General features: G+C 44.6%; 118 protein-coding genes, 1 other RNA gene, 2 pseudogenes and 1 riboswitch (1 of these 122 running past the window's edge). Of the genes and pseudogenes, 15 read left to right on the top strand and 106 right to left on the bottom strand.

Translation table 11 applies throughout. The annotated features are described in order from the left end of the window. The 3 genes in view from KFE17_00605 to KFE17_00595 are tightly spaced (at most 42 nt apart) and all read left to right on the top strand, a layout consistent with a single transcriptional unit that may run on beyond the window. Positions 1–213, top strand: partial view of a sugar ABC transporter permease gene (locus KFE17_00605; protein ID QUO32298.1) — the end only. 678 nt of this gene lie to the left of the window's left edge; the window shows 213 of its 891 coding nt (coding positions 679–891); its start codon lies off the left edge, out of view; the stop codon is at positions 211–213. A 12-nt stretch (positions 214–225) separates the two neighbouring features. Then, entirely contained in the window at positions 226–1,035 is an 810-nt protein-coding gene (locus tag KFE17_00600; protein ID QUO32297.1) for a carbohydrate ABC transporter permease, read from the top strand. 42 nt (positions 1,036–1,077) lie between these two features. Continuing rightward, complete coding sequence (locus tag KFE17_00595; GenBank protein QUO32296.1) at positions 1,078–2,145, top strand: uroporphyrinogen decarboxylase family protein; 1,068 nt, start codon at positions 1,078–1,080, stop codon at positions 2,143–2,145. 27 nt (positions 2,146–2,172) lie between these two features. Here KFE17_00595 and KFE17_00590 read toward each other — a convergent pair whose 3' ends face one another. From KFE17_00590 to leuC, 30 genes are all read right to left on the bottom strand, one after another. Beyond that, positions 2,173–3,819 carry a DUF4445 domain-containing protein gene (locus tag KFE17_00590; protein ID QUO32295.1) on the bottom strand — a complete coding sequence of 549 codons (1,647 nt, stop codon included), beginning with the start codon at positions 3,817–3,819 and terminating at the stop codon, positions 2,173–2,175. Then, positions 3,806–4,474, bottom strand: coding sequence for a corrinoid protein (locus tag KFE17_00585; GenBank protein ID QUO32294.1), 669 nt, complete (start codon positions 4,472–4,474; stop codon positions 3,806–3,808). Before KFE17_00585 ends, KFE17_00590 begins: the two co-directional genes overlap by 14 nt. A gap of 135 nt (positions 4,475–4,609) precedes the next feature. Then, on the bottom strand, positions 4,610–5,890 hold the full coding sequence (locus KFE17_00580; protein QUO32293.1) for an amidohydrolase family protein: 1,281 nt from the start codon (positions 5,888–5,890) through the stop codon (positions 4,610–4,612). Between the two features lie 75 nt (positions 5,891–5,965). Continuing rightward, a riboswitch (purine riboswitch) is annotated at positions 5,966–6,062 on the bottom strand. 119 nt (positions 6,063–6,181) lie between these two features. Continuing rightward, positions 6,182–7,081, bottom strand: coding sequence for a DUF4340 domain-containing protein (locus tag KFE17_00575; GenBank protein ID QUO32292.1), 900 nt, complete (start codon positions 7,079–7,081; stop codon positions 6,182–6,184). Positions 7,082–7,140: 59 nt separating this feature from the next. Further along, positions 7,141–8,571, bottom strand: coding sequence for a GldG family protein (locus KFE17_00570; protein ID QUO32291.1), 1,431 nt, complete (start codon positions 8,569–8,571; stop codon positions 7,141–7,143). A 12-nt stretch (positions 8,572–8,583) separates the two neighbouring features. After that, complete coding sequence (locus KFE17_00565; protein ID QUO32290.1) at positions 8,584–9,450, bottom strand: ABC transporter permease; 867 nt, start codon at positions 9,448–9,450, stop codon at positions 8,584–8,586. Beyond that, positions 9,434–10,432, bottom strand: coding sequence for an ATP-binding cassette domain-containing protein (locus KFE17_00560; GenBank protein QUO32289.1), 999 nt, complete (start codon positions 10,430–10,432; stop codon positions 9,434–9,436). Before KFE17_00560 ends, KFE17_00565 begins: the two co-directional genes overlap by 17 nt. Positions 10,433–10,649: 217 nt before the next feature. Further along, positions 10,650–11,318: a hypothetical protein gene (locus KFE17_00555; GenBank protein ID QUO32288.1), complete on the bottom strand. Its 669-nt coding sequence runs from the start codon at positions 11,316–11,318 to the stop codon at positions 10,650–10,652. Positions 11,319–11,391: 73 nt separating this feature from the next. After that, on the bottom strand, positions 11,392–11,925 hold the full coding sequence (locus tag KFE17_00550; GenBank protein QUO32287.1) for a ParB-like nuclease domain-containing protein: 534 nt from the start codon (positions 11,923–11,925) through the stop codon (positions 11,392–11,394). Next, positions 11,915–13,246 (bottom strand): DUF3440 domain-containing protein, encoded by a 1,332-nt coding sequence (locus KFE17_00545; protein ID QUO32286.1) that lies wholly within the window; start codon positions 13,244–13,246, stop codon positions 11,915–11,917. Before KFE17_00545 ends, KFE17_00550 begins: the two co-directional genes overlap by 11 nt. 203 nt (positions 13,247–13,449) lie before the next feature. Continuing rightward, positions 13,450–15,489 (bottom strand): CocE/NonD family hydrolase, encoded by a 2,040-nt coding sequence (locus KFE17_00540; GenBank protein QUO33572.1) that lies wholly within the window; start codon positions 15,487–15,489, stop codon positions 13,450–13,452. 51 nt (positions 15,490–15,540) lie between these two features. Then, a complete protein-coding gene (queA, locus tag KFE17_00535; GenBank protein QUO32285.1) occupies positions 15,541–16,569 on the bottom strand; it encodes a tRNA preQ1(34) S-adenosylmethionine ribosyltransferase-isomerase QueA in 1,029 nt (342 codons plus the stop codon). A 14-nt stretch (positions 16,570–16,583) separates the two neighbouring features. Then, the gene (locus KFE17_00530; protein ID QUO32284.1) at positions 16,584–17,156 is read right to left on the bottom strand and encodes a biotin transporter BioY; all 573 of its coding nucleotides are present in this window, start codon (positions 17,154–17,156) and stop codon (positions 16,584–16,586) included. Further along, positions 17,156–19,573 (bottom strand): phenylalanine--tRNA ligase subunit beta, encoded by a 2,418-nt coding sequence (locus KFE17_00525; protein ID QUO32283.1) that lies wholly within the window; start codon positions 19,571–19,573, stop codon positions 17,156–17,158. Before KFE17_00525 ends, KFE17_00530 begins: the two co-directional genes overlap by 1 nt. Positions 19,574–19,584: 11 nt before the next feature. Continuing rightward, a complete protein-coding gene (gene pheS / locus KFE17_00520; protein QUO32282.1) occupies positions 19,585–20,604 on the bottom strand; it encodes a phenylalanine--tRNA ligase subunit alpha in 1,020 nt (339 codons plus the stop codon). A gap of 346 nt (positions 20,605–20,950) precedes the next feature. Next, entirely contained in the window at positions 20,951–21,940 is a 990-nt protein-coding gene (locus KFE17_00515; protein QUO32281.1) for an NTP transferase domain-containing protein, read from the bottom strand. 50 nt (positions 21,941–21,990) lie between these two features. Continuing rightward, positions 21,991–22,845: a YihY/virulence factor BrkB family protein gene (locus tag KFE17_00510; GenBank protein ID QUO32280.1), complete on the bottom strand. Its 855-nt coding sequence runs from the start codon at positions 22,843–22,845 to the stop codon at positions 21,991–21,993. Between the two features lie 48 nt (positions 22,846–22,893). After that, a complete protein-coding gene (locus KFE17_00505) occupies positions 22,894–24,201 on the bottom strand; it encodes a SpoIID/LytB domain-containing protein (protein QUO32279.1) in 1,308 nt (435 codons plus the stop codon). A gap of 127 nt (positions 24,202–24,328) precedes the next feature. After that, positions 24,329–24,512, bottom strand: a non-coding RNA gene (gene ssrS, locus KFE17_00500) — 6S RNA. A 20-nt stretch (positions 24,513–24,532) separates the two neighbouring features. After that, positions 24,533–26,752, bottom strand: coding sequence for a transglutaminase domain-containing protein (locus tag KFE17_00495; GenBank protein ID QUO32278.1), 2,220 nt, complete (start codon positions 26,750–26,752; stop codon positions 24,533–24,535). Position 26,753: 1 nt separating this feature from the next. Then, a complete protein-coding gene (locus tag KFE17_00490; protein ID QUO32277.1) occupies positions 26,754–27,836 on the bottom strand; it encodes a DUF58 domain-containing protein in 1,083 nt (360 codons plus the stop codon). Between the two features lie 4 nt (positions 27,837–27,840). Next, positions 27,841–28,794 (bottom strand): MoxR family ATPase, encoded by a 954-nt coding sequence (locus KFE17_00485; GenBank protein ID QUO32276.1) that lies wholly within the window; start codon positions 28,792–28,794, stop codon positions 27,841–27,843. Between the two features lie 30 nt (positions 28,795–28,824). Beyond that, a complete protein-coding gene (locus KFE17_00480; protein ID QUO32275.1) occupies positions 28,825–29,433 on the bottom strand; it encodes a thymidine kinase in 609 nt (202 codons plus the stop codon). After that, positions 29,434–30,057 carry a uridine kinase gene (udk, locus tag KFE17_00475; protein ID QUO32274.1) on the bottom strand — a complete coding sequence of 208 codons (624 nt, stop codon included), beginning with the start codon at positions 30,055–30,057 and terminating at the stop codon, positions 29,434–29,436. A 169-nt stretch (positions 30,058–30,226) separates the two neighbouring features. Beyond that, positions 30,227–30,589, bottom strand: a complete 363-nt coding sequence (locus KFE17_00470; GenBank protein ID QUO32273.1) for an ATP-binding cassette domain-containing protein — start codon at positions 30,587–30,589, stop codon at positions 30,227–30,229. Continuing rightward, on the bottom strand, positions 30,582–31,718 hold the full coding sequence (locus KFE17_00465) for an ABC transporter ATP-binding protein (GenBank protein QUO32272.1): 1,137 nt from the start codon (positions 31,716–31,718) through the stop codon (positions 30,582–30,584). Before KFE17_00465 ends, KFE17_00470 begins: the two co-directional genes overlap by 8 nt. A 146-nt stretch (positions 31,719–31,864) precedes the next feature. Beyond that, complete coding sequence (locus tag KFE17_00460; GenBank protein QUO32271.1) at positions 31,865–33,427, bottom strand: ABC transporter ATP-binding protein; 1,563 nt, start codon at positions 33,425–33,427, stop codon at positions 31,865–31,867. Positions 33,428–33,584: 157 nt separating this feature from the next. Then, entirely contained in the window at positions 33,585–35,435 is a 1,851-nt protein-coding gene (locus tag KFE17_00455; protein ID QUO32270.1) for a helix-turn-helix transcriptional regulator, read from the bottom strand. Between the two features lie 149 nt (positions 35,436–35,584). Next, a complete protein-coding gene (gene leuD, locus KFE17_00450; GenBank protein QUO32269.1) occupies positions 35,585–36,073 on the bottom strand; it encodes a 3-isopropylmalate dehydratase small subunit in 489 nt (162 codons plus the stop codon). Next, positions 36,070–37,347, bottom strand: a complete 1,278-nt coding sequence (gene leuC / locus KFE17_00445) for a 3-isopropylmalate dehydratase large subunit (GenBank protein ID QUO32268.1) — start codon at positions 37,345–37,347, stop codon at positions 36,070–36,072. Before leuC ends, leuD begins: the two co-directional genes overlap by 4 nt. Before the next feature lie 255 nt (positions 37,348–37,602). Here leuC and KFE17_00440 point away from each other — a divergent pair, with 255 nt between their 5' ends. Further along, positions 37,603–38,511, top strand: a complete 909-nt coding sequence (locus KFE17_00440; protein QUO32267.1) for a hypothetical protein — start codon at positions 37,603–37,605, stop codon at positions 38,509–38,511. Between the two features lie 92 nt (positions 38,512–38,603). On the opposite strand, the gene KFE17_00435 is transcribed toward KFE17_00440, so the two are convergent. The 5 genes from KFE17_00435 to KFE17_00415 all read right to left on the bottom strand — a co-directional run bounded on the left by KFE17_00435 (position 38,604) and on the right by KFE17_00415 (position 42,920). Beyond that, a complete protein-coding gene (locus KFE17_00435; GenBank protein QUO32266.1) occupies positions 38,604–39,974 on the bottom strand; it encodes an aldehyde dehydrogenase in 1,371 nt (456 codons plus the stop codon). 5 nt (positions 39,975–39,979) lie between these two features. Further along, entirely contained in the window at positions 39,980–40,756 is a 777-nt protein-coding gene (locus tag KFE17_00430) for a DUF975 family protein (protein ID QUO32265.1), read from the bottom strand. A 25-nt stretch (positions 40,757–40,781) separates the two neighbouring features. Beyond that, positions 40,782–41,618: a PHP domain-containing protein gene (locus KFE17_00425; protein ID QUO32264.1), complete on the bottom strand. Its 837-nt coding sequence runs from the start codon at positions 41,616–41,618 to the stop codon at positions 40,782–40,784. Between the two features lie 169 nt (positions 41,619–41,787). Beyond that, positions 41,788–42,477 carry a hypothetical protein gene (locus KFE17_00420; protein QUO32263.1) on the bottom strand — a complete coding sequence of 230 codons (690 nt, stop codon included), beginning with the start codon at positions 42,475–42,477 and terminating at the stop codon, positions 41,788–41,790. 20 nt (positions 42,478–42,497) lie between these two features. After that, positions 42,498–42,920, bottom strand: a complete 423-nt coding sequence (locus KFE17_00415; protein ID QUO33571.1) for a hypothetical protein — start codon at positions 42,918–42,920, stop codon at positions 42,498–42,500. 925 nt (positions 42,921–43,845) lie between these two features. Between KFE17_00415 and KFE17_00410 the strand changes: the two genes are divergently transcribed. Together KFE17_00410 and KFE17_00405 are read left to right on the top strand one after the other, a co-directional pair. Continuing rightward, complete coding sequence (locus tag KFE17_00410) at positions 43,846–45,036, top strand: pyridoxal phosphate-dependent aminotransferase (GenBank protein ID QUO32262.1); 1,191 nt, start codon at positions 43,846–43,848, stop codon at positions 45,034–45,036. 54 nt (positions 45,037–45,090) lie between these two features. Continuing rightward, entirely contained in the window at positions 45,091–45,942 is an 852-nt protein-coding gene (locus KFE17_00405) for a DUF368 domain-containing protein (protein QUO32261.1), read from the top strand. Between the two features lie 78 nt (positions 45,943–46,020). Here the strand turns inward: KFE17_00405 and KFE17_00400 are convergent, their stop codons facing one another. Then, positions 46,021–46,881 carry a MerR family transcriptional regulator gene (locus tag KFE17_00400; GenBank protein ID QUO32260.1) on the bottom strand — a complete coding sequence of 287 codons (861 nt, stop codon included), beginning with the start codon at positions 46,879–46,881 and terminating at the stop codon, positions 46,021–46,023. 90 nt (positions 46,882–46,971) lie between these two features. Between KFE17_00400 and KFE17_00395 the strand changes: the two genes are divergently transcribed. Beyond that, positions 46,972–48,336 (top strand): MATE family efflux transporter, encoded by a 1,365-nt coding sequence (locus KFE17_00395; protein ID QUO32259.1) that lies wholly within the window; start codon positions 46,972–46,974, stop codon positions 48,334–48,336. On the opposite strand, the gene maf is transcribed toward KFE17_00395, so the two are convergent. Further along, positions 48,291–48,911 carry a septum formation protein Maf gene (gene maf, locus KFE17_00390; GenBank protein ID QUO32258.1) on the bottom strand — a complete coding sequence of 207 codons (621 nt, stop codon included), beginning with the start codon at positions 48,909–48,911 and terminating at the stop codon, positions 48,291–48,293. The two genes, KFE17_00395 and maf, sit on opposite strands and share 46 nt — an antisense overlap. A 177-nt stretch (positions 48,912–49,088) precedes the next feature. On the opposite strand from maf, the gene KFE17_00385 reads away from it, so the two are divergent. Beyond that, positions 49,089–49,883 (top strand): nitroreductase family protein, encoded by a 795-nt coding sequence (locus KFE17_00385; GenBank protein ID QUO32257.1) that lies wholly within the window; start codon positions 49,089–49,091, stop codon positions 49,881–49,883. 23 nt (positions 49,884–49,906) lie between these two features. Next, positions 49,907–51,043, top strand: a complete 1,137-nt coding sequence (locus KFE17_00380; GenBank protein ID QUO32256.1) for a DUF4317 domain-containing protein — start codon at positions 49,907–49,909, stop codon at positions 51,041–51,043. Between the two features lie 111 nt (positions 51,044–51,154). Here KFE17_00380 and KFE17_00375 read toward each other — a convergent pair whose 3' ends face one another. The 17 genes from KFE17_00375 to rho form a co-directional block, all read right to left on the bottom strand. Then, positions 51,155–52,090: a DUF2156 domain-containing protein gene (locus KFE17_00375; protein ID QUO33570.1), complete on the bottom strand. Its 936-nt coding sequence runs from the start codon at positions 52,088–52,090 to the stop codon at positions 51,155–51,157. 21 nt (positions 52,091–52,111) lie between these two features. After that, entirely contained in the window at positions 52,112–53,353 is a 1,242-nt protein-coding gene (locus KFE17_00370) for an MFS transporter (GenBank protein ID QUO32255.1), read from the bottom strand. 38 nt (positions 53,354–53,391) lie between these two features. Further along, the gene (locus KFE17_00365) at positions 53,392–54,183 is read right to left on the bottom strand and encodes a zinc dependent phospholipase C family protein (GenBank protein ID QUO32254.1); all 792 of its coding nucleotides are present in this window, start codon (positions 54,181–54,183) and stop codon (positions 53,392–53,394) included. Positions 54,184–54,336: 153 nt separating this feature from the next. Continuing rightward, positions 54,337–54,897, bottom strand: a complete 561-nt coding sequence (locus KFE17_00360; GenBank protein QUO32253.1) for a zeta toxin family protein — start codon at positions 54,895–54,897, stop codon at positions 54,337–54,339. Continuing rightward, positions 54,897–55,076, bottom strand: coding sequence for a hypothetical protein (locus KFE17_00355; protein ID QUO32252.1), 180 nt, complete (start codon positions 55,074–55,076; stop codon positions 54,897–54,899). The genes KFE17_00360 and KFE17_00355 overlap by 1 nt, the downstream gene beginning before the upstream one ends. Before the next feature lie 665 nt (positions 55,077–55,741). Further along, entirely contained in the window at positions 55,742–55,978 is a 237-nt protein-coding gene (locus KFE17_00350) for a hypothetical protein (GenBank protein ID QUO32251.1), read from the bottom strand. Between the two features lie 12 nt (positions 55,979–55,990). Beyond that, positions 55,991–56,383, bottom strand: coding sequence for a hypothetical protein (locus KFE17_00345; GenBank protein QUO32250.1), 393 nt, complete (start codon positions 56,381–56,383; stop codon positions 55,991–55,993). 252 nt (positions 56,384–56,635) lie between these two features. Further along, positions 56,636–57,112: a pyridoxamine 5'-phosphate oxidase family protein gene (locus KFE17_00340; GenBank protein ID QUO32249.1), complete on the bottom strand. Its 477-nt coding sequence runs from the start codon at positions 57,110–57,112 to the stop codon at positions 56,636–56,638. 293 nt (positions 57,113–57,405) lie between these two features. Further along, positions 57,406–57,573 carry a hypothetical protein gene (locus KFE17_00335; protein QUO32248.1) on the bottom strand — a complete coding sequence of 56 codons (168 nt, stop codon included), beginning with the start codon at positions 57,571–57,573 and terminating at the stop codon, positions 57,406–57,408. A 349-nt stretch (positions 57,574–57,922) separates the two neighbouring features. Continuing rightward, entirely contained in the window at positions 57,923–58,993 is a 1,071-nt protein-coding gene (prfA, locus tag KFE17_00330) for a peptide chain release factor 1 (GenBank protein ID QUO32247.1), read from the bottom strand. Positions 58,994–59,012: 19 nt separating this feature from the next. After that, entirely contained in the window at positions 59,013–59,912 is a 900-nt protein-coding gene (prmC, locus tag KFE17_00325; GenBank protein ID QUO33569.1) for a peptide chain release factor N(5)-glutamine methyltransferase, read from the bottom strand. A 14-nt stretch (positions 59,913–59,926) separates the two neighbouring features. Next, positions 59,927–60,862: a DUF1385 domain-containing protein gene (locus KFE17_00320; protein QUO32246.1), complete on the bottom strand. Its 936-nt coding sequence runs from the start codon at positions 60,860–60,862 to the stop codon at positions 59,927–59,929. Between the two features lie 59 nt (positions 60,863–60,921). Beyond that, positions 60,922–61,122: a 50S ribosomal protein L31 gene (rpmE, locus tag KFE17_00315; protein ID QUO32245.1), complete on the bottom strand. Its 201-nt coding sequence runs from the start codon at positions 61,120–61,122 to the stop codon at positions 60,922–60,924. 191 nt (positions 61,123–61,313) lie between these two features. Then, positions 61,314–61,874: a hypothetical protein gene (locus KFE17_00310; protein ID QUO32244.1), complete on the bottom strand. Its 561-nt coding sequence runs from the start codon at positions 61,872–61,874 to the stop codon at positions 61,314–61,316. A gap of 145 nt (positions 61,875–62,019) precedes the next feature. Continuing rightward, positions 62,020–62,523: a hypothetical protein gene (locus KFE17_00305; protein ID QUO32243.1), complete on the bottom strand. Its 504-nt coding sequence runs from the start codon at positions 62,521–62,523 to the stop codon at positions 62,020–62,022. 28 nt (positions 62,524–62,551) lie between these two features. After that, complete coding sequence (locus KFE17_00300; GenBank protein QUO32242.1) at positions 62,552–63,775, bottom strand: WYL domain-containing protein; 1,224 nt, start codon at positions 63,773–63,775, stop codon at positions 62,552–62,554. Positions 63,776–63,877: 102 nt separating this feature from the next. Then, positions 63,878–65,335 carry a transcription termination factor Rho gene (gene rho / locus KFE17_00295; protein ID QUO32241.1) on the bottom strand — a complete coding sequence of 486 codons (1,458 nt, stop codon included), beginning with the start codon at positions 65,333–65,335 and terminating at the stop codon, positions 63,878–63,880. A 251-nt stretch (positions 65,336–65,586) separates the two neighbouring features. Here rho and KFE17_00290 point away from each other — a divergent pair, with 251 nt between their 5' ends. Together KFE17_00290 and KFE17_00285 are read left to right on the top strand one after the other, a co-directional pair. Then, positions 65,587–66,528 (top strand): TIGR01212 family radical SAM protein, encoded by a 942-nt coding sequence (locus KFE17_00290; GenBank protein ID QUO32240.1) that lies wholly within the window; start codon positions 65,587–65,589, stop codon positions 66,526–66,528. Between the two features lie 21 nt (positions 66,529–66,549). Further along, positions 66,550–67,062: a DUF4364 family protein gene (locus KFE17_00285; GenBank protein QUO32239.1), complete on the top strand. Its 513-nt coding sequence runs from the start codon at positions 66,550–66,552 to the stop codon at positions 67,060–67,062. Between the two features lie 71 nt (positions 67,063–67,133). Here KFE17_00285 and KFE17_00280 read toward each other — a convergent pair whose 3' ends face one another. Further along, the gene (locus KFE17_00280; GenBank protein ID QUO33568.1) at positions 67,134–67,988 is read right to left on the bottom strand and encodes a YitT family protein; all 855 of its coding nucleotides are present in this window, start codon (positions 67,986–67,988) and stop codon (positions 67,134–67,136) included. A 169-nt stretch (positions 67,989–68,157) separates the two neighbouring features. Continuing rightward, positions 68,158–69,021: an NAD(+) diphosphatase gene (nudC, locus tag KFE17_00275; GenBank protein QUO32238.1), complete on the bottom strand. Its 864-nt coding sequence runs from the start codon at positions 69,019–69,021 to the stop codon at positions 68,158–68,160. Between the two features lie 142 nt (positions 69,022–69,163). On the opposite strand from nudC, the gene KFE17_00270 reads away from it, so the two are divergent. Further along, complete coding sequence (locus KFE17_00270; GenBank protein QUO32237.1) at positions 69,164–70,096, top strand: D-2-hydroxyacid dehydrogenase; 933 nt, start codon at positions 69,164–69,166, stop codon at positions 70,094–70,096. On the opposite strand, the gene KFE17_00265 is transcribed toward KFE17_00270, so the two are convergent. From KFE17_00265 to KFE17_00215, 11 genes are all read right to left on the bottom strand, one after another. After that, a complete protein-coding gene (locus tag KFE17_00265) occupies positions 70,062–70,952 on the bottom strand; it encodes a 4Fe-4S binding protein (protein QUO32236.1) in 891 nt (296 codons plus the stop codon). The genes KFE17_00270 and KFE17_00265 overlap by 35 nt on opposite strands. After that, positions 70,945–71,091: a thioredoxin gene (locus KFE17_00260; protein ID QUO32235.1), complete on the bottom strand. Its 147-nt coding sequence runs from the start codon at positions 71,089–71,091 to the stop codon at positions 70,945–70,947. The genes KFE17_00265 and KFE17_00260 overlap by 8 nt, the downstream gene beginning before the upstream one ends. Further along, entirely contained in the window at positions 71,092–71,697 is a 606-nt protein-coding gene (locus KFE17_00255; GenBank protein QUO32234.1) for a TlpA family protein disulfide reductase, read from the bottom strand. Between the two features lie 13 nt (positions 71,698–71,710). After that, positions 71,711–72,181: a signal peptidase II gene (locus KFE17_00250; GenBank protein ID QUO32233.1), complete on the bottom strand. Its 471-nt coding sequence runs from the start codon at positions 72,179–72,181 to the stop codon at positions 71,711–71,713. After that, on the bottom strand, positions 72,182–72,742 hold the full coding sequence (locus KFE17_00245) for a zinc ribbon domain-containing protein (GenBank protein QUO32232.1): 561 nt from the start codon (positions 72,740–72,742) through the stop codon (positions 72,182–72,184). It lies immediately after the preceding gene. Between the two features lie 15 nt (positions 72,743–72,757). Next, entirely contained in the window at positions 72,758–74,182 is a 1,425-nt protein-coding gene (gene clpX, locus KFE17_00240; protein ID QUO32231.1) for an ATP-dependent Clp protease ATP-binding subunit ClpX, read from the bottom strand. 175 nt (positions 74,183–74,357) lie between these two features. Next, entirely contained in the window at positions 74,358–74,681 is a 324-nt protein-coding gene (gene trxA, locus KFE17_00235) for a thioredoxin (protein ID QUO32230.1), read from the bottom strand. A 38-nt stretch (positions 74,682–74,719) separates the two neighbouring features. Continuing rightward, positions 74,720–76,684, bottom strand: a complete 1,965-nt coding sequence (ligA, locus tag KFE17_00230) for an NAD-dependent DNA ligase LigA (protein ID QUO32229.1) — start codon at positions 76,682–76,684, stop codon at positions 74,720–74,722. Beyond that, entirely contained in the window at positions 76,674–77,471 is a 798-nt protein-coding gene (locus tag KFE17_00225; GenBank protein ID QUO32228.1) for a pseudouridine synthase, read from the bottom strand. Before KFE17_00225 ends, ligA begins: the two co-directional genes overlap by 11 nt. Positions 77,472–77,495: 24 nt before the next feature. Beyond that, complete coding sequence (locus KFE17_00220) at positions 77,496–78,797, bottom strand: M18 family aminopeptidase (GenBank protein ID QUO32227.1); 1,302 nt, start codon at positions 78,795–78,797, stop codon at positions 77,496–77,498. 56 nt (positions 78,798–78,853) lie between these two features. After that, positions 78,854–79,999, bottom strand: coding sequence for a glycerate kinase (locus KFE17_00215; protein QUO32226.1), 1,146 nt, complete (start codon positions 79,997–79,999; stop codon positions 78,854–78,856). Positions 80,000–80,183: 184 nt separating this feature from the next. On the opposite strand from KFE17_00215, the gene KFE17_00210 reads away from it, so the two are divergent. Next, positions 80,184–80,681 carry a hypothetical protein gene (locus tag KFE17_00210; GenBank protein QUO32225.1) on the top strand — a complete coding sequence of 166 codons (498 nt, stop codon included), beginning with the start codon at positions 80,184–80,186 and terminating at the stop codon, positions 80,679–80,681. 34 nt (positions 80,682–80,715) lie between these two features. Further along, the gene (gene pyk, locus KFE17_00205) at positions 80,716–82,140 is read left to right on the top strand and encodes a pyruvate kinase (protein ID QUO32224.1); all 1,425 of its coding nucleotides are present in this window, start codon (positions 80,716–80,718) and stop codon (positions 82,138–82,140) included. Positions 82,141–82,345: 205 nt separating this feature from the next. On the opposite strand, the gene KFE17_00200 is transcribed toward pyk, so the two are convergent. From KFE17_00200 to KFE17_00160, 9 genes are all read right to left on the bottom strand, one after another. Next, complete coding sequence (locus KFE17_00200; GenBank protein ID QUO32223.1) at positions 82,346–83,854, bottom strand: recombinase family protein; 1,509 nt, start codon at positions 83,852–83,854, stop codon at positions 82,346–82,348. An 89-nt stretch (positions 83,855–83,943) separates the two neighbouring features. Next, positions 83,944–84,120 carry a hypothetical protein gene (locus tag KFE17_00195; protein ID QUO32222.1) on the bottom strand — a complete coding sequence of 59 codons (177 nt, stop codon included), beginning with the start codon at positions 84,118–84,120 and terminating at the stop codon, positions 83,944–83,946. A 133-nt stretch (positions 84,121–84,253) separates the two neighbouring features. Further along, entirely contained in the window at positions 84,254–84,523 is a 270-nt protein-coding gene (locus tag KFE17_00190; GenBank protein ID QUO32221.1) for a hypothetical protein, read from the bottom strand. Between the two features lie 441 nt (positions 84,524–84,964). Then, complete coding sequence (locus tag KFE17_00185; protein ID QUO32220.1) at positions 84,965–85,387, bottom strand: sigma-70 family RNA polymerase sigma factor; 423 nt, start codon at positions 85,385–85,387, stop codon at positions 84,965–84,967. Between the two features lie 586 nt (positions 85,388–85,973). Then, complete coding sequence (locus KFE17_00180; protein ID QUO32219.1) at positions 85,974–88,307, bottom strand: FtsX-like permease family protein; 2,334 nt, start codon at positions 88,305–88,307, stop codon at positions 85,974–85,976. Next, positions 88,304–88,987 (bottom strand): ABC transporter ATP-binding protein, encoded by a 684-nt coding sequence (locus tag KFE17_00175; GenBank protein QUO32218.1) that lies wholly within the window; start codon positions 88,985–88,987, stop codon positions 88,304–88,306. Before KFE17_00175 ends, KFE17_00180 begins: the two co-directional genes overlap by 4 nt. A gap of 63 nt (positions 88,988–89,050) precedes the next feature. After that, on the bottom strand, positions 89,051–90,286 hold the full coding sequence (locus KFE17_00170; GenBank protein QUO32217.1) for a HAMP domain-containing histidine kinase: 1,236 nt from the start codon (positions 90,284–90,286) through the stop codon (positions 89,051–89,053). A 9-nt stretch (positions 90,287–90,295) separates the two neighbouring features. Further along, positions 90,296–90,979 (bottom strand): response regulator transcription factor, encoded by a 684-nt coding sequence (locus KFE17_00165; protein QUO32216.1) that lies wholly within the window; start codon positions 90,977–90,979, stop codon positions 90,296–90,298. Next, a complete protein-coding gene (locus KFE17_00160; protein ID QUO32215.1) occupies positions 90,951–91,160 on the bottom strand; it encodes a DNA-binding protein in 210 nt (69 codons plus the stop codon). The genes KFE17_00165 and KFE17_00160 overlap by 29 nt, the downstream gene beginning before the upstream one ends. Before the next feature lie 147 nt (positions 91,161–91,307). On the opposite strand from KFE17_00160, the gene KFE17_00155 reads away from it, so the two are divergent. Next, a complete protein-coding gene (locus KFE17_00155) occupies positions 91,308–91,673 on the top strand; it encodes a helix-turn-helix transcriptional regulator (GenBank protein QUO32214.1) in 366 nt (121 codons plus the stop codon). 169 nt (positions 91,674–91,842) lie between these two features. Here KFE17_00155 and KFE17_00150 read toward each other — a convergent pair whose 3' ends face one another. The 30 genes and pseudogenes from KFE17_00150 to KFE17_00005 form a co-directional block, all read right to left on the bottom strand. Next, positions 91,843–93,258: a relaxase/mobilization nuclease domain-containing protein gene (locus KFE17_00150; GenBank protein QUO32213.1), complete on the bottom strand. Its 1,416-nt coding sequence runs from the start codon at positions 93,256–93,258 to the stop codon at positions 91,843–91,845. A gap of 79 nt (positions 93,259–93,337) precedes the next feature. Beyond that, a complete protein-coding gene (locus tag KFE17_00145) occupies positions 93,338–93,628 on the bottom strand; it encodes a hypothetical protein (protein QUO32212.1) in 291 nt (96 codons plus the stop codon). Between the two features lie 161 nt (positions 93,629–93,789). Continuing rightward, positions 93,790–94,158, bottom strand: coding sequence for a hypothetical protein (locus KFE17_00140; GenBank protein QUO32211.1), 369 nt, complete (start codon positions 94,156–94,158; stop codon positions 93,790–93,792). Positions 94,159–94,161: 3 nt separating this feature from the next. Beyond that, entirely contained in the window at positions 94,162–94,500 is a 339-nt protein-coding gene (locus KFE17_00135) for a hypothetical protein (protein ID QUO32210.1), read from the bottom strand. Between the two features lie 160 nt (positions 94,501–94,660). Then, complete coding sequence (gene mobC, locus KFE17_00130; GenBank protein QUO32209.1) at positions 94,661–95,002, bottom strand: plasmid mobilization relaxosome protein MobC; 342 nt, start codon at positions 95,000–95,002, stop codon at positions 94,661–94,663. Next, on the bottom strand, positions 95,002–95,184 hold the full coding sequence (locus tag KFE17_00125; GenBank protein ID QUO32208.1) for a DUF4316 domain-containing protein: 183 nt from the start codon (positions 95,182–95,184) through the stop codon (positions 95,002–95,004). The genes mobC and KFE17_00125 overlap by 1 nt, the downstream gene beginning before the upstream one ends. Positions 95,185–95,196: 12 nt before the next feature. Beyond that, positions 95,197–95,820, bottom strand: a complete 624-nt coding sequence (locus tag KFE17_00120; GenBank protein QUO32207.1) for a hypothetical protein — start codon at positions 95,818–95,820, stop codon at positions 95,197–95,199. Positions 95,821–95,919: 99 nt separating this feature from the next. Then, entirely contained in the window at positions 95,920–96,321 is a 402-nt protein-coding gene (locus KFE17_00115) for a cysteine-rich VLP protein (GenBank protein ID QUO32206.1), read from the bottom strand. Further along, a complete protein-coding gene (locus KFE17_00110) occupies positions 96,322–96,519 on the bottom strand; it encodes a hypothetical protein (protein QUO32205.1) in 198 nt (65 codons plus the stop codon). Further along, complete coding sequence (locus tag KFE17_00105) at positions 96,516–97,163, bottom strand: DUF4366 domain-containing protein (GenBank protein ID QUO32204.1); 648 nt, start codon at positions 97,161–97,163, stop codon at positions 96,516–96,518. The genes KFE17_00110 and KFE17_00105 overlap by 4 nt, the downstream gene beginning before the upstream one ends. Next, the gene (locus tag KFE17_00100; protein QUO32203.1) at positions 97,150–97,416 is read right to left on the bottom strand and encodes a DUF4315 family protein; all 267 of its coding nucleotides are present in this window, start codon (positions 97,414–97,416) and stop codon (positions 97,150–97,152) included. Before KFE17_00100 ends, KFE17_00105 begins: the two co-directional genes overlap by 14 nt. A gap of 22 nt (positions 97,417–97,438) precedes the next feature. Beyond that, on the bottom strand, positions 97,439–99,106 hold the full coding sequence (locus KFE17_00095; protein QUO32202.1) for a C40 family peptidase: 1,668 nt from the start codon (positions 99,104–99,106) through the stop codon (positions 97,439–97,441). Then, positions 99,103–99,373: pseudogene (locus KFE17_00090) on the bottom strand (hypothetical protein). Before KFE17_00090 ends, KFE17_00095 begins: the two are co-directional and overlap by 4 nt. 13 nt (positions 99,374–99,386) lie before the next feature. Next, a pseudogene (locus KFE17_00085) lies at positions 99,387–99,626 on the bottom strand (conjugal transfer protein TraE). 161 nt (positions 99,627–99,787) lie between these two features. Beyond that, on the bottom strand, positions 99,788–101,671 hold the full coding sequence (ltrA, locus tag KFE17_00080; GenBank protein ID QUO32201.1) for a group II intron reverse transcriptase/maturase: 1,884 nt from the start codon (positions 101,669–101,671) through the stop codon (positions 99,788–99,790). Positions 101,672–102,403: 732 nt separating this feature from the next. Beyond that, positions 102,404–104,569 (bottom strand): DUF87 domain-containing protein, encoded by a 2,166-nt coding sequence (locus tag KFE17_00075; protein ID QUO32200.1) that lies wholly within the window; start codon positions 104,567–104,569, stop codon positions 102,404–102,406. Further along, positions 104,523–104,909: a PrgI family protein gene (locus KFE17_00070; protein QUO32199.1), complete on the bottom strand. Its 387-nt coding sequence runs from the start codon at positions 104,907–104,909 to the stop codon at positions 104,523–104,525. Before KFE17_00070 ends, KFE17_00075 begins: the two co-directional genes overlap by 47 nt. A 44-nt stretch (positions 104,910–104,953) precedes the next feature. Continuing rightward, positions 104,954–105,607 (bottom strand): hypothetical protein, encoded by a 654-nt coding sequence (locus KFE17_00065; protein ID QUO32198.1) that lies wholly within the window; start codon positions 105,605–105,607, stop codon positions 104,954–104,956. A gap of 9 nt (positions 105,608–105,616) precedes the next feature. Beyond that, positions 105,617–106,069 carry a SpoVG family protein gene (locus tag KFE17_00060; protein QUO32197.1) on the bottom strand — a complete coding sequence of 151 codons (453 nt, stop codon included), beginning with the start codon at positions 106,067–106,069 and terminating at the stop codon, positions 105,617–105,619. Between the two features lie 12 nt (positions 106,070–106,081). Then, positions 106,082–106,621 carry a hypothetical protein gene (locus KFE17_00055; GenBank protein ID QUO32196.1) on the bottom strand — a complete coding sequence of 180 codons (540 nt, stop codon included), beginning with the start codon at positions 106,619–106,621 and terminating at the stop codon, positions 106,082–106,084. A gap of 41 nt (positions 106,622–106,662) precedes the next feature. Beyond that, positions 106,663–107,529 (bottom strand): hypothetical protein, encoded by an 867-nt coding sequence (locus KFE17_00050; protein ID QUO32195.1) that lies wholly within the window; start codon positions 107,527–107,529, stop codon positions 106,663–106,665. Between the two features lie 41 nt (positions 107,530–107,570). Next, positions 107,571–107,786: a Maff2 family protein gene (locus tag KFE17_00045; GenBank protein QUO33567.1), complete on the bottom strand. Its 216-nt coding sequence runs from the start codon at positions 107,784–107,786 to the stop codon at positions 107,571–107,573. 89 nt (positions 107,787–107,875) lie between these two features. Beyond that, positions 107,876–109,699 carry a type IV secretory system conjugative DNA transfer family protein gene (locus KFE17_00040; protein ID QUO32194.1) on the bottom strand — a complete coding sequence of 608 codons (1,824 nt, stop codon included), beginning with the start codon at positions 109,697–109,699 and terminating at the stop codon, positions 107,876–107,878. Beyond that, positions 109,696–110,166, bottom strand: a complete 471-nt coding sequence (locus tag KFE17_00035) for a PcfB family protein (GenBank protein QUO32193.1) — start codon at positions 110,164–110,166, stop codon at positions 109,696–109,698. Before KFE17_00035 ends, KFE17_00040 begins: the two co-directional genes overlap by 4 nt. Positions 110,167–110,257: 91 nt before the next feature. Continuing rightward, positions 110,258–111,307 (bottom strand): hypothetical protein, encoded by a 1,050-nt coding sequence (locus KFE17_00030; protein QUO32192.1) that lies wholly within the window; start codon positions 111,305–111,307, stop codon positions 110,258–110,260. Between the two features lie 14 nt (positions 111,308–111,321). Continuing rightward, on the bottom strand, positions 111,322–112,035 hold the full coding sequence (locus tag KFE17_00025) for an antirestriction protein ArdA (protein ID QUO32191.1): 714 nt from the start codon (positions 112,033–112,035) through the stop codon (positions 111,322–111,324). Positions 112,036–112,039: 4 nt separating this feature from the next. Continuing rightward, the gene (locus KFE17_00020; protein QUO32190.1) at positions 112,040–113,125 is read right to left on the bottom strand and encodes a DNA cytosine methyltransferase; all 1,086 of its coding nucleotides are present in this window, start codon (positions 113,123–113,125) and stop codon (positions 112,040–112,042) included. Beyond that, positions 113,112–113,468: a hypothetical protein gene (locus KFE17_00015; GenBank protein ID QUO32189.1), complete on the bottom strand. Its 357-nt coding sequence runs from the start codon at positions 113,466–113,468 to the stop codon at positions 113,112–113,114. Before KFE17_00015 ends, KFE17_00020 begins: the two co-directional genes overlap by 14 nt. Before the next feature lie 309 nt (positions 113,469–113,777). After that, entirely contained in the window at positions 113,778–115,157 is a 1,380-nt protein-coding gene (locus tag KFE17_00010) for a ParB/RepB/Spo0J family partition protein (protein ID QUO32188.1), read from the bottom strand. After that, positions 115,141–115,343, bottom strand: a 203-nt coding sequence (locus tag KFE17_00005; GenBank protein ID QUO33751.1) for a class I SAM-dependent methyltransferase, incomplete at its 5' end; no start/stop codon positions are given. The genes KFE17_00010 and KFE17_00005, both read right to left, overlap by 17 nt.

Genomic DNA, 115,343 nt, shown 5'->3' with positions numbered 1-115,343 from the left:
AGCTCTATGCAAACATTCGATCTTGCCTATACTATGACCGGCGGCGGACCGTCTATGTCCACCACAACACTTGTAATGTACGCATACCAGCTCACTTTCAAGAGTGCAAAAGCAGGTTATGCCATGACTGTTTCCAATGTCTTAATGTTAATCGTATTGTGTATCGTTCTGGTGCAGCAGCGTTATATGCGCCGTGATGCATCAGAGATTTAAGGAGGTTTGTACATGAAGAAATTAGGCCGGCTGATCGGCAGTCTCATTTTGATTTTCGTGACACTTCTTTGTATCCTGCCTTTCCTGTACATGATACTGATGTCACTGAAAAGTACATTAAATGCATATGATTTCAGCTTTTCGCTCTCAAATATTACATTTGAACATTATCAGAAGATTTTTTCCACACCTTCTTTCCTTCGCTATTTTGTCAACAGCATTATTGTTGCTGCAGCAGGTGTGGCACTTACTCTGTTCACAAGCTGTACCGCTGGTTATGCATTTGCAAAATTAAAATTCAAAGGAAGCGATAAGATTTTCCTTCTTTTGATCCTGACAATGCTTGTTCCGTCTGAAGTCATCCTCGTTCCGCTCTATCTGATCGTGCGTGGACTCGGATGGGCAAATACATTTAAAGCTCTGATTCTGCCGCTTCCTACTGCATTTGGAGTATTTATTATGCGGCAGGCAATGCTGTCAATTCCGAATGAGCTGATTGAATCTGCCAGAATTGACGGTGCGGGCAACTTTAAAATCTTATATACTGTGATTCTCCCTCTTGTGAAATCAGCTATGCTGACGCTGGCAATCTTCACTTTTATCGGTGCATGGAATAACTTCACATGGCCGCTGATCATTACAACAAAAGACGCCATGCGTACACTGCCTCTGGCGCTGACTTCCATGAAGACACAGTATGATGTGGATGTAGGTCTGACAATGGCCTGCTCTGCCGTAACCTTTCTTCCGCCGTTTATTTTCTATCTCTTCCTGCAGTCAAAATTCGAAGCAGGCGTTGCTTTGCACGGCTTAAAAGGTTAAAATAAAACTATTACAACAAATTGTGAAAAAAGGAGCAGAATCATGAAACGATTACAACCACATCCCCTGGATGAGATGACTCCGTTAGAACGGGCACAGGCGATTGCAGAAGGATGCCCTTACGACCGTCTTCCATGCGTGCCTTTCCTCGGTGAGATCAGCGCCCATCTGATTGGATGCACAAATATCCGGGAATACGAAAACAATCCAAAATTAATTGCAGAAGGCGAGATTGCTTCCTTTGAGCGATATGGGCTGGACGGCATCGGCGCCGGTCCAAACTCTATGGGACTTGCCGCCGCTCTTGGCGCTAATGTAATCTATCCGGAAGACAGTATCCCTTATATCGGATCTGCCGCAATTGACAATGACGATGCATTCAACGCACTCGAACCGGTCAATCCCCATACCAATCCTTATATCAAAGGCGCTATGGAAGCTCTTGAGATGCTGACAGAAGCTGCACATGGTATTTCCGGTGTTGGCTCAAGCCTTGGCGGTCCATTTACTGTCTGTGCTTTTCTCGTTGGTACAGACCGGCTTTTAAAGGACTGTCTGAAGAAACCGGAACGTGTACACCATCTGATGCGGATTGTCACAGACAGTATCAAAAACTGTGTAGATGCCATCGCACCTCTCGGTGTGGGATTCGGTTTCGCAGATCCGGTTGCATCCGGAAGTCTGATCTCTCCAAAAATGTACGAAAAGTTTGTTTTCAGTTATATGAAAGAACTCTGTACTTATATCTATGAAAAGACAGGCGCTAAGCCAAGCCTTCATATGTGCGGAAATACTGTCGGTATCTGGAAATATATCAAGCAGCTTGATATCTGTTCTCTGAGCATCGACAACGTGGTAGATCTGGCTCTTGCCGGTCAGGAACTGGGTGATTATTTCTCAATCCTCGGAAATGTTCCTCCGGTAGATGTAATCATGCTTGGCACGAAAGATGATATTTTTGCATCTGTGAAAGACTGTGTAGAAAAAGGACGCAATATTCCAAAAGGCTATACCATTGCTCCGGGATGCAATATCCCTCTCGGAACTGAAATTCAAAAAGTTGACTGGTTTATGGATGCCGCAAGACTTTATGGCAAATATAGTATATAAGAATCAACAAAAAGTCTCCGATTTCCCCTACGGAAACCGGAGACTTTTTATAAACAGCGCTTCATAACCTTCTGTCGCTCCCAGTTCAAAATATTCTACTGTTCCTGCAATGGTTTTCATTGCTTCCCGTGCTTCATCTGATAAAAGCGCTGCTTTTGCGCCTTCCAGTGAAGTATTTCCTGCATAGGAAATTTTGCCCCGAAATGCTTCCGGCAAGATCCCTGTTTCGATCAGACTCTCCTCCGGAAGATGCTTTCCAAACTGTCCCGCTACAATAACTTTATCACATTCCTCATAACAAAGACCGCTTCTCTCAAAAAGTGTCTGTATTCCGGAAAGTAACGCTCCTTTCGCCAGCTGAACCTGGCGGATATCTGACTGCGTTACTGCAATATCCCCGCAGCCTGTCCAAATACTTCTTTTTCCCTTCTCTTTTCGGAGATATGCGTTTCTCCAGTCTTCTTCTTCAAGAGATTCTGTTTTTAAAATATTGCCTCCCGGCAGCAGCATACCTGTTTTCAGAAACGTCCTCACTGCTGCCAGTATTCCACTGCCACAGATTCCTGATGCTTTATTTGTGCCGATCACCGTACAGCAAAGTTTTTTCCCCTCTGCAGCAAGATTTTCAATCGCTCCCCGGGAAGCCCGCATACCATTGCTGATATTCATCCCTTCCAGAGCCGGTCCCGCCGCGCAGGAACAGGCCAGGTACCTTCCATTACTTTTCAGCGCCATTTCTCCATTTGTCCCGATATCAATGAACAATAGATTGCCCCGCTCAGAGTCGATCCCTGCTGCATAGAGTCCCGAAGTAATATCCCCTCCTACATAAGCAGATATGGAAGGAAGGCAAATGAGCTTTGCATTCGGAAAGGCAAGTCCAATCTGTTTTGCATCTATTTCCTGTTCTTCAAGAAATTCCGGTTCATATGGCGCTCTCCCAATCTTCTTTGCACTCACACCGAGAAGCATATGGAGCATTGTACAGTTTCCTGATACAGTAATTCTCGTAAGCTTTCTGCTGTTCTGTCCTGTCCGGTCAAACTGCTCCCCGGATTCTTCCCGGATACTTTTTCCTTCTATCTTACAAAGCATCTGAAAAAGCATATCGTTGAGCTGATCCACAATCAGATGCTGCAGCTCTCTGACAGCACGTTCTCCTTCTTCTGTTTCATAGGTAATCCTGCTTAACACATCCAAACCATGTACTGCCTGGGCATTCAGTCCGGAAACTGCTCCCAGTTCATTTCCTGTTTCCAGCTCAATGAGCGCTGCTGCCACTGTTGTTGTTCCCAGATCAATTGCCGCTCCCAGTTCTCCTTTTGAGAAATGATTGTGTTTCATCTCTCTCTGATAGACTGCACTTTCCCCGGATACAAGCCCTTCATAGTGCGCTTTTTCCGGCAGTGCAATCGTGATATCATCCCTGACTGCACAAAGACAGGCAAGACGAAAGCCTTCTTCCAACTCTTTTTCGGAAAGTTTGTCACGTTCGCCCTCCTGCCACGACCCAAGTGATCCTTCTGTCAGCCTTACTTTACATTTTCCACAAGTACCTCTGCCGCCACAGGGATTATCCACATATACTCCATGTTTTTTCAGACTCTGAAGCAGATTCTCCCCGGCTGTGCAGGTAAAAGTCTCCTTTTCCCCGACAATCTTAATACGCGGCATTGTTGATCTTCCTCTCTACGAGCTCCAACGCCAACCGCGCTGCTTTCGATGCTTCTCTCTCATAACCGTCTGCACCAATCTTCTCTGCAAATTCCTGAGAAATCGGGCCTCCGCCCACCATGACAACGACTTTATCACGGAGTCCTTCTTCTTTCAAAAGATCCATAACCCGGTTCATATTCTCCATTGTAGTTGTCATCAGCGTAGACATTCCGATCAGATGCGCCCCTTCTTTCTTAACTGTTTCAATAAAAACAGACGGCGGTACGTCTTTGCCAAGATCAATCACTTCAAATCCACATGTTTCCAGCATAATCTTAAACAGATTCTTTCCGATATCATGGATATCTCCTTCCACAACACCGATAACTGCCTTATAGGAATTGCTCTCCGACCGGTTCTTTAGCAAATACGGACGGAATACTTCCATTCCGGCATACATCGCATCTGAACAAAGCAAAAGCTCCGGAATATAGTATTCTTCCTCCTCATAAAGCCTTCCCGCCTGATCCATTCCTGCTGCAAGCCCTTTTCCTATCCCTTCCACCGGATCATATCCTGCTTCCAGATATTCTTTCGAATATGCAACTGCGTCCTCTTCTTCCATCTCTACGACTGATTCTGCAAGTTTTTTTAATAATTCCTCCTGGTTCATCTTCTTTCTTCCTTTCTCTGATAATCATCTGCATCCGGTTTGCCCAATCTGAGCTGCGATGCATAAAATCATTACCAATTCCCATAAAGATATTGTACCAAGATATCCCATTTCTGACTAGCGAAAAATCTGTAATTAAAATAACTTTTCTCCCGCTACATATTTTTCTTTCACATCAGCATCTGTGCACAGGTAAAGAAAACGTTCCAGACGATCCCGCACTGTCAGTTTCTCAACAGATGGAATTCTGCTCTCATCTAATACAAGAATATCAGCCTCATACCCCGGTTCAAAGCTTCCTACATTTCCAAAGAACGCACCGCCGCCCTTCGTTCCCATAAAGAAAGCTTCTTCTACCGTTACCGGTTTCTCTTCTTCATTTACAAGACGCCAACGCATTTTTGACATCTGAATGGCATCTGTCATCGCACGGAAGATAGAAAGAGATGCGCCTCCCGCAATATCGCTTCCAAGTCCAATCCGATGATTTTCTTCAAGGTAAACTCTGACCGGAGCAATTCCTGATGAAAGGTTTGTATTGGACTGTGGGCAGTGTGCAATAAATACACCGTTGTTCAGCATTTTTTCCCGCTCTTCCTTCGTAGAATGTACACAATGCGCCATAATTGTCGGCACTTCTTTTCCAAACAGCCCAAAATGCTCATAAGCTTCTCCGTAGCTTTCTGACCACGGACAAAGTTCTTTTACCCATGCAATCTCTCCGATATTCTCAGACAAATGGGACTGCATCGGAAGTTGATACTGTTTTTGAATCTCACTGAGCTGTTCCATCAATTCGTCTGTGCAAGTCGGAATAAAACGCGGTGTCAGAATTGGTTTCACACGGGAAAATCCTTTTTCCTGACATGCCGAAATCCAGCGCTTCGTCGCATTTGCCGAGGTATCCGCATCCAATTCCCGGAGCGGATCCGGACTATTACGATCCATACATACTTTTCCAACGTAAGCACAAACTCCTGCTTCTTCCAGAAGTTCCATCAAACGTACAGTTGCTTCCTCATGACGCGTAGCAAAAATACACGCTCTTGTTGTCGCGCTTCTTTGAAGATCTCCTACAAACATCCGATACGCTTTCTCTGCATAAGAAATCTCTTCATATCTTGTTTCTTCCGGAAATGTCCTTGTGTCCAGCCAGTCCAGAAGTTCCATATCCATTCCCATTCCACGGAATGTATACTGCGGCGCATGCACATGAAGATCTACCAGGCCCGGAATAATAAGCTGACCGCTGCAGTCATGGAGCGGTAAATTCTCATATGCCTCTGGAAGTTCCGGAAATACTCCGGTAATCCGTCCATCCTCACATACAAGGAAATGATTTTCTTTCGTAATCAATTCCTGCTTCGTTTTGCTGTAACAAATATCCCCTTTTAATACAAAATTTTTCTGTTTCATCCACAAACTCCTTTCCGGAAATCCACCTGTTTCTGTTTTTTTGCACAAAAAAATACCGTACAGATAGTTTCCCCTTCAATCCGACAGATGATTTATAGGTAACTATTTACGGTAGTTAGTAGAGACGCCCAACCAATTATGGGCTTATATAAATGTTCCTGTATTCACTTTTTTAACCTTACATAGTATACTGGATTTTCCTCCAAAATGCAACCAAAAAAGAAAGGTTTTCTGCACATTTTTTCTGCAGAAAACCTTTCTTTTTTAGATTAATACATATTTTACATACATTTATTTTTCAAACAACGTGTCCATCTCCTGGAACTTCGTTCTGTCTACTTTATAAATAATGTGAGATTCTCCCAGTTTTACATATCGGTTTTCTCCCTCGGAATCTGTTGCTCCAATATAAAATGTAAATTCCTGTTCTTTCTCATTGCTGTCAGTATAGGTAACCTCTACTTTCGTAACATTTTTCTCATCCATCCCATAAGCATCTGCTTCTGCTGCTTCCATATAGTAATCTGCACAATCGCTTAACGTAATTCCTCCGATCGCACTTTCTAAAGTTGTTATGGCATCTTCCTCGTCTTTTAAAAATGTTTCTGTCTTGTCCTTCTTTGTCATAACAACCTTTTCCAACTGTCCCGAATTAATATACGGAAAGGCATCATTGCTGAGCAGTGACATGAGATCATACTGAATCGGACTGAGTACAGAAGAAGAAACGGTGTACACTTTGCTCTTGTCTCCTACCGTCATATAATATCCATCATTGACGCTGTTTCCAATATAAATATTCGTCTCTTCGCCCGCTTCATTTTTCAGATGAATCGTATATGCCGGCTGCTCCAGACCATAATCCTCCAGAGCGTCTGCTCCCTCCAATTCCCGCTCTGCCTGAATTGTACTAAATGTATTTTCCATCGTTTCCACATATGTCTGCTCTAATGGAAACTTCTCATCCGGTGCATAGATCCACGTTCCATCCTTTTTTTCAAAAACAAATTTACTTTCATTATAAGTGTAAGAAATTTCCGTAAGCGCTTCCAGCGTCTTAACCTTTACTGCTTTTGCTTCCTTTTGCTCTTCTTTTGCCGCCTTTGATTCATTCCAAAACTGCAGACCGACATAACATCCGATCAAGATGACAAGTATACCAAGCAGAAATACTATTTTATTTCTTTTCACGATTAACCCTCCATCTTTATATTTTATGCTATTACATGCGCAATGCTCTGTTTTCCACCCTATGCCTTACGCCGTTTCATCCAGACAGACATTCCGAAACCAAGAATCACAAGCGGAATCCCGAAAATAACAAGAAGGCTAAAGATATCTGCATGCTGCATTGTATTATAAGAAATTCCAAGAGATTTTGCTTCGATTGACACATTCTGCACGTCATCGAAGTTGGCTGTTACCGCATTCATAACCAATGTCATATTGTCCAGTGTCGAAAACATCCCTGTCAATTGTGAATCAATGATTGAATTACTTCCAAATACTGTGAATCGGGATTGTTTTCCTTTACTTTCCGCATCCTCCTTCTCTTCCTCATCTGTATCAGAAAGTGTCTCCTCTGCAACTGCTCCAATGACATAAGTCCCCTGCTCCTGCGATGTTTCTGTAACCGCATGCGCATCATTGCTTGTCGTAAGAATCGAAGTTACTTCAATCGTATCCCGCGCCGGATCTGTTGTTGTCATTCCATGCGTATTGGCTGCAAGAATCATTTCTGTAGACAACCCTTCTGCCAGATCTCCGGATGCATTTAACAGTGGAAAAACATAATAATAATTATTCTGAAGACATCTTGACGGATCTGCAATATATCCTTCTGCCGTTTCCAGTCCATACTCTTTCATTAAGCTTTCCAGATTCGGCAATTCCTCATCGGTATCTCCAAGAAACAGCATGACATTGCCTCCACCTTGCAGATAGTTTGAGATCGCCGTCTTTTCTTCTTCTGAAATGTCTTTTACCGGTCCATTCATCAAAAGAAGATCGCAGTCTTCCGGGATCGTCTGCGTCATCACAAGATTCAGTTCTGTAATTGTCAGATTGGATTTATCTGTCAGATCTGTAAAATTTGTTCCAAACGCATCTTCTCCATGCCCTGAAGTGCGATATAATTTTTTTGTTGTATCATTGGTCACATAATTGACTGCACTTGTCAGCTGCCCTTCTGCATCAAAACCACTTTCCGTTACCTGCCCGGTTGTATAATAGGAAGACATATCATATTGAATCATATCTGAAAAAGCAATCTTTGTATCTTTTCCGGTTTCTTCACAAGAAACAATGACTGTATCCGCACTGGCATCATTTTCACTGAGTACAGAAGGATGCAGCACGGGATCTACCCATTCCACTTCAACCTCATCGGAAAGATCTGCGTATTTATTGATAAATGTCCGAATCCGTTTATCCGCCTGCGTTTCCTCTGAAAGCACAGTCAGTTTTACCTTTTTCTCCAAATTTTTCAAAATTTCCCGGCTTGTTTTTGTAATCTCATAAATCTTACTGTCGCTGACATCAATGGAACGAAGATTGTCCGGAAGCTGTGATACGATCATATTCAGTACTATGACAATCGCAATGACAACCGCTGTCATTCCAACGCTATATGCTCCGTTTCTGCTATGGGCTGTTGTAAACATCTCTTTTATTTTCTTCACAATCTTCTCCTCCTAACTCCACCGTCTCTTCTGAATGCTCTGAATTGTCAGGAAAATAAATATGACAATCATGGAAAGAAATACAAACAATCCGCTTACATCCAGCAAATGATTGGACGCAATATCGGAGAAAACGCTGTAAAGAGATAGCTTTCCAAAAAATTTTTCCAACAGTCCCTCATACAGACTGGATTTTACAAAATAAACTGCAAAGGCAATAATGACCACAACCCCTTCCAGTATGCCGGTCACAATCCAGTTTTTCATCATCTGGTGCACGAAATACACTAGCAGACTGGCAAATGCAATCATTCCGATCATACATGCAAATGCACCGGATGGAAGAAATCCGACAAGACTGTCCCATAAAAATAAGATTAAAAGCGCTCCAAACGAACCAACTGCTGCAATGATCTGACTCTCTGTTAATGATGAAACAAACATTCCCACTGCAATATAAACACATCCAAGCAGAAAATAAACAAGAATCGATAAATAATCTACTTTTAGATATGCATTTCCTTCTGCCTTAATAATCAGAGGGAACATACAGAAAATCAGATTCGGTACTGCAAACACGGTTGCCATTGCCATATATTTTCCAAGAACAATATCAAAAACTGTCACCGGTGATGTCAAAAGCAGCTGATCGCTCTTGCTCTTTCTTTCTTCCGCAAAACTCTTCATCGTCAAAATCGGAATACTAATAATCAGAATAAACATCGTTCCGGACAGTGCATAAGAAAAATACGGATATCCGGCATTTAAGTTATATGCCATGAAATAGATTCCTGCTACTGCAGTCAATACCGAGATAAAAAGATACCCTGTCATCGACTGGAAATAAGAACCAAGCTCCCGTTTATAAATTGCCTTCATCTGTCTCTTCCTCCTCGCTTTCTTCCAAACACTCCGTATCTGCATCCTGTTTTTCATTCTGTGTCAGTTCCAGGAATACTTTCTCCAGCGTCGCCTTTGTTTTCTGAAGTTCCAGAAGCGGACATTCGGCCCCGGCAAATGCAAAGAACAGATCTTCCCGGATATCAAATCCTTCTTCCGGTGTCACTGTCATCCTTGTGATTCCATCTTCCAGCACTTCCACAGACATATGTACAATATGCTCCACAGAGGAAAGAATCTCTTTTACATTTTCTTCCGAAGCTCTTGCCTGCAGGAATATCTGCTCCGTTCCTTTTAACTGTTTCTCAAGATTTTCCGGCGTATCGCTGGCTACTAATTTCCCTTTAGAAATAATCATAATATAGTCGCAAACTTCGCTGATTTCTGCAAGAATATGAGAACTTAAAATGATGGTATGGGATTTGGAAAGTTCACGGATCAGCTCACGGATCTCAATGATCTGTTTCGGATCCAGACCAACGGTCGGCTCATCCAGAATTATAATTTCCGGGAAACCGATGATCGCCTGGGCTAAGCCAACTCTCTGCTTATATCCTTTGGACAGATTCTTAATCAATCTTCCGCGTACGTCCTGAATCTTTGTAAGCTCAATTACCTTCTCTACCTGTTCGCCAATCTGATGACGTTTTAATTTTTTTAAGGCAGCCACAAACTGGAGATACTCTTCTACTTTCATATCCAGATAAAGTGGCGGCATTTCCGGAAGATATCCAATACTTCTCTTTGCCAGCTCAGGTTCTTTTAAAATATCATGGCCATTTATTACAACTTCTCCTTCGGTTGCTCCAAGATACCCTGTCATAATATTCATTGTTGTTGATTTACCGGCTCCATTCGGTCCGAGAAACCCGTAGATCTGACCTCGCTTCACTGTAAAACTCAAATGATCAACTGCTGTATGTGTCCCATAACGTTTTACGAGATTTCTTACTTCTATCAATCCTGCTCCTCCTCACTAATAATTTATGAAATATTATATGTATATACTATGTTTGGAACGTGATAAAATTGTGAAAAATTTGTGAGCTCTTTATTGTGATTGTCTTTTCTGTAAGGCCGGCTGCCTTTAAAATGCACAAAAAAAGATACTTCATCCTCAATGAAGTATCTTCTCTCTTATTCTACCCTGCAGTATCTCAACCACATATTCGCGGTAGTTACTGCATTAAATATTCCAGAAATTTTGCGGCATATTCCTGGCGTTCGCCGATATTTAAAATAACAAGATAGACAGGATCTGCTGTCACATGAAGCGGATTTCCGATCTTTGTACTTCCGGTAAGATCAAATAACTTATCATCCACAATATGATCCTGATATGTTTCCTGCATCTCTTCGCTCAATACCCCGGAAAGATTTTCTGCTGCTCCCTGCGTCACAAAATCCTTTACATGCTCTTTGGAACCAATGACAACATCCACAGCCCCTGCAGCTACGATCGTATTCAGCTTCATTGTAGCATTGTATCTCGCCTGACTGTCCTCCGAACCGATGGCTACTGTCGTATCAATCGAAACCCGGTGATATTTCTCCTGATCCCCGATGAACTCCTTATATTCTCTGTTCATCTGTTCCGACTCATCCTCATTCATATAGCCGTCCGTCACAGCTGCATACATAATCGTTTCATATTTGGAATTCTCATACCAGGAAAATCCAAACCAGATTGCTGCAAATATTGCGATTACGCCAAAAATCTGAGGTTTATAATAATCCCAGATATATCCAAGCTTATGCTTCCAGTCCATGCTCTGAAGCTTTTCTTTCTCCAACTGACGTCGCTCAGCTCTGGTCAGATCCGTTTCGTGCTTCTCATGTATGTCCATTTCTTGTGTCTCCTTCTGTCAATTTCTCCACAGCCCATTATACCATACTTATCTTTGAAAAAAAGTGAAGAAATTATAAACTTTCCTCCTCATCTTCCACTGGCTTCCATGCCTGTCCGAAATTTACATCTCTGAACAGCGCTGCTAATCCGGTAATCTGTTTTAATCTCAGTACCTCATCCTTATCCATGCCAAGATGTTTACAGATCCAGGCATCAGACCGTCCCAGCTCCTGAAGCTCCCGTATGATATTGCTCATCAGATTCACATCGTGCGTACCCCTTGCCCGATTGTGACGTATCGTACTGGCCATTCGCTGATCAAGCGGTTTATCTATTACAGATACCGGAAGCAATCCGTGTTCTCTTTCATAAATATCCTTATGTTCCTTCATCACACGGTAGCGGTGGAATCCATCTACAATAATATACTTATCTTCTTCCTTTGCATAGTAGCATACAATCGGCATCGTGTATCCATCCGCCTTGATGCTGTCATAGAGAAGCTTCATTTCCGGCGGCGCTACTGCGTTTGGATTATAGGTATTCGGTTCCACCTTCTCCAGCGGAACTGCAATCACATGATAAACAGGACTTTTAAATTCCATACTCCATCTCCTCAATACTCTGATATTTTTCTTTAATATATTCGATATTTCTCTTCTGCTCCCGGGATAATCCAAACCCCATTGAGCGGCAGATATGATCATTTTTCAAAATACATCCGCACATTCGCTTCCAGCTCGGAATATCCTTGCTGGATTTGATATCATCTGTATCGTCCGGAATCTGTTCCAGAAAGATGACTCTGGATTTTTTGCTGGCAGTATAATTGGACACACCGTTCCGCTTAATCTTATAACCATGTTCTTCCAGCTCATGAATGGTCTCTTCATCCAGCCCGCCTCCGGTCTGATGCCAGAACTGAATCGATGTATTGAATTTCTTTGCATAATTATTGCGGATTCGCGGCGGAAGTGTGTCAAGAAGAAACATCGTATAGGATTTCCATGTATGCCCCTCCGGCAGCGTAATATTCCGAAATCCCATTGCCTTTGTCTTTCCATAGATACATCCAAAATTAGCTCCTCTTACTCTTCCCACAAGCTTTGCCCATATTTCCGGATCAATGACCCGATACAGGTTCAGCGCATCTTTTGAATAATCATTAAACGGCGATGCCACCCGCATCTGCGAAATCTTTAATCCGGCTTTATGATACAGATTGTAAAGTTCATTGTAATCGTAATCAAACAGATCATTGGCATGCCATACATCCTGTGACGTCCAGTCATACATTGGCGAAGCGCACCACACATCTTTGAACTGATTGCTGATCCAGCACTGTCCTTTATAACCATATTTAATATTCAAAAATCCACTGTATCTCTGCAACGATTCATCGGCGCGCATTCCGAGCAGGCAGACTGTTTTCTTATTTCCGTGAGACATACGGTACCAGCGTCCAAATTGTTTTGCCAGATCTTCCTGATGCATCCGGTATCGGTAAGTTGTCATTGGATTGTGTTCCAGATTAATGATATAGTCTTTCTTCGGCATCGGCCGTACCCAGCAATCTTCTTTTTTATCATCCCACGGATACCAGTACATTTCATAATTGCTTAGCGCTGTCCTGGTTGCCATTGGAAGACACACCCAGTAAGGTTCTACTTCATCTTTGATTCTCTCAAATGTACGCTCAATATATTCTGTCGTAACGGTGTACTGCGCTTCAAAATCCTGATGAAACACTCCTATTTTCTTCTCCGGATAGTATTTCTTCTGAAAATCCATCGTCATATTCAAAAGCAGTCCACTATCTTTTCCACCGGAAAAAGAAACAAAAATATTATCAAATTCCTCAAAAATAAACTTTATTCGCTTCTGAAATGCCTCATATACGTTCTCTTCCAGATATTCCCTGATCACAGAACTCCCTCCCAATTATCAGCTTCTTCTGTTTTTCCATATTTTTCCAGTCATCTACCAATAACTTTACCACATTCTGAAAACAGCTTCAACAATGTTCGACAAATCCTCCCCTTCTTGAACGCAAAAACAGCAGCACTCTTTTTAGATAATTCCAAAAAAGTACTGCTGTTTTGCATATTCATAATGCGCTTAGCTTATTTTTATTTTTGTTCTATCGGCAGTTCCACATAGGAGCAAAATTCTCCCTCCTGATGTACTGTAATATGTGCCTTCTGCCTCTTCTCGCTATTAAAGCCTTTTTCCGTGTTGCTGTTAGGAAAAATAAAATTCTTAGCGCTGGATGTTACGGTAAAACGGATGCGATGCCCCGGAAGAAAGGTATTGGAAATCTTTGTTGTCCGAAGTGGAATCTCATAGATATTTCCGGCTTCCATATACACAGGACGCTCAAACCCCTCCCGGTATTTGGCGCTGATCACACCGTCTGCGAGTTTGACAGATTTTCCATTTTCATCTACATCCAACAGACGGAATACAAAATCTGTATCCGGACAATCACAGGAAACAAATAAATGTACCTGTAAATCACCGGTTACTGTCACCGGCTCTTTTAATACCTCTGTTGAATAGATAAGATAGTCTTCCCGCTTTTCTTCCTCGGTATAATCTTCCGGCACTTCCAGTTCATTTTCTGACATATCGATGATATGCGTCGCCGGACAGTCCGGATCATACACATAACTGTTCTTCTCACTGTGCAGATCCATACGCTGTATTTTTACACACTGCGGCGGCCATGCCTCTGATGTTTTCCAACGCTTTTCCCCTAATGTATAGTAGAGCACTTTTGGACTTTTCTCAATCCCGTTCTCTACTCCCTTCAGAAAATGTTCCAGCCACATCATACAAATGAGATCGATATCATAACGAAGCGCATCTTCTCCCATCGGAATTCCGTGCAGATCATATTCTGCATTTCCACTGTGCTTCCACGGTCCTAAAATTGCTTTCCAGGTTCCTTCCGGCCAATCTCTGACAAGATCCAGCGCCTCGGTCGTACCCATTCCATTGTCATCAAACCAGCCTGACATAATAAGCGCCGGCACCGGAGCACCGCTGTAGCGCTCTTTCCAACTGGATTTTTTCCAAAACTCATCCAGATCTTCATGCTTTAGCCACTCTGTTAAGAAAGGAATCTCTCTTCCCAACGCCTTTTCCGGAATTGTTTCCAGAGGTCTCAGATCCAATACATCATCCCAGTCTTCCCGACACATCAGATCTTCCCGCATTCTCTGCTCCGACATTGCAAAAGCCCACGCAAGCATCCCGGATGTAAAGCAGCCTCCTCTTCTCGGAAGATCTGCAAATGCACTTCCGGCGCACACGCTGCTGAGCATTGCTTTCAAATGCGAATTCCCGCTGGCAGCTGCAGCCCACTGTACATATCCAAGATAAGAACCGCCTGTCATTGCTGCCTGTCCATCACTCCAGTCCTGCGCTGCAATCCAATTGAGCGTATCGTCTCCATCCTCTACTTCGTAATAATTCGGCTGCCATCTTCCGGTACTGTCTTCTCTGCCCCTTGTATCCTGAATAACGACGGCATATCCTCTCTGGACAAAGCGATAATACATCTCTACATGATTTCCTTTTCCATAAGGCGTCCGCACAAGTACCGCAGGTACTTTTCCCACGTTCTCTCCGGCTTCTCTTACCGGAAGATAGACATCGGTAGCCAGTCTTTCTCCATCTCTTGTCTCAACAAAAAAGGTTCCGTGAAACTTTACTTGAAAGATTTCCTGAAAGGAAAGATTGCTCCAGGCTTTCAGGACTGTTTTTTCTTCCTTACCGTCCTCTGCAAGCACTGCCGTATAATCTCTTCCCGGCATTAAAACTCCATATATTTTTCCCTGCTCATACAAAAGATCTTTTCCAAACTTTTTGTTTCGCTGTATATAGGCTTCCTCACGCCGTTTTGAAAACTGTTCTCCAGAGGAAGTGATGAACTCTTCTGCTCCTTCTGCGATACATTTTTCATATTCCTGCTTCTTTTGGAAAAACTCCAATATACTTCTTGAACAGAAGTTTCGAAAATATGCATCTGTTTCTTCTGTTAATTTTTCTTCCGGAAGCCATTCTCCGGTTTCAATGTTCAGCTTTTCTGTCGTAACTCCTTCGGCAGTTTCATGAAATTTTCCATATAAAATTCCGGATAAATAAAAATTCCACTTCATACGCATCTCTCTTACTTTCCCAGACATACCGCCTGTTTTACCGCTTTATCAACTATCTTATCGAATCAGCATCGCATCGCCAAACGAAAAGAAACGATATTGTTTCTTCACAGCTTCCTGATACGCTGCCAGTACATGCTCCCTGCCGGCTAAAGCAGATACAAGCATAATTAATGTAGATTCCGGCAGATGAAAGTTTGTAATCAGACAATCCAATACTTTAAACTGATACCCCGGATAAATAAAGATTTCTGTCCAGCCGCTGCACTCTCTCAGCCGTCCATGTTCATCCGCCGCAGACTCTACTGTACGGCAGCTTGTCGTTCCGACGCAGATGACACGATGCCCTTCCTCTTTCGCGCGGTTAATCTTCTCCGCTTCCGCAGCTTCAATCTGATAGAACTCTGAATGCATATGATGTTCCAGAATATTTTCCACTTTTACCGGACGGAATGTCCCAAGTCCTACATGAAGTGTTACATGGGCAATCTCAACACCTTTTGTCTTAATCTGTTCCAGAAGTTCCGGTGTAAAATGAAGTCCTGCTGTCGGTGCGGCTGCAGAGCCGGAATGCTTTGCATACACCGTCTGATAGCGGTTTTTATCTTCCAGCTGATGTGTAATGTACGGAGGGAGAGGCATTTGGCCAAGCTGATCCAGAATTTCTTCAAAAATTCCTTCGTAATGGAATTGGATCAGACGATTTCCTTCCTCCACTACATCAATGACTTCTCCTACAAGCAGTCCGTCTCCGAAGCTGATCTTTGTTCCCGGCTTTGCTTTCTTTCCCGGTTTTACAAGTGTCTCCCACACATCATTTTCCTTTCGCTTCAGAAGCAATACTTCAATTTTTGCTTCTGTCCCTACTTTAGCTCCGATCAGTCTTGCCGGGATTACTTTTGTATCATTGATAACAAGACAATCCCCCGGATTTAAGTATTCTATAATATCACGAAATACATGATGTTCTGTCTCACCGGTCTTCTTATCAAGCACAAGCAGCCGGGAACCCGAACGGTCCTCAAGCGGATCTTGCGCAATCAGTTCTTCCGGGAGATCAAAATAAAAATCCTCTCGTTTTAACATAATGCGTCTCCTTCCTAATTCAACTTCCGAACTACCGGTACAAGCCTCTTTGCTACGGCAGCCGCCATTACACAAAGTACAATGTCTCCGGAAATCGTCAGCAGACAACAATTTATCAAGACTATTTTCCATGACACCGGCATAGAAATAATATAGTTACTTATAAAATAAAAATAAATCATTCCACACAGGTACATTACTATCATCCCCACCAGTGCAGAAATGAGCAGCCATGCAAATGTCAGTTCTTCCTTTCTGGCAGCCAGTTTGCCTGCCGCAAATGCCGCAAAAGCAAATCCAATAAGAAAGCCGAAGGTCGGTCGGACAAGATAGCCGATACCGCCTCCGGATGCAAATACAGGTATTCCCGCCAGTCCAATCATCAGGTATGTGCACACACTCATGCAGCCCATTCTGCCGCCGAGGAAGAACCCGGCAAGCAGAACGAAGAAAAACTGCAGTGTAAAATGCATCGGGAACGGCTGGACCGGAATATTGATCTGGAGAAATGCCCCCACTGCGATCAATGCCGTAAATAACCCGCTCAAAATCATTTCTTTATTTGAAAAACGCTGTTTTGTTCTCATTACTGACGAAGCTCAATGCCCATTCCGGACAGACCGTTAAGGATTTTCTTCATTGCAGCATTGATATCTGCCTCCTCAAGTGTACGGTCTTTCGCACGGAATGTAATCTTATATGCAACAGACTTATATCCTTCCTGAATCTGGGCTCCTTCATATAAGTCAAATAACTGATAGCTTTCCAGAATCTTGCCGCCTCTCTGATCGATCATTGCTTCAATCTGACCTGCCAGAATCTCTTTCGGAACAACCATACTGATGTCTCTTGTTACTGCCGGATATTTTGCAATGCCTTCGTATTTGCGGTCGAATGTAGCAAATTTTGTTACAACCGGCATATCAAGCACTGCCACATAAGCGCGCTCTCCAATGTCATAAGTATCTGCTACGATCGGATGTACTTCACCAAGATATCCAACAATTTCTCCGTCATAAATAATATTTGCCTGTCTTCCAGGATGCAGGAATGGCTTATTGCTGTCCGGTGCATACGTTTCTTTCTGATGCATACCGATCTTGTCGAAAAATTCTTCTACAACACCTTTCATTGTGAAGAAATCTCCGTCTCCGTACATTCCAAGTGTGAACTGCATCCGCTCATCCGGAAGTTCTGTCAGCGGAAGCGCCTTTGGCACATAAATATTTCCAAGTTCATAGAGACGAACATTTTTATTTCTTCTATTATAGTTTCTCGCAAGAGATGTAAGCATTCCATTCAGAGAAACCGTGCGCATAACACTGTAATCTTCTCCAAGCGGATTCATAATCTGAATTGCTTCACGTTCCTTTGCATCTGCCGGAATTCGAAGCTTATCAAATACTTTCGGACTTTCGAAAGAATATGTCATTCCCTGGCTGAATCCACAGAATTCCGCAATCTCTCTTGCCACCTGCTCGATCCGAAGCTTAAATGGAAGCTTTCCTGTTGTCGCTTCTCCACACGGAAGTGTTGTCGGAATATTGTCATATCCGTAGAATCTCGCTACCTCTTCTGCAAGATCTGCAAGACGGAAAAGGTCATGACGGAATGTCGGCGCAATGATTTCTTTTGCTTCCTCATCATATTCCAGACCGATTTTTGTGAAATATCCAAGCATCTCTTCTTCAGAAATTGCAGTACCGAGCAATGCATTGATTGCTTTTGCATCAAACGGAACGCGAACCGGCTCTTTCTTCTTGCTGTAAACATCAACCATGCCGCCTACGACTTCTCCGGCGCCAAGCTCTTCAATAAGCTGACATGCGCGATTGATTGCTGCCTCTGCATTATTTGGATCCAGTCCTTTTTCGAACTTACCGGACGCATCTGTTCGAAGTCCTACCCGCTTGCTTGAAAGACGGATATTCGTTCCGTCAAAACATGCCGCCTCGAACAGCATTGTCTTCACATCATCTGTAATCATGGAATTTTCTCCTCCCATGATTCCGGCAAGACCGATTGCTTTCTTACTGTCACAGATCATCAGAACATTTTCATCCAATTCACGTTCCTGACCATCTAACGTTACGAATTTCTCTCCGTTTGAAGCCGTTTTGACAATAATTTCCTTGCCTTCGATCAGATCCAGGTCATAAGCATGCATCGGCTGTCCGTATTCTTCCATAACATAGTTTGTAATATCAACAAGATTGTTGATCGGGCGAATGCCAACAGACGCAAGACGTCTCTGCATCCATTTCGGAGAAGGGCCGATCTTAATATTCTTTACAACTCTTGCACAGTAACGTGAACAGTACTGCGGACTTTCTACAGATACTTTAATATAATCATTTACATCCTCATCATTTCCGGTCTCAGTCACAACCGGCGGGCAGAATTCTTTGCCAAATGTTGCCGCTGCTTCTCTTGCAATTCCAACAACGCTATAGCAGTCTACACGGTTAGATGTCACTTCGTATTCAATCACTGCATCGTGAAGCCCAAGCGCCTCAATGGCATCTGCTCCTACTTCGGCATCTTCCTCGAAAATATAAATGCCGTATTCCGGCGCTTCCGGATACATTTCTCTCGTAGAACCCATCTCTTCAATTGAGCACATCATTCCATAAGAGTCAATTCCGCGAAGCTTTCCTTCTTTAATCTCAATTCCGCCTTCTGTCTTCTTGCCGTCATGGCCTCCTGCCACACGTCCGCCAACAAGAACAACCGGAACTTTGTCCCCTTCTTTCACATTCGGAGCGCCTGTTACGATCTGGATCTTCTCCGCTCCAATATTAACCTGACAGATAATCAGCTTGTCTGCATCCGGATGTCTCTCAATCTTTTCAATCTGTCCAATCACGATCTTATCCAGATCTCTATCTAAAATTTCATATCCTTCTACTTTTGTTCCGGATAATGTCATTGCATCCGTATATTCCTGCGCTGTCACGCAAAGATCCGGAACATACGCTTTAATCCATGATAATGAAGTGTTCATTTTTTATCCTCCTAGAATTGTCTTAAGAATCTGATATCATTTTCGTAGAGCAGTCTCATATCGTCGATCTCGTATTTCAGAAGGGCGATTCGCTCTAACCCAACACCAAACGCAAATCCGGTGTATTCATTCGGATCAATGCCGCACATTTCCAGCACATGCGGATGTACCATACCGCAGCCGAGAATTTCAATCCAGCCGGAACCTTTACAGAAACGGCATCCTTTTCCTCCGCATTTGAAACAGGAAACGTCCACTTCGGCACTCGGTTCTGTAAATGGGAAATGATGCGGACGGAATTTCGTCTTTGTCTCCGGTCCAAACAGCTCTTTCGCAAATTCTTCTAAGGTTCCTTTTAAATCAGCAAATGTAATATTCTTATCGATCACAAGTCCTTCAATCTGATGGAAAGACGGAGAATGTGTTGCATCTACTTCATCTGAACGGAATACGCGTCCCGGAGCAATCATACGGATTGGAAGCTTTCCCTGTTCCATAACCCGGGCCTGAACAGGTGATGTCTGTGTACGAAGGACAATATCTTTATTTACATAGAAGGTGTCCTGCTCATCCTTTGCCGGATGATCTGCCGGAATATTCAGTTTCTCAAAGTTGTAAAGATCATACTCTACTTCCGGTCCTTCCACAACTTCATATCCCATTCCAATGAAAATACGCTCTACTTCTTCAAGCGCAATTGTATTCGGGTGACGGTGTCCGACTTCATTTTTCTTCGCCGGCAGTGTTACGTCAATCACTTCTTTTTTCAGACGTTCTTCAAGAATCTTAGCGTCCATTTCTTTTTTAGATGCTTCTAACGCTTCTTCAATCTCTGTACGGGTATCATTGACCATCTGTCCTACTTTCGGACGGTCTTCCGGAGCGACATCTTTCATTCCTTTCAGAACAGCTGTCAACTCCCCTTTCTTTCCCAGATATTTCACTCTGACATCATTCAGCTTTTCCGGCGCATCTGCAGCCTGAATCAATTTCAGCGCTTCTTCTTTGATGCTCTGTAATTTCTGTTCCATAACGTTCCTCCTAAAAAATAATCAAAAAAATCCCCGTCCCAAAAGGGACGAGGTCAATCGCGGTACCACCCTAATTCCTGCGGATACTCTCTGCAGGCGCTTTCATACGCGTAACGTGCATCTTACGTCATCATCTACTCTGCCTGAAATCCTTCTCGGCATTTCAAATCAGCAGCTCTTGCGGGAAATTCGATCCCTGTCTGAACTAAAAGGAACTCCCAGCCGATGATTCCTTCTCTCTGATAGAAAACAGTTCTCTACTAACGCAGTCATTGCCTTTCTCTATGCGGTAAATAGTTATTTTCTTAAACATTGTATCTATATCAGAAACTTATGTCAAGGGGTTTTACGGATTTTCTCTTCTTTTCCCGGCATCCTCTCCAAAAATTCTCTGATACTCTGCTTTCACGAACTGTTCTGCCGACTTCTCCAATTCTTCATATTTGCGGATCAGTTCCAGACAGTCATCTGTTACCTCCGCCATTCCGCCGAACTTTCCTCCCGGACGGCGTCTTACCAGTTCAAGCCCGGATTCTTCCTCCGCAGTCCGGATCATAGACCAGGCTTTGCTGTAAGAAATTCCTGTCCTTTCACTTGCTTCTCTGACCGATCCAAGCCTGTGTATCTGTCGAAGCAGTGTTACCGTTCCCGGACCAAAATACGGCTTCGTGTGGATCAGCTGCACTTTCACATGTGCTCGCTTCAAATTCCTTTGGTATGCCTCTGCTACCTTCTTCTGAATCCTGCTTCCTTCTAAAACAGGTTCCACCGTTCCCGGATCTCTCATCTCCACATAGACTGGCTTCTGTCCGAGAGATCTGAGCGCCCCTCGCAGCCCTCCTGTCCCTTCGTACTTTATTACATCAGAAAAAATTTCCTCTCCTAACAGTACCGGATGTCCTCCTCTGTGGTTGTAGGAAGGTATTACTACCGGTTTTTCTTCACTCAGCAATTGTTCCAGTGTCTCCAGAAGAAAGAACGGAACGTCCACCGGACAGATAAATACTCTGCTGCATCTTTCCTTCAGATAGGAAAGCCCCGTCTTCACCGAATCCAGCATCTCCGGCTGTCTTCCCGCTTCACAGGATTCATTCTGCAAAAAAGTAACTCCAAATCCCTTCAGCTGCTTTTTCAACTGTTCTTCCCGGCTCCCGGCTACGATCACAATATCTTTCACACCCGCTCTCTGAAAATTCACCGTAATATATTCTGCCAAAGTCATTCCCTGAATCTTCTGAAGCGCTCTGGATGCACCATCCCGCTCTCCGGTTCCGTCTGCTGTAATCACAGCTCCAATCATTTTCCTCATCTGTATCTCATCTATTGTTCGGGCCATACCGCTGTAACACCCCTTTTCTTCCTGAAACTGATTTCATTCTATAGAATCTATTCTGCTCTGTCAAGGCTTTCCAAATACACATTCAGCTCGCCGCCAAGCAGCAGCATATAAAGGCAGAAATACATCCAGAGCATCATTAGAATAATCATTGTAAGACTTCCGTACATATTAGAAAAGCCCCGAAAAACCTCCACATAAATAGAACTCACATAAGAAATCACAAGCCAGCCGACTGCCGCCAGAACTGCTCCCGGAAACAGTCTTTTTTGTTTTCTTTTTTCCGCTCTGTTCCTGTGATTCGGAAGATACTTATACACCATAGCAAACAGCAGCGTAAACAGACACATAGCAATGATCGTTCTGCTTCCAATGACCATATCCGTCATTCGTTTGAGAAACGGTACATAAGAATTAATCAACATACTGATCGAATTACCAAAGACAAGCAGCAGCATAGAAATGATAATCGACAGGACAAACATCAGCGTATAACATGCCGCCCGGATCCTCAGAAAAATATAATTACGGGTTTCCTTCGCCCCATAAATGCAATTAAGTCCTGTCGTCAAAGCCAGCACTCCCCTTCCTGCCGACCAGAATGCCACTAGCGCCGTAACCGGAACAACTGCTTTTGATTGGTTATAGACTTCATTCACGATAGAGATCAGCCATGTATCCAGTGAAGATGCGGAATGTGACGCACTTGGAAACAACGTCTCAATTCCAAGCATAATGTCTTCCCTTGTCAGAGGTGTATACTGCACAAGTGTCAATAATAAAAGCAAAAGCGGGATCAGCGATAACATGAAAAAATATGCCGACTGTGCCGCATATGCTCCCACATGGTCATCTCCAATGCGGCGTCCTGCCTGATTCAGTTTCTCCAACAGATTTTTTGACATTTGTGTTTCCCCCTTTATTTTTTCCAAATCATACCATGTTTCTTCCTGCTATTCAATGGTAACTCCACAGTAAAATGTTTTCAATATTTCCTCATATTCCATTCCCTGTTTTGCCATTTCGTTAGCTCCATTCTGACTCATTCCAATTCCGTGACCGAAACCGCCCCCGTGAAGAATGATTTGTTCCGGCTGCTCTTCAATCTCAAAAAAAGCACTCGGCAGCAAGTCTCTTGCCGGTGTCAGATTGCCATCCTGCTTCATAATCTCATATCCGCTGCCGCCAAGTGCTCTGCGTATCTTATTCTCTGTCTCTATAACCGCACTTCCTCTGTCGCCCTCTGCCACAAGGACAAGCGCCACACCTCCGGCTCCCCTTTCCGTAACTTCCAGACGCGTTAGATTTCCGATATCTGCTTCTACATATTCCGAAATCAAATCGGAGATCACTGTTTTGGGGATTGCAGCTTCCCAGCGATACCACGGAAGCTCTTTTTCATAATCCCCCTGCTCGCCGGAAATGCTTATGCTCTTCAGATATGCTGTTTCCTCTCCCGCACTGCCGCCCCAGGCAGTCATATCTGTAGACATCCCGCACGATGTCGAATAATAATATGCCGCGGCAACCTGACCTTGATACCATAGTTTCTGACCGGCAGTCTCATCAACCGCCTGAATGACGGACGGCTGAATCTCTGAATTTCCATATACCTGAAATGCTGTACTGTCATCCACCTGTGCCTGGTATTGCGGATACGCCATTTCCTGCATCTGGTGGTAAGCATAACTTCTGGCGCAGACTGCCTGACATTTCAGGGCTTCCATCTCATAGGACGCAGGCATTTCACTCGGTACGACTCCATAGAGATATTCCTCAAAAGGTATCTCGTTAATCACTGCTACCCCTCCATTTGCCACCAGCTCAATGATTCCGCCATAGGACGGAACTCCATATCCCCGTGTAAGTGTTGTGACGGTCAGTTTCTCTCCTGGCTGACGCGGGCTGATCCGAATCGCTCCTGATGCAAAATACGGATGATCAGCGACAGCCTCAAATACTGCCTGCGCCTCCAATTCTTCTCTTCCCCCTCCATATTCGATCACAAGACCGCCGGGCGCGGTAATCCCTACTTTTTCGTGAAGTTCTTCCTGGAATCCTTCCCCTCGAATCAGAACCCGGATCACTGCGTTCCCAACATCCTTTTCTTCCGCCTTCTTTTGCTCCTGACTCTGTTCCTGCTTCTTCGTTTCTCTTAGTTGATCCTGCTTCATTTCCCGTTTATTGATGACAGCAACGATCAGAAGCATCGCCGTCACTGCACAAAGTCCATAATAAATATATTGCTCCTTGAATTTCATCTCATATCCTGTTATATTCTTGTCTCTTTATTGTATGTCCAATGGCTTTCCGGTTATGCGTCTGAACACAAAAACCTCGTTCCAACGTGAAAAGACAGCCGCCAAAGCGACTGCCTTTTTCTTTTGTATGATGCCCAAAATGCCGGCTCCTGTATTTTGACTCCTAGCATTCTGCTAGGTGGGTGACCGCATCTGCTTTTCTGTCTTCCACGCATACCCTGGAGGCATGACATATTACAGAGATAATAAGTCTCCCGTTTAAAGTATTGTAGGTTCAAAATTACAAGAGGTATCGAACATCCCAGGTTTTCTAAATCCTATTATACTTGATTCAGTTCCATTTTTCAACTAAATCATAATTTTTCCACCATTTGATTTTTATTTTTTTCCAGAAACCGGCTTCCCTTTCCCCTTCTCTTCTGATTTTCCGGTATAATTTCTGCATATAGCGCAGGTCTTCTTTCTGAAACTCATTTCCGCCAAAGTACGCCTGTTCTGCAAGTTCATAAAACTGTTCTGCCTGAACTTCGGAAACACTGTGAAATCCCTTTGTAAGTTCTTCTGCAAATGTCTTTGCATCTTCAAATGCTTTCCAGTCATATCCAAAATCCTTGATCATACTGCCAAATCTTTCGTAGAGATAACATGCCATCTCTTTTTCGCTTTCCGAGTGCTTTCTTATCTGACAGATTCGGTATATCCGATTGCCCGTAACCGTACATAATCCGACAAAAAGAAGCGCAATTATACCGAACAGGATCTTGAGCCAGAGCGCTGTCTTAATCGAAATCCTTACTTGTTCCGCCTCCGAAACTCCACCGTTTTTCTCAATTTTTTCCGGATTCTCCGGCTCTTTGGAACTCTCTGTCGAAAGTGTTCCCGGCTCCTCTTTCTGCTCTTCCTGTTGTTCTGTCTGTTCTCCTGTCTGATCCAACTCTGGATCCGGGATCTCTGTCTCCTGCACCGTTTCTTCCGGTGCATTACTATTAGACGCTTCCTTTGGAACATATTCTGTTATCCCCGCGGCAATTCCGGATGTTACAGACACAAATCCCGGTGTCGCCTCAAAGGGTACCCAGCCAAATCCATCCACATAATATTCTGCCCAGGCATGAGCCTCACCTCCGGTTAAAACAGCCTGATAGCCATTTCCTGTCTTTTGAAACAAACCAGGCTCCACAAGATATCCGCTGACAAATCTGGCAGGAATCTTTTGAAGCCGCAGCAAAAGCGCTGCTGCGGCAGCATAATGCATACAATATCCTTTTTTGTTTTCATTCAAAAAATACAGGACACTGTCCTTCCCCACCGGCGTTCTTCCGGGCTTTAACGTATAAACCGTATTCTCTGACAAGTAGGTATGAATCTTCCTGCAGATTTCTTCCACATCATCTCCCGCCGTCTCCTCTGCTGCCTGGCGAAGTCCTCCGGCGACAGAATCCGGAACTTCCAGATATGTCTTCTCTACAACAGCATCGTAGTCTTCCTGCCCTTTTCTCTTCAAAACCTTTTTCGCAGAAGCAGTACAGAACTTCGTCTCATATGTTCTTTCTCCCCCTTCTGCAAAGCTGTCTCCATAAACAGACACATCTTCGTAAGCACTAAAATATGGTTCATACCGGTATTTCGGATTTGCCTTCTGCACTTGTACTGTCAGACGCTTCACTTGCTCCGTTTCCTTCAGCAGCTCAAATGGGCGTGCTAACAATTCTTCCCCTTCCTGACCGGTCTTTCCTTTTAAAGAAGATATTTTTTTCTTTCTCCATTCACTATTTTCATACTCACCGCCGACAAACCCTCGCAAATACAGCGCCTGATTCGGTTTTTCATTACAGATAAGGCGAAGCTGTTCTTCCTCCCCCTGTACAAGTTCATCCGCTTCTCCGATTTTTCCGGAACCAACGCCTCCTGACACTATCCGTTTCCGCTCCAGAAATGCTTTCACATCTTTCTGGAACGTTTCCGGTGATTCTGTCAGTTTTATCATCGGCTCCCGAAGCCACAGATAACCGATCCCGACCGAAAGGCATATTACAACCGCCGCTGTCAGTTCTCTTTGCCCTCTGCTCATTTCTCCTTTCCGCGCGCTGCTGCAGTAAATTCCGACTCCGCTGCCGATCAAAAGTATCATTGCATCTGCCTGAATTACTGTTCCAACACAAAAAGGCGCCAGAAACCAAAAAGTCAGCATTCCGTAACCAATCCATTTTCCACGCCGAAAACAGCAGACCGCCAGAAGCAAAGCTGCCATCAAAATGCCGATCACAGCAAGCCCTGCCTCCTGAAATCCGCTCCCGGCTTTTGACATAATTTCCGCATCAATCGTAACCGCGTAGTATCCTTCAATCCTTTGCAGCGCTTCTGCCAGCAGATTCTGACTCCCCTTCCACAAAGATTCCCAGTTTTTTGCATAGGAGACGATTTTCTCACAAATTCTTCCTCTTGTCCTTGTCATTCCGAGGGCATCTGCTGCTGCAAACATACTCCCCATTGCTCCCGCTATTACATAGCAAAAAATGCGGAGCCATTGTGTCCATTTCCTTTTCTCCACATTACACCTCAATCACAGCTTCCAGGAATTGTTCCCGGAATGCTTTCTCCATCGCCACAGACCACACTTTCTCTTCATCAACAAAAAGCGTTCCATCCTCCTTTAAAACAAGGCATCTCCCATAACGCTCCGAAAATGCTTCCTGATAGCTCTCTTCATCCCAGTTACCGATTCCTTCCCGACAGTCTTTCAAAAAAACTGTGAGCATTTCATCATAGTCTTCCTGAACTGACAGAAGGAATCTCTTTATCTGACCTGTTTCTGCCATACGCCATGTAGCATAGCATGGACATTCATATGCAAGAAATCCAGACGCCAACGAGGCAAATGCCCTGATAAAATTGCCCGGAATCTTTTCTTTCCTTCCGTTTTCTGCTGCCAGCACAACAGATGCTCCAATAGGCAGACTGTATTCCTTTACCCAGATATGCTCCTGACGCGCAGTCATTTTCCAATGGACTTTCTGCCAGCTGTCACCCGGACGGTACTCTCTCAGTCCAAATACTTCTGATACATCTTCTCCGCTCTTCGTTTTGGAATAGGTATCACTGTCCAGCAAAAAGTTCCTTATCTGTTCCGAAAATTCCAGATGCGGAATCACGATTTCCGGCAATATCGTCACAGAACACTCTGCCACGTTTCTTCTGCAGCCCATTCCAAGCCCGATGGCATCTTCTGTCCGGATTCTTCTTATCCGAAACGTTACAACTCCCGGTTCTGTTCCTTCCTGAAACAAATCAGAAAGCTCTGTTTTCTCCCCGGAAACCCAGATCCATTTTCTCTGACAGCTCTGACCGCTGTCAATGACCTCAATCTCTGCCCGGATTCTTCCTGACAGCGCTGTCAGAATCGGGGTTGAACGAATCTGAAGCCAGACTTTCTTATGCTCACTTTCCTGAAATCTTTTTGCCGCACACACAAAATCTGCCTTGATTCCAAGCGCCGCAATCCATGCCAGCGCTTCGCACAAAAAAGGCAGGACAATCATGGCGCCAAGCAGCGTCCGTCCCGCCTCCCAGTGATACATCACATTCAGATAGAGCATTACAAGAAGGCTTACTCCATAAAGAATCCTAATTCTCATCTGATTATCCTTTTCTCCGCTCCATTTTCGGCTGCGGTACCATTTCCAAAATCTGCTCCAACATCGCTTCTACTGTCATCTGTTCCGCTTTTGCCCGCTGCGATAATACCAGGCGATGAACTGCCACTGCCGGAAACACATTCTTCACATCCGCCGGAATGCAATATTCTCTTCCATGCAGATAGGCAAGGGCTTTAGACATCTTCACAAGCGCAATCGTTCCGCGTGGACTAATTCCAAGCTTTAACAGCGGCTCCTCTCTTGTCGCCTTTACAAGTCTTGCAATATACTCATATACTCTGTCGTGAATAAATACTTCTTCTACTTCTTCCTGCATTCCCAGAAGTTCTTCTCTTCGGATCACCGCATGGATCTCATCCAATCGGTTTCTTGCTCCAGCCCCTTTGATCATCTCAATCTCATCTGCAATATCCGGATACCCCATTGTCATAGAAATCATAAAACGATCCAGCTGTGACTCCGGCAGCGGCTGTGTTCCTGCTGATCCAATCTGGTTCTGCGTTGCGATCACAAGGAATGGTTTCGGAACTTCCCGTGTCTTTCCATCGACCGTAACTGTTCCTTCTTCCATTACTTCCAGAAGCGCTGACTGTGTTTTGGGAGACGTCCGATTAATTTCATCTGCAAGAAATAAGTTACAGAGCACTGCTCCCGGCTGATAACGAAACTCCTTTTGCTGCGGATCATACATAGAAAATCCCGTAAGATCTGCCGGCAGAACATCCGGTGTAAACTGTACCCTCTTCTGCGTCATCCCCATACTTTTGGCAAAAGCCAGCGCCAGCGTTGTCTTTCCAACTCCCGGAATATCTTCAATCAGAATATGTCCGCCTGCCAAAATAGCAGCCATTGCCTTAATAATACATTCATCCTTCCCGATCACTGCCTTTTTCACTTCTCCAATGATCGCTGCTGCACATTCAATTCCACGGCTCATATGCTCCCCTCCTCTATCTGTCCGTTCCGGCTATATCTCCTCCGTAAGTTCCGGCATAATCCCCGGCAGATCTGCCGAAACCTTTTCATAAGTCTTTACTTCTCCACTCATAAAATGCTTCCTGCAAAGCGGCACATACATATCATTGGCGCCAAGCATAATCTGTTCGCCGTCTCTTACAATCCTGCCGTCCCGAATTCGCGCATTAAAACGCGCTTTCTTTCCACACCAGCAGATCGTCGGAATCTCCTCGATTGCATCTGCCAATTCCAAAAGACGCTTGGAACCTTCGAATAGTCTTCCCTGAAAATCCGTTTTCAGTCCGTAGCAAAGCACCGGAATATCATAGGTATCACAGATCTCTGCAAGCCAGTCTACCTGAGCTTCTGTCAGAAAATTCGCCTCATCTACAAGGATTGCATCATACGCCCCTTCCTTCATCTCAAACTCTTCGATCAAGGTACAGGACGCCTGTAAACCGATTCTTGACTTCACGATCTTCTCCCCATCCCGCAAATCCATCTTCGGTTTCAGAATAATCGGTCTTCTTCCCCGTTCCTGAAAATTATAATGTGCCATGAGAAGATTTGCTGTCTTACTGCTTCCCATTGCCCCGTAACGAAAAAATAATTTTCCCATTTATACTTCCTCTTTCTCATCCAGAATCTTCTGGATCATATTTCTCACAAGTTCAAATGCCACCGGATTCATTCCGCTGTTGATTACAATATCAGCTGTCGTTCTTGTCGGTTCCACATAGAGATAATGCATCGGCTTTACCGTTGTCAGATATTGCTCCACCACGCCTTCAATATCCCGTCCACGCTCTTTCACATCTCTGATTACCCGGCGCAAAATACGTTCATCCGCATCTGCCTCCACATAAACTTTCACATCCATCAGATCCCGAAGTCGTTCGTCTGCCAGCACAAGAATTCCTTCCAGAAGAATCACTCGCTTTGGCTCCACTTTCATCACTTGATTCGACCTTGTGTGCATCGTATAATCGTAGACCGGACATTCAATCGCCTTTCCTTCTTTCAGCTGATGCAAATGCTCCACAAGAAGCTCTGTCTCCATTGCATCCGGATGATCATAATTCGTCTTCTTCCGCTCCTCTAACGGAATATCGCTCTGATCCCGATAATAATTATCGTGATACAGTACCGCCACGTCTTCGTGAAAGGTATCTTTTAATTTATTTGTAAATGTAGATTTTCCTGAACCGGTTCCGCCGGCAATTCCAATAATAATTGTTTTCATCTTTTTCCCGCCTGTAAATGTATTTTCTTATAATTCTTTTATATTTGATTAGATTCATTATATCTTCGCCAGAAAGCACTGTCAATGATTGCAGATGTTTTGTCCCGCAATGTCAAAATAAAATAATGCCGATAAGACTTCCATGAAATCTTACCGGCATCTCTGTTTTTTACAATATACAGGCTGTCTTTCCATCAAAATGGATTTCTGCGTCATATTGATTTTTCAAATCTTCAAAAACTCTATGGGAAACTGCAAGTACCATTGTATCTTCAAGCGACAGCACATTTGCTTCTACCTGATATGCCATCTCCTGATTCAGCGCAGAAGTAGCCTCATCCAGAATCAGAATCTTCGGTCTGCGGATCAACGCCCTCGCCAGACAAATCCTCTGCCGCTCGCCTCCGGAAATATTCCTGCCGTTTTCTTCAATCCGGTACTCCAACCCTTCCTCGTGATGTTTTACAAATTCCTCTAAGCAGCAAAGTTTTACAACACGCTGCACCTCTTCCTCCGGATATGTATCAAACAATGTGATATTCCGATATACTGTATCCTGAAAAACAAAGCTGTCCTACCACAGAGATATATTGATACCAGCTGTCCTTTGCAAGCTCACGGTAATTTTTCCCTGCCAGAAGTACATTGCCCGTATAGTCCGTATAAATATTCAGCAGAATTTTTATCAGAGAAGATTTTCCGCTTCCGCTCTCACCCGTCACAAGGTATTTCTTTCCGGATTCCATGCGCAGATTTACATCTTCAAAAATGGTTCTCTCCATCTGTTTCAGGCTAATATTCTGAAAACAAATTTCTTTCGGAAGTTCTGTCAAACTTTCTAATCTTTCTTCTTCAACATCTGCGCTCTGACGGTCAAGTTTCTCTGAAATCTCACGATACACACCATCTGCCGCTTTCATTCGCATCCACTGACCTGAAATACTGTAAAGAGGATTCACTACATTATTTAGAAGCTGAGCTGCATTTAGAATTTCTCCGGTCGTCATCAGTCCGCGCACCGCATACCAGGCGCCAAGCAAATAACTTCCAAACCAGATCAGAAAGGAACCTGCAAAACTGCATATTTCTGCCGCATCATCTGTATACTGTGCACAAAACTGTGTTTCTTCTCTCTTTTCATTCACAGTTTGAAATGAACCTCGCATCTTCTTCGTCAAACGATATAATTTCGTTACTTCAAATCCTTCCAACAGTTCCTTTGGCTTTCCCACAAATATTCCATTGGCTTTTGAAACCTCTTTCTTCGATGCTTCCAGACACTTCGCAAAAAGCTGATTGGCTGCAACCGGTATCCAGAAGGTTGCAACAATAAAAATGAGAAACGCATAATGAATTTTCACAATTACTACCAGCGATGCAATCCCTACAATAATACTTTCCACCATTCCGAAAAAATTCTCAAGATAATCCTGTTGAAGCATTTCTGCATCTGATGTAAAATGTCCAAGCCATTCTCCTGATTTTTGTGAATCATATTCACTCAGTTCTTTTTTCTGAATACTGTCAAACCACTGTTCTTTCAAAGATACCATGCATTTCTGTACAAATCTTTCTTTGCAATAGTGATGCATCAAATAAACTACAAGAACACAGAGCAATTCCATTACTGCCAAAAACAATGCTGTTTTCAATTCCTGCATAGATCTATGTACCGCCGCATCCAGGGTATACTACATCACATAGGCCTTCAGAACTTCCTGAAGCGCCATAAAACCAGCCGAAACTATAATCAGTACAAGCCAAAGCTTATGCTTCAATAAAATATTCCTCATACGATACGTCCGTTTCATTCCTTTCGTTTTCCTCCTTTTAACTCTATCTGAAAATCATATTTCGCCAAATGCTCTTTTGCGCAATTATGCGTAACAGCAATCACAGTTTTGTCCTTCATCTCTAAAATCCGATCTGTCATATATTCAGATAATTCTCGATCCACTGCTGACAACGCCTCATCCAGGATCAAAAGATTCTTCCCTGATGCAATCGCTTTTAAGAGAATCACAATCTGTTTCTCTCCGCCGCTTAACAGCTTTGCATTTGGCTGCTGCAAAATATATTTAATCTTCGGATGTTCTCCAAATACGTCCATACATTTTTCTATATCATAACATCCGAACATTGTGATATTATCTGTCACGCTGGCATCATATACAGACTGATTCTGTTCGATCATCTCACAAATATCGGAAATATCATACTTTCTCAACTCTTGTCCATCAATCTGAATGCTTCCGCTCTCATAAGGCAAATATCCTCTCACCGCCTTTAACAGCGTTGATTTTCCGGATCCGTTCCCTCCTGTAATCACATATTTTCGATTTTTTTCAAATGTAACCGTCACATCCTCCATACAAAATTCTTTATTGCGCACGGCAAGTTTTGATATCTTAATTTCTTTTCGAAAATCTTTTATATGTTCTTTTTCACTTCCACTCTGAGAAATGATTTCATCTAATTTTTTCCAGACACCCTTTACTGATAAAACTTCTGCAATACAATTCAGGATATCCTTAATCGGGAAAACAAATTGATCCACATAACTAAGGGCTGCCGCTGCAGTTCCCAACGTAATTTCCTTTGCTATAAGCAGGCTGCCTACGATCACAAACGTACCAATTCCAATCAAATACATCGCTGTTCCATGTAAGACAACCGAAAACGCACGATATTTCCCATAATATTCCATGCTGTCCTCTGCTTCTATCAATTTTTTGTCATAATGCTTTTGAATATATGGACGAGTCTTCTCATTCATATTCGTAAATGCACTCAGAATATCCTGCGCCCGTGCCAGATACTCTCCGCGCTTATCCAGATTTCTCTTCTTACGTTCAGACAATTCTCCCCCTGTTACTTTTGGAATTAGAATTGCCATACTTGAAAAAAATAAAATCACAAGCAAAATACGCCAATCTAAAATTGCCAGAAATACCCCATACGCAATAATGTGCAAAGATGACTCTGCCATCATCAGAATATTCTCCAACGCTTTCTGCATCTCCGCAATATCATTATTCAGCATCGATACATATGAAGAAATCGCCTTTTGATGAAACTGGCAAAAATCCATCCGCATCATTCCGGAAAACACATCCCGGCGCATCAAAATATAAAAATTCCGGTCCGCCTTCCACGCTGCTCTTTGAGAAACATACTGACAAAATGCACCTAAAATTACAATCCCGAGATAAGCTCCCGCAAGCGTGGCGATTCCTTTCGGATTCAAATAATTTCCGTCTAACAATAGCTTTATAATAAACGGAATCGCCGCGGTAATCACTGAATACACTCCGCTCATCCCAAGCCGCAGAAACAGATAAGGAGATATTTTACGAATATAAGTTTTCATAGTTGATTGTCCCCCCCCAATTATTTACTCTTATTTACAATACCGCTTTTTTATACAAAAAACTATGACGTTTCAAGAAAAATATTTTTCTCTCAAAACGTCATAGTTTTTTCGACAACTTTCCATATAATTTTTTACCGGTGGGGGAAGCGATAACTCACATGATTAATTTATCACGATGCTGAAACTCTGATCGATTCACATACTCCACCATAATTTCGTATCTCCAGTCTATTTTATATAATTTCAACAGATCCATTCCCCACTGAAAATATGCAACGCAGGAATCATCCTGCTGTTGCTCTAACGCCCCAGCGATTGTAATCAATGATCGTCCAAGTGTATTCCCTTTTCCAGCTTCAAGATTCATTTGATTGTTTTTCCGACTCAGATCGATAGCTTCTTTCGTAATACCATTTTCTTCATATACAGTTGCCAGATTACTTTGTACTAATCCTTTCTCCATAATTTGAAATACTGAACATACTTTGCTATCATTAAAGCACTGTAATTCTAACCGCAAAATTTCCTTTGCTTTTTCTACATGATTCTGTTCATTATAAATCAATACCATCTCATTCAAAATACTGTTTTCTTCCACAGATATCACATGTTTTCTTATTCGCCCGCTATCGGTATCCATTGTCATTCTCAAGGCACTTTCCAGCTCTTTTAAACACTTGTCTGCATCCCATTTCTTAGCTGCATAGTTTACTTTAGCCCATTCAGCCTTAAGAAATTGCTGATTTCTTAAATGCTTCGGATTCAGATACCGCTCCAGCTCCTGTAATACTTCTATTGCCTCTTGCGTACGTGCACGAAATAACATCCGATTATATTTTTTCTTCAGCCGAATCACTTCATAAGAATCCGTTTCAATGATCGTATCCATACGCCTTCTGTCTTTCTGAAGACGTTCCAAAATCCGGCATAAATTCTTATCACGCGGACTCCTGTGACCTCTTTCAATTCTGGAAATCGTCGGCAACTCACAGATTCCGTCACTTAACTTTTCCTGTGAAATTCCTCTCTCCTGTCTCGTCTTTTGAATCAGTTCATAATCTAATTGAAATCTTCGCAAAATATGTTCAAATAAACTTATTTTCTCCAGATGAATTCCATAAAATTCACATACTTCCAAAAGACTTTTCCTCTCCTGCCTGAGCATACAAAGAAATGCTCTGTCCGCTCCCCGTTTTTCCAAAAGCTTACTGTATTGCTCAAGGATTTCCGGCATGTATGCAATTTTCCCCTCGTCTCTTAAAATCGAGAGCGCTCTCTTCGTTTCTTTCTCCAATGCATCCTTTTGTTCTTCCAGACACCCGCTCTTTCCAAGCAGCAACACTACATAAGGAAATACTTTCACAAATTCTGAATCATCCATTTCCTTCCTTTTCAAATAAGAAAGGACAGCCCATATCTCTTCCGCCCGTCTTTCATAAACGGATGCTCTGGATATTTCCCACCGAAATAAAATAAGCTTTAATTCTTCCGCACTAAGCTTTATTTTACTGTCGATCCATCCGTGCGAAAGCGCTTCTTCAAAAGCACTTCCCATTACTGTTTGCATTGTCTCACTCATTGCCTGACTGAGCAATGCAAGGATCTCTTCTTTTTTCTGTCCGGTCAGCCAGCCAATCTGCGCCCGCTCCTGCGCAATAAACTGACGATGAAGCGGGCGATTCGCTGATTTTCTTTTTTCATAAGCTTTTAAAAGTTCTTCTGCTTCTCCCAGTTGTTGTCTGCAAATATTTGTCTGTATGAGATAACGAAGTTCATACAATTCGTATGCCTCGATCGGTAATACATATTCCAGCCTCTCTGTCGATTTTCCAAGCCTGCCAAATAGCCGGTCGATCAAAAAAGAATCCACCGACTGTTCATCTTTCTCTATTTTTTCAATTTGTGAAGGTGTACAGATACCTCTCCCTAATTGCTCCATCGTACAGCCCTGCTCTGTCCTCAGCCGTTCTAATAATGCTCCGATGCCTTTTCTTCCCTCTTCCACAGTAACGCTCCCCTCGACAGCAAATTTTCAGTAACTATAAGTCTTTCTGTTCTTCTGTAGATTATAAATTTTCTTCCTGTCAAAGTCAACTACGTCTGCAGTCTGCGAAAATTCATTCCACCAGCCTGTGGGAAGTATCAAACACTCTCTTATCGTCTCATATTCGTATAATTAACAAGCCCTCCGGCCTTTATGATCTTTTGCATAAATTCCGGGAATGCCTGCCCCTGAAATTCGGTTCCTTTTGTGTGGTTATAAATTTTACCACTGTCAAAGTCAACTTCTACTTCATCGCCTGCTTCGATACCTTTCGCTGCCTCCGGACATTCAATGATCGGAAGTCCGATATTAATTGCATTGCGGTAGAAAATTCTGGCGAAAGTCTCTGCAATGACACAGCTTACGCCGGCAGTTTTCAGACAGAGCGGTGCGTGTTCCCTGGAAGAACCACATCCGAAGTTTTTATTCGCAACAATGAGGTCTCCCTCCTGCACCTTATTTACAAATTCCGGATCAATATCTGCCATCGCATGACTTGCGAGTTCCTTCGCATCGAAAGAATTCAGATATCTTGCCGGAATAATAACATCCGTATCTACATTATCTCCATATTTAAATACATGTCCGCACGCTCTCATGATCTGTCACCTACTTTCTCAGGATTTGCTATATAACCGGCAATTGCACTGGCTGCCGCCACTTCCGGTGACGCCAGATAAATCAGTGAATCTACATGCCCCATTCGACCTACAAAATTACGATTTGTCGTAGAAACACATTTTTCTCCTGCTGCAAGCACTCCCATATGTCCTCCCATACATGGTCCGCAGCTCGGTGTAGAGAATGCACATCCGGCATCAATAAAAATATCTACAATGCCTTCTTTGATACATTGTTTATAGATCTTTTGCGTTGCCGGAAGCACAATGACACGCACATCCGGATGTACTGTATGACCTTTTAAAACGGCAGCTGCCCGTCTCATATCTTCCATACGTCCATTTGTGCAGGAACCAATCACAACCTGATCAATCTTAATCGGTTCCATTGCCTCAATCTCATCAATCGTCTTGGCATTCCCCGGCAAATGCGGAAATGCTACTGTTGGCCGTACATCACCAAGATTGATCTCAACCACTTCATCATACACAGCATCTTCATCCGGCGTATAAATCTTGTATGTCTTCTCAGAGTGTTCTTTCATGTAGTTCTCGGCTTTTTCATCCACAAGAAAGATTCCGTTTTTTGCTCCTGCTTCAATTGCCATATTTGCCATTGTGAAACGATCATCCATAGACAATTCTGAAATGCCGTCCCCTACAAATTCCATTGATTTATAGAGCGCTCCATCTACACCGATCTTCCCGATAATATGGAGGATAATATCTTTGCCGCTCACATACGGCGATGGTTTCCCTGTCAGCACAAATTGAATCGCCCCCGGCACCTTGAACCAAAGTTCACCTGTCGCCATTCCTGTAGCAATGTCTGTCGTTCCTACTCCTGTGGAAAATGCTCCCAGCGCCCCGTATGTACAAGTGTGTGAATCAGCTCCGATAATGCACTCTCCTGCCACAGTGATTCCTGCTTCCGGAAGGATTGCATGTTCAATTCCCATACGTCCGATCTCAAAGTACCATTTCAGTCCCTGCTTCTTTGCAAACTCCCGGATAGACTTTGAGTTTTCCGCTGATTTAATATCTTTATTCGGTGTAAAATGATCCGGCACAAGCACTACTTTCTCCGGATCAAACACTTTCTCTGCCATCTGATAAAATACCGGAACAGCCATAGGTCCGGTAATATCATTGGCCATTACCACATCTAATTTTGCTTCTATTAACTGACCTGCCTCCACGGATGGAAGTCCTGCGTGGGCAGCAAGAATCTTCTGCGTCATCGTCATTCCCATAATCAGTATCCTCCCTTATCTTACTATGGTGGTTATTCTAGCATATACGCCAAAATTGGCGCAAGAACTCCACTGCAACTGGATAAGAAAGCAGTTAAAAGAGATTAAAAAAAATCAATTTATTTACTGTTATATTCTCTTTCTGTTTTATCAGCAAATCTCCTGTAAAAAGTTAGTTTTTTATTTACAGAGTTCTTATTTCCGCTTATAATATATCAACATAATACAAACTTACCAGAAAGGACGGAATTTATCGTGTATCATTATCTTTTAAACTTTTTTATTTACGGATTTCTTGGCTGGTGCACCGAAGTTGCCTTTGCCGCCTTTAAAGAACATCATTTCGTAAACCGCGGCTTTCTAAATGGCCCTATCTGTCCGATTTACGGTTTTGGCGTCAGCACCGTCATCTTGTTCCTGACACCGTTTCAAGATAACCTGTTTCTTCTTTATCTTGTTTCAACAATTGTCGTTACTGCTCTGGAATGGCTGACCGGATTTCTTCTTGAGAAACTATTCCACAGCCGCTGGTGGGACTATTCCAATATGCCCCTTAATCTCAATGGCTATGTCTGCCTGCTGTTTTCATTAATCTGGGGTGTTGCCTGCGTATTTATCGTCAAAGTATTTCATCCGCTTGTCGCAGCAGGGATCCGTTTCCTGCCGCACACACTCGGCTGGATTCTCATCGCCGTTTTCGGAATTACGATTCTAATCGACACTTATGTAACCGCTTCCGGTATCTTCAAGATGAACAAACGTCTTGAGCGCATGGAACAGATTGCCGGGGAACTTCATTCCATTTCCGACCGACTCGGCGAAAATATTTACAAAAATGTGATGGGAACACTGGAGTTCAAAGATGACTACAAAAAACACTTTGATGAACTGGTACAGCAGCTCCAGGAACGCCGGGAGGATTTCTCTGAAGATATCAGGGAGCGCAGAGAAGAGCTTTCTGAAGATATCAGGGGGCGCAAAGACGAGCTTTCTGAAGATATTAGAGCACATATGGAAGAACTGCTGGAACACTACCGGGATTTGCGCAATCACTCCAGTAAACTCCACAAACGTATTGTAAAAGCCTTTCCACATATGCATTCTTCCCGCTATTCCAATGCTCTGAAAGATCTTCAGGACTATCTGAGATCTTTGCATAAATAACTTTACACAGAATCGTACATACAAAATCACACGACCCAAAAAGGATATGCCAATCTGACATATCCTTTTTGCTTATAATAAATTCTACTGACTTACCTCATCAGTTTTTTTACGATCCAAAGTTTCTTTCTGTACGGCGCATAGCGTACCGGAACATCAACTATAAGCGATTTCTTCATGATACTTTTCTTATGCGTAAATGTATCAAACCCTGCCTGACCGTGATAGGAACCCATTCCGCTTTCTCCAACTCCTCCGAAGGGAAGATGACTTGTCGCCAGATGTACCACTGTATCATTAATACATCCTCCTCCGAAAGAAAGATTTTTCAAAATCTCTTTTTCAACACTTCTCTTCTTTGTGAAGAGATAAAGCGCCAGCGGTTTCGGTCTGCTTCTCACACTGTCGATCACTTCTTTCACATCATAAAATGTTATGATTGGAAGAATCGGTCCGAAAATCTCTTCCTGCATAACCGCTGCATCCCAACTAACCTGATCCATAAGCGCAGGCGCAATCTGTAACGTCTTTTCGCGTACTTCCCCGCCGGTCAGCAATCTTCCTTCTCTCAGCAGACCGCACAACCTATTGAAATGTTTCTCGTTGATAATATGCGGATAATCCGGACTTTCCAACGGGTTTGCTCCATAAGCTCTTTTGACCTCGCTGCAGATTGCCTTTACAAGCCTGTCTTTCACTTTATGATGCACAAGAAGATAATCCGGCGCCACACAGGTCTGACCTGCATTCAAAAACTTTCCCCAAACAATTCTCCTTGCCGCCAGACGGATATCTGCACTTTCATCAACAATGCACGGGCTCTTCCCTCCGAGTTCAAGACTGACCGGGGTAAGATGGCGCGCTGCCTTTTCCATCACATAAGTTCCAACAGAACTGCTTCCCGTGAAAAAAATATAGTCAAATTTCTCCTCTAGCAGCATTTCATTCTCCGCTCTTCCTCCTGTCACAGCACAGACATAGGCCTTTGGAAAAAGTTCTCCAATCATTTGCTTCAAAAGTTCAGATGTACAGGCTGCATAGGCTGACGGTTTCACAATTGCACAATTTCCCGCCGCCAATGCTGCTGCCAGCGGCGCGATCGTAAGCTGAAACGGATAATTCCACGGCGACATAATCAGTACCACTCCATACGGTTCCGGATAGATAAAAGAGCTTGCCGGAAATTGTGTGACCGGTGTCTTAACTTTCTTAATCTTCATATAACGGCGAAGATGTTTCTGATGAAACCGGATTTCTTCTTTCACGATACCGATTTCTGTTGCATAAGCTTCAAAAGCCGCCTTTCCAAGATCAGCCCGAAGCGCTTCTTCTATCTCTTTCTCGTGAACTTCAATCCAACGGTACATCCTGTCAAGACTTTTCATCCGACTGCCATAGCTTCTCGTTCTTCCGCTTTGATAGTACGCCCTCTGACGTCTTAGCAATGTTCTATACTCTGTCATATTCTCTAGCTCCTGATATACTCATCATCTGCTTCTCCATACCCCGGCAGGTCTGTATACGTCAATGCACCTGTGTAAAATGCATGTGCGCGAAATACTGCATAAAGTTCTGCATAAGTCTCCTCATAGTAAGGCTTCAAATAAAAGATTTTAACAATTCCGCAAGTCAGTCCTCCGAGAATTGCCCATCCGATAAAAGACAGATCAAGAATAAATGTATCCAGCTTCTGTCCTGTCATCATCTGCCGGCTGATCTCAAACGCTCTCTGATGAGGCATCTCCGGATTCTCAGACAGAATGTATGGTACCATCCTGTATTCATATGATTTTACAATTCCCGGAATGATAAACAACAATGTCCAAAGCGCTGTATAAAGGTCACGCAAAAACAATGTCAGCGCCACATTTCCATACCCTTTACTCTGAAATCCGTACAAAATTGTCCCAACGCCCGTCCTATGTTCGCGGTTCTCCATAAACATGCGTTTTGCTCCAACTTCAAGGATATTTTTCACAAAAATTGTAAACAAAATCCCAAGCAGCCCGATCATACTTACAAGACCACTTACCAACATGCTGAATAATCCAGTAATTCCCATCATCTCAATGGAATGAAAACCATTCCAGATCATATCCCTTACCGTATCAATATCAAACTCGAAACGAAACCTGAACAAATCTCCATTCAAAAGCAGCAGAATTGCCCCGACTGCGACTGTCGTCAAATAATTTTTCAGGAAGCAATTTTTTCCGCGTATCTTCAGTTCTTCTCTTAACCACATATTTTCCAATGTATCCTTTCCGGTATTAGCCTATTCTGCCATGCTTTTTTATATCTACAGTCGTTTCAATCGGATCAATCGGATCGATTGGATTCTCCAGACGATTTTTCTTATTTCGTTTATAATGGCGCAAAATTGTTCCTCCCATATTATAAAACCAGAAAGAATATACAAGAAGCTTATTCGCTTTGCCCATTTTCTCTTTCGTTGTCTTATTATAGTTAGAACCGCCCGCCTTAATATTCTCTTTCTTACGGATCAGTGCGATCAGCTCTGTCTCACATGTGACCGGCTCCGGAAGTTCTGTATACGCCATCCCTACACAATCCGGACGATGAGCATCACTGCCGCCCACTCCCGGCTTTTGATACTTCATAGCCAGTTTCATTGCCCCTTCGTTAGATTCCGGGGATTCACAGGCGTTGAACACTTCAAAAAAGTCAAATCGTTTCGCATACTCCGGTGCATTATAATATCCCTTTGTATGTGCGTAGCTGAGATACTTTTCTCCACAAGGATGTGCCGGTCCGAGAATCCCTCCATGCCTGTGCACAAAGTCAATCAGCGCCGCCACCGGAAGTCCTCGAAGCTCCAGCAGGCGCATCCTTACACCTTCCGGCATAATCACAAGGATATGTCCGGCATCCCTCGTATCATATTCAATTCCCTTCAGAACAACAAAATCATCCTGGTATTTTTCTTTCAGAACATATTTCCACTGACGATAACCGTTGTAAGTATTGTGATCTGTTACCACCATCCCCTGAAATCCTTTTTCCTTCAGTATCTGAATATATTCTTCCAGACTAACCCTGCTGTCTACCGAGCCTTCTTTTACATGACAATGCATATCGATCTTCAAGAGTAAGCCCCCTTTACCGTTACACTTTTCTTAATTATACTCTTTTTATCCCCCAATCGCAATCTCTTGATACGTTTTCTCCTGCTTTCTAAACAAAAAACAGTACTTTTCAAAGGAGGATATCAATGTCTCTCCTTCGACCAGTACTGTTTTATCATAAAGTTTTTCCCTACTCTTCTTCGTCATCTGAAAACAGCGAACGAGCTGCCTCAATTTCATTCTCAATAGATTTCTCTGACCGGATATGCTTTGCCGCTGCAACTTCTTTTTTACCCTGTTTTCTTCCTTCCAGAATAAACTGCACCATGATTCCAAAACATGCAGCTACCAGACCGACAATCCAAACAATGATCTGCTCTGAAAATCCAAGCAGTTCAGCTCCTTTTGCAGCAGCTGTAATGCCTCCGAACAGCCCCGTTGCAATGATAACCATCGGCTCTGCAAATTTCAGACTGATTATCGCCGGGATAACTCCGATTCCCGCACAGACAAGCATCCACAACCATGTCTTAGGCTGTAAGATTGCCAAAAGCGCCGACACACTGAAGAGCCAGCTGGCAAACATTACGCTGACAATATAAATCTTTGCAGATACAATCGCCAGCACGATTCCCAAAATCAGACCTGCAATTAATCCGACTCCTATGCTAAGCTGCAGTGCATTTACCGGAATATAGAAACCAATTATAAATCCTGCAAAAAATCCAATCACTGCCATCCAGATGCGAAAGATTTTAACTCCGAAAAAGCAAGTCAGCGCTGCCAGCACAATGACTGCAATCGAAATTGTCATTTCATTTCCTGACACATACGAAGCTACACTGTCTGTCAGTTCCGTTAATAAATTCATTAGTTCCATATATGTGTCCCCTGATCTTCTTAAAACTCTACTTTACCTGTAACATCTCCATTGATTACATAATAAGCCGCACCATCTTCAGGCTTAACATATAAATCCATTGACTTCATATCGCCGATCTTATTTTTACCTTTTGTCCATTCTTTTTTTACAGCTGCGATCAGGTCTTTTGAATCAATTTCTTTTCCCTGGTGCTGAATCATAATTCTTGTTTTAATTTCTTTCTTTGTAGAACCCGGTTTACGTCCTCTTTTTGCAGGTTCTTTTTTCGCTTCTGCCGCTTTCGTTTCTTCTTTTGGTTCTTCAGTTGCTTCTGCTTTCACTTCTTCTGCAACTGCCTCTTCCACAATTTTCTCCTCTTTTACTGCTGTCTCATTTCTATCTGTCATACCTGCGTTTTTCTTTTCCTGTTTTTTCATTGCTCTTCTTGTAGCCATCTTAATACCCCCTAGCCTACATAGTTTACTGTTCATATTTTAATACGAATTGTATTATAGCACAATTCGTCAAAAAAGCTACATTTTTCTCAAAAGAAATACATAAAAATGGATACCAACTAATCATTTATTAATTGATACCCACTTTTAATTTGATTCTTCAATCATTCTTTTTACCTCTTCTTACAACCATTTTAAATGTTAATGATTATAAATAATATTACATTTCTGGTGGTCTGTACCTTCCTTTCATAAAATTATGAATGTTCGCTTAAGTTTTTGTTGGACCGTACCTCTCTTTCTTAAAATTCGAGTTCAAATTAAACTTCTCGGTGGTCTGTACCTCCTATTGAACATTTTCAAAATAATTAGAAGATTCCAATCTTAAAATTTAACTTTTAAACTTATAGAGATAATTTTATAAATTCTATTTTTAAACTGTCTTTTTATTTTATAAGTCTCAATTCAAATTCTTTATTTATTCTGTAGATTTTAAGTTCTAAATCTATTAATTTACCTACCGTCCAGCGCAGTTCCGATAAATTATTACCTCAATTTTAGACTTTTCTTAATCTATCTTACTTTATAAATTCAACTTTAAATTGCTTCTTATAAAATAATCTTTTAAATTTAATCTTTAAATTTATATGAATTATTTTATAAATTTAAGTTTTAAATTTGTTTTTTATCTCCTTGTTATTTTGTATCTTTATATTATCATTAGACATTGTATTTGTCAAGCATTTTTTAAAATATTTTTTATTTTTCTGTTAATTATTATTTTTATGCTATTTTATCTGTCTTTATAGCCTCCATTCATTATGTCTGCAAAGAAAAAATTCACAAAATAATCCTAAAAAGATAAATAAGTTTCAGATTGTCGAAAGAGTTGAACGATGCTATAATACAATACGAATTGGAGGATACAGAAATGATATCAAAAAAAATGGAACATATGGTAGCAAATAGCTCAGCAATCCGGGCAATGTTTGAAGAAGGTAATCGGCTCGCAAAACTCTGCGGACCGGAAAATGTATATGATTTCAGTTTGGGCAACCCGAATGTCCCGGCTCCTGAAACAGTGAAACAGGCTGTCATCGACATTGTTACTGAAGAAGATCCTCTCCTTTTGCATGGATACACAAACAGCAATGCCGGTTACAGCAGTGTACGACAGGCTGTCGCCGATTCATTAAATCAACGATTTGGCACTGCATTCAAAGAGAAAAATATAACAATGACCGTAGGCGCCGCCGGAGGTCTGAATGTAGCTTTGAAAGTTCTTTTAAATCCGGGAGATGAAGTCATTGTATTTGCTCCTTATTTCGGAGAATACAGAAGTTATGTGAATAATTTTGACGGTACAATCATAGAAATTTCACCGGATACTGAAACTTTCCAACCAAAACTTAATGAATTTGAGGCAAAAGTCACACCGCGCACAAAGGCAGTCATCGTGAACACACCGAACAATCCTACAGGAGTTGTGTATTCTGAGGAGACAATAAAAAAACTTGCTGCCATCCTGGAACAAAAGCAACAGGCATATGGACATGAAATTTATTTGATTTCCGATGAACCTTATCGTGAACTGGCGTATGATGGTGTGGACGTCCCATATCTGACCGCTTATTACAATAATACCATTGTCTGCTATTCTTATAGTAAATCCCTTTCCCTTCCCGGAGAACGGATTGGTTATCTCGTCATCCCGGATGAAGTAACTGACAGCGAAAAAGTAAATGCAGCGGCAAATGTAGCCAATCGTATTCTTGGATTTGTAAATGCACCAACATTGCAGCAAAAACTTGTAGAACGCTGTCTGAATGAAAAAACAGATATTTCTTATTACAATCGGAATCGCGAAACACTCTATCAAGGTTTGATGGATTGTGGATTCTCATGTGTGAAACCTCAGGGGGCTTTTTATCTGTTTATGAAAACACCAACGGAAAATGAAGCAGAATTCTGCAGCGCTGCAAAAGAATATAATATTCTAGTCGTGCCGGGAACTTCCTTTGGCTGTCCCGGATATGTTCGTATTGCCTATTGTGTTGCTTATGAAACAATCGTCAATGCGCTGCCAAAGTTTAAAGAACTGGCAAAAAGATATTTTTCTTAAAAACTGTTCTTGCTGTATGAAAACAAAAAATATATAAAATCAAGGAGAACTACTATGTTAAAAAAAATCTTACAGGGTATGGTTGTAGGAATCGCTAACATCATTCCCGGCGTCAGCGGAGGAACTATGATGGTCGCTATGGGCCTTTACGATAAGCTGATCCATTCTATTACTCATTTAAAAAGTGAATTTAAAGAAAGTATGAAATTACTTCTTCCTATTTTTGCAGGCGCAGGACTTGCGATTGTACTGCTCTCAAGATTATTTGAATTTTTGTTAGCAAACTATCCGATTCCAACTAATTTCGCATTTTGCGGTCTTATCGCCGGAAGTCTTCCATTTATCTTTAAGAAAGTAAAAGGACACTCAGTTTCTGTTGGCAAACTGATTCCGTTTTTTATCTTCTTCGGAATCGTAATTCTAATGGCTGTTCTTGGCGAAAATGGCGGAGCTGCCGCTGATGTAAGCTTTAGTCTGATCAATGTGATAAAACTATTTGCCGTAGGTATCATAGCTGCTGCCACAATGGTTGTTCCGGGAGTCAGCGGTTCTATGATGCTGATGCTGCTCGGTTATTATGATACGATCATTGAAACGATCAACGACTTCATAGACGCTCTGATTGCTTTCAATCTAAATGAAATTCTTCGTGTATTTGGAATTTTAGTTCCTTTCGGCATTGGCATTGTCATCGGAATTTTTGCCATTGCCAAACTGATTGAATTTATCTTTAAAAAAGCAGAAATTCACGCATATTACGGAATCATTGGTCTGATTCTTGCATCTCCGATTGCAATTCTTATGAAAACGGACTGGAGCCAGTTCTCTCTTCCGTTATTAGCACTCGGTATCGTAACATTTATCGCCGGCTGGTTTGTTGCCAGCAAATTAGGCGGGGAAGAATAACACCATATAATAGCGCGGGGATACAGTACCTTCAAATAGTACTGTATCCCCTGTTTTATCTCCCATTTTGCTGTTTATCTATTTTTCTCTTTGCCTATTTTTCTGTTCACCGGAAACATAGTTTTTTTCTACAACAGGACAGATAATCTTCGTCACAAACGCCTCTTCCTGCTCTGCTGTCAGACTGTCAATCATTGTATCTTCATAGAAATATTCTCCCAGACAAAGGTCATGGGCGTCAGCATAAGCAATCATACGCTCATAAGTATCGCCTACTTTATGCCAGTCTCCACGATGACAGGCTGTCAGATATTCTCCTGCCGGGCGCAGACAGCATGCTACTTTTCCAGGTCTTATGTCAAACATTTCATAGACGGTATGATAATTGGTGTATTTCTTTCTGCGGACATCTTTCATATCCAGACGGTACCCAATCGCATATGGACTCTGCAGCTCATACTTCTCACAATATTCATACAATTCTCCGATTGCTCTTGCCCACGCTTTTTCGTTAGACGATGTTACATATCTCGTAACTAAATATCGGCTTGCTTCCTGACAAACAGCAATTTCATCTGCATCCATCTGCATCGCCGTTTCCAGATGAAGCATTTTGCGCCGAACCCATTCCTTTGTCCTGCGAAGCTGTCTGATTCTTCCCGCAATAATCTCTTCCTCTTCTTTTAGCACTTCCATGAGCTTCTCCGGCGTCCTGCCTTTCATGTATGCCTGTATCTTCTCAAGCGGCATATCCAGATCTCTAAGGGTGCAGATCACATCAAACACATCTAACTGACTGTAAGAATAATACCGATATCCGTTTTCCAATTTGATTGCCGGCGAAAACAATCCGATTTCATCATAATAAAACAATGTATGCTTCGTTGTTCTGCTCAATTTTGCAAATTCTCCGGTACTTAAATATCTGCTCTTATTCATTTTCAATTCTTCCTTTTTTCTGCTTGACTATCGTGTTACTCTATAGTTTATCATATCAGATGTTCAATTAAAAAGAAAGGATGACATATCATGAAAAATTCAATTGCCAGAAACTTTAACTTCTTTTCATTGCTGCAGTTTGCTTTTCCGACGATGATCATGATGGTTTTTATGTCGCTCTATACAATTGTAGATGGAATCTTTATCTCCCGCCTGGTCGGAACAGATGCGCTCTCAGCCACAAACATCGTATACCCTGCCATTAGCCTCGTCATTGCCATCGGCGTTATGCTTGCTACCGGCGGAAGCGCTATTATTGCGCGTAAAATGGGCGCCGGAGATTTTGCCAGTGCACGCGAAGATTTCTCTTTCATCATATTGACCGGTTTGATTGCCGGATTTCTGCTAATGGGCATCGGAAATGTATTTCTGGAACCGATTTCCCGTGTATTAGGAGCTACAGATGTGCTTCTTGATGATTGTATTGGCTATCTTAGCGTCTCTTTATATCTGGCTCCGGCCTGTATTTTACAATTATTATTTCAAACACTTTTTGTTACAGCCGGAAAGCCTGTGTTCGGGCTTATTCTGACAATCAGCGGCGGTCTTGCCAACATGGTTCTCGATTATCTTTTTATGGGACCATTGCAAATGGGCGTGCGCGGTGCAGCGCTCGCCACCGGTATCGGTCAGCTCATCCCTGCGGTTGTCGGCACGATTTACTTCCTCTTTGTCAGGCATTCACTGTATTTTGTCAAACCTCGCATCCGGATTCGCGTGCTAAAAGACAGTTGTCTAAACGGTTCTTCTGAAATGGTAACGAACCTTTCTAACGCAGTTGTAACTTACCTGTTCAACATTATGATGCTGAAATTTCTTGGTGAGCCCGGTGTTGCCGCCATTACCATCGTATTGTACGGACAATTTTTATTCAACGCCTTGTATATGGGCTTCTCTATGGGAGTCGCTCCTGTTATCAGTTTCAACTATGGAAGCAAAAATCATCCAATGCTGCAGAAGGTATTTAAAATCTGTCTTTGCTTCATCGGCATCTCTTCAGTACTGATCACCGTGCTTGCGCTGATTTCTTCTCCGGTAATTGTACAGATTTTTACACCGGCTGACTCCGAGACCTTCAGAATTGCTAACACCGGTTTCTTTCTGTTTTCATTGAACTATTTGTTTGCAGGCATAAATATATTTGCCTCTTCCATGTTCACAGCATTTTCAGACGGAAAGATATCTGCTGTCATTTCTTTCGTCCGGACATTTGTTTTAATTACTGCAAACATACTCATTCTCCCATACTTTATCGGTGTAAATGGCATCTGGCTTGCAGTGCCAATTGCAGAATGTATGACCGTTTTCCTGTCGGTTTATTATTTCCTTAAGAAACGGAATGATTATCATTACTTCCCGACAGTCCGCAGAACATCCGATTCTTCCGCCAATTGAGCTCCGTCTTCCAGCACATGATAGAGATAGGAAATCGGCAGACCCATCACATTATAATAATCGCCGTCAATCTTCTCTATAAATACGGCAAACCGTCCCTGGATTCCGTAGGCTCCCGCTTTATCCATAACTTCCTCCGATGACAGATAAGTCTGTATTTCCTTATCTGTCATTGGATACACCGTCACATCTGTCTTGACTGCATGGCTTGTCGCTGTACATTTCCCGGCATCATCGAAATCCAGCACTGCCACGCCCGTATAGACTTGATGTGTCCTTCCGGCGATTTTGCGGATCATGGCAAAAGCTTCTTCTTCTGTCTTTGGTTTCCCGAGAATCTCCTGATCCACTGCCACAACCGTATCTGCCCCAATGACTGCCAGTTTCTTCTTCGCTGTCCGTCCCGCCACATCTTCTGCCTTTTGAAACGCCAGCTCTTTTACAATCTCTTCCGGTATATTACTTTTATAGCACTCCTCTTTCTCACTAACCTTTACTTCAAATGTATATCCCGCTAATGTCATCAATTCCTTCCGTCGTGGAGATGCAGATGCCAAAATAATTTTCTTGTCCATATCTATCACTCTGCCTTTCTTATTTTTCTTATGCAGTCTCATTGTACTCCAGGCTTTCTGAAAAATCTATACCGGTTTTTCAAAGAAACCATTGATTTTCCCGATACGATTTCATACAATACTATAAGATTCCCATCGGATTTTTTATCCGATCTGACATATATAAGGAGGTCCAAAATGGTTTTTATTGATCAGGATAAATGTATCGGCTGCGGCGCCTGTGCCGGCGATTGTGTCGGCAGCCGCATTGAACTTATAGATGGCACTGCCCACATAAAAGGGCCGTGTATTCTCTGCGGACACTGTGTTGCAATTTGTCCGGTTTCTGCTGTCAGTATTCCGGAATACGATATGGAAGATGTAGAAACATATCGCAAAGAAACATTTGAATTTTCTCCGGAACAACTGCTGCACACAATCAAGTTTCGCCGCAGTATACGCGATTACAAACCGGAACCGATTTCACAGCATCTGTTAGAAGAACTTCTCCAGGCCGGACGTTATACCGCCACTGCCAAAAATTCCCAGAGCTGCCACTTCATTTTTGTTCAGAAAGAGCTCGATTCCTTCAAGCAATTACTCTGGGATGAGATCGGTTCTCTCATTGTTGCTCAAGCGGGATCGATTCCCCGTGAACTGATTCCATTTGCCAGCTTTTACAAACGCCGAAACGCTGACCGTCACGATGATTTTCTGTTTCGCAATGCTCCGGCGCTTGTGTTCATTACCGCAGATACTGCTCTGGATGCAGGACTGGCTGCGCAGAATATGGAATTAATGGCTGTATCCAACGGACTTGGCGCTCTCTATAACGGTTATCTCGCCGGTATTGCTAACCGAATCCCGGCTGTGCGGGAATGGCTCTCACTTTCTCCGGATGAAACAATCCATGCCTGTATGCTGCTTGGATATCCCCATGTATTTTATGAAAGAACTGCTCCGCGCAGGATTGCAAATGTGACATGGAAATAATACATAACACGAGGTAAAATTACATGAATAAAAAAGAAGTTGCAGAAATTAAAAAACAGTTTTCTCCTTCCAATTGCGCCATTACCCGCATTTGCGGATGCTATGTAGATGCTGAGAAGGAACGAAAAACAGAACTAAAAGAAGCATTCCTCTCTCTTCCTGAAGAAGAAATGTTTAAATATTTTGATATTTTCAAAAAAACCCTTTCCGGAACCATCGGGAAAAATCTGATCAATCTGGAGTTCCCACTGGAACAGGAACTCTCTGATGGCGCTCAGACATTTCTTCTGAAATTAAGAGACAGCAAGCTAAAAGACGATGTGCTGTTGGATGAATTTTACGACAGAGTAATCGAACATTACTCCTATGGTGAAAATTATTATATTATCCTGATTCACGCTGCCTACGATATTCCGGGCAAAGCATCTGACGGAGATGAAATGTTTGATTCCTCCGAATATGTCTACGAACACCTTCTTTGCAGTATCTGTCCGGTCAAATTATCTAAAGCCGGACTCTGCTACAACGAAGAAACAAATAGCATTATGGATCGAATTCGTGACTGGATTGTGGAAGTTCCGCAAAAAGGATTCCTGTTCCCTGCTTTTACTGACCGAAACAGCGACATCCACAGTCTCCTCTACTATTCAAAAAATCCTGAGGAATTACAATCTGAATTCGTAGAAGAATTCCTCGGCTGCCGGATTCCGCTTACCGCAAAGACTCAGAAGGAAAGCTTCCATACAATTATTGAAGAAACTCTTGGAAATGAATGCGATTATGAAGTTGTCAAAAATATCCATGAAAAATTAAATGAAATTGCAGAAGAGAATAAAGAAAATCCGGAACCTCTCTCTCTTGATAAAACAGAAGTAAAACGACTTCTTGCAAGCAGCGGAGCAACGGAAGAACATCTGGAAGAATTTGACCGTCAATATGAAGCCTCTACCGGAAGTGATCAGTCTTCTTTTCTTGTATCAAACATTGCCAGTACAAGAAAATTTGAAGTCAAAACACCAAACATTACTATTCAGGTAAATCCAGACCGTACCGACCTGATTGAAACAAAAATTATCGACGGACGCCGCTGTATCGTCATTCAGATGGATGACAGTGTAGAAGTCAATGGAATCCACATTATGGGATTGACCAAAGAATAATATGCCAATTTATTTATAGAAAGTATTTTAGAACATAAAATGAAGCTGTTGTATCAGCAGACAAATCTACTGACGCAACAGCTCCTGCTTTTCCCGCTATAATGTTTGCACCTACTTATTACAACTAATTTTTTCTAAATCTTCCTGCTCTACACAGGTTACCATTCCTTTTTCCACAAGGAATACCGGCTTGTAAGATAATTTTGCTTTTCGCAACCCTTCTGCCCCGGTGTCTTCTTCTCGATTTACATACTTGTAATCCAAACATTCATGCTGTACAAACTGTTGGTTAATCACTGTATAAGCTCCGTCCACATCTGCAAATGCCTTCTCAATATGCACGACAAACGTATCTTCACAAATTGGTTCTCCCATCGTAAATGCTACAATTCTGCCATCTACACGAAGAATTCCTCCAACAACTCCTAATTCCTCAAATAACCGCAAAGAATTCAATGTTACGCACATTTCTTCATTTTTATCTTCATCATCGTCACATCCGTTTTCTTTCCGCCACAGAAGCGCCATCTGAAAACATTCTTCTACATTTTCTTTTGTCAGTTTTTCATAAGTCCAGTTATCATGAGTTGCCATAAAGCGATTAACGTGATTTCGTTTGGAATGAAGTTTCTTACCAGACAATGTAGCCAGCTTTTCAGATTCATAAACATAATCTGCCCAGTCTCTGTTATATTCTATCTGGAACTTTCCCGGAAATAACTGTTCTAACTGTGCAAACTGCTCCGGCGTCACTGCATGAAGCGCAAAAGGAGCTCCCTTTTCTCTGCAATGTTCTTCCAGGCACAGAATTGCCTTTTTGATATTCTCCGGTGTTCCTGCCGGATAAGAATAAGAATACTTTCCATTCAATTCATCTTCAAATACCAGTGTATCTTCAATAACTGCAAAACCACCATTATAAAATCTTGACCATAAAAATCCATTTACAAATGTTCTGTCACAGCTCCTGGACGGATAGTTCCAGAAATATTCTGAAATCACTTCTCTATCTTCCAGCTGCGGACGTTTAAATTCAATTAACATAATACCTCTTTCTATTTCACAATACTATACTGCTTTTGTCCGATTCGCTTTCACAAACACAAAAAATCCTATTACAAACATAATTGCTAAAATAAAAACGCCCCCGTTTGCATTGCCTGTTACCTGAGCAAAAACTCCCATCAGAGCAGTTCCCATAAAAGCTGCGCCTTTTCCGCAAATATCAAAAATCCCGAAAAATTCTCCTGCTTTTTCCGGCGGAATAATTTTTGCAAAATAAGATCTGGACAATGCCTGGATTGCTCCCTGGAACATTCCCACACAGACTGCCAGCATCCAGAATTCCCACTGTTTATCCAACTGAATCGCAAACAAAGCAATCCCTGCATAAGCTGCTATACAGATTTTAATCAGACTGCTTGTCTCGTACTTCTTAGCCAATCTTCCAAAAAGCAGTGCAAATGGAAATGCTACAATCTGCGTCACAAGGAGTGCCACAAGAAGATTCATTGCATCCAGTCCCAATGCGCTTCCGTAAGCAGTTGCCATCCCGATAATGGTATATACGCCGTCAATATAAAAGAAAAATGAAATGAGAAATAAAAATATTTTCTTGTGCTTCTTTATATCCCGAAACGCATGTCCAAGTCTCTGAAAACTCTCTCTTACCGGGTGTTTATGATCTTTTGTATAGTGAATCTGTTCATAGTTTTTCAGCAATGGGATGGTTACAAGAAACCACCATGCTGCATTCAGGAAAAATGCGATTGCCATCGCTGTTGTCATTGTAATGCCTATCTGCTCATAAAGCAGTACCACCGCAAGACTGAGTACAAACGGAATACAGCTTCCAAGATATCCCCACGCATAACCATGTGAAGATACCATATCCATTCTCTCATGAGTGGTCACATCCGAAAGCATTGCATCATAAAACACAAGACTTGATGAATAACCAACTTTTGCAATTACAAACACTGCCAAAAAGACAATCCATGACTTTGGCAGAGAAAGCGCCGCACATCCAAGCACACCCACCATCATACTGGCAATAAAGATAGGTTTTTTAAAACCTTTTGTATCTGCGATCGTTCCAAATACCGGTCCGATCAGTGTTACCAGAATGGTAGAGACAGACGCCGCATATCCCCAGTATGCCAGATACTCCACTTCCGACAGACCTGCTGCTTCTGCCATCGCATTAAAATAAATCGGTATGATTGTTGAGACAAGCAAAATAAACGCTGAATTCCCCACATCATATAAAATCCAGTACTTTTCTAATTTTGTCAGTTTTGTTTTTTCCAATCAGATATCCTCCTCGATCCTCATCCTTCTCAAACCCGTTACTCAAAATTCCGATCAAATCGATCACTTAATTCTGTTCCTACTTCTACACTGGACTCGAAATCTCTGATCAATCCAAGCGCAACCGGAACCGCTCCTTCTAACCGTTTCTCCAGTCCGATGATGCTTTCACTGCACTTTGGATTATCTTTTGGACGAAGCAAATGTCCCTGAAGCGATTCATATTGCCCTGAAATTCTCATCCCAATGTCGATAAGCGCTCGCTTTACCGGGCATGGAGCTGTCAATACATTTTTACAAAAGCGCATAGATCTCAGTGATCTGCAGGCATACTTTGGAGTAATTCCTTCATAAAATTCTGCAACGATCCCTGCCGTTTTCGGATCTGTTGGAAATGTCTTTCCAATCGGATAAGACAATGGTTCTTCGCCATTCTTTCTCATGAGATGCTTTTCAAATTCGCTCTCAATCTCAATGTGTCCGACACCGGTTCGAAGAATCTCAGACTCCACAAATGGATGACATTCACTGTCCAGTGCAAAATGGCAGATAAAACCTAATGCATATGCATATTCCGGAGAATCCATTCCATTTTCTTCTATGATTTTCTGCGCATGTTCAATAAATCCCAATGCAGATTCTTCATGGATCCGATATCCGGTTCCACTAATCTCATTCTTCTGAAATGGATGATAGAAAAAAAGATAGTCCGGTCCTTGCAGACCGATTCGAAACAAAGGCAAATAGCGAAGTGCCCGCTTACGATTCTCTTCATCCAGTTTTCTTAAAACTTTATTTCCAAATTGATTATGTGCATAAAGCGCCGGCATATAAATCCCTCCTGTCCTTATCAGATATCGCCGTACAGAAAATATTTTATCACAAAGTTACCTGATATGGCTATAGTCTTCTTTTACAAAAAAAATCGACTACAGATTCATCTGTAAACCGATTTATATATAAACAGCCTTATAGAATGTACTTTATATAATACCTTTTCCTTCCATCCATTTTGGTAAGGTATTTGATACCCTGACAGCTTGACCATTTCGAAAAATGGCAAAGCGATGAAATCTTTCTGTATTATCATAAAATGCTGCTAAGTCACACTCTTTTAAAATATCTTTTAAATTACGAAATGTTTCTATATAACGTTTTTCAATATCAGCCTCTGGTATTCCGTGTCCTCCTTTGCTTACTCTCAATTTTACTCTTTCTTTTGCAATTTCAACCGTATCAACCCCTACATAATGCAACTCGACACAATATCCTAGTTCCTTTGCTTTTCTTATATTTCTCAAAATCGATTTTCCACACAATGTAGTCTCTTGATTAAATGAAGTTCCTTCCATCAAATACTGATTCAATAGTTTAACTGCCTTTTTTCCAGCTGTTATTAGAATAGACATATCTTTCCAATCACCCAATTCTTTTACAATTTCATCGGTATTTATACGTGGCATTTCTTTTAATTCATCTAATGTTTCATAAAGCGTCGACTTTCCGGCGCCATTTACTCCTGCTATCAAAATATACTTTTTCATCAAAACAGATTCCTTTCAATTACTTTTCTCTGTTTTTTCTGAAGTAAAAAATCTCCAACCACTTCATAGAATTCTCTTTGTTCTTCTGTTTCTGCCTCTAACACTAGCTGTAAGGTATCTTCTGGCTTTAGTTTTTCTATTTCTTGATATATGTTCTCATACTTTTTTACATCACACATAACAACACTTCCTTGCAATATTTACTGTTTTAATATCTTTATTATTTGTTCCCATTATACAATATTTTTTGTAGATATTACAATTAAAACTTCCTTTTCGTGACTTACTGTGTTTTGATATCTCCCTTGCCTCTTCATTATCTGAATGTATGTATTTACTTCCTTCGATAGATTTTATCACTTGTTTCTTTTAATGACAAAAGAAATCGGCTACAATTTATCTGTAAACCGATTTCTTTTTTATATACTATTCCTGCATATTCGCCAGTTTTGCAGCCTGGTCTGCTGCAATAGGCATACATGTCTTTATAATCGAGCTATGAGCGTATGTGGCAATAACCTTAGTGTTATAAACATACGCATCAAAATATCTATGAACTCTTCCCTTAATTTTACCATACCTTTCTGTCTGCTATGTCGTAGTATAGTAATATAAAGCCTCAATAGGGAAGAGAGCATCTCAAATACCCCCACAATAAGATTTGGCAGGAGATACTGAACTGGGAAAGTATACCAAATCTCAAAGGGAAATACCTTATTTTAAAAACAATTAGCCTTTGTAGACTAACTGCTTAATTGACACGAAAACTTGAATTTATATACTTAGTTCTTAACAAATTTGACGCAAAATACATCACACTACTTTAATCTATTATAACTAATCATTAAAAGTTATAAGGAAAACTGTTTTTTAGAATTTTTTCTAACTTTTCAGCAGCATCATTATCCAATTCTTTTAATTTATCTGGTGGTGTTATTACTAAAGTACCATCAGCATTGTATCTAGGACATACCCCTCCATTTCCTGTTCTAATATAATTAACTCCCGTTTGGATATCAATCATTATTTCTACATCTTGACCATTAGATTCACAATCAATTGTTAAAAAATCCATACTCATATCAACTTCTCCTTACCAACTAAAAGTTACAACAACATCATATGTACTACGTGCATCAGGAATACTTGAATATACACTTCTCACGCTAATTAATTTCAATCCTAAGTCTTTTGCCACATTACCTAAAGTTTCTTGGACTATTCTTTCAGCAAGACTTTCCTTATCAGATTTTCTAATTTTAAAGAAAGATTTCTTTTCAAAATCAACTGAAAAACTAATTCCTAACTCAGTTTTATAGAAAGATTTTTCTACTTTAGCGACATTTCTACCTAGTTGAGCTTGTTTATAACATTCTCGTTTTATTTCTTCAGGATATATATTTTTACAAATATATTCAATCTTACTTGTTAGTATATCAGTCTCGTTCAATGGTTTTATATTTCTCAAACTATCTGCAAATTTCATTAAATTCTACCTCTCCATATTTTTTCTTTCTGAAGTCCACACCTTTTTCTAAGCTAGTATATACCTAACATTCTCAGTACAAATAACAATTATACATACGAATTGTCTATACCATAATCGTAAACTTCTAATTTTCGTCTCCATTTCTTTTCCCCATTATACAGTATTTTTTTTAAGGCTTACAACAAAAATCTCGATTTCTTCCCAGTATCCTCTTCATATTAACCGACATGGGAACTAGAAGTTTTTTATTTAAGACTCATTAACAAGTTTGCCTGTTATGTGTTCTGGTGTAAGTTCAAGGCATTGTACTTTTGAAAGAGAACTCTCTAATTCTCGTCTTAAATACTCTTCATCTTCTGTGAATTTACGGCATAACGCTGAACAAATTACATTTGCTTTTTCTTTATCGGTAACAAGGCTAATTTCTCCAAACACAACAACACTTTTAACATTCAAAGCCCATTCGTCTTTGTTGCGATAGCCCTTATCAAAAACAGTATAACAAACCTTATTGCATTTTTGAATTGCATCGATTTTATGTCCTTCCTTTGCACCATGAAAATATAATTTTCCATCAGCTTCACAATACCAATGATTCATTGGTATGCCATAAGGATATCCATCAGCATCGAGCATTGATAGCACACCTCTTGTTTCCGTTTTTAACACAGCAATACACTCTTCGTCTGAGAGCTGTTGCTTAACTCTTCTCATTTTTCTAAACATAATTACCTCATAAAATTCAATTTTTCGTCTCCGTTTCTTTCCTCCATTATACAGTACTTTTCACAAACCTTACAACAAAAATTTCGTTCTCTTCCCAGTATCCTCTTCATACTCTTTTCGCAAGCAAGGAAACATCTCTCTCCAAAAAGAGACATCAAATCTCTTATCTCAACCTCTGTTTCATATTACAACCACTTTCACCTGTTCGTGAGTGACGACCCTTACAACAGTTCACATTTGTTAATCATATACATCTTTCCCTCGCAATAGAGCAGATGTGATTTCCACTTTTCTCACTTTGTCTCGGTTGCTTCACACCGTTCTTTTCTTACTAGGCATTTACCGATAGGGATACTACGAGAAAGAAGTAGCAGCATTTCTGCAATTAAAGTAACGACTTTCAAGTCGCACACTATGACTTCTGCTGACTTCTCGTCATTCGTTGTTACTACAAGTTTCATACTCTGTTTCCGCTTGCTGACGAGACCTCCCCTGGTACCACACGTCACTTTCTCTCCATATATCTGCCACATCTACTATAATTAATTCCGAGTAGCTATTGGACTTTGACTTGTTTGGCAGCCTTATCCTTAACTATAGCCTCATGTGGTTTCTGTTCGTCAGACCAGAGATTTGCCATCTGACTTCCTTCAGATTCCACCTCACAGTGGACACCCTTGTCATTGGCTGTATCCTTCCTACTACTAGGGCGGATTAGGGACTTTCACCCATTAGCGACGTGCGCCGCAAGGCGCACCAAAAAAAGAAATCGGCTACAATTTATCTGTAAACCGATTTCTTCTTTATATACTATTCCTGCATATTCGCCAGTTTTGCAGCCTGGTCTGCTGCTATCAGACTGTCAATAATCTCATCGAGATCACCATTCATAATAGCGTCAATCTTATACAGTGTCAATTTGATACGGTGCTCTGTCACACGTCCCTGCGGGAAGTTGTAAGTACGGATCTTCTCTGAACGATCTCCTGTACCGATCTGGCTTCTTCTCGCTTCTGCCTCTGCTGACTGCTGTTTCTCAAGTTCTAACTCGTATAACTTTGAACGGAGCAGGCGGAAAGCCTTCTCCTTATTCTGCAGCTGTGACTTCTCTGTCTGGCTGTAGATGACAATTCCTGTTGGATAATGTGTCAAACGAACCGCTGAGTCTGTTGTATTGACACACTGTCCACCGTTACCAGAAGCACGCATAACGTCAATACGGATATCTTTCTCATTAATCTCAACATCCACTTCCTCTGCTTCCGGCATAACTGCTACTGTAATTGTAGATGTATGGATACGTCCGCCGGACTCTGTCTCCGGAACACGCTGTACACGGTGTACACCGCTTTCGTATTTCATACGGGAGTAAACTCCCTGTCCACTGATCATAAATACTACTTCTTTAAATCCACCGATTCCGTTCTCATTGAAAGAAATCATCTCTGTCTTCCAACGTCTGCTCTCTGCATAGTGTACATACATACGATACACTTCTGCTGCAAACAGCGCTGATTCATCTCCACCTGCACCGGCACGAATCTCTACAATAATATTCTTATCATCGTTCGGATCTTTTGGAAGAAGAAGAATCTTCAGCTCATGTTCAAGCTCTTCCACACGTTTCTTAGAAGAAGATAACTCTTCTTTAAGAAGCTCGCGCATCTCTTCGTCAGATTCACTTTCTAACATTTCTTCACTATCTGTAATCGCCTGTTTTGCATTCTTATATTCTGTATATGCTTCTACGATAGGTGTCAGATCTGCCTGCTCCTTCATCAGCTTGCGGAAACGTACCTGATCATTGGCAACATCCGGTTCCTGCAGTTCACCCATAATCTCTTCAAAACGAATTAGCAAATCTTCTAATTTATCAAACATTGTTAATTCCTCCTACTCTCTAACCATTGTACACGCCAGACAAGACGCGGTCAAGACCTGCCAGATCCTTTTTCACCCGGATCTGTTCAAATCCTCTTCGCTTCATCAGCTCAGAAACAGCTTCTGCCTGATCATGCCCGATTTCAAATAAAAGCCTTCCTCCTTGTTTTAAAAAGGCAGGACTCTCCTCTATAATTCTCTCATAAAAATATAATCCATCTTCTTTTCCGTCCAGCGCAAGAAGCGGATCATGGCAGCGCACCTCTTCTTCCAGTGTCGCAATCACAGCTGTCCTGATATAAGGCGGATTTGATACAATCATATCAAACCTTCCTTCAATCTGTGCAAAAAGATCGCTTTCCTGAAAAATTGCTGCCGATGCCAAAGCTCCTAAAACAGCTTTTCGATTCTTCTCAGCAACATTCAGTGCATCTTCAGAAATATCCACACCGACGCCGGTAACTGCAAATCTTTTCCACAATTCTTCATTAATCTTTCCACAAACCAGCCCGTTTTTTTTATTTGCATACCAAAGCAGACTTAACAAAATGCACCCTGATCCGGTGCACATATCAAGAACCCGCATCCCCGGACACACAGTCTTTAGCGCTTCTTCTACAAGGATTTCTGTATCTTGACGGGGTACCAGTACATACTCATTAACTTGAAACGTAAGCCCCATAAACTCCTGTTCTCCTGTCAGGTGCTGAAGCGGAATCCTGTCGGCACGTTTTCCAATCAACTCCAGATAACATTTTTCCTGCTCTTTTGTAAGTGGGCGTTTTATTTCTGCAAAATAAGTCCCTCGATCTATTTTTGTAACATGCGAAAGCAGATACCATGCATCCAACTCTGCTTCACTGATCTTTGCCTCTGAAAGTCTGTTGATTCCATATTCCAGCGCTTCTTTTAAACATATCGTTCCTTCGTCCATTACCTTACTCTCACTTCCGGATTTTCTTCAAAAAACGCCTTCCAGTCAAATACAGCCTCCACAGCTCTAATCCCAACTTCGATCATTTCGTCATCCGGTTCCTTTGTTGTCAGGCGCTGAAGCCAAAGTCCCGGTTTACTCAGAACGTTCACAATCGTGTTTTCACTTCTTCCGGCAAGTCGGATCAACTCATAGGAAATCCCTGCAATTACAGGAAGCAGCGCAATGCGCACGATAAGATTCACAGCATTAGAATCAAACTGAACAAAAAAATGCGTTATAATGCTGACAACCATCACAAAAAGCAGAAAACTTGTTCCGCATCTCTTATGCTCTTTTGAACTCTTTCGAACATTTTCCACTGTCAGATCCAGTCCATGTTCAATACAGTTAATACATTTATGCTCTGCACCGTGATACATAAAAACCCGTTTAATATCTTCCATTTTGGAGATTCCCCAAATATAAAGTAAAAATACCGCCAACTTGATGATTCCTTCACAGACTGCAAACATCGTCTTCGACAACCCGAATCTTTTCAGAAAACTTGTTGCTCCATACGGGACTACCATAAACAAAAGCACTGCCAGCAAAATCGAAAATGTGATAGTCATTCCCATCATAAAGTTCTCTTTCTTTTCCTGCTTCTTTGCCTCTGCATCACTGAGTACAACCTTCTCTTCCTCTTCTTCGTAAAAGCTTGCAGAATATGTAAGTGTCTTCATACCAATCACAAGGGAATCAATAAAGTTAAATACACCTCTGATAAATGGAATCCTTGTCAGCATTTTCCATTTTTTCACAACGCTTTTATATTCCTGTATGTCAACGGCAATCTCGCCGTCAGGCTTTCTTACTGCAACGGAATATTGTCCGCCATTTCTCATCATAATGCCTTCCAGCACTGCCTGACCGCCTATATTAGATGATTTCATACATCCTCTCCTTATACTCAAAAAGGTTGAGATTCGAAAACCTCAACCTTCGGACATCATTATTTAATTCCGTATTTCTTGTTGAATTTATCAACACGGCCACGAGCCTGAGTAGCTTTCTGCTGTCCTGTGTAGAATGGATGACATTTAGAACAGATTTCTACGTGAATATCTTTCTTTGTAGATCCTGTTACGAATGTATTACCACAGTTGCATGTTACAGTAGCCTGATGATATTCTGGATGGATTCCTTCTCTCATGTTTTTCACCTCTTCTATTCATAATGTTATGTTACGCGATAGCACTCGGCCGTTCGCAATTTTACTTGCCGGCGAATGCCCGCAATCAATGTCTCTTAAACAGCTCTGTTATTGTAACATATCTTTTTATATTTTGCAAGTTGTTTTTCAAAAATGTTCTTCTTCCGCTTTGAATAATTCTCGCTTCTCCTTTAAAGATATTCCTTGAAATCATGCTCAAAGACTAAGGTTAATGTTCGTAAAAGTTCATTCTGAAACACTCTTTCTTCCGTATACTGGAGATTTCCCTCTTCAATCTTTCTATTCGCTTCTGCAAAATATTTTTTTCTTGCTGCTATTAAATTTTCATCAGGATAACATGCCAATTTTAAATTTGATAACCCCCAACTGATTTCTTTATACACTTCCGGAAATTTTTCCATAATCTCAAAAGAACACTCAAAAAATAAGATTTGTGGATTTATTCGTTTCCACCTTTTTACGACTCCCGGCCTTTCATAGCGTCTGACAAACGCTTCTGTTTCATCTACGATCTCTCGCAATCTTTGTGCCGGTTCCTCTTGTCCGAGAAACAACATATCGATGTTCTTTCGAACACTCATCAATTTGTCACCCAGGTAATCCCAGATGTCCTTTTCCTTCTCATTCTCCGGAACTTTGTTATAACAGTCTGTTTTTTCATACAGTGCCAAAATTTCCCAAAGCATACCATAAATTGTTTTAATGGATTCTCTGATTTCTTTTGCCATCATAAGCGCCCTCCTGTTTTCTTTCTCTCTTTTGTTTACTCTTTATATTATACACCTGCAAACACGCAACATATTGCCGAAAACAAAAAAGCACTCCCTATTCCTGAAATTTTTTAATCTTCTCTCTCTTTCATATGCATTAGTATTTTTAAAGATTCTTTTGTTTAATATCCATCATACAATTGTACCAAATTTCTCCTTCCGTACATTTTTTAAAAGGATTTCCGTCATAAGCCTTATTTCCTTTTTTTAGTGGTGTTAATCTGTCAGAATTGTTTTCGGGATATTTTGTAATATACTCTCTTAAACCCCAATACCCTATGAAAAAATGCCACTTTTGATTCAACTGCGGAGATAATCCATTTAATAAAAATACAAACCTTTCCAAACACTCTTTTGTTTGATACTTTTTCTTCAGGACACTTAAAACAATCGACTCCTGTTCTCTTTCGGTATGAATCAGTTCTCTTAACCATTTTTTATATGCTTCATCACCTTTGGAACGCTTCAAATAATTATCATCAAGAAAATACTTCGCTAAATCAATATAGGGGCCTTTTGGAGTGTTCCCATTTTTAAAATACTCTTCCACTTCCTCACAAGTATCCGCTGCATCTATTAAGGATGCGACGATTTCTTCTATTTTCTTCATAACTATTTTCTCCTTTGTCAGTCTTTCCCTATCTATAACGCTCCAGAAGCCCTCTGCACTTTTCGAAAATGCTATTTCTCAGCTCAACCGGCTTCAATACTTCAACATACTCTGAGCATTGCATTGCCCAGGATTCCATTGCTTTTAGAACACACGTTACTTCTACTTCATCCCATCTATCGTCAATATGTTTTACAAACGTATAGCGATCTCCGAAATAATCATGTAAAAGTGTATATCGGTCTTTATCCAATTTTAATCGTATCGTACATGGCTGACCAAAAAACATATACATATGTTCCGCCTGAAACTCAGATGCAATTGTATCATTCCATTCAACAGGAAGACCTTTCACCATTCTCTTTGGTTTTCTCCTCTCTGACACCATAGTTTCACCATCCAATACCGATACTTTCGTTTTATCGGTAATATCAGACATCAGATCAATTCTATAAAAGCCAACATCGTCATAAGGATCTACGCTGCACACCAAATAATATTTCCCATTATACAAAATCACATAGTACGGATTTGCCACATATGTCATGATCTCCCCTGATGGCTTTCGTCTCGGTATCAATTCTTTTTTCTCATTATATCCGTTAAAATGAAATGCGATTTTATTTCCAATATTGTTATTAGCTTCGATTGCCTGACGTATGATTTTCAGATTCTTTCTGACCATAACCTCGTCTACACGAGAATCTTCATAAACATTAGAGATATTTGTACTGATTTTTCCGGTTGTCTCACTAATAAATGGTGAATACTTCGGATAATTCATGCTGGTTACCTTTTGAAGCTTTTTAATCAGTTTTTCTTTTGTACTTGTATCTATATTCTTCAAAAAAAGAACCGCCTCAATAATCTGATTCAACTCTTCAAACGAAAATAATTGATTGTATCTGAGTTTTCTTAATTGTAATTTTTTTGATCCTTCTCTCTTCAGTCCTATATCGCGTGCATGAAGTTTATCCTCTAGTCCTTTGACAATAATCTTATAATCCTCAATCCCATAAAAACTGTCCACAACTCCATCTTCATCTTCTGGATTCAGTTCCTTCATCATGACTTTTAAATAATCTGTCAGTGTTCTCTCCGAACAAGGATGCTCGTATTCTTCCATCAGATTCTTAATCTCCGTTTGCGAAATGGTTGTATACTCATCCGTCTCTTCTTGTAAAATTTTCAAAATAGTCAGTATTCTTCCGATAAACCTAAAATCATGTACTGTTTTCTTTTGTTCTTCCATTATTCCCTCCATCTAACATAAAACTGCTATTTAAAATACGAAAAAAAGTCTGATTCCTTTTCACAGAATCAGGCTCTTTTTATCTTATGAACGGTCTATCGGCTAGATTAATTTCGTTTTCTTGACTGTCTGGACAAATTCCCGGTTATTTTTCGTACGGGCAAACATATTCAGAATACTGTCCGCCGCCTCATCCGCTTTCATACCATTAAGCGCTCTGCGCATAATATAAACGGCTTCCAATTCCTCTTGACTCAGCAGCAGATCTTCTCTTCTTGTTCCTGATTTCATAATGTCCACAGCCGGGAAAATCCGCTTCTCAGAAAGCTTACGGTCGAGAACAAGCTCCATATTACCGGTTCCCTTAAATTCTTCGTAAATGACATCATCCATCTTACTTCCCGTATCTACAAGCGCTGTTGCCAAAATTGTAAGACTTCCTCCCTCACGCATATTTCTGGCTGCTCCAAAGAAGCGTTTTGGCATATGAAGCGCTGCCGGATCAAGACCACCTGACAGTGTACGGCCGCTTGGCGGTACGACAAGGTTATACGCTCTTGCCAGTCTTGTAATACTGTCCAGTAAGATTACAACTTCTTTCTTATGTTCCACAAGACGTTTGGCTCTCTCAATTACCATTTCAGAAACTCTCTTATGGTGTTCCGGAAGTTCATCAAAAGTAGAATAGATTACTTCTACATTCTTCCCTTCAATGGCTTCTTTAATGTCTGTTACTTCTTCCGGACGTTCATCAATTAAAAGAATCAGAAGATGCATTTCCGGATGATTTCTCTTAATAGAAAGCGCAACTTCTTTTAGTAATGTTGTCTTACCTGCCTTTGGCGGAGAAACAATCATTCCTCTTTGTCCTTTTCCAATCGGTGAAAGCAGATCCACAACCCGCATTGCTGTGCTGCTTCCTCCGCTCTCTAAGCGTATTCTCCGATTCGGAAAAATCGGCGTCATATCTTCAAAATTATATCTGCCGGCTGCCTGTGCCGGTGTAAAACCATTGATCTTTGTCAGATATAAAAGTGCGCTGAATTTCTCCGACTGCGTTTTAATCCTTGTATTTCCCTCAATAATATCTCCCGTCTTCAAATTAAAACGGCGAATCTGGGACGGCGATACATAAACATCATTTTCACCCGGAAGATAATTTGCTGACCGGATAAATCCATATCCGTCCGCCATTACCTCAAGAATTCCTTTTACCGTCTGACCGCTGTCCAACTGACCAATATCTGTCGGCGGCTCGTCCCCCTTCTGTTCCCGCATATCCCGGTAATCCCGTCTCTCACGGTACTCATTTCTTTCATATCTTACGTTCTCTCTATTATTTTCTCTGTTTTCCGGTCTGGTTTGCCTTACCACATCGGTTTTTTCTGTCTCGTTTTCAGTGTCTCTTTCTTCTTCCTGTATTGGCTTTGTTCTTTCATCTTCTTCAAGCATCACTTCAACTAACTCTGCTTTACGCATTGCTGTAACACCTTTCAATCCTCTTGCTTTTGCAAGATCTTTTAAGGCTGCCAAAGATAAGGATTCATACTTCTCTCTCATTGAATTCTCCCTTCTGAATGACTGATATCTTTTCTTTTATTTAGTTATTACTTACCATGTGGGATTCCTGCCGAACCGGCAAATATGATCTATGCTGTAATTATATACCATTTTTTTTAAAATAGAAAGCCCTTTTATTTTTATTTTTCGGACATTGATTTCATGTATTATCAATGTTATGATAAATGAAAGTGATGCGATCAGCCTGACCGCAGTTTTTCAACAACACAAGAAAGCCGAGCAGATACCTTATGAGATTTTGGGATGATAAACGCTACTATTCTTTAAACTATTATTTAAAACAGCATTATGGCAGAAAACTTTACAAGATTGCTCTTGACGGCGGCATGACATGTCCAAACCGGGACGGTACGTGCGGCAGCCGCGGATGTATCTTTTGCAGCGAAGGCGGCTCCGGTGACTTCGCGGGTGACCGTGCCCTCTCCATCAGAGAGCAGCTGGCTCTCGGCAAAGCCTCCCTTTCAGAAAAATACAACGGTCATTCCTATATTGCCTACTTTCAGGCATATACGAATACCTACGCGCCAGTCCAACATCTCCGGCAGTTATTTGAAGAAGCTGTTTCTGATCCGGAAGTCTGCGTGCTCTCCATTGCTACAAGGCCGGATTGCCTCGGAGAAGATGTAATTGAACTGCTTACAGAACTCAACCTTCAAAAACCTGTCTGGGTGGAACTTGGTCTCCAGACGATCCATCCAAAAAGCGCTGATTTCATCCGCCGCGGTTATCCTCTCTCTGTTTTCGAAGACGCTGTCACACGGCTTCGCAAAGCCGGCATTGAGGTCATCGTCCATACGATTTTATTTCTTCCGGGCGAAACTCCCTCACAGATGCTTGACACAATCCGCTATCTGAACACTCAGGACATTCAGGGAATCAAGCTTCAGCTCCTTCATATTCTGAAACATACAGATCTCGCATCCTATTACGAACAGCATCCTTTTCCTCTTCCTTCTCTGGAAGAATACCTGGAACTTCTTGGAGCGTGTATCTGCACATTGCGACCGGATATCGTTATTCACCGCATTACCGGTGACGGACCAAAATCCCTTCTGATCGCCCCTCTCTGGACTTCTGATAAGCGAAATGTACTGAATCAGACTGCCCGATATTTTAAAGAACATGATATCTGGCAGGGTAAATATACAGAAGATGATAAATTTATTTCATAAATCATAAAGGAGGATTCCTCAATGTCTGAAACACTGGCACTTTACAAACTGATTATTCTTCAAATGCTGCAAAAAATTGATTTCCCATTAACCAATGGTCAAATTTCCGAATTTATTCTGGATAAGGGCTACACAAACTATTTCAAACTGCAGCAGGCAATTTCTGAGATGGTCGATACCGGTTTTCTCTACGAAGAACAGGCGCATAACCGCACTTTGTATCATCTGACAGATTCCGGCATGGAGACAATACAGTTCTTCAAATCCAAAATCCCGCCTGCAATTCTCGATGATATCGATACATTTCTGCGGGAAAAGAAATACGATCTGAAAAACGAAGTTTCTGTAAAGGCTGATTATTATAAAAATAACCACCAGGAATATTCTGTTCGCTGTCAGGTACTGGAGAATGAAATCCCGTTGATTGATCTGACCTTAACTGTTCCAACAGAAAAAGAGGCGATTACTATCTCTACCAACTGGTCCACCAAAAATCCTGAAGTCTATGCGACTGTTATGAGTCTGCTTCTTTAAAAAAAATCTGCCTGTCAGTTTCATATCCCGAGATATGTTCTGACAGACAGATTTTTCTTTTACTTCTGAAATTAATCCTCTTTAAATCCTTCTCCTACAACTTCATTGGATTCCATAATCACGATAAATGACTTTTCGTCTATTCTCTTTGCCGCCTGACGAATCGCATACATTTGTTTGTTGTTGCAGGCACACATGACAACTTGTTTCTCCTCTTTCGAATAGCTTCCCACACCGCGAAGCAATGTGGAACCTCTGCCTGAAATGTTATCAATCGCCTGAGCCACTTCATCGCCTTTCTCGGTTACAATCATGGTAAGTTTGCCGGCATCAATCCCGTACATTACCTTATCTACTACAAAGGATAAAAGATAAGTAACAATCATTCCATAAATAATTCCATCTACTTCCTTATAAATAAATGCCCCGGCTGCAATAATCACTGCATCCATAATAAATACAATTTTTCCAAGAGATAAATGTGGTTTTTTTGCTTTAATAGACATCATAATGAAATCTGCTCCACCGGTAGAGGAATTTCGCATATAAATCAAAGCATATCCCAAACCGGAAATTACTCCCGTACAGATTGCCGCCAGAAGTCTGTCTCCTTCGTATAATGGAAATAACGGTGCAATCTCATCCATAATAAAAGAGGTAATAATAATTGATTTGATGGAGCGGATAAAGAAATCCCGTCCCAGAATCTTATAGCAAAAGATTGCAATCGGAATATTTAAAAGCATTGAAACCACACCGATTGGTGTCCCAAATAAATAATAAAAGATTAATGCAATTCCAGATAATCCTGCCATTGGAAATTCCGCCGCAGATGCAAAGTTATAAACTCCGATTGCGATCAAAATCCCTCCTACAATATCTACCAGCACGTCCATTCCCAGCTGTTTCCAATTCAGCTTTTTTATTTTTTCCATACCTGCAGCCTCCTGTAAACTTTCTTTATTTCTTCCGGGCATTCGTTGATATACCAAAAGCTCAGATAAAACCAAAAAAAGAGCATTTAACAACTATATAAATATAATCGCAAATGCTCTTCTCCTATTTCAGTATATATTTTATATAGGGAGTTGTCAATCACTGTTTTTCTCTTCCCTGCCGGAATATGCACATCATCTCACTTGTCAGACTGATATCCTCTTCCTGCACCGGAACCTCTTCCCGATTGCACCACTGTGCAACAGCTAACTCTTCTTCATCCATTTTTATTTTATCAGAGCCATCCAGCTCACAGAAGAATCCCATGAGCAGCGTATCTGAAAAAGACCACGGCTGACTTTTATAAAACCGTATATTTTTCACATGCAATCCTACTTCTTCTTTGACTTCCCTGCGTACGGTATCCTCAATCGTTTCTCCGGTTTCTGCAAAACCTGCGATTAACGCGTATTTTTTATAAGCGCGTCCGGCATATTTCGTTAATACGATCCGGTCATGATCCGTAACTCCTACGATTACCGCCGGACAGATTTTCGGATATTCCATCTGTCCGCAGTCCGGGCAGCGCATGAGTCTTTCTTTCTCATCATGCATCATTTTCTTTCCGCATCTTCCGCAGAATACGCGGCTTCTGTACCAACGGTGGATCTGATCTCCTGTCACAGCAGCAAATGCCATATGTTGCGGTTTCGCTGTACGAAAAAATGTCATATACTCTGCCTGACATTGTTTCCGTTCCAGAAGCTTTCTGCAAAGTATCTTCTCCTGTTCCTCGGAAAGAAGATAAAAGCGCATTTGATCAATGGAAAATAAATATGTCCACTGTAATTCTCTCACTTTCAGAACCCCTTTTGCCTCTTTGATTGTTACAAAAGAGATATTTTCATTTTCTTTCCGAATAAGTGTTTTTCCTTCATCATACAACAGCACAAAGCTTTCCTCTTTTGGTTTTTGCGGAATATATTGATTGTCGAAATGATGCGGCATAATATCCTGTATCATTTTATCCTTCACCTGATTTCTTTTTTCTTCCGATTTATTTTACTATACCATATTTTACTTTGCAATCCAAAGATATACAAGTATCCTTTGGTATGCTATACTTTTTCTATATTACCGCAATTAAATATAAGGAGGGATTCAAATGAAAATTGTATTTTTGGATGCAAAATCCATCGGCGAAGATATTGACCTGTCCGGATACAAAGCACTTGGTGAAGTAATAAAATATGACTTTTCTTCTCCGGAAGAAGTCCCGGACCGTGTCAGAGATGCAGATGTTATCATTCTGAATAAAGTTACGATCAATGAAAAGACGATCGGAACTGCCAGACATCTGAAACTTGTCTGTGTCACCGCTACAGGAACAAATAATCTTGACAAAGACTATCTCGACTCCCGCGGCATTGCATGGCGCAATGTGGCCGGCTATTCTACGGAAAGTGTTGCACAGCACACATTTGCAATGCTGTTCTACCTTCTGGAGAAATTAAGCTATTACGACACTTATGTAAAACAGGAGCGATATGTCAATGACAAGATGTTTACGCATTTTGCCGAACATTTTCACGAACTCCATTCTATGACATGGGGAATCATCGGACTTGGCAATATCGGACGAAGAGTCAGTGAGATTGCCAGCGCTTTCGGAGCAACTGTCATCTATACTTCTCCTTCCGGCGCACCGGCACAGGAAGGATACGCACAAGTACCGCTTGACACACTCCTAACTCAGTCCGACATCATTTCTGTCCATGCACCTCTGACAGATTTTACAGAAGGACTGATCGATGCGGATGCCTTTTCTAAAATGAAGCCAAACTGCATCTTCCTGAATCTTGGAAGAGGTCCGATTGTTTGCGAAGAAGCACTTGCAGAGGCGCTGAAAAACAATAAAATAGCTGCCGCAGGATTGGATGTGCTTGCCGCCGAGCCAATGAGCCCGGACAGCCCGCTCCTTCCAATCAAGGACAGCAGACGGCTTTTGATTACGCCGCACATCGCCTGGGCAAGCGTGGAAGCCCGCCAAAGGCTGATGCAGATTATTTTGAAACAGATTCAGGACTTTTTTTCCTAAGTTCAGACATCGTAGACTGAATCGCATTGGTAGGACATGCTTTCATACATTCACCGCACCGAATACATTCCATACTGTTTGGATGATTGATTACATCTACTCCCATTGGACACGTTCTGACACAGGCGCCGCATCCTACGCATTTTCCTTCATCAATCTTTAAACGGTAAAATGCAATTGGATGAAAGGCGCCATAAACTGCTCCGAGGGGACAAAGATACTTACAAAATGGTCTGTAATACTTTACGGACAAAAATAAAATGATCAAAAGCACCAACATTTTCCAACTAAATAAGAAGCCAACTGCACTTCGCAAAAGAGGATTGGTACTGATGAGCGGAATTCCCGCCAGTAATGTTCCTGACGGACAAATGTATTTACAAAACCAGGGATCGCCCTGCCCTACCACATTTACTGCCAATGATGGAAGCAGTATCACAAACAAAAGGAGAATGATATATTTTAGTTTCCGAAGCAATGCATCTTTCGGCATGTTTTTTTGTTTTCGGAAAATCGGAATCTTATAAAGAAGGTCTTGCACAAGACCGAACGGACACATCCACCCACAGATAAACCGTCCGAAAACCGCTCCAAATACCATTAAGATTCCAAATACATAGCTGGACACCTTAAAGCCGCGGCTTCCAAGCACCGCCTGCAGCGCTCCGATCGGACAGGCTCCCAGCGCTCCCGGACAGGAATAACAGTTTAACCCAGGTACACAGATTGCCTTTGATGTTCCGGTAAAAATTCTTCCTTTCAAAAATCCTGCCGCATATCCGTTAGTAATTGCTGCCCATGCTGCCTGAAACCACAGTCGATAATTTCTTTGATGCTTTTTTTCTTTCTTATCCAATTCCAATACACTCCATACAAATATTCGCAGCCTTGTTCCACACCGTATCCGGCTCTCCCTTCCAGATGCCAAACAGAATCAGCAATACTCCGACTGCAACCACGACTTTGCCTGCAAATTTTCTTCTACGCTCCGGCATTTATTTTTCCCCCTGTATCATTGCAAGCTTCTCTTCAAGAAGCGCTGCCCAGTCTTCTTTACTTTTTGCACCGGTTACCGTCTCTCCGAGAAGTTTTCCCTCCTGATCTACAAAAAAGGTTGTCGGAACTCCCGGCACATATTCATACAATCCAACATACAGCTCCATACTTGGAATCAAATGCAGATAATCTGCCCCCGTTGCCGCCACTGCTTCTTTGGCGAGCGAAACATTTTCCTCATTTATCTTTCCATCCGGCTGAATGGTATCAAGGCAAAGTCCGATAATCTGTACATTCTTGCTGTCATACTCTTTGCTTAGTTCTGCCAGATATGGCATTTCCTCCAGACATGGATTGCAAAAAGTTGCCCAGACATTAACCATTGTCACATCTGCTTCCTGGAAAATACTTTTATCTACCTTTTTTCCATCCAAATCGGTTACTTCAAATTCTCCAAAAGGTTTCACAGCTTCTTTCGTTGTACCAGGAAGACGCTTTCCTTCTTCAGCTTTTTTTGCATCCTGATTCACAAACACCATGACTGCCGCAGCAACACACACACATATAATACATCCTATTAGAATGATTTTATTCTTTTTTTCCATTTCTAACCTCTTATCATTTCTTTTTTTCCTTCAGACAGGATGCCAGAAGCATACCCATTCCGGAAAAGATAAAAAAATCACCGAAATTATATGTAATCTCTGTCAGCTTCTTCCATCTAGTCTGAAATCCAATATAATCCACAACATATCCCCGCCAGATTCTGTCATACAGATTGCTGAGCGCGCCGCCAAGCAGGAGCATCGCTCCTGTCTTTTGAAAGAAATGACCTTTTCTTAAAAATACAGCGCCGCTGTATGCTCCGCTGAGCAGAACTGCCGCCAGTGAACTTTTCTGGACCAGTTCCGGCCTGGCATCTAAAAGATTTAATGCAAATCCTCTGTTCTCCACTCTGCGCCAAACGATTCTGCTGCCGGCAATTTTCTTCTCATCACCGGCGCAGAATCGCTCTTCTACCTGTTCTTTCACATATTGATCTATCAGACTCAGGGATAAAGATGCTGTCATCCATTTCCCCGGTTTCATTTACAAATCTCCTTCTTTGCCGTCTAAAGCAGAAACCTCATCAGCCAGTGACTGCTCATATGCTGCCCGAATCTCTTCCAAATTCTCTTCTTCGAAGATCTCTTCCTCTGCCGCAGCCGCTTCTTCTTCCGCAATCGTTTCTTCTGTAGTGTCTTCTTCTTCAAAGATATCTTCTTCTGTCTCTACCTTTGTACCACAGAATGGGCAGAAATTCATTCCTTTTTGAACAGCCTCGTGACAATTTGCACACCGTGCCTCTCCCTTCATTTCGGACACTTTCTTCTCACATGCAAGGATTTCTTCTTCCCGCTCTCGGATCTTCTCACAAATCTCATGGAAGTCTTCTGAATGTGCTTCGCCATTTTTATAAGCTTCATAGAGACTTCTTCCCATCTCAAGCCAGTCTTTGGCATTCTCACGGCGCATTGTATAGATCTGATTCTTCAGTTTCTGTGTCTCTACAACTTCTCCCGTCTTCTTTCCGACAGTATCTGCTGCATCATAAAGTGTATCTGCAACTCTTTTTCCTAACTGTTCCACGTCATCCCAACTAAATTTCATACTTCCTTCTCCTTCCTAATGGCAGGTCAGTCTGTCCTGACCACGCAGCGTAATGATTGGTCCTCCGGTTCCTTCGATATAAGCTTTTGTAATCGTAACTTCTCCGATACTATCATCTTTCGGAATCTCATACATAATATCTAACATAAATTCTTCAATGATGGCACGCAGCGCACGGGCTCCTGTATCTTTCTTCATCGCCTTCTGTGCAATCGCATGAAGCGCCTCATCTTCGAATGTAAGTTTTACTTCATCCAATTCCAGCAATTTCTGATACTGTTTCAAAATTGCATTCTTTGGTTCTCTCAAAATCTTTACAAGCATATCCTCGTCAAGACCTTTTAGCGTGAATACAATCGGAAGACGACCAAGAAATTCCGGAATCATTCCAAAGCTGCGAAGATCTTCCACTTCAACCTTTGAGATCAGATCCTTCTCATTGTCATATTTATCTTTCAAATCTGCAATAAATCCAATGGAGGATTTCTTTGTCAGACGCTCTTTGATGATCTGCTCAAGATCCGGGAACGCTCCGCCACAGATAAATAAAATGTTCTTTGTATTAATCGTAGTCAGAGGCACCATTGCATTCTTACTGTTCGCTCCAACAGGAACTTCCACCTCTGCTCCTTCCAGAAGCTTCAGCATTCCCTGCTGCACAGATTCTCCGCTGACATCTCTCTGACTTGTATTGCGCTTCTTTGCAATCTTATCAATCTCATCAATGAAAATAATTCCCTGTTCTGCACGATCCACATCATTGTCCGCAGCTGCCAATAACTTCGATACTACACTTTCAATATCATCGCCGATATATCCTGCTTCTGTAAGTGAAGTGGCATCCGTAATTGCAAGCGGAACATCCAGAAGTCTTGCGAGTGTCTTTACAAGGTATGTTTTACCGCTTCCTGTCGGTCCGATCATCAACATATTAGATTTCTCAATCTCGATCTCATCTGTCGGGTCCAACGCTACACGCTTATAATGGTTATATACTGCAACAGAAATCGCTTTCTTTGCATATTCCTGTCCAACTACATACTCATCAAGCTGTGCTTTGATCTTATGCGGAGCCGGAATATTGTGAATATCAAATACAGGTTCCCGCTTCTCATCCGGCTGTTTTTTCTTTATCTGCTGTTGCTTCGGCATCATATTTTCAAAATCAGACATATTCAGGATCTGTACGCCAGGCATATTCATTAACTGGCTGTAATCAAATCCGCCCTTATTCATCATGTCAAACCCTTTTTGCATACAGTCCTGGCAGACATACATCTTCGTTGGCAGTTCAATCATCTTTCCTGCCACACTTTCCGGACGGTGGCAAAGTGCACAAAACTTCTCGTACTCCTTTGTCTCCTTCTGATCTGAAGAATTCCCCTCCGTACTCTCTGTCGTGACTTCCTCTATTTCATCTGTATATACATTATCTGACATTTCTATAACCTACCCTTCTTATGTATGCTTTCATTATACATGGGGCTTTCTTTTCCGTAAAGTGAATATTTTATAAACTGCCTGCTCCCGCATAGTTATCATAACATACGATCCAAGCAAAACTCCCGGCACGCATCCAGTGCGAGCCGGGAATCCTATTCCTCTCATTTATCTATTAAGCTAAATGTTCATTCAAAAGCGCTTCCAGTTCCGCCGGCTGCATTGCCCCTGCACTCTGGTGTACTTTCTCTCCATCTTTTACAAGTATCACGGTCGGAATACTGAACACACGAAACTGTTTTGCCAGTTCTTTATCCTCATCCACATTTACTTTGCCGATTTTAACTTTGCCGGCAAATTTATCCGCCGCCTCATCTACGATCGGGCCGAACATCTGGCAAGGTCCGCACCACGGCGCCCAAAAGTCAACTAAAACAAGCCCTTTTTCTTCCATTACTTCCTGCTGAAAGTTTTCTTTTGTAAAATGTAATGCTGCCATATGATTTACCTCCTGTTATACTATTGAATGCTTTTATTCTAATTGTTTTCTCCGAGTAATTCCAGAAACTCTTCTTCTGAAATTACCGGGATTCCAAGTTCTTTTGCTTTTTTATTTTTTGATGAAGAAGATTGTGTATCATTATTGATCAGATAATTTGTTTTGGAAGTGACCGATCCTGTTACCTTTCCGCCTCTCTTTTCGATGACCTCTTTCACCTCATTTCGATTCGCAAAGTGATGAACGCTTCCGGTCACAACAAAATTCATTCCCGCAAAAATCTGCTCGGACTGATCCACATTTTCCTTCGTAAGAGATACTTCTTTCAACAGATTCCGGAAATTTTCCACATGGATCTCTGATGAAAAATAATCGCAAAAACTTCCTGCAATAACACTTCCGATTCCATCTATAGCGGCAAGTGCCTCTGCGTCTGCACAGATAATCTTCTCCGGATCTTCCTCAAATGCACGGCAGATGACCTTTGCATTTGCCAGACCTACATTTGCAATCCCCAAACTGTAGATTACTTTTGCAAGAGTTGTCTTTCTCGCTTTCTCTGCACTTTCAATGAGACGCTGATAAGATTTTTCCCCAAATCCTTCCATCGCCTGTATTTCCTCGCGAAATTGGTCCAAATGGAACAGATCTGCATAGTTGCGAATAAATCCTCTCGCAATGAATTTCTCCAGCGTAGCCTCTGAGAGTCCTTCAATATTCAGTGCATCTCTGCTTACAAAAAGTGCAAACGACTTCATATGTTTTACCTGGCAATCCGGATTCGTACAGTAAAGTGTTTTTGCCTCTCCTAACTTTCGGATCTCTGTTTCTCCCTTGCAGACCGGACATACTTTCGGAATGTCTTTTACCCCGCTTCTTGTCAGATTCTCTGCAATCTGTGGGATAATCATATTCGCCTTATATACTTGGATCTGATCCCCGATTCCAAGCTCCAGTTCTTCCATAATACTGATATTATGCACACTGGCACGGCTTACCGTTGTTCCTTCCAGTTCCACCGGTTCAAAGATTGCTACCGGATTAATGAGTCCTGTTCTCGAAGGACTCCATTCAATCTCAAGCAATTTCGTTTCCTTCAGTTCATCCGCCCACTTAAAAGCAAAGGAATCTCTTGGAAATTTTGCCGTTCTCCCGAGTGACTGGCCGTAAGCAATATCGTCATATACAAGTACTAGTCCATCTGAAGGATAATCATTGTGGGAAATCTGCTGTTCAAACCAGCTCACTTCTTCTTCAATCGTCCCGGCAGTAACCTCATGGTACTCCACCGTTTCAAAGCCCTGCTGCTCTAACCATTCCATCTGTTTCTTTCTGGAATTCTCAAAAGTTTCCCCGTCTGCTTTCACAAGTGTAAATGCAAAAAATCTTACATTTCTCTTCGCTGTAATCTCATTGTTCAGCTGACGTACGCTTCCACTGCACAAGTTTCTCGGATTTTTATAGCGGGCATCCACATCTTCAATTTCTTCATTAATCTTCTGGAAGTCATGATAGCCAATGACGGCCTCTCCTCTGAGTACAAGCTCTCCCTGAAAGGCAATCTGAAGCGGAATATTCTTAAATACTCTCGCATTATTCGTAATGACTTCGCCAACTTCACCATTTCCTCTTGTAACTGCCTTAAAAAGCTTTCCGTCCCGATAAGTGAGAACGATAGTCAGCCCATCCATTTTCCAGGAAATCAACGCCTTCTGATCTCCGAGAAATTCCCGAAGTTTTTCCACCTCTTTCGTCTTGTCAAGAGAAAGCATCGGCGAATCATGACGTTCTTTTGGAAGTTCGCTCAGTACTTCATATCCGACATTTACAGTCGGACTGTTGGATACCGTAATCCCAAGTTCTTCTTCTAATCCTAACAATTCATCGTAGAGCTGATCATATCTCTGGTTGCTCATAATCTCTTCTGCACCCTGGTAGTAAGCCTTCCCGGCTCTGTTCAGAAGCTCCACCAGCTCCAGCATTCTTTGTCTCTTATCTTCCATACTTTCCTCTCTGCTGCTGTCTTAACATTCTTTGAATCTGTTCTCGTTCCCGGATTGCTGCTTCGTCAATCACAGTTTCATTCTTCGAGTCTGCCAAAAGCTTCATCAATTCCGCTTCTTCCTCAGCAGTTACTTCGCGATAAGCTCCAGGCTTTAGCTCTCCCAGTGTCAGATTCATTACCCGGATCCTCTGCAATTTCTTTACTTCGAATCCCAATGCCTCACACATTCTTCGAATCTGACGATTCAATCCCTGCGTCAGAATAATGCGAAAACGGTATTTGCTCAACTGCTCTGTTTTGCATGGTCTTGTCACCGTATCAAGTATTTTTACTCCCTCTGACATTGCCCGGAGAAATGCTGCTGTTACCGGTTTGTCCACAGTCACAATGTATTCTTTTTCATGTCGGTTTCCGGCACGCATCATTTTATTAATAATATCGCCGTCATTCGTCATCAGAAGCAGCCCTTCCGAATCTTTATCAAGTCTTCCTGCATAAGTAATTCGTGAAGGATAGTTAAGAAACTTAATAATATTATTCTTCTCCCGTTTCTCCTCGGTGCATACAATCCCCACCGGTTTGTTCACAATTAAAAGGATTCTCTTCTCCACCTTCTGTACTGTCTTCTTTCCGACACGGATTTCCTGTGTCGGCAGTACTTTCATTCCGGTTTCTGCGCGCTTTCCATCCACAGTTACCTGTCCGGCAGCAATCAGCCGGTCTGCCTCTCTCCTGGAACAGACGCCGGCCTCTGCCAGAAATTTATTCAATCGTACTTCCTGCATGTAGTTTCTCCAACGCTCACAAGATTATGCAGTAAAAAATGCTTTCATACATTCTGCAAGACTGATAATGTCCTCTTTGCCTGCCAATTCTCTGGAAGAATGCATGGAAAGAAGCGGAATTCCCATATCAATCGTACGAACCGGAAGTACCGCAGATGCAATCGAACCAAGTGTGCCGCCAGATGGCATATCAGAACGGTTGACACATTTCTGATACGGAATTTTATTTGCATCACAAAGCTGCTGCATAATTGCAACTGCTTCACTGTCTGTCGCGTAGGACTGTTTGCTCGCTTCTTTAATACAGAAACCACCATTTAAGATCGGACGGTTCGTCGGATCGTATTTCTCTTTGTAATTTGGATGTACCCCCTGAGCCACATCAACAGAGCAAAGAAGACTATCCTGGATTGCAGATAAATAATCTGCCCGTTCATAACCAAGAGAAAGGTAAATCTTCTCAAGTAATGTCGGAAGTACTGTAGATGCTGCACCCTGTTTTGAATTGCTTCCGATTTCTTCATGGTCAAATACAATTCCCATCTGAACGCCGCGGCTGTTAGCTTCTGCTGCCTTCATTCCTTCCATAATTGCAAAAACAGAACTTACATCATCCAATCTCGGAGCTGAAATCAATTCTTTACTCAGTCCTGTTTCGCACCCTTTCTCCGGATTATAAATATTCAGTTCGTATTCCAGAATTTCTTCTTTAGCAACTCCAAGCTTATCTGCAAGATACTGAACGAATTCTGCCCCTTCTTTTCCGCTGACAGCGCAGCTTCCCATTACCGGCGCCATATGTACCTGTTTATTCAACTCTGCACCTTTTTCACCGAGTTCTCTTAACAAATGAATTGCACTGTTCGGAATCACCATAATCGGATCTTCACAGTCAATGAGGCGCATCGTTGGATGGAAAATATCATCGCTCTTTAACGCAACTCTTCCTGCAACGCTTAATGGACGATCCATCCAGCTTGACAGATTCACTCCGCCGTACACTTCTGTATTCAAAATCAAATATCCTTCTGATTTCATATCCGGATTCGGTTTGATACGGAATCCCGGAAAATCTCCGTGTGCTGCCGCCAGACGGAATCCATCTTCTGCCACAAAATCCTTACCAACTGTGAACGCAAAAACTGCTGTTCCATGGTGATTCACAATGTATTTTCCTCCGCGCTCCAAATTCCATTTATCACGGAGTTCCAACTTCTGAAATCCATTCGCAGCAAGTTCTTCTTCATACGCTTTCACTGTGTGAAATGCAGATGTGGATTTTTCTAATAGATTCATCATATTTTTTGTCATCTCTGTTTTATTCATAATGATTCGTCTCCTTTTCCATACTGATATCATCATACTGTTTTACGAAAAAAAAGTCAACGAATAGTGCGCGATGTTTCTCTGAACAAATGAAATACCTGCTCTGAAGCTGCTCGCATATTTGCCATTGCCGTTTCTTTGCTCATTGCCTCATCAAGTGTTGTTACACCTCGTACAATTGGGAAGAAAGCATCAATTCCCTCTTTATTGCATGCTCCCGCTCCTTCTGTAACACTTCCTGCAAATGCAATGACTTTGGCCCCATACTTTTTAGCCCGTTTGGCTACGCCAACCGGTGCTTTTCCCATAGCTGTCTGCTCATCAAGCCTTCCTTCTCCGGTAACAACAATATCTGCATCCAACAATTCCGACTCCAGATCTACTGCATTTAAAACAAGATCAATTCCCGGCGTAAGCACTGCATTTAGAAAAGCCAGACATGCAAACCCCAAACCTCCCGCTGCACCTGCTCCCGGAATATCTCTACAGCGGATTCCAAGCGTACTCTCAACCACAGCAGCATACCGATTCATTGCTTCATCGAGCATCGCCTTTATCTCCTCTGTCACTCCTTTTTGCGGACCAAACACATACACAGCTCCTTGTGGACCACAAAGTGGATTTGTTACATCACAGGCAATCTGAAAACGCACCTTTGAAAGAAACGGATGAACTCCCTCTGTCTGAATCTTTCGCACCCGAAAGAGCGCCTGAGCTCCTTCTCCCACATCATTTCCATTCTCATCCAGAAACTGAATACCAAGTGCTTTCATCATTCCAATCCCGCCGTCCGTTGTCGCACTTCCGCCAATTCCCATAATAATATCACAACATCCGCGGTCAATGGCATCCGAAATCATTTCTCCTACGCCGTAAGTTGTAGCCTGCATCGGATCTCTCTTATCAGAAAGCGTAATCCCTGCTGCAGCAGCCATTTCTATGACTGCTGTTTTTTTCTCCGGAAGATATCCATAATAACTATGTATTTTCTCTCCATATGGTCCTGTCACTGTTATTCTTACCTTTTCGCCATGCATTCCTTCAATCAATGCATCTGTTGTACCTTCTCCTCCATCTGCCAATGGTTTTATTACAATATAAGTTTTCGGATCTGCCGCCAAAATGCCATCACGAACCGCTCTCGCAGCTTCCATTGATGTCATACTCCCCTTAAAGGAATCTACTGCCACTACAACTTTCATCACATCTTTCTCCTTTCCGAATATATCTTCAAGTAGTTTTTTCTCATCATAACACAGATTTTTTAACAACGGTATCGAAATTCTCTATTGGAAAATAATATCGTCTAAAGGAAAAAATAATGAACGGCTAGTGCATTTACAAATATTTTCTGCTATAATAAAAACCTGATAAGGAGGAGAAAGCATGATTGCATTAGAAATTGCAGATATTAAAGAATGTATGGCACATTTGCTGCTCCGGGAAACATTTGATCATTTTGAATTTATTTCCGGAACGATTACAACCTTTAATACATTCGAGATCGACGGTTATCTTCACAAAGAGTTTTTTGACAGTGATGATCTATCTGCCGGGCTTTACGCAGATTATTCATTCTGGAAAGATATTCGCGGCTATTGTTTTTCGCTTATCAAAGGAAAACGTACTCCGCTGAATTTTAAGTTTGTGTTTGGACTGTCGCGCGCAAATATCGAAAAGCTCCTGGAGAAGAACGCCCCCGCATTTCAGCCTGAGCAGATTCAGGGACTCTATCTGAATTTCCGCTATGACGGAACTTCTCTCCAATGCATTACCGGAACTTCACTGCACACGTTTTCCCTCGATAAATCACTGGAACACGTCTGGGACGAGACAGCAGTTAAGCTGTTCCGTCAATACGGTATCACGGCAACAGCCGTATAATAAATATAGTAATAGTAAGAGAAAGGAATGGCATATGAGAAATACAAAAATTATTTGCACACTTGGTCCGTCCACTGACAAAGACGGCATTCTGGAAGCTCTGATCCTGGAAGGCATGAACGTAGCGCGATTCAATTTTTCCCACGGCTCCCACGAAGAACAGAAAGGCCGTCTGGAGCAATTAAAACAGCTCCGCCAAAAACATAATAAACCGATTGCGGCGCTTCTTGATACAAAAGGACCTGAAATCCGCATCGGCTGCTTCGAGCATGACAGCATCCAGCTGGAAGAAGGTCAGGAATTTACTCTGACAACAAAAGATATTCCTGGAAATGAACAGATTGTTTCCATCACATATCACGATCTCTATAAAGATGTGAAAGTCGGAGATTCTATTTTGATCGATGACGGTCTCATTGAAATGACAGTTACGCAGCTCAAAGGACAGGACATCATCTGTACCGTCAAAAATGGCGGGAAAATCTCCAACCGCAAAGGTGTCAATGTTCCAGGCGCCCATTTAACAATGGATTTTATCAGTCAGAAAGACTTTGATGATATATTATTCGGTATTCAGGAAGGATTTGACTTCATCGCAGCCTCCTTTACCCGTACAGCAGAAGATGTTAATGCAATCCGCAAAGTTTTAAAAGAACACGGCGGAGAAGGTATCAATATCATTGCCAAGATCGAAAATCAGCAAGGTGTTGACAACATCGACGAGATTATCGCAGCGGCAGATGGAATTATGATTGCCCGAGGTGATATGGGTGTTGAAATTCCACTGGAAGAAGTACCGATCATCCAGCAGCAGATTATTAAGAAAGTATATCAGTCCGGAAAACAAGTTATTACCGCAACACAGATGCTGGATTCTATGATCAATCATCCACGTCCAACAAGAGCTGAGACAACGGATGTTGCAAATGCCATTTATCAGGGTACAAGCGCTATCATGCTGTCCGGCGAGACTGCTGCCGGAATGTATCCGGTAGAAGCACTTCGCACAATGGTAAAAATTGCTGTCCGCATTGAACAGAGCATTGATTATGCGGAAAACTTCCGTAAGTCAAAACGAATCGAAGATCCTGATGTAACAACTGCGATTTCTCATGCAACCTGCATGACTGCACTGGATCTGAAAGCAAAAGCAATTCTGACTGTTACCGTAACAGGACGTACACCGAAAATGATCTCCAAGTACCGTCCTGGCTGTCTGATTGCCGGCTGCTGCGTTTCTGAGCAGGTCTGCCGTCAGTTAAGCCTTGCCTGGGGTGTACAGCCAATGCTTGTCAAAGAAGAATACAGTTCTGAGATTCTCTGTCTGCGTGCCATTGAAGCAGCGAAGAAATACCAATTTGTAGATGATTCCGATACCGTCGTCTTTACAGCCGGCGTGCCGCTTGGAAAACCGGGCGGAACAAATCTGATCCGTGCCTGTGTTGTCGGAGATTTTTAAGCTATCTTTTTCTAAATGAATTTTTACGCCTCAGGGCGCCTGATACAATGAGGGAGAGTGTAATCCATTTCGATTACACTCTCCCTCTGTAACTTCTTATCTTTTATTCTTCTCTGTCTCTTTTCTTCCAAAGCCAACGCAAACATCGGTGTACAAGGGGTACAAACAAGATAAAATAGAAATGAGGGGCGATAGAGCGGAAATGTCAGATTTTCCACTCTATCTGAACACGGTCGCTGGTGGCCTTGATCGTAGAGATCAAACCATCGGCGGCTTTTCTTTTGTCGTCAAAATCTATGCTGTCCCAGTTGTCGAGATAATAGGATAACTTCTTTATCTGCTGGGGAGATATGGTTTCAACGCTCAATTCAGCGATTGCCTTTGAAATGGTCTGGCGTCGGGTGTCCAGTTCTTCAATTTTTTTGTTAGCGTAGGCAAGCAAGGTCGCATTGGCTCCGGTCAGCGTATCCAGCAGCTTTTCAATTTCTGCCTCCACCTGTGCCAGCTCCACTTGATAGGCGGTCAGTTTCGGATTGACTTTTTCCTCTCTGCCGTGGAGTATCTGAAAGTCTTTGAACTTTTCCTGCATGGCCGAGAAAATGAATTGCTCAAATTCTTCTTTGCGGATTTTCCCGCAGCCCGGACAGCCTTTGTTTTCCGTCCGTTTGGTACAGCGGAAATATCCGGTGCTGTTTGGTACATGGGTGGCTTTCAGAGCATACCCACAATGCCCGCATTTGATTTTTCCGGCCAGCCAAGTATTTTTCGGTTTCCGTCCCTGCTGGAAGGTGGTATTTGCCATAAGTTTTTTCCGGCATTTAAGCCATGTGTCAGAGGAAATGAGTGCTTCATGGGGAGCGATAACAAGTATCTGGTCTTTTAAGCACCTGTCCTTGTCCTCCTTCACATCCCGCCCCTGATAGAGATAGCAGCCGTTTGTTCCGGCAAAGTCAGAAGCGTCATTGACAATCGCTGCGCCCTGGCTCTTGAAAAATTCGTACAGCTCCAAATCGGCCTGTGCGTAAACGGGGTTTCTTAAAAGCTGGGAAAGAAATGTACGGAACATGGATTTGCCATAAATTTTTATGTCATGTTCCTCGAAGTATCGGGTAATATCTCCGAAGGAGGTTTCCGGTTCAGCGTACATTTCAAACATCAGCCGTACATGGTCGGCGGCTACGGGGTCAGCAACCATTTTCTTTGTGCGGATACCCTCTACCACAGTAGGCTCTAACTGATAACCGTATGGTGCCTGTCCGCTCATGTGGAAACCTTTCAGACACCGGGAATAGTAGGCGTCTGTGACACGCTTCTGAATTGTCTCACGTTCAAGCTGGGCGAATACAATGCAGATATTCAGCATAGCCCGGCCCATCGGGGTCGAAGTATCAAACTTTTCTGTGGATGATACAAACTCCACATCATACTCTTGAAACAGCTCCATCATCGTTGCAAAGTCCAGAATAGAGCGGCTTATACGGTCCAGTTTGTACACGATGACCCGCCGGACCTTTCCCTTGCGGATCTCGCCCAGCAGCTTTTGAAACTCCGGCCTGTCCGTATTCTTACCGGAATAGCCTTTGTCCTTGAATACCCGGCAGCTCCCACCTTTCAATTCATACTTGCAAAAGTCGATCTGACTTTCAATGCTGATACTGTCCTTGCGGTCTACTGACTGTCTTGCGTAAATACAATCTTCTCTGATAAATTCCATATTGGGCTCCTTTCCTTGTTGGAATGGAGCTACCAACCTTACAACTATATTATACCATCAGCAGCCCCGGACAACAATGTTGCGAATGATTAGGGAAATCTGTCCCCATATTTGCTGAACACCTCGTAAAGACAACGCTCAATTTCTTTTTTGCGCTGTTCTTTCTCCTTCGGGGGAAGTACCGGCGTGAGGCTTTCCAGCACAATGATCTTCCCTTGAAATGCGACAGACTTTGTTTCTCGTTCATAAGTGACAGCTTGCGTCATTGAAAACCTCCTTTGCGAAAGTGCGTGTATATGCCAGCCTTTCCCACTTGTCCCGTGGGGAAATGTCAAAAGACGGCACCCAGCAGGTGCCGCCCTTTGAGCTTTCTCCACTTCGGGTCAATGTGGCCCGAGGTCAGTAAGGACTGGAAAGGTACTTTTCTTTGGCGTCCTCCACGCTGTTGAGGTCGAATACTTCATAAAGCTGCCCCACAACACGCCGTATATCCTTCTTTGAAAATCCGCAGTTCTCCATTGCCATAATGACATAACCACGGCAGGCGTCATTGCTCCATTCGTCCGGTTCCAAGCCGGGGATCATTCCAAACGCATTTCCCATAAAGTGCTCCTTTTTTGAAAAGATGGGGAGCCACGCCGGAACGGTTGGCCTATCATCAGACAGCATTGCCGGGGGCTCCCCATAGGTTTTCACTTCATTTCAGACACACCGGACGGGCATAGGCTTCATGCCCCATAGTATTTCAACTCTCCCCATTCTGATGGCAAGGCGTTCTCATTGCCTGCGACGGCTCACGGCTTGCAAGGCCGCTTCAACGCTCGGACTGTGACTAAACGCAAGTATCCGGGTTCTGCGCCTGTTCCGGTGGAGCCAGCCTTGCCCCACCTATGGCATGGACCTGTTCGCTCGCTCAGTTTTACAAAGACTGTATTCTTTGAAATCCGAGGTCATGGCGGGTCTGTCACACAGCGCGTTTCCCTTCGTATCCGGGTGTCTTTTTATTCAATTTTCAATCTGCATGAGGCTTGTCTGAACCTCGGGCCATTGTGACCCGAAGTGTTTTGCCTCTCATAAGCCATTTCATTTTCCGGCCTAAATCGGTACGCCTTACAAAGAATTTTTCAAAATTTTTTCTAAGCGCCGCAGACCTCGCTCGATTGCGACACGAACCACTTTTTCATGGACGCCCTCTGCCCGGGCAATGTCCTGTTTGGTCATGCCGAGAATGAAATGAGCATAAATCCGTTTTGCCTGTTTGTCCGGCAGACTGGAAATCGCTGCGTGAAGCTCCTGCATGGTCACTTTCCGCTCATACAGTTCATGGGGAGATAAGGCAACAAAGACAGCTTCATGCTCCAGCCCGTCATCCCGATCAAGGGAATAGTAGGCTTTGTGGCGGTATGTACGCAGCCGATAAGCAGCCTCTTTACGATCAAACTCTTTGAACATTTCTGCAACTTCTTCCGATACTTCCATGAAGCAATCTGATGTATAGAATGGGTAATAGTCCCGCAAATTGATAATAGCCATATTGACCTCCGTTTCGGTTGTTGGTTGACGAGTGACCGAAACGAAGGCGGCGGGGAGCGGCACCGGGGAATGACTTCGGGCCAACATGACCCGAAGCTAACCCATAAGAACGTAAAAGCGCCCGGGCGGCATGAAGCCACACGGACGCATGAAATGACATAATAGTTAAGGTTCCAACAAATTTCGCATACATAGCCGGAATACCCCGGAGGGGGAGCTACGCTTTTTTTAGCTGGTGCAGATCATGGGTACTGTGAAAAAAGACAAAAATGGACACGGCGGCAATCCTCCTATATGCCGCCGTGGATTTACACGGTGTTAGGTCGTCGTTGGTTTAGGATAGACGAAAAGAAACGGCGGCTCTGAAAGTCAAAGCCGCCGCTTCATGGGCGCGTGAATGTGTCTGCTTTACGACGGCTTTTTTTCTTTGCCGTCGTCCGGCAGAAACACTTCTATTGCCTTTATTTTATAAATTCAATCTTACTTCCAAGTGACATCCATCTTACTCATTAGTAAGATGGATACCAAAAAACTGGCCCTCCGAAGAAATAGAAGGCCAGCCTTTGGCGTTTGTTATTCGATAAAATTATTGCTGGAGCTTAATTGTGTCCACGATTGCCATTCTGCTAATTTGCCGGATGGGGCGTCTAATCGCAACCGCCGCAGACGCAAGGCAGAGGAATACAATCAAAAGAAGTGAACCCACAGGAATTTGCCATGCAATCCCCCATTTATCTGCAATCAAAAACTGAAACATCAGCTTGTTCAAAGGCAACCCCAAGACGCATCCAACAACACAGCCAAGTATTGCATAGGTAAAGGCTTCTGCCGCAATCATCTTGTAAAGCTGATTTGCTCCCATTCCAATAGAACGCATGATCCCGTACTGTCTTGTTCTGGACGCTACACTGGCGTTCATGCTGTTAAAAATGTTAAACACTGTGATAAGTGCAATTATAATGAGAAAGCCATAAATAAACACCGCGCCTGTATAGTAGGAGCTTTGGGACTCAGAATTGGTAATTCTCTTATCTGAAACAGTGCTGTCGGATGGAACCATGCTCCGTATTGTGGAAACAGCATTATCCCCACCAGCAGAGGAAAATTGAACATCAATCGCCGTATAACCCAAATCGCCAACCAAAGCGGCAAATGTCTGTTCCGAGCAAATCATATATCCGCTACTGCCCGCACCGTTGACCCCGCTGGCCGTAGTCGTTGCCAGTATTCCGGCAATCGTTATCTGCTTATCGCCGGAAGATGTATGAAGAACTACGGTATCTCCAACATTCCAGTTTACGCCATCCTGATAAGTGACCAACACACTGTCTGCATTTTCCATAGCAGGCGTGATACTGCCCTTATTCAATTCTTCTTTCGCCCATCCGAATTGGTTATCATCATAAGAAATGAGCGTGATGGTTCCTTCTCCTGTATTGGAAGAAACAGAAAGGCCAGCCATTTCCATACGACCAAAAACCTTATCAACACCTTCCATTTTGCCGATCTGTTCCACCAGCGACTTGTCCAGAAGCGTATTTCCCATTGTAATAGACACATCTGCTGCCGATGGAGAGAGTGCGGGCATCCCTTGATTGAGAAAGACTACCATTACTTGAAACGACAGGAACATCATAATACTGATAGCAAACGAGCAGGTCATAAGAAATACATTCTTTTTGCCGGATAGTGCATGGAAAATCCCCATACTGGTTTCAATGTGAAACAGCTTTGTATTTGCAGCCCTCTTGTTTTGCGTAAGCTGCGTACTGCCGCTGATTGCAGTTACCGGCGATACTTTAGAAGCCTTTTTCGCCGGGGATAGGGATGCCAGTAGTACAATCAGAAAACCGATCACCGCACCAGCAATCAGACCGCTTACACTGAACTGAAAAAGAGGTATCTCTGAAAAGCGTTCTCCGCTGATGGATTTCAGTAAAAGGCAGGCACACCATGTAATAATTTGTCCGGCAACCAGCCCAATCGGTACACCCTTCATACTTTGGCGCAGCCCTTGAAGAATAACGAAGTGCTTTACCTGTGCTTTGGATGCACCCAAGCATCGCAAAAGGCCATAGAACTGAACCCGTTCCAGAACATTTGTGTTAAAGCTGGCGGCAATCATTACTGCACCAGCAATCAGCACCAAAAGGACAAGAAAGCCTGCAACGAGGTATAGGGATTGCATTGTGCTGTTTTCACTCTGTCCCATCAATCCAAGGAGCGCCGTATTTTCGCTTACCTGGCTGTCTGAAAGGTCATATTGCACTTTTATTTCATTCATGGCCTCCTGAATGTTTACACCATCTTTGAACTGGACGCGGAAAGTGGTTCCGTTTTTGGCATTTTCATCCGCAATTTGTCGAAAACCGTCCTCGTCCAATATCATGCCATACACATCCGCTTTAAGCAAACTTCCCATATCGGCAAGGACGCCGGTAATGCGGTATTCCCGGCTGGAACCGTCTGGCACTGTAACGGTCACGGTGTCGCCAACCACAAGGCCCAACTGTTCCAAAGCCGATTTATTCAATAATGCTTCATCGGGCTGGGTGGGATATGAGCCACTTTCCATGTCCATTTCTGTCAAAATGGAAAAGGTGTCCTCATTCGCACCTGCGAAGCTGACCGCTTTGGAGCCGATAGAGCCAGCACTTCCTTGATAGGCCCATCCGCACAGGGCAACATCTATCCGCGCTTTTACGAGTTCTGCCGTCTGTTCATCTATATCGGTCAAACTGATATGGTATTCCCCATTTGTTTTGATAAAATAATTTTTCTGTGCGCGCAGCGCCATGTCGGCCATGCTGAAAATAGCAGTTACCAGCAATACCGAAAGTACAATGCAGAGAACCGAAATTCGATTGTTCTTACGGTGTACCTTTTCATACTGCGGCACCAATCCAAGATAGCTTTTCAACGCGACGACACCCCCAAATCCTTTAACACACCATCGGTCATACGGAACACGCGGTCTGCTGCGCTGGCGTGATTTTTGTTGTGGGTTATCATCAAAATGGTCTGTTGATACCTGTCCGACATGGTTTGCAATAAAGCCAAAACTTCCTGACTATTTTTGCTGTCCAAATTTCCAGTCGGTTCATCTGCCATAATCAGGGCTGGGCGCGTGACTAATGCCCGGCCAATCGCCACACGCTGCTGCTGACCACCGGAAAGCTGGCTGGGCAGATGGTGGCGTCGTTCAGTCAGCCCCAACACATTCAGCAGTTCATTGACAAATTTCTGATCCGGTCGCTTATAGTCAAGCAGCAACGGGAAAGTGATATTCTGTTCCACATCCAGTTCCGGGATCAAATTGAACGACTGAAAGATAAATCCAATGTGCTGACGCCGGAACACGGTTAATTTTTTCTCCGGCATAGAAAAAATATCCTGTCCATCAATCCATACCTTGCCGGAAGTGGCACTGTCCAGAGCGCCGATTACATTCAGCAAGGTACTTTTTCCGGAACCCGACTCGCCAATGATGGCAATAAATTCGCCTTTGCGAACGGAAAATGAAACATGGTTCAGTGCATGAACCTCGGTTTCCCCTGTACCATAGGTCTTGCACAGGTCTTGTACTTCAAGAATATTCATATTCGTTACCTCCTTTATGAACCCATCATACCCCCTTTGACTTACTTCCAAGTGACCTGCATCTTACTCATTTGTAAGGTTGATGAAATTCAATGTAAATGTAGTTCCCATTCCGGGTGTACTGGTCACGGAGATTGTTCCGCCGTGTGCTTCTACAATGGATTTCGCCAATGGCAGACCAAGACCAATGCCATGAACATCCGAAGAAAGACGACTTCGGTAAAACCGTTTGAAAATATTATACAGATCTTCCGGGTGTATTCCTTTTCCATCATCGGAAATTTCAATTTGTGTCATTAAAGGAGACTGGTTCCATTTTACTCCGATATGGCCGCCGTTTTCTGTATGCTCCAAAGCGTTTTTTATAATATTGCCGATGGCTTCCGATACCCATAAGGCATCACATAATAAAATAACATTTTCTTTGCCGAAAAGCGTAATTGTTTTATGCTCCCGTTCCGCCCAAGTTTCAAAGCGTTCTAAAACATCCTGCATAAGAATGGAAACATTTTCTTCCGATTTCTCCATCTGGATAATCCCTGCATCCAGACGCGCCAGTTTCAGCAAGGTGTAAATCACATCTTCCATCCGCTTGATTTCTCTTTGAGATTTTTCGGTAAAGCTGCTTACGGTTGCGGCATCATCTTTATGGCTCTCTATAATCTCATGGTACATTTTCAGGGCAGACAGCGGCGTTTTAATCTGATGTGATACATCTGAAATAATGTCCTGCAAAAATTCTTTTGTCTGCCTCTGGTTCTCAGCATGAGCAGAGAGGATAGTCGCCATTTCATTGATGGCATGAAAAAGGCTGTACCAGTCGCCAGCTTGTGAACATTCGATACGGGATGTGGTATTACCGTCCAGAAATTGACGGATGGTATTTTCAGCATTACTGAAAGCCTTGTGTTGGCGTTGAAGATAGAGAAAGAGCGATAAGTAGATTGCCCCAAACAGGAAAACCAACAGCACAAATATAGAAAGCACCGTCTGATTTCGGTATGTCTGGACAGCAGGAAGAAAACGCATGGAGGCCGTTTCATCATATCCTATAGAGGCCAGAGCCTCCCTACCGCGTTCTATATCATTCTCGTTTGGCAGTGAAGTAAAAGCTGAAATCTGCAATTCATCCTCATGGTTCAGTTGATAGCCGGAAACTCCATAATCATGAAGCAACAATTCATGTTGGAAATTCTTTGTCAGCAAAAATGAAATCCCTACGGCAAGTAAAAACGAAACAAGACAGATGATTGTAATTGCCAACAATAGCTTCTTTGTTTCTTTTCCTAATTTACCCATACATTATCCTCACTCAACAACCCATTTATATCCAATCCCTCGTTCCGTCAGCAGGTATTTAGGCTGATTGGGAGTATCCTCAATTTTGTTTCTTAGCCGCCGGATATACACAGACAAGGTATTGTCATCCACAAAGTTTCCGTTGCCATCCCACATCTTATCCAGGATCATTTCTCGCGGCATAAGGTGATTAGGATTTTGCATGAACAGACACAGTAATTTGTATTCCACCAGCGGGAGATCAAGCGGTTCATCATTTTTCCAAACGAGCCGTTCCGCCGTATCTACACGAATACCATTGGCTTCCAGAATAGTGTCCGCTTTAGAAAACTGCAAGGAGCGGCGCAGGATTGCCTTAATTCGGGATAACAATTCATTCAGCTTGAATGGCTTTGTAATATAATCGTCGGCACCCATATCGAGCCCCCGGACAATACTGATTTCCTGATCCGATGCTGTTAAAAATATAATAGGGACGGTTGAACTGTTCCGTACCTCTTTGCAAACATCAAATCCTGTACCGTCTGGAAGAGTAACATCCAGTAACAGCAAATCATAAGTATTCTTTTTGAATAATATTAAAGCTTCTTTTTTAGTTTTGGCATTGTCTACTGTATATCCACTTATTTCTAAAGTATATTGCAGACCGTCAATTAGGCTTAAATCATCTTCTACATAAAGTATCCTTTGCATTTTTTAGTTCCTTTCCTTGTTTTGTCCGGCCATCAAGCGGCTTCTCCACAGTTTTAGGGAGTAGCCAAACACCGGCCATTTTCACAGCGCCGGGGATACGCCCACCGGCGCAATAATAATTTACCCTACGAGCTGTCACGCCCCACTTTTCGGCGGCCTCTTTCAATGTCATATAGTCCATTTCGCACCTCCACAGGATATATTATAGTTCTCTACCTCGAATAATACAAGTTAGAGCCCACATGGATGCGAAATAAAATACTACTTAATGTAAAATTTCATTACATTCTCATAATTTAACCCGAAATGTAGAATGATATAGGGTGATATGAGAATGAACCAAGATGAAAGAAGGTTTGACTTTCACGGCCTCGGGGCGGCTCTCAAAAGAGCCCGAGAAGAAAAGGGCTGGACACAAGCCTATGTTGCGGAATTAGTAGACCGTGACTCCCGTACCATTATGAATATTGAGAACAAAGGTCAGTATCCCAGCTTTGACCTTTTTGTTAAACTCATTACCATGTTTGACGTTTCAGTTGACCAGTTTATTCATGCGGACGGAGGGGCAAGGTCAAGCTCTTGCAGAAAGCACATTGATGTGCTTCTAAACTCCATGAATGAAAAAGAGCTTGTCGTAATAGAAGCCACAGCCGAGGGCATTAAGAAAGCCAGAGAAACGGAGGTTCCAGAATAAGGGCCTCTGTTTTTTTGCACTATTTTAGGGGCTGCCGCTAAGTGGCAAGCAATGCCTCTGTGGCCACAAGTGGCACAAAGGCGGCTTGTTGGGGCTCGCCCCAAACCCGTATCTTCGGGCCAACATGGCCCGAAGTGTCAGCGTCGCTTTGCTCCTTATTTTCATAACCTTAACGCTCCTTTTCCTGCTTTCGTCCCGGCCCGGTGTAGCCCATCAGAGTGTCAATGTTCGCCTTGATCGTGACGATCTCCTGCATATCCCGTCGTGCCTTCTGGTATTCTCCATAGAGCTGTTTTTTCTTTGCTGTGAGCTTGCGGCCTTCCTCCTTCAGCACATCCATTTTAGGGAGCTTCGCCCCGCCCAGCAGAGAGCGCATTTCCGCTTGTGCAGCCCGGTACAGTTCAAGGTCGGCCTCATGCTCCGCAAGGAATTTCCGGCTGTACTTCGTCGCCTTATACTGCTCAAAGACCGGACGGGTTTTGGCATACTGAACCGTTGCGGCCTTTAGCCCGGCATTGGTTTTCATGGCCTGTTCCGTCTGCTTGATCTGCTCGGAAATGGCATGGAAACGGTCTGCCGCCTCGGTGGCTTTCTGTGCCAACTGCTCATAATCGGTCAGTCCATTGTCCTGTATATAGGCAAGGGCAGCGGCCATCTGCTTAATGTTAAATACCTTCGCCCAGCGTTCATATCCCGGTCCCTTACCGGCAGCCAGTTTTGCTTGAATATCCACCGCCAGACTGATTTTCCGCTCAGAATGTCCGGGGCGTTTTTCTTTGCCCTCAATGGCGGTCAGAACATCTTGCAAGTCGTAGCCGTCCCCCAGCGTGGAGGCCCGCAGACGGGTAAAGCGTTCCTGCCCTTGCCCGGTCAGCCGGAAACTGATACCGCCTCCCCGAACCGTCTTGACCTCATATCCGGCCCGCTTCATCAGATTGAGAAATTCGTCCAGATCAGCGGGGTGCTCCGCCAGCACAGTATCAATGGCGAGGCGCAGCCTGTCCTGATAGGAAAGCGGCCCTTTTCGTTCTTTCTGCCATTCTCCATAATTCCGATACTTACCCTTGCTCCGAGGCTTCGGGTTCTCCACGATGGACAGCCCGTTTTCAAGGCACAGCCTGTCAGAGAGCCGCCGAAGGGCGAAGCTGGAGCCCCAAAAATTTCGGAATTTCCGGGTGCAGTCAAGGGTGGTGGAGTTGTAATAAATGTGACAATGGATGTGCTGCTTATCGGTGTGCGTGGTAACGATAAAAGCGTGCCGCCCCTTTGTCCAGCGCATAGCCAGCTCATAGCCGATACGGTTCGCCTCCTTCGGGGTGATCTCGCCCGGATAGAAGGATTGTCGTATCTGATAGCACAGCACATTATTTTCTTTCTTCTGTTCCCGGCCCGTCATAGCGGCATAGCTGGCCTTTGCCAAAAGGAACTCGTCCGCCACGGTGGCCGGATCACATTCATAAGCGGAGATATACTTTCCGCTTTCTGTTTTCTCCGGGTCCTTGCCATAGTCCAGACAATCCCGGATAGCCTCAGCAATCGTTTCGCCTTCGCCCGCATGGCGCTGTAACAAAGTTGTGGTAGCCAAAAATCATTCCTCCTTTCCATGAGAAAGGGGCGATCCATTCAGACCGCCCCGGCTTCGGGCCAGTATGGCCCGAGGCTGCTTAACTTGCCAGAAACCGGTACAGAGCGGATTTGCCTCCATCCAGCGCCCAAAGAAGGGAGCCCGCCGCCGCTTGCAGTCCATACGGCGAAAGAAGGAAGGCAAGAAACAGAAATACAATTCCGCCTATGGGCGTCGGCGTGAAAAAGAGAGCGACACCCAGCACCGCCAGGATCACAGAGGCAATCGTCAGCAGGACGGCACAAATATCAAACAGGAATACCAGCAGAGCCGCCAGAAGGGACAACGCTAAAGCAAAGGGAACAACCAATATTTTCAGCAGTATCTTCATCTCCAAAACCTCCTTTATCTATCCTTCCTACCTCTATTTTATCATGCCTGCCCGGGGACATAAATGTTGCGAAAGATTAGTGAATCCTGTCCCAAACCTTCGGGCCATGATGGCCCGAAAACAGAAAAAGCAGGACACATTCATGTCCTGCCGAATTTCTGTTATTCTGTTTCCTGCTGCGGGCAATCGGGAACTGTCAGCAGCGAAGTGTCGATAACAATATCCTCTGCTGGTTTCAAGAGCTCTGTCAAATCGTGCTGCCGTCCCACGTTGGTCACATCAATTTTATTCACGCATATTCCAATCCACGGAAACTGTCTGCTCAATTCATCCATCAAATCGTATATATCAGCAGTTGCCAGTTTATCATCCGATATGTAGCCGGAGCCTTGACGGTGAGAAAAACGATGCCGTTTGAAGAACCGGCGCAAGTCGTCATACGCCTGCCGGTAATTGGCTCCGGGGTAATGCTCTTTTAATTGATGGGTGTCCAGATCAAAATTTAAGGCTTTGAAATATTTTCTCTCCAAAACTCAAGCCCTCATTGCGGTTTTTTCCTGATAGTGGGTCAACAGATCTTCTTCATTGAAATCATCTGGACTGTCAGAATCGTCACTGTCACAAAGACGCCACACAGAAACATTATCCATGAACCATGTCTGCCGCTTCAAGGTATTGACGATCCGGCCGAACAGACTAAAATCCCTCGCTCTGCCGCAGTCACGGAATACCAAAGCGCCGGAACCATCCTCCATACGGGGAAGGCCCACGGTTTGGAATGTATGATTGATTGTGTTGTAAATGCCATCCAGCCGGTACTTATTTTCGGCTGTGATCTTATCATCATTCATGCGAATAACCATTTTCAGCATGGTATCAGCCTCCCTTCTTGAATTATTATATCATTATAGAGCTGGTTCTACAATCTTGAAAATCTGAATTTTTTATGACGGGCTTCGGGTCATGCTGGCCCGAAGTGGTAAAAAAAGAGCAGGGCGGCAAGCCCCACAACGGAAGCCTGCCGCCCTCGTCTCACTTTGCCACCAGCGCGGAGAGCTCCCGCAGCACCTTTGACACCTCGCCCCATAACTTTTCATAGTCCCGCTTCAATCCGTCGATTTCCTCCGGGTACACACCATAGGTATGTGCGTGTACGGCGACCTGATTGAGATTGTTGGAACAGCGCCGTTGCAGAGAAATCAGCTCTTTTACGGGCGCAAGGTCGATGTGCAGGATATACCCGTTCAGAGCCATTTTCCGTACATAAGCCCCGGCATTGGAAATGCCCGCCTCGGCCATCCGCTCATGGATGGCTGCCAACTCGTCCGGCGTTACCATGACGTGCAGATGGACATTCCGCTTGCGGTTCTCCATCAGCGTTCCAGCTCCCGGCCTTTCCGGCGCTCTTTGGGTTCCTTTACCTTATCAAGCGGTTTTGCGTCCAGCTCCGGGGGCGTGGGTGGGGTGGGCGTATTGTTGGGTACGCCGTCGATCATGTTGCAGTTCTGCTCCGTGGAGAGCTCGGCGGTTTTCAGATAGTTGTCTTTTTCGTGCATGGCGATCCTCCTTTATCGTTCCTCATGGTTTTTATGGCTCCGCTTCTGGCCGGGCTCCTTCGGGGGTTCCTGCCCTCTGGTTCCTTCTTTGAGCCGGGCAGTAATGGATGGGCGCACCCGGTCAGGATTGCCCGGTGCTGGTTTCAGCTCATAATCCTCCATCTGCTTTTCGGTCAGCGGCTTTGCGTAGGTCAGTTCGCCCCATGCCATCAGCCTGCCGTCTGCCACAGGACGCCGCCTGTCATCATCGTAGTTGACGATGGAAAGAGGCTGGTTATCTGGCGGCTTCGGGTAGGTACCTATGTCCACGGGCCGCTGGGTGGAATAATAGCGGTAAACGCCCTCCGGTCCCAGCTCGGTATGCTTGACCGCCGCATGGTAAAGCTGCTGATAGTCGTCCACCCGGCGGTCAAAGTCCCTCTGCGCCCACGCCTGACTGGTTCCATAGCGGCCCCAGTAGTAATCCCGATGGCCGTTTTCCCCCTCGGTAAACTGCCAGGTCACAAAGGGGCTCGGCGCTCCCGGATTATGTCCCAGCGCAAAGCCGTGTCCGGTTTCAAAGGTGTCAGCTTTCAAAATCACATATCCTTGTACGGTCTCCAAGAGATCCCTCCTTTCTGTGCCTCGGGCCAACATGACCCGAAGTGCTGGATGTTACGAAATAAGAGGGCAGACCGGGGAGGAATGTAATAAGATATTCCCACCCCGGAAACACCCTCAAAAAAGCCCGGAATGTCAAGCCTTTGGAGGCGGCAAATCGTAACAGCCGCCCGGCCTTTTCTCCCGCATTTTCCTCATGCGTTCCCGGCTTTTCCGGCGGTTCCCTTCGGCCTTGCAGGCGTCGGAACAGTAGGCTTGACGCCCCTCGGGCAGAAACGCCTTTCCGCAGACCGCACAGGCCCGCAGCTCCGGTGAGATGCCTTCCGTTGTCAGCGACGCTTGAAGCTCCGGGTTAAGAGGCAGGACAGCCTCACGGAAGTAACGGCAGTACGCCCCTGTCCAGCACTTGTGCAGCATATAACAGGCACAGTCAAGAGGAAGGCACAGGCCGCTTTCCCGGTCATAGTTGGCGCACATCCCCATGACAAGAGAACGGATTTTCTTCTTCTCGTCACGGGTCAGCTCCCGGGCGTCCATTTAAGACTTCGGGCCACGATGGCCCGAAGGGCGGGGCTCCACGATCAGCGCCCGGAACTTCTTCCGGCACTGTTTTTTCTTTCCTTTGCACTCCTTGTAGTAACGGCATCCCTTACAAGGGTCGTCATTGTCCCAGCCGGGGTGCGGTACTTCCTTCATCATTCGTTCAAAAGGGCTGCTTGTAAAATTCATTCTCATTCCTCCGTATCTTTCTCCCACGGCGGGGTATCTTCGTCCTCGGGTTCCTCTGCGATCTCCTCCAGCTCCCCGTCCTCATATTCGCAGTAATCATCTTCCAAATCCGGGGCCTCATGCTTCGGCTTGTAAATCTTGAAATAGTAACCAATTCCACCGCCGGCCAGCACCACCGCACCGATTAGGAGCAGAGAGAGAAGGGAGCTGTCCTTTTTCTCCGGCTCGGGTTCCGGTACTTCCTCCACAGGTTCGGTGGGCTTTGGCTCTGGCTCCGGGGTCACTTCTTTGGGCGGTTCCTTGCCCTGTTCGGCAAGAGGAAGAAGGTCGCCTGTGGTAACGGTATTGAGGAAATAGACGTTCTCGCTGGTTTTCTGTTTGTCGATCACCAGATAAAACACGCTCTCGTCTGCGGTGGTGATGGTGTAGAACTCCTTTCCATCCTCGTCGGTGGCGTTGTCCACCACGGTTCCCGTCCCGTCCGGGGTAAAGGGATTCTGGGTTTCCGGCTCTGCTTCGGTTTCTGCCGGGGCGGGAGCTGTCTCCGGCTGCGGCTCGCTGCTCTGTGCATAGGCCGGGACCGTAAAGATCAGGCAACACAAAAGGCTGGCAGCCATCGCCGCCAGCCTGCGGTATTTAGTTTTCTTCATGGGCTGTGTCCTCCTTTTCGGGCGCCTCCGGCTTCGGGTCAGTATGGCCCGAAGCGGTAAGGCTGTTTTTGGGGTCATTCAAAAAAGCCATAAGCTGGGCGGGTGTCAGTTTGAGGGAGCGCACCGCCTGTACGATCTGGCTGTTTTCTTCCTCCTGTTTCTGCTTTTCCAGCTCCCGGATTTTGGCCTGCCACTCGGTAGCCTTCTCCCGGGCTTTTTCCAGTTCCTTATCGAGCTTGTCGATCTTGTTCATGCAAGGACTCCTTTCCTCTGGCTCACAAACGCCCGAAGGCATAGAAATGTGTCTGCCAGTAGCTTGAATTGATGTTTGCGTATTGGATAGGCGACCCACAATGGAGCATCATCCCGTCGCCCACATAAATCCCCACATGGGACACAGGGCCGGGGCTGTCATAGGTTCCCGTGAAAAAAATAATGTCGCCGGGCTTTGCCTCGGAGGGGGAAATGATAGCACACTGGTTGTAAATGCCCTGCGCTGTGGTACGGGGCAGGTTGTGGACGCCGCTGGCCGTGTACACCCAGCAGACAAAGCCCGAACAGTCGAAGGAGGTGGACGGGCTGGAGCCGCCCCACACATAAGGCCAGCCGATGTACTTTGTGGCTTCTTCCATGAGCGCCGCAAAAGCCGGGTCATCCAGTGCCTCGCCGGGTATCTCATAGCTGGGGCCGGTATCTTCGCCGCCGTTGTAAATCCCTTCCCACAGATAGGGTTTGTTGCCTTTGAGCTGCTGCATAACGGTGTAGATTTCCCGCTGCTGTTCGTTAAGCCTCGGCAGGATCACGGCGGGCAGCGTTTTGTTTGTGAGGGTCACATTGAGAATGTAATACTCATAGGGGACTTCCTCGGTAGTGGTTTCCCCGGTCTCCGGGTCGGTGCTGGTTTCGGTGCGGTAGCGTATCTCGACTTCCTCCGTCAAGGTCAGCTCATACTGTGCCTCGAAGATCTCCCGCAGCTCGTCCTGCACTTGTTCCCGGAAATAGACATGGTACTTTGCCGAGAGATAGGACGCCAGCTCATAGGGGTTATGGCCGATCTCGTCCACGGAATAGCGGTACTCGTCATAGCCGGGATGGGTGCTTTCGATGTTCGCTACCGTCTGCGCCAGCTCGTTTTCCAGCGCCGTGTAGTCCTCGTCCACCCCCAGCAGGTCCGTATCCTCCGAGGCGTAGGAGGTGCCGGATAACGCATTGGCAAGGCCGCTGCCAAGCGTGGGAAAGATGGAGCTTACCGCCGACACAAGAAAACAGAGCAGCAACAGCAGGAGCAGGACCAGCACCGCCACGGGATGGCGGGTCACAAACTGCGCCGCCCGCCGGGTCGCAGTTCCCGAAGCGGCAGCGGTTTTCTTTGCGGCCTTTGCGCCCGGTTTTGCAGCCGCCTTTGCTTCTTTGGAATACCGGCGTTTCAGTTTCCATTTCTGCTGCACACGGGAAAGCGGATTGCTGGCAAGCTCCGGGTGCTCGGAGGCCATCTTCTGAAAATCCATATTGGCCCGGGCTTTTATGTCCTTCCGTTCCCACTTTGCCACCTTTCTGACCGGGTGCTCCTGCCAGCGGCGTTTGGCATACCGGGTCAGTTTCCGGGCTCCGGCCTCGGCCACAAGTTCCGACTTATGGGCTCCTTCCACACCCACATTTTCATGCTCAACTTCGTGGATCTTGTTGTGGACATAGAACCATGCTTCTGTACGGGCTCCCCGGACTGCCTTTTTTGCAAGCCCCGGCGGCTTCTTCGCTGCCCGTTTTGCCTCGGTCTTGTCAAACTTCTCCCGAGCCTTTCCCAGCTTTTCCCCGGCGTGTTCCGCTTTTGCCTGTGCTTTCTGGTACTTATCCTTTTTGCTCCCGGCCTTCTCGGCGGAGCCCTCCGGCTCCTGTGCCTTGCCGGTATCCTGCGGCCCGCCCGCTTCATCTTCCTGCCTCATGCGGTCAGAGGGACGGCTTTTCCGGCTGTCCTCTTGAAACTTGCCGCTTTTGGACTTCGGGCCATCGTGGCCCGAAGGACTGTCCTGCCCGGTATCCTCGTCCTCAAACCGCAGGCGTCGGGACGGTGCGGGGGAAGGCCCTTCCCGTTCAGCCGGTCCGGGGCGATTGCCCCCGGTATCCTCCGTCGGCCCCCGCCTTTGAAAATTCCGTTTGTCCGGTTTCTTTCCGATGATGTATCCCCTCCTTTCCAAACCTCGGGCCATCATGGCCCGAAGTGCGTTATGCCCGGTTCATTTCCTGTTTTTTATCCTCCGGGCGGGTGGTCATAATGGCGTACAGCTCTGTGTTCTGCGGGAAGCGGTCAACAAACGGGATGGTGGTGTTCCCGAAGAACAGCAGCCCTTCGCCGGAATTGGTATGGGTCACATAGGAAAGCTGGTGGGGGCTGATCCCAAGCTGTTTGGCTAAAATCTGCCGGTCCCCCTGTGCCTGCGAGAGCAGCACAAGGAAGTCCGAGTTTTATAGTGATAGGTAAGCCTCTGATATCATCTCGGGCTTTTCCCCCACTCCACACCGTGCATGCGACTTTCACCGCACACGGCGTTCCATCGGTTAGTATTTTTCATTGTCTAAACAATCAACCTTTGAATAGAATAAAAACTGTAGTAGTTGAAATAAGATTAAATAGGTTGCATGGAAGCCAACTCACGAAGGTGGTTAACCTTTATAAGCTGTTTGATATCTAGCTGTAGTAAATCCATATATTTGTAAATAGTTTCCGCTTTTGAAGCATGAATGAGTTTATGTACGGAATTCTTTATGAGAATAAGATTCTCATAGGCATCCGTACCGCCTAAATGTCGGGGTAACTTATGATGGCAATGAATTTCCCCAACAGAGGAGAATTCAACACCTGTTATAGCACATTTTCCCCATTGGGCTGAGAAGAGAGATATTCGATTGTCTGCGTATTCCGCACTATTGGAATAGGCTGGTTGACGCATGAGAGCCAACATCATAGGGATGTTGATTCTCAGACAGTTGTGAATACCTTCTCGTCCTTCGGGAGTGTAATAATTCCAGCTCTTCTTACGGAAAAGTGGGTTTTTGTGCTGTGTGTATCCTATTGGATACACGGGCTCATTCGTACCAGCGACATATCGCATCATTTTGGATTTACCAAAACGGGCTTTTTCAAACTCCGTAAGCTCTCGCCCTGTTTTCACAAGACGGTTGCCTGTGCGAGTGCTAAGCCTGTTTGTCAGCAAGGTCATGACTGTGCGGTTTAGGGAAGCACAATCATGATTAACATGTGTGGCGATACAGTAATAATTCTGCATGCCAGTAACCATACTGTTATAGAGTCTGATTTCCCCCTGTTCGCCATATATTTTGCGAGGGTGAACGATTCTCTTTGCCTGTTCTTTAAGCTTCTCCCTTTTGTGCTCGAGATTTTTATCTGCGATATGAGATATAACCACGAGTTTGTTGCCTTTTCTGTGAACTTTCATTTTGAATCCGAGAAAATCAGAGTAATGATTTCTTACATTGACAATCCTCGTTTTCTTTTCAGAAATTTCCAGTTTGAGCCTTTCTTTCAGCCACAGAGTGACTGCACATTTGGTGCGTTCAGCGGAGTCCTTTGTCCTACAAAAGATTCGAAAATCATCTGCATAGCGAACAATGAACATTTCCTTCAGGTTAGATTTCTTAGCCTGTCGAAAGCCGTTTTCAGGTCTAGCATTCCGTTTGCAAATCGGACACCATTGCCATTGACTTTCTACCCAGTGGTCTAATTCGTTAAGCACGATATTAGCCAGAAGTGGCGATATAATACCTCCCTGTGGGGTTCCTTTGTCGGGTGTGATAAAAGTCCCATCTTCCAGTTTGATTGGTGCTTTGAGAATTCGTCTTATGACAAATATCAGTTGCTTGTCATGAATACCCATAGCCCATATCTGTCGTATCAGCTTGGCATGATTCACGTTATCAAAGAACCCTTTTATATCGAATTCAATGACATAGTGAAGATTGGCATGTTGAAGTAGCTGATAACTTCTTGCTATAGCGTTCTCAACCGAATGGTTCGGTCTGAATCCATAGCTGTTTTTGCTGAACTTAGCCTCACAAACAGGTTCCAATACCTGTTTGATACATTGTTGAACAAGTCTATCCCATATACACGGAATCCCTAAGGGTCTCATTTTACTTGGGTCGTATGGTTTTGGTATCTCCTTACGCCTTACAGGTTTTGGGCGATACCCATGTTCACTTCCATTAATAATAAATCTAACTTTTTCAACAACCTCATCGGGGGAACATCTTCCAATGTCCTCGATTGTGAGATTGTCTGTGCCACTTGTTTTACTTCCCGTATTTTTCTTGATATTTCTGTACGCTAGAAGAATGTTTTCCCGTTGAAGAATGACAGACATTAAATCTGTAAAAACTTCTCCGTTCAAACTTGCCTGGTATAGATTATCAATCGTATTCTGCATTCCGTAATACTCATTGTGACGCAGATTATCCTCACAGAGCAGTTGCTTTTTCTTTTTCATGGTCATAAGGCATCACTCTCCTTTCTTGGGAAAGTGTCCCTTTTTGTCATACTCGTAATCCTTATAAGATTGAATGACAACAATTGTTTCTAACCGACTAAAGCCCATTCCTCGAGCCCGCCTTTTTCGTAGGGCTGTCGTAGGTTCGAGCTTCGCTTTTCAGCACAGATTAGGCGGCTTATATGATTCGTCCGCAGATTGCTTATGAGCAACTCTGTACCTTTCCACGTTCCGATAATTCTATCTGTGCATATATCCTTAGGTGTTCGCTATAGTCCTGTCAGCTTGATTGTGCCTGTAACACAATACGGAGTTTCATATTTTCGATTCTTACTACACCGCACTGACCCACAATTAAGTGTCCATACATTTCTATATGGTAAACATCTAGACCCGTACATTCGCGGTTTTCGTCAGTCCGTCGTGGACATTCTCACCATAGATATTTTATAGACTCCCGACGTGTCATCTGCATACAGTACCTCTACCGCACTTTCGACAGCTGTATTTCTACACTGTTTCGGCAGACTTCCGCCGACTTTATCGAGCTCCAGACCCCAACCATTACAGTCGGAGCCGGTCGAAGTATCAGAGAAGGCATTTCAAGGCGTTACCCCATCATTCTACCTTTCGAATTATCAGTTGTTACTTACCTCGTAAGAAGGTAAGTCCGACGATTTTAGCATCGCATGGCCATAAGTCCATGAAGTTTTACCCTCATAGAGCGATGTTTGTGCGTCAACGTGTCGCACCAAAGATGTTCTCGATCTCCGGGCTTGCCAGAAAATCCTTTACGTTCTGCGTTAAAGCACTCGGAACGCACCCTTTTTTTCGCAGCATTTTCCAGATCGCCACACAATAGCTTGCCGTCAGACGGTCACGGAGCAGCACATGAAATTCGTCGAAGTAACACCATGTGGCGATACCGCGGAGGAAATTCATGGACACCTGCGAGTTTACCAAGTCCTGCATAATGAGCATGGCAATCGTTCGAAGCCCGGCCCCCAGCTTTTTTAAGTCAAGGCATACCAGACGGCGGTTTAAGTCCACGTTGGTTTCATGGTTGAACACGTTAAGGGAGCCCGACACATAAATTTCAAGAGCCGTAGCCAGCCGCACCGCCTCGCCCTCCGGCTGGGAACAGAGCAGGTCATACAGGGTTTGGAGGGTCGGCATTTTGCTTGTTTCCGGGTCCTGCAAGTGTTCCCGGTACATCTGGCGTACACAGCGGTCAATGACGGTACGCTCCACCGGCTGCAAGCCGTCCTTACCGCCGACGATCAGCTCCATCAGCGACAGGATAAAGTCGGCTTTCAGCGCCATCGGGTTTTCCTCGTCGAAGCTCAAATCAATGTCCATCGGATTGATGTGGTGGGGGCTGTCCGGGGCAATCTCGATGACCTGTCCGCCCAGCCGCTTGATAAGGGGCGAGTATTCGCCCATCGGGTCCACCACAATGATCCGGTCACGGGTGGCAAGGAACACGTTCACAAGCTCCCGCTTTGCGGCAAAGGATTTGCCGGAGCCCGGCACGCCGAGGAACAGGCCGTTGGGGTTTTTGAGCTTTTTCCGGTTTGCCATGATGACGTTATGGGAAAGTGCGTTGAGCCCGTAATAGACGGCTTCGCCATCCATGCGGAGCTCCTGCGTCATAAAGGGAACGAAAATGGCCGTGGAGCTGGTCGTCATGCCGCGCTTGATCTCAATGCCGTTATGGCCCAGCGGAAGGCTGGAAAGAAAACCGTCCTCCTGCTGGAAGTCCAGCCGCTTCAAGGTGCAGTTGTATTTCTGGACGATACCCGACACCGTGAACAGGTCATTGTCCAGCTCCCGGCGGGTCGGGGCCATGTTTACCACAAGGAAGGTCAGCAGGAACATCCTTTCATTCCGGCTCTGTAAATCTTCCAGAAGGGTCTTTGCGTCGTTGCTGTATGTTACGAGGTCGGGTGGAAGTATGTCCATGTCGTACCCTGACCGGGCAGCCTTCTTTTGTTCCTCCACCTTCATCTTGTCAATGTCGGAGACTTTGGCCTTGATGGATTTTACGGCGGCGGCCTGATCGACGGTCTGGATATGGAGGGTGATGGTCATTTCCGCATCCATTTCCAAAAGCTCCGCCAGCAGCTTGTCCGAGAGCTCCGAGGCCAAAATCTGCAAGTAGGAGGCAGCGCCCCAAGTCGTCCCCACCCGGAACAGACGGCTGAAACGGAAGTCGAAGCTGTCCGGGGCGATAAAGTCTTTGGTGGAAAGCCCGGTTTTGGGGATCATATCCCATGAAAACCGGAAGGGGGAGCCGCTGCCGGGGTGGAGCTGCCCGTGAAGGAGCTCCAGCCGTTCCAGCCCCGAAAGGGAGCGGCACTTGACGCCCAGCTTTTTGAAGTTCCCGCAAATGTCCGCCTCTACACGTTCCAGCCTTGCCCTGGCGGTGGGAAGGTCGTCCACATTCACGCCGAAGGTCAGGAGCTTTGTGCGGACAATGCCGTTGTTGCTTTTGGCGATCTGGTTTTCCAGCATTTCCACATACTCACACCGGACGCTGTTGTAATCATCGTCCTGCATGGGGATGTTCACGCTGTACCGGCTGCCCGGGCGGCTCCGGTGGTTGAGGAAGGAAAGCTGGAACGGAAGGCTGCTGTCAAAGTAGTTGAGGCAGGCGCTCCACCCGTCAAAGATGGCCGCCTGATCTTCGGACTGTGCGAGCTGGTAGTTGATGTCCTCGTATTCAATGGTTTTGGTGTAATAGCGGTCCGCTACCCGGCACACCCCGTCCCGGTACATTTCCCGGTAAGGGAGGGTCTGCTGGGCGGTGGTGGGAATGTTCTTTCCTTTCGTGAACAGGCCGGTAAGGCCCTGTTTTTCAGGCTTTCTGCCTGCGGGCTTTCCGGCCCTTCTGCTGTTTCGCAATCGGCTGCGCCTCCTTTCTGGCGCTAAGCAGCGCATAGAAGTTTTCGGTTTTGTAAGGCCGCACACGGGGATAGAGGAACCGGGTGCGGATGATGTTTTTCAGCACTTTTTCCAATGGCAGGCCGTCCCGCTCATACATAGCCAGAAAGAAGAACGGGAGCATGAGGCCGATCATCAGGAACATGGCGGCACTGTTCCCGATACTGCCACGGGAAAACAGGTAAGCCGGGAGGCCCACCGCCGCCGCACCGGAAAAACAAACAAGCTGGCGCTTCGTCAGATTGAAGGCCAGCTTTGTCTTGATTTTGGAAAGGTCTTTTGGTACTGGCACATAGGCCATTTAAGTACACCTCCTTAATTGCTTCGGGCCAGCATGGCCCGAGGTTATCTTGCGGCCTCTTTGGCCGGGGCTGTGCTGTGGGCAGCTTCGACGGCTTCTCGTCCGCTCTGCCTTGCCCGCCAGTATTCGGGGTTATACTGCCGGATGGACTGATTGAGTTTTTCTTCAAACTGTCCTTTGTCCTTAATGCGGTCAGGGATGTTCCACAGTTTTTTGTCCAGCAGCTCCCGGAGCACCACACTTTCCTGTGCGTCCTCCTCATAGCAGATATAGCCCTTATCCTTGAAGCCGCACTTTTTCGCCGCTGGGGAGAGGACGGCGGCTACCTCATTTGCCACCATCGTTCCGCCGTGGCTGGCGGTAGATACCAGAAACACCCCCGGACAGAGGGTTTCACAGCTCTGCACCTCGCCCCACGGGGAGCTTTTCGGCGCATGGAACATTCCGCCCGTCCGGCTCCGGTCCGCCTGCATGAGCGCCGCCTTTTCCAAGATGGCGCGAAGTTCCGGGGAAAAGTAGGCGTATTCCCGCAGGACACGGGCGGCGTCCCCGCCGCAGGCGTTCATCAACAGAGTATAGGCGTCGCTGTCCGCTTTGGTACAGCGGCCCAGCAGTTTTCCGTCGTAATAGCAGGCCGCGTCATAGCCCATCCGTTTGCGTGGCATGGTTCCCGCCTCCTTTCTGCGTCGGGCCAGCATGGCCCGAGGTCAACGCTCTGCGCTGCGGCTGGGCTTTTCCTTCGGAGGCCGTTCTGCCTTTGCCTGTTCGGCAGCCGCTTTTCCGGCTTTGAGCTGGTCGCTGATGGACGCACGCCCCACAGAGCCACGCTCCGCCATCTGTTCCAGCTTTGCCTCATAGGCTTGCAGAACAGCGGTGTTGAGCTGTTCCCGGAACTCCTTTGTGACAGGGTAGGCCATATCCCGGTAGCCGCCTTTGCCGTCTGGCTGGCTGGGCATCCCAAGAAAGAGACCCTTGCTGCCCTGTACAATTTTCAGATTTTCCACCACAAAGCAGTCATTGAATTTCACGCTGGCAAAGCCCATGAGGTTTTTCACAGGTTCGATGACCCGCACGCTTACATCCAGCTTTATAGGGGCGGCTGGTGTTCCGCCCGCAGTTTTTTCCTGCATGGATTTCTCCTTTCCGCTTCGGGTCAGCATGACCCGAAGCTGTTACAAGTTTACAGTGCTTTCAACTTCGTTTCCCCACACGTCCCATCCGGGCTTTTTTTCTCTGGCGAACAATTCCACTCGTGGTATATCGCCCATCAGTTCTACAATTTTCCGTCTGGCCTCGTCCGGCTTTTTACTGTGGCGCTCTATCGGGGAAACAATAAGCTGATGAACACCGGCAGACTTACGCTTCGGATGTCCTTTTACTGCTAAAAGACAAATTTCTGCATTGCCTCTGGTCCAATACCCCAGACCGTAAAACCATGAGTAGGAGCGCCGGTTCCTCTTTATCCATACAAAAGCCACAGAACGATAAGAAAAGCCCCATGCTTTAATGACCTTTAAGGCTTCCGGCAGTTGTGGGAATGTTGCCCACAGAAACAAAACGCTGTCTTTTGCAGCCAAGTCGGCCACTGGAAGGGAACAGATTTCTTCAATACTCATAGTGGGATAATGAAGCTCTGCTGATCCCTGCCTGTTTTTCTGCTCATACCGCCACGGTGGATCTGCATAGATTATCGAAAATTTTTCTTTCGGCATGATCCTCCTTTCCGCTTCGGGCCATCATGGCCCGAAGTCTCTTAATGGCAGCCGAAGATGGATTTTGCAAGACTGCCTGTTTTGAATAAGGTAAAACACAGCAGCACCGTATATCCCACGCAGCCCCAGATCGCCCCGATGGGGTCGCCGTCGGTGGCGATACTCTGAATCAGCACCGCATAGATGGCGACACAGACTAAGATCAACAGACCTTGAAAGCCCACCGCAAAGAGGGAGCGGAAATAGTTCTGCCCCATGTGTCCGGTTTCCCTGTTGGGGACTGTGGCAAACGGGATAGGTGCTAAACTTGTGAGTAAATAAATTTCAATCATACGGCCATATACGATGACGAAGATCACGATGTTTAAGGCAATCATGGTAAGCTGGATCAGGAAGGATTGTAGCCAGAGCCCGAACAGAGGGCCTAACTCCATCGCCTCAAGCTCTGTCCGCAGACTGTCCAGCACATCCGGCGTGATCTCTGTCCCGTTCTGGATAATGCCCGCTGACTGCTGTATCACATGCTGGCTCACATCAAAGACCGCCAGCACGATATTAAAGGTGTTCGTCAGGATCATCACAGCCACAAAGGTTTTGAACACCCACTTAAAAAACATCCATGTGTCAACTTCATGGAGGTTGTTGCGTTCTATGAGCATCTGTATCAGCTCATAGGTCATTACAAAAGTGAGGATGACCCCGGCGATTGGCAGAATGGCAGTTTCGGAGATCTGTCGTATCATGGAAAAGACCCCGGCGTTCCAGTCCGCCGGGGTCGTGCCTACCTGTGTGGCGATCTCGCCAACGCTCTGATTGACGTTATCGAAAAGGCCATCCAGATTTCCCATGATACCATCGACGAGCAGACCTTTCAGCCATTCAACGATTGCGTCGATGATAAAGTCCATACATCAGCTCCTTTTCTGGAAAAAGGGACAACGGGTGACACTTAGCTGAACAGACCGGACAGCAGAGGGATAAGCTGAAGGCCGATCAGAACGACACCGCCGCCTGCCATGAGCTGCTTAATGCCCTGTGATTTTGCCGCAGGGTTGTCCGACCCGTAACCTTCCAGAAGGTTGATGACGCCCCATACCGCCAGACCGGCGCCAAGAGCCATGACCAGAATTTTGAGAATGTCGATTGCCTGATTGAAAAATTCCATATACGTTCCTCCATTTTGTTTGTTTGATGGTTTTGGGCACAAAAAAAGCCGCCCACATCGGCGGCGCTTCGGGCCAACATGGCCCGAAGTTACACAAACTCGTCGCTGTCCAGATCATCGAAGTTCAACAGGTCAGCTTCTTCGTCCGTGTCGGAGCTTTCCACTTCGTACACCGTGTATTCGTCCTCTGGCTTTAGTCTCAATGGCCGGTGGCGGAACAGGCTTTCCAAGCGGAAGGCGTTTTTCTTTTTATCAAATTCGGCTGTGTACTTGTAATTCGGGTGCTTTTTCAAGTCATACTTCGGAGACAGGAAGGGCGGGAGTCCCCTAAGCTGCAAGATACATTTATCCCCGGGCATGGTGGTGATCTCGCTGGTGGTCATCAGCTCCCGGCCAAGCCGCTGCATATTCTGGCTGTAACTTTCAGACTGTCCACGGCTTCGGCCCTCGGTCTGCATAGAGATGGTGGCCTTGCCCAGCCAGTTTTCCGAAATATCCTTTAGGGTGGAAGCCTCCCGGCCTCCGAGGAATACGATACTGTCCATGTTGCCCATGATGGTTTCGGAATGGTCTTTGTACAATGCCTTGCACTGGCTCATAGCCTGATAAAAGAGCGTCAGGCTGATCTCACGGGAGCGGATGACGGCCACGATCTTTTCCAGCCCCGGCACCTGTCCGGTGTTGGCAGCCTCGTCCCACAGCACCCGCACATGGTAGGGCAGACGCCCGCCATAGGTGTTGTCAGCCCGTTCACACAGAAGGTTGAACATCTGCGAAAAAGCAAGGGCAACCAAAAAGTTGTAGGTGGTGTCCGTGTCGCTGATAAGGAAGAACAGCGCCGATTTTTCATCCCCCAGCTTATCAAGCTCCAGCTCGTCATAGGACATGATCTCCCGGAGTTGGGGAATATCAAAGGGAGCCAGTCTTGCACCGCAGGAAATCAAAATGCTTTTGGCTGTCTTGCCGCTGGCCAGCTTGTATTTCTTATACTGCCTCACGGCGAAGTGCTGGGGGCTGCGGCGTTCCAGCCCGTCAAACATATAGTCCACCGCATTTTTGAAGGTTTCGTCATCCTCCCGGACTTCCATGCTGTTTATCATTTCCACCAGCGTATTCATGTTGCGTTCTTCCTCCGGCCCCTCAAAGACGATGTAGGCCACAAGGGCGCAGTACAAGAGGGTTTCGGCTTTGGTCCAGAACTCGTCGCCCTCCTTGCCGTCGCCTTTGGTGTTGGCGATCAGAGCGGTAACGAATTTCAAAACATCGCTTTCCGTCTTGATATAGGCCAGCGGATTATAGTGCATGGATTTTGAAAAGTCGATACTGTTGAACACCCGCACCCTGTATTTCTCCCGTTGCAGAAACCGCCCGCACTGGTCGAGGGTGCCGCCCTTCGGGTCTACCACCACATACGAGGAATGGGCTTGAAGGAGCTGCGGAGTCAGCCAGAACCTTGTCTTGCCCGAACCGGACGAGCCGATGACGCAGGCGTTTAGGTTCCGGGCATTGGCGGGTATCTTCGGACGGGTGTTCATGGTAAGGAACTCCGTCCCGGTCAGAATGACATTGTTCTGAAATTTAGGGTCAACAAACGGCTTTATATCCTCCTTTGTTCCAAAGCGGGCGGTGCCGTACTCCGCATCCCGCCGGAATTTTTTCGCCTGCCTGATCTTTGACTGTATCAGCAGATACATCCCAGCCGCACCGGCAAGGCCCACCAGCAGGTCAATACCTCCCAGCCCCGGCCAGTAGGTTTCAAAGGCTTTGGGGAAGGTGTCGAGCATCCCCATGAGCTTTGTCCCGAAGTCTGTGCCGGGGGCGATCCGGTAGGCCGTCCCGATTTTGGAGAAGAACCAGAACACAAAGAGGTACGGCAGGTTTGGGAGCACATATTTTCTGATCTTGTCACTCAACGTCCGTCCTTCACCGCCTCTCTGGTCCGCTGCTTTTCCTTTGCCTGTGTCCTGATCTGCTCCGTGAATTTCCGAAGCTGGCCGAGGATGGAAGCCTTGTCCTGCTCTTTATTCAGCACCTTTGCACTGTACTTCTGGAAGGCCGCTGTGATGGCGTCCGCCTGATTGGCTTTGAAGAACAGCAGGTAATGACCGGGGCTTACTTTATGGAAAGCGTAGTCCACATGGAACTCCTTCGCGATCCGGTCAAAATCCTTTGGAGCTCCCACATAGGGCATGGCGCTTTTGCCGCCATAGTGGTTCATCAGCTTTTTTACGCTCTGGCGTCCCTGCGGGGTCAGCGCCTTCCGGTGGTGCTTTTGCACCGCCCGCGCCACCTTTCCAAGAGCGGCAGCCAGCACTTTTCCCGTGAGCTTCGTTGTCCTGATCGAAAGGGCAACCGTTTTTTGGTTTACTTCTTCCTGCATAAAACCTCCTTTCCGTCGGGGTTCCCGCTATCCGGGAGGCCCCCGTACAATCTCGGGGAACAGAAAACCTCGGGCCAATGTGGCCCGAGGCTTACCGCTCGGCATCCCTGCCGGACGGAGCTTTCTTTTCCGGCTCCGTCTGGACTTTTTTGCCCTGTTCCCGCATGGTCTGCAAGATAGAAGGCTTCTTTTGAAGCTGGGAGGGCTTTTCGCCGGACAGCGGCTTGATACATTCCAAACGGTCAGCCGCCCGGATGGCGTTGTCCGTGAGCTGCCTCTGCCATGCGCCCACGCTGGGAGCCCAGCGAAAGCCGCTGCTTTTCAGCTCGGCCCGGGTGTCAGCGTCAGGCTTTCCATCAAAGAACACCTGCAAGCGGTTGTCCTCCCGGTTCATTTCCACACGGCCCCCGTCGAACTCCCAGCCGGAAAATTTCTGCTGTGCCTGTTTGGAAAGCTGTTCGATACGGGCCCTTACCCGGCGGATTTCCGCATTGTTGTTGGTAAGCTGGTAGCTTTCAAAGGGCCTCGGGTCGCTCCGCCAGCTTGACGCCATGCTTGCTTTCAGCTTTTCAATCTGGTCCGGCGCCAGCAGCGCACAGCCATCCAGCTTGCCATGCTTGCGGTAATAGGCGTTGACTTCCTTCATAATGAGCTGGGAGCGTTCCAGCCCGTCCAGCTTCTTCTGGAGCTTTTCAATGGCTGCCGGGTCATCGGCGCTGATCCCGCCCATGCCGGTACTGCGTATCTTATCCAGCAGTCCTTGAATATGCCGCCATTCCTCCATGTTGCTGTCCCGCGCCCGGTTCTGTTTTTCCTTCTTTCCCACCGGGAAATTGGAAGGCCCGGCGATCAGCACAGAGGGAACCCTCGCGTCAATGGCAAAGCCCTGGTTCATGTTTTCGGCCAGCTTGCGGGCGTAGGTGTCTAACAGATGGTCGATCTTCTCATGGTACATGGGGTCCACCCGGGATTTCTGCTTTTCCGCTATGGCGGCGGCCTTGTCCACCATTGCCCGGTATTCCGCCGTTGCGCTCCCTTCCTTGTAGTCGGAAAAGCTGTTCATTTCTTTTGCCCGGCGGGCGGCTCCTTCATTGATAGGGTAATAGTTGATGGTATGCACCTCCTTTATGCTTCGGGCCATGCTGGCCCGAAGTCTTACCGTTCTTCATGGGAAGGTCCCGCCTTGTCCTTTTTCGGAGCGGGTGGGGCTTCTTGAAACCGTTTGAGTGTAGCGAGAATGGAGTGGACAGGCTCGGCCTTTTCAGGATAGGCAAATATCCGGTGTTCCGGCGGAATGTCCTGCGGCCCGTGGTAATACTCCTTGAAGCCCTCCGGGACTGCCGACACATACCCACCGGGAGCGAATACGCCGCCCTCGTTGATACGCACATCCCGCCCGTATGCCTCATAATCGAAGTAGTTCTGAATGTGCTCCGGTATGTCGATAGTCCCAAGCTCGTCGGCGTAAAGACGGCCCAGCCCTTCATCATCGGAAATATCCGGGTAAAAGCGGTAAAGGTCAAGGTTCTGCGTCAGGTTTATCAAATCCTTCACGCTCCTTGTGTGGTTTCCCAAGACAAGAGCGGCTTCAAAGGTTTCCAGTCCGCCCTTATCCCGTACTTCCAGCAGGGCGTGGCCCAGCTCGTTCAGCTCGTCGATGTTCTCACATTCGTAGAGATAATCGTAGAGCCCCAGCACATCACTGTCAAAGCTGGTAAAGAACACTTCGCTGTACCGTTTCCCGTCTATCCCGATTTTGGCAAGGGCGGCCTGCAACTCCTGTGTCGTCATGGGGAAATGTACCGTTGTCCCTACCTCGATCCCCATTAAGGGGTATAGGGCTGTATTGGTTATATAGGCTTCAAACATGGGCTCATTCCTCCTTTCCGGCCCGGTCAGCCAGCACCTCATAGATCCCGGCCATAATGTAATCGGCGCAAGGGAGGGCAATCGCATTTCCCAGCGCCTTGTAGCGTTGCAGAGGCCGGATCTCCACGCCGTCCGCCCCGTACTTTGTCCAGCCCTCTGGCAGCCCCATCAGCCGTTCGCTTTCCGTTTCCGTCAGAAAACGGATACAGCCGCCCTCCGGGTCGCCCTCATACCAGAAGGCAAAGGGCGTTACATCACTGGCTAAAAGAGTGGGAAAAGGGTCAGTTGGTAATCCGAAGCTGTTTCGGAAGGCCGTTTCTTCCTGCCTTTTTGCCGCTCCCCGCATACGGAAACACTGAAAGGGGTGGATGACTGGTATCTGCCGCCCTGTTTCAAAAGAAGCTGTTCGATCTCCTTCGGCGGCGGCCCGCCCGCCCTCTCCGCAAGGCGGAGGAAGTGGGAGCATTGGACGGGGCTTAAATAGTATGTCTGCGGCACGTCTGCCTCCAAAATCCGCCACGACGAAAATCCGCTGCCTTCGTGCCAGCCTTCGGGAGCCTGCCCAATACTGGGCGTCCATGAGCCGCCAGCACACATCAGGCGTTCCCCCTCGCACCATTCCGGCGTTTCCCCATCTTCCCGAAGGAGGCATTGGAACTTCGGTGTCCGAGAAGGCGGATAGGACGGCTCTAAAGTCCATCCGGTCATTTGTAGAAAACGCTCCCATGACGTTTTCCCAAACAGCGATAGCTGGATATAGGTTATCAGTAGCATCCCTCATTTCCTGTATGATACGAAACGCCTGATAGAACAGGCTTGATTTTGCCCCGGCAAGGCCGGAGCGGTTGCCAATCAGAGAAAGGTTCTGACAGGGGGAACCGAAGGTAATTATATGGACAGGTGGGATTTTCCCGCCGTCCACCTTCGTAATATCCCCCAAATGCACCATGTCGGGAAAGTGCCTTTTGGTTATGGAGATGGGCGCTTTTTCAATCTCGCTGGCCCATACCGGACGGATACCACACCGGGAAGCAGCCAGAGGGAACACGCCGATCCCGTCGAAAAGGCTTCCCAGCTTAATGTCCGGCATGGCCCGGGGTGCCGTGTCCCTTCACGGCAAGCACCCCTTCCAGTGTGGTCGCCGCAATGCCCAGCCGCCCGGCAACCGCAATATCATTTTTTACATCCTCGTCCACAGCGCTGCCGCAGACGATCAGGGTGTGGGAGCGCCGCAGCATATCCCGGCGCATATCAATCCCGGCCTTATGTTCCTCGGGAACGCTGTCATTCAAAAACAGCGGCAGGTACAAGAGCGGGCAGATCGGGGAAAAGCCCGCCTCATAAGCAAGGCGGCAGTAGTGGGCCGCCAGCTCCATATCAACATCCGGCTCGCCGCTCCATGCGGCGGTCAGGTACGCTAAAGGTCGTTTCATTGGTTGAGCCTCCATTTCTGTTTTGGTTTAGGGAAAAGCAAGGTATCGCCCAACCCCTCCGCCCCTTCCCCCGGGAAGGGGAACGGCTCTGGAGAATTTATATCCCCGTCGCTTGACCGGGAAAAAGCATAACCGGGAGAAATCCGTCAAGGGTGCCTCTGGCACCGCCTACGGCGGCGCTGCCCTTGACTGATTTTCCCGGCTATGCTACGGAATAACTGGCGACGGGGAATAATTTATATCTCCAGAGCTTCGGGGCGCGGGGCAGAGCCCCGCAATCCTCGGGCCATGCTGACCCGAAGTTTGGGCTTACTTTTCCTGTTCGTTTTTCTTCTCCGGCTTTTCGTGTTCCTTCTGCTGTCCCTTCCAGTCGTCCAGCAGCTTGATGATCTGATCCTTCATTTCCCTCGGCGTAGTTTCCTTGCCGAAATACTTGCTCAGTTCCGCACCTGTCAAAATCACTTTGTCTACCTCCTTTTTGTCCTCCATCATAATGCCGTCAATCACATCCCCGTTGAGCAGCTTCTTTTCGTCCAGCTCCCGCATACGCTTTGCCTGTGCCTGTGAAGGCGAGGACTGCTGGCTGTCAATGGCGACGGCGATATAGTTCTGGTTCTTCTTGCCGATATAGGAAAGCTCCACCGCCGTAGTAAAGCCCAGCTTTTTTTCATCCATCAGCTTCATCAGGTCGGGAACCAGCTCATTGAGCCGGATATACCGCTGCACCTGCTTGACCGCCATCTTATTGCGCTCGGCTACAATTTCGTTGGAGCGTTTTCCTGCGTCCTTCGGGTCAATCTGGCCCGAAGTGCGGGAGCCCTGATGCTTGATGGCCTCAAGCTGCATTTTCAAGGCTTTGGCCCGCTCACTGGGGAGGATTTCTTCACGCTGGTTGAGATTGTCCTCGACCATCTGCGTGATGGCTTCATCGTCCGTCAGGTTTCGGACGATACAGGGCATATCCGCATATCCGGCAAGCTCGCTGGCTTTCTGGCGGTGGTGGCCGGACACGATCTCATAGCCGCCATCCTCACGGGGACGGACGATAGCGGGCTGGGTCACGCCCTTGTCCTTGACGCTGGACACCATAGCCCGCATTTCTTCATCGTCCCGGACTTCAAAGGGATGGTTCTTGAAGGCGTGGAGCTCGTTCAGCTTGATATAGACGATCTGCTCCTTGCCCCGGCGTGGTGCATCCTTCGGCTTCTCGGGTTCCTTCGGAGCGGAAGCGGCCTGTACCGTTGGAGTTCCTTTTTTCTCCGGTTCCTTTTTGACCGCCTTTTCCGGTTTCTGTGCGGGGGCTTTAGGCTTTGGGGCTGCGGCCTTGTCCTTATCTGCTTTCGGGGGACGGCCCCGGCGCTTCGGCTGTTCCGGCTCTTTGGGTTTTTCCTCCGCTTTTTTCGGAGCCTCCGGCTGCTTTTCCGGTTTCTCCGCTTTTGCTGGGTCAGGCTTTTCCCCGCCGGGAGCTGCCGCCCGTGCCTCGGCTTTCTTTTCCTTCATAATTTCAGCGAAGTTATAGACAGAAACCTGTGGGTTCTTTACCTCTGGTTCCGTCTTTTTTTCCGGCTCCGGGGAAACGGAAACCTTCTCCGGCTCTTTTGGGGGAGTGGGCGGTGTTTCCTTGCCCGGCCCGCTATCCGTTACCGGCTGTTCCGGCGTTTTTGTGGTTTTATCATCTGCCATAAGCATTTACCTCCTGTTTTTTGGCATGAAAAAAGGGGCTCAACTTTTCAGTCAAGCCCCCGTGGGAAATTCCTCCTTTCTCCGCCATGATACAAAAATACCGCCCGTAGTCTCGTTTGGGCGGTACTTTGTGTAAGATTGGCAGTCCATTATTAAGTTTTTTATTATGTTCCCTTTGTACACCGTTGCAAA

Source organism: Faecalicatena sp. Marseille-Q4148, from assembly GCA_018228665.1.
Taxonomy (GTDB): Bacteria; Bacillota; Clostridia; order Lachnospirales; family Lachnospiraceae; genus UBA9414.
The sequence above is the reverse complement of the archived record's forward strand: the minus strand, read 5'-3'. Positions and strand labels throughout refer to the sequence as shown.

Bases quoted from the DNA above. Each gene is read 5' to 3' on its own strand.
- KFE17_00195 (QUO32222.1), bottom strand. From the start codon at position 84,120: ATGACGCAAGCTGTCACTTATGAACGAGAAACAAAGTCTGTCGCATTT.
- KFE17_00365 (QUO32254.1), bottom strand. From the start codon at position 54,183: ATGCCGGCGCTTTATGCACATAATCAATTTGGAAATAAAGTTTTAAGA.
- KFE17_00165 (QUO32216.1), bottom strand. From the start codon at position 90,979: ATGCAAAGGATACTTTATGTAGAAGATGATTTAAGCCTAATTGACGGT.
- KFE17_00125 (QUO32208.1), bottom strand. From the start codon at position 95,184: ATGCACGAAAAAGACAACTATCTGAAAACCGCCGAGCTCTCCACGGAG.
- KFE17_00505 (QUO32279.1), bottom strand. From the start codon at position 24,201: ATGAAATTCAAGGAGCAATATATTTATTATGGACTTTGTGCAGTGACG.
- KFE17_00540 (QUO33572.1), bottom strand. From the start codon at position 15,489: ATGCGTATGAAGTGGAATTTTTATTTATCCGGAATTTTATATGGAAAA.
- KFE17_00525 (QUO32283.1), bottom strand. From the start codon at position 19,573: ATGAACACTTCATTATCATGGATTAAAGCGTATGTTCCGGATCTTTGC.
- KFE17_00400 (QUO32260.1), bottom strand. From the start codon at position 46,881: ATGAATAAGAGCAGATATTTAAGTACCGGAGAATTTGCAAAATTGAGC.
- KFE17_00200 (QUO32223.1), bottom strand. From the start codon at position 83,854: ATGGAATTTATCAGAGAAGATTGTATTTACGCAAGACAGTCAGTAGAC.
- KFE17_00410 (QUO32262.1), top strand. From the start codon at position 43,846: ATGATATCAAAAAAAATGGAACATATGGTAGCAAATAGCTCAGCAATC.
- KFE17_00055 (QUO32196.1), bottom strand. From the start codon at position 106,621: ATGCCGAAAGAAAAATTTTCGATAATCTATGCAGATCCACCGTGGCGG.
- KFE17_00485 (QUO32276.1), bottom strand. From the start codon at position 28,794: ATGAGCCGTGGAATTGAATGTGCAGCAGCGATCATTGGAGAAGTGAAA.
- leuD (QUO32269.1), bottom strand. From the start codon at position 36,073: ATGAGAGCGTGCGGACATGTATTTAAATATGGAGATAATGTAGATACG.
- KFE17_00595 (QUO32296.1), top strand. From the start codon at position 1,078: ATGAAACGATTACAACCACATCCCCTGGATGAGATGACTCCGTTAGAA.
- KFE17_00290 (QUO32240.1), top strand. From the start codon at position 65,587: ATGAGATTTTGGGATGATAAACGCTACTATTCTTTAAACTATTATTTA.
- KFE17_00350 (QUO32251.1), bottom strand. From the start codon at position 55,978: ATGAGTATGGATTTTTTAACAATTGATTGTGAATCTAATGGTCAAGAT.
- trxA (QUO32230.1), bottom strand. From the start codon at position 74,681: ATGGCAGCATTACATTTTACAAAAGAAAACTTTCAGCAGGAAGTAATG.
- KFE17_00550 (QUO32287.1), bottom strand. From the start codon at position 11,925: ATGGAATTTAAAAGTCCTGTTTATCATGTGATTGCAGTTCCGCTGGAG.
- KFE17_00465 (QUO32272.1), bottom strand. From the start codon at position 31,718: ATGCAGGAATTGAAAACAGCATTGTTTTTGGCAGTAATGGAATTGCTC.
- KFE17_00050 (QUO32195.1), bottom strand. From the start codon at position 107,529: ATGGACTTTATCATCGACGCAATCGTTGAATGGCTGAAAGGTCTGCTC.
- KFE17_00060 (QUO32197.1), bottom strand. From the start codon at position 106,069: ATGCTGACCCGAAGCGGAAAGGAGAAATCCATGCAGGAAAAAACTGCG.
- nudC (QUO32238.1), bottom strand. From the start codon at position 69,021: ATGATACAGGATATTATGCCGCATCATTTCGACAATCAATATATTCCG.
- KFE17_00010 (QUO32188.1), bottom strand. From the start codon at position 115,157: ATGCTTATGGCAGATGATAAAACCACAAAAACGCCGGAACAGCCGGTA.
- KFE17_00590 (QUO32295.1), bottom strand. From the start codon at position 3,819: ATGCCGCGTATTAAGATTGTCGGGGAAAAGGAGACTTTTACCTGCACA.
- KFE17_00285 (QUO32239.1), top strand. From the start codon at position 66,550: ATGTCTGAAACACTGGCACTTTACAAACTGATTATTCTTCAAATGCTG.
- KFE17_00015 (QUO32189.1), bottom strand. From the start codon at position 113,468: ATGAAACGACCTTTAGCGTACCTGACCGCCGCATGGAGCGGCGAGCCG.
- KFE17_00110 (QUO32205.1), bottom strand. From the start codon at position 96,519: ATGAGAATGAATTTTACAAGCAGCCCTTTTGAACGAATGATGAAGGAA.
- KFE17_00600 (QUO32297.1), top strand. From the start codon at position 226: ATGAAGAAATTAGGCCGGCTGATCGGCAGTCTCATTTTGATTTTCGTG.
- KFE17_00170 (QUO32217.1), bottom strand. From the start codon at position 90,286: ATGGGTAAATTAGGAAAAGAAACAAAGAAGCTATTGTTGGCAATTACA.
- KFE17_00070 (QUO32199.1), bottom strand. From the start codon at position 104,909: ATGGCCTATGTGCCAGTACCAAAAGACCTTTCCAAAATCAAGACAAAG.
- pheS (QUO32282.1), bottom strand. From the start codon at position 20,604: ATGGAACAGAAATTACAGAGCATCAAAGAAGAAGCGCTGAAATTGATT.
- KFE17_00215 (QUO32226.1), bottom strand. From the start codon at position 79,999: ATGAAAGTTGTAGTGGCAGTAGATTCCTTTAAGGGGAGTATGACATCA.
- KFE17_00420 (QUO32263.1), bottom strand. From the start codon at position 42,477: ATGGAACTAATGAATTTATTAACGGAACTGACAGACAGTGTAGCTTCG.
- KFE17_00565 (QUO32290.1), bottom strand. From the start codon at position 9,450: ATGAAGGCAATTTATAAACGGGAGCTTGGTTCTTATTTCCAGTCGATG.
- KFE17_00030 (QUO32192.1), bottom strand. From the start codon at position 111,307: ATGGCCCGAAGCATAAAGGAGGTGCATACCATCAACTATTACCCTATC.
- KFE17_00360 (QUO32253.1), bottom strand. From the start codon at position 54,897: ATGAAAAAGTATATTTTGATAGCAGGAGTAAATGGCGCCGGAAAGTCG.
- KFE17_00260 (QUO32235.1), bottom strand. From the start codon at position 71,091: ATGCCGGAGCGTAGAAGAAAATTTGCAGGCAAAGTCGTGGTTGCAGTC.
- KFE17_00220 (QUO32227.1), bottom strand. From the start codon at position 78,797: ATGAATAAAACAGAGATGACAAAAAATATGATGAATCTATTAGAAAAA.
- KFE17_00115 (QUO32206.1), bottom strand. From the start codon at position 96,321: ATGGACGCCCGGGAGCTGACCCGTGACGAGAAGAAGAAAATCCGTTCT.
- leuC (QUO32268.1), bottom strand. From the start codon at position 37,347: ATGGGAATGACGATGACGCAGAAGATTCTTGCTGCCCACGCAGGACTT.
- rho (QUO32241.1), bottom strand. From the start codon at position 65,335: ATGAGAGAGAAGTATGAATCCTTATCTTTGGCAGCCTTAAAAGATCTT.
- KFE17_00100 (QUO32203.1), bottom strand. From the start codon at position 97,416: ATGAACAAGATCGACAAGCTCGATAAGGAACTGGAAAAAGCCCGGGAG.
- KFE17_00580 (QUO32293.1), bottom strand. From the start codon at position 5,890: ATGAAACAGAAAAATTTTGTATTAAAAGGGGATATTTGTTACAGCAAA.
- KFE17_00145 (QUO32212.1), bottom strand. From the start codon at position 93,628: ATGAAGATACTGCTGAAAATATTGGTTGTTCCCTTTGCTTTAGCGTTG.
- KFE17_00020 (QUO32190.1), bottom strand. From the start codon at position 113,125: ATGCCGGACATTAAGCTGGGAAGCCTTTTCGACGGGATCGGCGTGTTC.
- KFE17_00065 (QUO32198.1), bottom strand. From the start codon at position 105,607: ATGCTGGCCCGACGCAGAAAGGAGGCGGGAACCATGCCACGCAAACGG.
- prfA (QUO32247.1), bottom strand. From the start codon at position 58,993: ATGTTTGATAAATTAGAAGATTTGCTAATTCGTTTTGAAGAGATTATG.
- maf (QUO32258.1), bottom strand. From the start codon at position 48,911: ATGGACAAGAAAATTATTTTGGCATCTGCATCTCCACGACGGAAGGAA.
- KFE17_00515 (QUO32281.1), bottom strand. From the start codon at position 21,940: ATGGCCCGAACAATAGATGAGATACAGATGAGGAAAATGATTGGAGCT.
- KFE17_00120 (QUO32207.1), bottom strand. From the start codon at position 95,820: ATGTTGGCCCGAGGCACAGAAAGGAGGGATCTCTTGGAGACCGTACAA.
- KFE17_00480 (QUO32275.1), bottom strand. From the start codon at position 29,433: ATGGGAAAATTATTTTTTCGTTACGGGGCAATGGGAAGCAGTAAGACA.
- KFE17_00135 (QUO32210.1), bottom strand. From the start codon at position 94,500: ATGCTGAAAATGGTTATTCGCATGAATGATGATAAGATCACAGCCGAA.
- KFE17_00320 (QUO32246.1), bottom strand. From the start codon at position 60,862: ATGAAATCATCTAATATAGGCGGTCAGGCAGTGCTGGAAGGCATTATG.
- KFE17_00225 (QUO32228.1), bottom strand. From the start codon at position 77,471: ATGCAGGAAGTACGATTGAATAAATTTCTGGCAGAGGCCGGCGTCTGT.
- KFE17_00435 (QUO32266.1), bottom strand. From the start codon at position 39,974: ATGACAGAGTATAGAACATTGCTAAGACGTCAGAGGGCGTACTATCAA.
- KFE17_00105 (QUO32204.1), bottom strand. From the start codon at position 97,163: ATGAAGAAAACTAAATACCGCAGGCTGGCGGCGATGGCTGCCAGCCTT.
- KFE17_00025 (QUO32191.1), bottom strand. From the start codon at position 112,035: ATGTTTGAAGCCTATATAACCAATACAGCCCTATACCCCTTAATGGGG.
- KFE17_00460 (QUO32271.1), bottom strand. From the start codon at position 33,427: ATGAAAACTTATATTCGTAAAATATCTCCTTATCTGTTTCTGCGGCTT.
- KFE17_00095 (QUO32202.1), bottom strand. From the start codon at position 99,106: ATGAGGCAGGAAGATGAAGCGGGCGGGCCGCAGGATACCGGCAAGGCA.
- KFE17_00160 (QUO32215.1), bottom strand. From the start codon at position 91,160: ATGGACTATATGACATTGAAAGAGGCCGCCGAAAAGTGGGGCGTGACA.
- KFE17_00405 (QUO32261.1), top strand. From the start codon at position 45,091: ATGTTAAAAAAAATCTTACAGGGTATGGTTGTAGGAATCGCTAACATC.
- pyk (QUO32224.1), top strand. From the start codon at position 80,716: ATGAGAAATACAAAAATTATTTGCACACTTGGTCCGTCCACTGACAAA.
- KFE17_00380 (QUO32256.1), top strand. From the start codon at position 49,907: ATGAATAAAAAAGAAGTTGCAGAAATTAAAAAACAGTTTTCTCCTTCC.
- KFE17_00035 (QUO32193.1), bottom strand. From the start codon at position 110,166: ATGCAGGAAGAAGTAAACCAAAAAACGGTTGCCCTTTCGATCAGGACA.
- ltrA (QUO32201.1), bottom strand. From the start codon at position 101,671: ATGACCATGAAAAAGAAAAAGCAACTGCTCTGTGAGGATAATCTGCGT.
- KFE17_00345 (QUO32250.1), bottom strand. From the start codon at position 56,383: ATGAAATTTGCAGATAGTTTGAGAAATATAAAACCATTGAACGAGACT.
- KFE17_00185 (QUO32220.1), bottom strand. From the start codon at position 85,387: ATGGCTATTATCAATTTGCGGGACTATTACCCATTCTATACATCAGAT.
- KFE17_00175 (QUO32218.1), bottom strand. From the start codon at position 88,987: ATGAATATTCTTGAAGTACAAGACCTGTGCAAGACCTATGGTACAGGG.
- KFE17_00045 (QUO33567.1), bottom strand. From the start codon at position 107,786: ATGGAATTTTTCAATCAGGCAATCGACATTCTCAAAATTCTGGTCATG.
- KFE17_00190 (QUO32221.1), bottom strand. From the start codon at position 84,523: ATGCTGTCTGATGATAGGCCAACCGTTCCGGCGTGGCTCCCCATCTTT.
- KFE17_00395 (QUO32259.1), top strand. From the start codon at position 46,972: ATGAAAAATTCAATTGCCAGAAACTTTAACTTCTTTTCATTGCTGCAG.
- clpX (QUO32231.1), bottom strand. From the start codon at position 74,182: ATGTCAGATAATGTATATACAGATGAAATAGAGGAAGTCACGACAGAG.
- KFE17_00490 (QUO32277.1), bottom strand. From the start codon at position 27,836: ATGAGAATTAGGATTCTTTATGGAGTAAGCCTTCTTGTAATGCTCTAT.
- KFE17_00335 (QUO32248.1), bottom strand. From the start codon at position 57,573: ATGAAACTTGTAGTAACAACGAATGACGAGAAGTCAGCAGAAGTCATA.
- KFE17_00255 (QUO32234.1), bottom strand. From the start codon at position 71,697: ATGGAAAAAAAGAATAAAATCATTCTAATAGGATGTATTATATGTGTG.
- ligA (QUO32229.1), bottom strand. From the start codon at position 76,684: ATGGAAGATAAGAGACAAAGAATGCTGGAGCTGGTGGAGCTTCTGAAC.
- KFE17_00355 (QUO32252.1), bottom strand. From the start codon at position 55,076: ATGTGTGATGTAAAAAAGTATGAGAACATATATCAAGAAATAGAAAAA.
- KFE17_00530 (QUO32284.1), bottom strand. From the start codon at position 17,156: ATGAGAACAAAACAGCGTTTTTCAAATAAAGAAATGATTTTGAGCGGG.
- udk (QUO32274.1), bottom strand. From the start codon at position 30,057: ATGAAAACAATTATTATTGGAATTGCCGGCGGAACCGGTTCAGGAAAA.
- rpmE (QUO32245.1), bottom strand. From the start codon at position 61,122: ATGAGAGAAGGAATCCATCCAGAATATCATCAGGCTACTGTAACATGC.
- queA (QUO32285.1), bottom strand. From the start codon at position 16,569: ATGTTAAAACGAGAGGATTTTTATTTTGATCTCCCGGAAGAACTGATT.
- KFE17_00385 (QUO32257.1), top strand. From the start codon at position 49,089: ATGGTTTTTATTGATCAGGATAAATGTATCGGCTGCGGCGCCTGTGCC.
- KFE17_00270 (QUO32237.1), top strand. From the start codon at position 69,164: ATGAAAATTGTATTTTTGGATGCAAAATCCATCGGCGAAGATATTGAC.
- KFE17_00585 (QUO32294.1), bottom strand. From the start codon at position 4,474: ATGAACCAGGAGGAATTATTAAAAAAACTTGCAGAATCAGTCGTAGAG.
- KFE17_00155 (QUO32214.1), top strand. From the start codon at position 91,308: ATGAGAATGAACCAAGATGAAAGAAGGTTTGACTTTCACGGCCTCGGG.
- KFE17_00300 (QUO32242.1), bottom strand. From the start codon at position 63,775: ATGGAAGAACAAAAGAAAACAGTACATGATTTTAGGTTTATCGGAAGA.
- KFE17_00430 (QUO32265.1), bottom strand. From the start codon at position 40,756: ATGTGGTTAAGAGAAGAACTGAAGATACGCGGAAAAAATTGCTTCCTG.
- KFE17_00310 (QUO32244.1), bottom strand. From the start codon at position 61,874: ATGATGGCAAAAGAAATCAGAGAATCCATTAAAACAATTTATGGTATG.
- mobC (QUO32209.1), bottom strand. From the start codon at position 95,002: ATGGAGAACCGCAAGCGGAATGTCCATCTGCACGTCATGGTAACGCCG.
- KFE17_00340 (QUO32249.1), bottom strand. From the start codon at position 57,112: ATGTTTAGAAAAATGAGAAGAGTTAAGCAACAGCTCTCAGACGAAGAG.
- KFE17_00305 (QUO32243.1), bottom strand. From the start codon at position 62,523: ATGAAGAAAATAGAAGAAATCGTCGCATCCTTAATAGATGCAGCGGAT.
- KFE17_00250 (QUO32233.1), bottom strand. From the start codon at position 72,181: ATGAAACCGGGGAAATGGATGACAGCATCTTTATCCCTGAGTCTGATA.
- KFE17_00555 (QUO32288.1), bottom strand. From the start codon at position 11,318: ATGGACATACATGAGAAGCACGAAACGGATCTGACCAGAGCTGAGCGA.
- KFE17_00245 (QUO32232.1), bottom strand. From the start codon at position 72,742: ATGAAATTTAGTTGGGATGACGTGGAACAGTTAGGAAAAAGAGTTGCA.
- KFE17_00510 (QUO32280.1), bottom strand. From the start codon at position 22,845: ATGTCAAAAAATCTGTTGGAGAAACTGAATCAGGCAGGACGCCGCATT.
- KFE17_00210 (QUO32225.1), top strand. From the start codon at position 80,184: ATGATTGCATTAGAAATTGCAGATATTAAAGAATGTATGGCACATTTG.